At 71.2% G+C, this 112,973-nt stretch carries 104 protein-coding genes and 4 pseudogenes; 46 read left to right on the top strand and 62 right to left on the bottom strand.

Annotation, left to right across the window (positions count from 1 at the left end):
- Nucleotides 1-174 precede the first annotated feature (174 nt).
- A complete protein-coding gene (locus ACFVQG_RS29215) occupies nt 175-828 on the top strand; it encodes a DUF1707 domain-containing protein (protein ID WP_383389051.1) in 654 nt (217 codons plus the stop codon).
- Complete coding sequence (locus ACFVQG_RS29210; RefSeq protein WP_383389049.1) at nt 825-1,895, top strand: ABC transporter substrate-binding protein; 1,071 nt, start codon at nt 825-827, stop codon at nt 1,893-1,895. The genes ACFVQG_RS29215 and ACFVQG_RS29210 overlap by 4 nt, the downstream gene beginning before the upstream one ends.
- A gap of 39 nt (nt 1,896-1,934) precedes the next feature.
- Here ACFVQG_RS29210 and ACFVQG_RS29205 read toward each other — a convergent pair whose 3' ends face one another.
- The 3 genes from ACFVQG_RS29205 to ACFVQG_RS29195 all read right to left on the bottom strand — a co-directional run bounded on the left by ACFVQG_RS29205 (nt 1,935) and on the right by ACFVQG_RS29195 (nt 4,415).
- The gene (locus ACFVQG_RS29205) at nt 1,935-2,390 is read right to left on the bottom strand and encodes a phospholipase A2 (protein ID WP_383389047.1); all 456 of its coding nucleotides are present in this window, start codon (nt 2,388-2,390) and stop codon (nt 1,935-1,937) included.
- A gap of 755 nt (nt 2,391-3,145) precedes the next feature.
- Nucleotides 3,146-3,586, bottom strand: coding sequence for a cytidine deaminase (locus ACFVQG_RS29200; protein ID WP_383389044.1), 441 nt, complete (start codon nt 3,584-3,586; stop codon nt 3,146-3,148).
- A gap of 142 nt (nt 3,587-3,728) precedes the next feature.
- A complete protein-coding gene (locus ACFVQG_RS29195) occupies nt 3,729-4,415 on the bottom strand; it encodes an SDR family oxidoreductase (protein ID WP_383389042.1) in 687 nt (228 codons plus the stop codon).
- 99 nt (nt 4,416-4,514) lie between these two features.
- Here ACFVQG_RS29195 and ACFVQG_RS29190 point away from each other — a divergent pair, with 99 nt between their 5' ends.
- The 4 genes from ACFVQG_RS29190 to ACFVQG_RS29175 all read left to right on the top strand — a co-directional run bounded on the left by ACFVQG_RS29190 (nt 4,515) and on the right by ACFVQG_RS29175 (nt 8,748).
- Nucleotides 4,515-5,075: a TetR/AcrR family transcriptional regulator gene (locus tag ACFVQG_RS29190; RefSeq protein WP_383389040.1), complete on the top strand. Its 561-nt coding sequence runs from the start codon at nt 4,515-4,517 to the stop codon at nt 5,073-5,075.
- Nucleotides 5,076-5,159: 84 nt separating this feature from the next.
- Nucleotides 5,160-6,320, top strand: a complete 1,161-nt coding sequence (locus tag ACFVQG_RS29185) for an FAD-dependent monooxygenase (protein ID WP_383389039.1) — start codon at nt 5,160-5,162, stop codon at nt 6,318-6,320.
- A gap of 1 nt (nt 6,321) precedes the next feature.
- A complete protein-coding gene (locus ACFVQG_RS29180) occupies nt 6,322-7,857 on the top strand; it encodes a hypothetical protein (RefSeq protein WP_383389037.1) in 1,536 nt (511 codons plus the stop codon).
- A 75-nt stretch (nt 7,858-7,932) separates the two neighbouring features.
- Nucleotides 7,933-8,748: an endonuclease/exonuclease/phosphatase family protein gene (locus ACFVQG_RS29175; RefSeq protein ID WP_383389035.1), complete on the top strand. Its 816-nt coding sequence runs from the start codon at nt 7,933-7,935 to the stop codon at nt 8,746-8,748.
- Nucleotides 8,749-8,805: 57 nt separating this feature from the next.
- Here ACFVQG_RS29175 and ACFVQG_RS29170 read toward each other — a convergent pair whose 3' ends face one another.
- A complete protein-coding gene (locus tag ACFVQG_RS29170; RefSeq protein ID WP_383389033.1) occupies nt 8,806-10,203 on the bottom strand; it encodes an MFS transporter in 1,398 nt (465 codons plus the stop codon).
- A 133-nt stretch (nt 10,204-10,336) separates the two neighbouring features.
- Here ACFVQG_RS29170 and ACFVQG_RS29165 point away from each other — a divergent pair, with 133 nt between their 5' ends.
- Nucleotides 10,337-10,855 carry a winged helix-turn-helix transcriptional regulator gene (locus tag ACFVQG_RS29165; RefSeq protein WP_383389031.1) on the top strand — a complete coding sequence of 173 codons (519 nt, stop codon included), beginning with the start codon at nt 10,337-10,339 and terminating at the stop codon, nt 10,853-10,855.
- A 37-nt stretch (nt 10,856-10,892) separates the two neighbouring features.
- Here ACFVQG_RS29165 and ACFVQG_RS29160 read toward each other — a convergent pair whose 3' ends face one another.
- The 7 genes from ACFVQG_RS29160 to ACFVQG_RS29130 form a co-directional block, all read right to left on the bottom strand.
- Complete coding sequence (locus tag ACFVQG_RS29160; RefSeq protein ID WP_383389030.1) at nt 10,893-11,321, bottom strand: hypothetical protein; 429 nt, start codon at nt 11,319-11,321, stop codon at nt 10,893-10,895.
- 162 nt (nt 11,322-11,483) lie between these two features.
- Nucleotides 11,484-12,848 (bottom strand): glucose-6-phosphate dehydrogenase, encoded by a 1,365-nt coding sequence (locus tag ACFVQG_RS29155; protein WP_383389028.1) that lies wholly within the window; start codon nt 12,846-12,848, stop codon nt 11,484-11,486.
- The gene (locus ACFVQG_RS29150; protein ID WP_383389026.1) at nt 12,845-14,677 is read right to left on the bottom strand and encodes a glycoside hydrolase family 15 protein; all 1,833 of its coding nucleotides are present in this window, start codon (nt 14,675-14,677) and stop codon (nt 12,845-12,847) included. The genes ACFVQG_RS29155 and ACFVQG_RS29150 overlap by 4 nt, the downstream gene beginning before the upstream one ends.
- A 109-nt stretch (nt 14,678-14,786) precedes the next feature.
- Entirely contained in the window at nt 14,787-15,596 is an 810-nt protein-coding gene (locus ACFVQG_RS29145) for a universal stress protein (RefSeq protein WP_383389024.1), read from the bottom strand.
- Nucleotides 15,597-15,646: 50 nt separating this feature from the next.
- Entirely contained in the window at nt 15,647-16,273 is a 627-nt protein-coding gene (locus tag ACFVQG_RS29140; protein ID WP_383389022.1) for a hypothetical protein, read from the bottom strand.
- 126 nt (nt 16,274-16,399) lie between these two features.
- Nucleotides 16,400-16,999: a DUF998 domain-containing protein gene (locus tag ACFVQG_RS29135; protein WP_383389020.1), complete on the bottom strand. Its 600-nt coding sequence runs from the start codon at nt 16,997-16,999 to the stop codon at nt 16,400-16,402.
- Nucleotides 17,000-17,205: 206 nt separating this feature from the next.
- Nucleotides 17,206-17,595 (bottom strand): RidA family protein, encoded by a 390-nt coding sequence (locus ACFVQG_RS29130; RefSeq protein WP_383389018.1) that lies wholly within the window; start codon nt 17,593-17,595, stop codon nt 17,206-17,208.
- An 84-nt stretch (nt 17,596-17,679) separates the two neighbouring features.
- Between ACFVQG_RS29130 and ACFVQG_RS29125 the strand changes: the two genes are divergently transcribed.
- Both ACFVQG_RS29125 and ACFVQG_RS29120 read left to right on the top strand, forming a co-directional pair.
- On the top strand, nt 17,680-18,585 hold the full coding sequence (locus ACFVQG_RS29125) for a LysR family transcriptional regulator (RefSeq protein WP_383389016.1): 906 nt from the start codon (nt 17,680-17,682) through the stop codon (nt 18,583-18,585).
- Between the two features lie 129 nt (nt 18,586-18,714).
- Entirely contained in the window at nt 18,715-19,155 is a 441-nt protein-coding gene (locus ACFVQG_RS29120; RefSeq protein ID WP_383389014.1) for an OsmC family protein, read from the top strand.
- 4 nt (nt 19,156-19,159) lie between these two features.
- On the opposite strand, the gene ACFVQG_RS29115 is transcribed toward ACFVQG_RS29120, so the two are convergent.
- Nucleotides 19,160-19,561, bottom strand: a complete 402-nt coding sequence (locus ACFVQG_RS29115) for a RidA family protein (RefSeq protein WP_383389012.1) — start codon at nt 19,559-19,561, stop codon at nt 19,160-19,162.
- Between the two features lie 100 nt (nt 19,562-19,661).
- Here ACFVQG_RS29115 and ACFVQG_RS29110 point away from each other — a divergent pair, with 100 nt between their 5' ends.
- The 5 genes from ACFVQG_RS29110 to ACFVQG_RS29090 all read left to right on the top strand — a co-directional run bounded on the left by ACFVQG_RS29110 (nt 19,662) and on the right by ACFVQG_RS29090 (nt 24,116).
- Nucleotides 19,662-20,045, top strand: coding sequence for a winged helix-turn-helix transcriptional regulator (locus ACFVQG_RS29110; protein WP_383389010.1), 384 nt, complete (start codon nt 19,662-19,664; stop codon nt 20,043-20,045).
- A 219-nt stretch (nt 20,046-20,264) separates the two neighbouring features.
- The gene (locus ACFVQG_RS29105; protein WP_383389008.1) at nt 20,265-20,546 is read left to right on the top strand and encodes a hypothetical protein; all 282 of its coding nucleotides are present in this window, start codon (nt 20,265-20,267) and stop codon (nt 20,544-20,546) included.
- A gap of 50 nt (nt 20,547-20,596) precedes the next feature.
- A complete protein-coding gene (locus tag ACFVQG_RS29100; RefSeq protein WP_383389006.1) occupies nt 20,597-21,226 on the top strand; it encodes a class I SAM-dependent methyltransferase in 630 nt (209 codons plus the stop codon).
- A 177-nt stretch (nt 21,227-21,403) separates the two neighbouring features.
- Nucleotides 21,404-21,823, top strand: a complete 420-nt coding sequence (locus ACFVQG_RS29095; protein WP_383389004.1) for a spore germination protein GerW family protein — start codon at nt 21,404-21,406, stop codon at nt 21,821-21,823.
- A 148-nt stretch (nt 21,824-21,971) separates the two neighbouring features.
- Nucleotides 21,972-24,116, top strand: a complete 2,145-nt coding sequence (locus ACFVQG_RS29090; protein ID WP_383389002.1) for an NPCBM/NEW2 domain-containing protein — start codon at nt 21,972-21,974, stop codon at nt 24,114-24,116.
- A gap of 36 nt (nt 24,117-24,152) precedes the next feature.
- On the opposite strand, the gene ACFVQG_RS29085 is transcribed toward ACFVQG_RS29090, so the two are convergent.
- Nucleotides 24,153-26,462, bottom strand: coding sequence for a beta-L-arabinofuranosidase domain-containing protein (locus tag ACFVQG_RS29085; RefSeq protein WP_383389000.1), 2,310 nt, complete (start codon nt 26,460-26,462; stop codon nt 24,153-24,155).
- A 711-nt stretch (nt 26,463-27,173) separates the two neighbouring features.
- Here ACFVQG_RS29085 and ACFVQG_RS29080 point away from each other — a divergent pair.
- The 4 genes and pseudogenes from ACFVQG_RS29080 to ACFVQG_RS29065 all read left to right on the top strand — a co-directional run bounded on the left by ACFVQG_RS29080 (nt 27,174) and on the right by ACFVQG_RS29065 (nt 30,410).
- A complete protein-coding gene (locus ACFVQG_RS29080) occupies nt 27,174-28,145 on the top strand; it encodes an alpha/beta hydrolase (protein ID WP_383388998.1) in 972 nt (323 codons plus the stop codon).
- 52 nt (nt 28,146-28,197) lie between these two features.
- A pseudogene (locus ACFVQG_RS29075) lies at nt 28,198-28,463 on the top strand (DNA starvation/stationary phase protection protein); the annotation flags it as partial.
- Nucleotides 28,464-28,603: 140 nt separating this feature from the next.
- Nucleotides 28,604-29,338: an SDR family oxidoreductase gene (locus ACFVQG_RS29070; protein ID WP_383388997.1), complete on the top strand. Its 735-nt coding sequence runs from the start codon at nt 28,604-28,606 to the stop codon at nt 29,336-29,338.
- 49 nt (nt 29,339-29,387) lie between these two features.
- The gene (locus tag ACFVQG_RS29065) at nt 29,388-30,410 is read left to right on the top strand and encodes an RNA polymerase subunit sigma-70 (protein ID WP_383388995.1); all 1,023 of its coding nucleotides are present in this window, start codon (nt 29,388-29,390) and stop codon (nt 30,408-30,410) included.
- 54 nt (nt 30,411-30,464) lie between these two features.
- On the opposite strand, the gene ACFVQG_RS29060 is transcribed toward ACFVQG_RS29065, so the two are convergent.
- Nucleotides 30,465-31,574 (bottom strand): hypothetical protein, encoded by a 1,110-nt coding sequence (locus ACFVQG_RS29060; RefSeq protein WP_383388993.1) that lies wholly within the window; start codon nt 31,572-31,574, stop codon nt 30,465-30,467.
- A 193-nt stretch (nt 31,575-31,767) separates the two neighbouring features.
- On the opposite strand from ACFVQG_RS29060, the gene ACFVQG_RS29055 reads away from it, so the two are divergent.
- On the top strand, nt 31,768-32,508 hold the full coding sequence (locus tag ACFVQG_RS29055; RefSeq protein ID WP_383388992.1) for an SOS response-associated peptidase: 741 nt from the start codon (nt 31,768-31,770) through the stop codon (nt 32,506-32,508).
- Nucleotides 32,509-32,539: 31 nt separating this feature from the next.
- On the opposite strand, the gene ACFVQG_RS29050 is transcribed toward ACFVQG_RS29055, so the two are convergent.
- The 4 genes and pseudogenes from ACFVQG_RS29050 to ACFVQG_RS29035 form a co-directional block, all read right to left on the bottom strand.
- Nucleotides 32,540-33,055 (bottom strand): cupin domain-containing protein, encoded by a 516-nt coding sequence (locus ACFVQG_RS29050; RefSeq protein ID WP_383389430.1) that lies wholly within the window; start codon nt 33,053-33,055, stop codon nt 32,540-32,542.
- A gap of 135 nt (nt 33,056-33,190) precedes the next feature.
- A pseudogene (locus ACFVQG_RS29045) lies at nt 33,191-33,733 on the bottom strand (class F sortase); the annotation flags it as partial.
- 33 nt (nt 33,734-33,766) lie between these two features.
- Nucleotides 33,767-34,447, bottom strand: a complete 681-nt coding sequence (locus tag ACFVQG_RS29040; protein WP_383388990.1) for a DUF4142 domain-containing protein — start codon at nt 34,445-34,447, stop codon at nt 33,767-33,769.
- Between the two features lie 170 nt (nt 34,448-34,617).
- Nucleotides 34,618-35,427, bottom strand: a complete 810-nt coding sequence (locus ACFVQG_RS29035; RefSeq protein ID WP_383388988.1) for a M23 family metallopeptidase — start codon at nt 35,425-35,427, stop codon at nt 34,618-34,620.
- Nucleotides 35,428-35,599: 172 nt separating this feature from the next.
- Here ACFVQG_RS29035 and ACFVQG_RS29030 point away from each other — a divergent pair, with 172 nt between their 5' ends.
- On the top strand, nt 35,600-36,571 hold the full coding sequence (locus ACFVQG_RS29030; RefSeq protein WP_383388986.1) for an ArsR/SmtB family transcription factor: 972 nt from the start codon (nt 35,600-35,602) through the stop codon (nt 36,569-36,571).
- Nucleotides 36,572-36,581: 10 nt separating this feature from the next.
- On the opposite strand, the gene ACFVQG_RS29025 is transcribed toward ACFVQG_RS29030, so the two are convergent.
- Nucleotides 36,582-39,836: a WD40 repeat domain-containing protein gene (locus tag ACFVQG_RS29025; RefSeq protein ID WP_383388984.1), complete on the bottom strand. Its 3,255-nt coding sequence runs from the start codon at nt 39,834-39,836 to the stop codon at nt 36,582-36,584.
- A 110-nt stretch (nt 39,837-39,946) separates the two neighbouring features.
- The gene (locus ACFVQG_RS29020) at nt 39,947-40,540 is read right to left on the bottom strand and encodes a TetR family transcriptional regulator (protein WP_383388983.1); all 594 of its coding nucleotides are present in this window, start codon (nt 40,538-40,540) and stop codon (nt 39,947-39,949) included.
- A gap of 97 nt (nt 40,541-40,637) precedes the next feature.
- On the opposite strand from ACFVQG_RS29020, the pseudogene ACFVQG_RS29015 reads away from it, so the two are divergent.
- Nucleotides 40,638-41,701 (top strand): annotated as a pseudogene (locus ACFVQG_RS29015) (NAD(P)-dependent alcohol dehydrogenase).
- 179 nt (nt 41,702-41,880) lie between these two features.
- Nucleotides 41,881-43,107, top strand: a complete 1,227-nt coding sequence (locus ACFVQG_RS29010; RefSeq protein ID WP_383388981.1) for a cytochrome P450 — start codon at nt 41,881-41,883, stop codon at nt 43,105-43,107.
- Between the two features lie 49 nt (nt 43,108-43,156).
- Here ACFVQG_RS29010 and ACFVQG_RS29005 read toward each other — a convergent pair whose 3' ends face one another.
- The 4 genes from ACFVQG_RS29005 to ACFVQG_RS28990 all read right to left on the bottom strand — a co-directional run bounded on the left by ACFVQG_RS29005 (nt 43,157) and on the right by ACFVQG_RS28990 (nt 45,301).
- Nucleotides 43,157-43,558: a DUF2267 domain-containing protein gene (locus ACFVQG_RS29005; RefSeq protein ID WP_383388980.1), complete on the bottom strand. Its 402-nt coding sequence runs from the start codon at nt 43,556-43,558 to the stop codon at nt 43,157-43,159.
- 104 nt (nt 43,559-43,662) lie between these two features.
- A complete protein-coding gene (locus ACFVQG_RS29000; RefSeq protein WP_383388978.1) occupies nt 43,663-44,160 on the bottom strand; it encodes a transmembrane transport protein in 498 nt (165 codons plus the stop codon).
- The gene (locus ACFVQG_RS28995) at nt 44,157-44,726 is read right to left on the bottom strand and encodes an RNA polymerase sigma factor (RefSeq protein ID WP_383388976.1); all 570 of its coding nucleotides are present in this window, start codon (nt 44,724-44,726) and stop codon (nt 44,157-44,159) included. The genes ACFVQG_RS29000 and ACFVQG_RS28995 overlap by 4 nt, the downstream gene beginning before the upstream one ends.
- Before the next feature lie 59 nt (nt 44,727-44,785).
- Nucleotides 44,786-45,301 carry a tetratricopeptide repeat protein gene (locus ACFVQG_RS28990; protein ID WP_383388975.1) on the bottom strand — a complete coding sequence of 172 codons (516 nt, stop codon included), beginning with the start codon at nt 45,299-45,301 and terminating at the stop codon, nt 44,786-44,788.
- A 222-nt stretch (nt 45,302-45,523) separates the two neighbouring features.
- Between ACFVQG_RS28990 and ACFVQG_RS28985 the strand changes: the two genes are divergently transcribed.
- Nucleotides 45,524-45,829 carry a response regulator transcription factor gene (locus tag ACFVQG_RS28985; RefSeq protein ID WP_383388973.1) on the top strand — a complete coding sequence of 102 codons (306 nt, stop codon included), beginning with the start codon at nt 45,524-45,526 and terminating at the stop codon, nt 45,827-45,829.
- On the opposite strand, the gene ACFVQG_RS28980 is transcribed toward ACFVQG_RS28985, so the two are convergent.
- Nucleotides 45,805-46,599, bottom strand: coding sequence for an SDR family NAD(P)-dependent oxidoreductase (locus ACFVQG_RS28980; RefSeq protein WP_383388972.1), 795 nt, complete (start codon nt 46,597-46,599; stop codon nt 45,805-45,807). The genes ACFVQG_RS28985 and ACFVQG_RS28980 overlap by 25 nt on opposite strands.
- 215 nt (nt 46,600-46,814) lie before the next feature.
- Nucleotides 46,815-47,705 carry an NAD-dependent epimerase/dehydratase family protein gene (locus ACFVQG_RS28975; RefSeq protein ID WP_383388970.1) on the bottom strand — a complete coding sequence of 297 codons (891 nt, stop codon included), beginning with the start codon at nt 47,703-47,705 and terminating at the stop codon, nt 46,815-46,817.
- Between the two features lie 73 nt (nt 47,706-47,778).
- Here ACFVQG_RS28975 and ACFVQG_RS28970 point away from each other — a divergent pair, with 73 nt between their 5' ends.
- Complete coding sequence (locus ACFVQG_RS28970) at nt 47,779-48,720, top strand: GlxA family transcriptional regulator (protein WP_383388968.1); 942 nt, start codon at nt 47,779-47,781, stop codon at nt 48,718-48,720.
- Between the two features lie 490 nt (nt 48,721-49,210).
- Here ACFVQG_RS28970 and ACFVQG_RS28965 read toward each other — a convergent pair whose 3' ends face one another.
- Nucleotides 49,211-51,535 carry an MMPL family transporter gene (locus ACFVQG_RS28965; protein WP_383388967.1) on the bottom strand — a complete coding sequence of 775 codons (2,325 nt, stop codon included), beginning with the start codon at nt 51,533-51,535 and terminating at the stop codon, nt 49,211-49,213.
- Nucleotides 51,536-51,710: 175 nt separating this feature from the next.
- Between ACFVQG_RS28965 and ACFVQG_RS28960 the strand changes: the two genes are divergently transcribed.
- The 4 genes from ACFVQG_RS28960 to ACFVQG_RS28945 all read left to right on the top strand — a co-directional run bounded on the left by ACFVQG_RS28960 (nt 51,711) and on the right by ACFVQG_RS28945 (nt 55,462).
- Nucleotides 51,711-52,868 carry a sensor histidine kinase gene (locus tag ACFVQG_RS28960; protein ID WP_383388965.1) on the top strand — a complete coding sequence of 386 codons (1,158 nt, stop codon included), beginning with the start codon at nt 51,711-51,713 and terminating at the stop codon, nt 52,866-52,868.
- Nucleotides 52,858-53,520, top strand: coding sequence for a response regulator (locus tag ACFVQG_RS28955; RefSeq protein ID WP_383388963.1), 663 nt, complete (start codon nt 52,858-52,860; stop codon nt 53,518-53,520). The genes ACFVQG_RS28960 and ACFVQG_RS28955 overlap by 11 nt, the downstream gene beginning before the upstream one ends.
- 399 nt (nt 53,521-53,919) lie before the next feature.
- Entirely contained in the window at nt 53,920-54,360 is a 441-nt protein-coding gene (locus tag ACFVQG_RS28950; RefSeq protein ID WP_383388961.1) for a GNAT family N-acetyltransferase, read from the top strand.
- A 532-nt stretch (nt 54,361-54,892) separates the two neighbouring features.
- Entirely contained in the window at nt 54,893-55,462 is a 570-nt protein-coding gene (locus ACFVQG_RS28945; protein ID WP_383388959.1) for a dihydrofolate reductase family protein, read from the top strand.
- Nucleotides 55,463-55,617: 155 nt separating this feature from the next.
- Here the strand turns inward: ACFVQG_RS28945 and ACFVQG_RS28940 are convergent, their stop codons facing one another.
- Nucleotides 55,618-55,905 (bottom strand): hypothetical protein, encoded by a 288-nt coding sequence (locus ACFVQG_RS28940; protein ID WP_383388957.1) that lies wholly within the window; start codon nt 55,903-55,905, stop codon nt 55,618-55,620.
- Between the two features lie 353 nt (nt 55,906-56,258).
- Here ACFVQG_RS28940 and ACFVQG_RS28935 point away from each other — a divergent pair, with 353 nt between their 5' ends.
- Complete coding sequence (locus ACFVQG_RS28935; RefSeq protein WP_383388954.1) at nt 56,259-58,115, top strand: subtype B tannase; 1,857 nt, start codon at nt 56,259-56,261, stop codon at nt 58,113-58,115.
- Nucleotides 58,116-58,384: 269 nt separating this feature from the next.
- Here the strand turns inward: ACFVQG_RS28935 and ACFVQG_RS28930 are convergent, their stop codons facing one another.
- Nucleotides 58,385-59,425 carry an SDR family oxidoreductase gene (locus tag ACFVQG_RS28930; protein ID WP_383388952.1) on the bottom strand — a complete coding sequence of 347 codons (1,041 nt, stop codon included), beginning with the start codon at nt 59,423-59,425 and terminating at the stop codon, nt 58,385-58,387.
- Between the two features lie 144 nt (nt 59,426-59,569).
- On the opposite strand from ACFVQG_RS28930, the gene ACFVQG_RS28925 reads away from it, so the two are divergent.
- The gene (locus tag ACFVQG_RS28925; protein WP_383388950.1) at nt 59,570-60,421 is read left to right on the top strand and encodes a helix-turn-helix transcriptional regulator; all 852 of its coding nucleotides are present in this window, start codon (nt 59,570-59,572) and stop codon (nt 60,419-60,421) included.
- 24 nt (nt 60,422-60,445) lie between these two features.
- Here the strand turns inward: ACFVQG_RS28925 and ACFVQG_RS28920 are convergent, their stop codons facing one another.
- On the bottom strand, nt 60,446-61,195 hold the full coding sequence (locus tag ACFVQG_RS28920; RefSeq protein ID WP_383388948.1) for an SDR family oxidoreductase: 750 nt from the start codon (nt 61,193-61,195) through the stop codon (nt 60,446-60,448).
- Between the two features lie 95 nt (nt 61,196-61,290).
- Here ACFVQG_RS28920 and ACFVQG_RS28915 point away from each other — a divergent pair, with 95 nt between their 5' ends.
- Entirely contained in the window at nt 61,291-61,899 is a 609-nt protein-coding gene (locus ACFVQG_RS28915; RefSeq protein ID WP_383388946.1) for a TetR/AcrR family transcriptional regulator, read from the top strand.
- An 11-nt stretch (nt 61,900-61,910) separates the two neighbouring features.
- Here ACFVQG_RS28915 and rpmF read toward each other — a convergent pair whose 3' ends face one another.
- The 9 genes and pseudogenes from rpmF to ACFVQG_RS28870 all read right to left on the bottom strand — a co-directional run.
- Entirely contained in the window at nt 61,911-62,081 is a 171-nt protein-coding gene (gene rpmF, locus ACFVQG_RS28910; protein ID WP_383388944.1) for a 50S ribosomal protein L32, read from the bottom strand.
- A 130-nt stretch (nt 62,082-62,211) separates the two neighbouring features.
- Nucleotides 62,212-63,186, bottom strand: coding sequence for an N-acetylglucosamine kinase (locus ACFVQG_RS28905; RefSeq protein ID WP_383388942.1), 975 nt, complete (start codon nt 63,184-63,186; stop codon nt 62,212-62,214).
- Nucleotides 63,177-64,442, bottom strand: coding sequence for a 6-phospho-beta-glucosidase (locus ACFVQG_RS28900; protein WP_383388940.1), 1,266 nt, complete (start codon nt 64,440-64,442; stop codon nt 63,177-63,179). Before ACFVQG_RS28900 ends, ACFVQG_RS28905 begins: the two co-directional genes overlap by 10 nt.
- A 10-nt stretch (nt 64,443-64,452) precedes the next feature.
- Nucleotides 64,453-65,316 (bottom strand): carbohydrate ABC transporter permease, encoded by an 864-nt coding sequence (locus ACFVQG_RS28895; RefSeq protein ID WP_383388937.1) that lies wholly within the window; start codon nt 65,314-65,316, stop codon nt 64,453-64,455.
- Between the two features lie 3 nt (nt 65,317-65,319).
- Nucleotides 65,320-66,321, bottom strand: a complete 1,002-nt coding sequence (locus ACFVQG_RS28890) for a carbohydrate ABC transporter permease (protein WP_383388934.1) — start codon at nt 66,319-66,321, stop codon at nt 65,320-65,322.
- A 17-nt stretch (nt 66,322-66,338) separates the two neighbouring features.
- Nucleotides 66,339-67,676, bottom strand: a complete 1,338-nt coding sequence (locus ACFVQG_RS28885; protein ID WP_383388932.1) for an ABC transporter substrate-binding protein — start codon at nt 67,674-67,676, stop codon at nt 66,339-66,341.
- Nucleotides 67,677-67,784: 108 nt separating this feature from the next.
- Complete coding sequence (locus ACFVQG_RS28880; RefSeq protein ID WP_383388930.1) at nt 67,785-69,008, bottom strand: ROK family protein; 1,224 nt, start codon at nt 69,006-69,008, stop codon at nt 67,785-67,787.
- 207 nt (nt 69,009-69,215) lie between these two features.
- Nucleotides 69,216-70,436: a cellulase family glycosylhydrolase gene (locus ACFVQG_RS28875; RefSeq protein ID WP_383389428.1), complete on the bottom strand. Its 1,221-nt coding sequence runs from the start codon at nt 70,434-70,436 to the stop codon at nt 69,216-69,218.
- Nucleotides 70,437-70,493: 57 nt separating this feature from the next.
- Nucleotides 70,494-70,757, bottom strand: a pseudogene (locus ACFVQG_RS28870) (carbohydrate-binding protein); the annotation flags it as partial.
- A 246-nt stretch (nt 70,758-71,003) separates the two neighbouring features.
- Here ACFVQG_RS28870 and ACFVQG_RS28865 point away from each other — a divergent pair.
- On the top strand, nt 71,004-71,576 hold the full coding sequence (locus ACFVQG_RS28865) for a dihydrofolate reductase family protein (protein ID WP_383388928.1): 573 nt from the start codon (nt 71,004-71,006) through the stop codon (nt 71,574-71,576).
- Nucleotides 71,577-71,610: 34 nt separating this feature from the next.
- On the opposite strand, the gene ACFVQG_RS28860 is transcribed toward ACFVQG_RS28865, so the two are convergent.
- Both ACFVQG_RS28860 and ACFVQG_RS28855 read right to left on the bottom strand, forming a co-directional pair.
- Nucleotides 71,611-71,805 carry a GMC oxidoreductase gene (locus ACFVQG_RS28860; protein ID WP_383388926.1) on the bottom strand — a complete coding sequence of 65 codons (195 nt, stop codon included), beginning with the start codon at nt 71,803-71,805 and terminating at the stop codon, nt 71,611-71,613.
- Nucleotides 71,806-71,837: 32 nt separating this feature from the next.
- Complete coding sequence (locus ACFVQG_RS28855; RefSeq protein ID WP_383388924.1) at nt 71,838-72,125, bottom strand: hypothetical protein; 288 nt, start codon at nt 72,123-72,125, stop codon at nt 71,838-71,840.
- A gap of 228 nt (nt 72,126-72,353) precedes the next feature.
- Here ACFVQG_RS28855 and ACFVQG_RS28850 point away from each other — a divergent pair, with 228 nt between their 5' ends.
- On the top strand, nt 72,354-73,409 hold the full coding sequence (locus tag ACFVQG_RS28850) for a LacI family DNA-binding transcriptional regulator (RefSeq protein ID WP_383388922.1): 1,056 nt from the start codon (nt 72,354-72,356) through the stop codon (nt 73,407-73,409).
- Nucleotides 73,410-73,896: 487 nt separating this feature from the next.
- On the opposite strand, the gene ACFVQG_RS28845 is transcribed toward ACFVQG_RS28850, so the two are convergent.
- The 9 genes from ACFVQG_RS28845 to ACFVQG_RS28805 form a co-directional block, all read right to left on the bottom strand.
- Nucleotides 73,897-74,538, bottom strand: coding sequence for a TetR/AcrR family transcriptional regulator (locus ACFVQG_RS28845; RefSeq protein WP_383388920.1), 642 nt, complete (start codon nt 74,536-74,538; stop codon nt 73,897-73,899).
- Nucleotides 74,535-74,930: a PaaI family thioesterase gene (locus ACFVQG_RS28840; protein WP_383388918.1), complete on the bottom strand. Its 396-nt coding sequence runs from the start codon at nt 74,928-74,930 to the stop codon at nt 74,535-74,537. Before ACFVQG_RS28840 ends, ACFVQG_RS28845 begins: the two co-directional genes overlap by 4 nt.
- Before the next feature lie 46 nt (nt 74,931-74,976).
- On the bottom strand, nt 74,977-76,347 hold the full coding sequence (locus ACFVQG_RS28835) for an MFS transporter (RefSeq protein ID WP_383389426.1): 1,371 nt from the start codon (nt 76,345-76,347) through the stop codon (nt 74,977-74,979).
- A gap of 68 nt (nt 76,348-76,415) precedes the next feature.
- A complete protein-coding gene (locus tag ACFVQG_RS28830) occupies nt 76,416-76,892 on the bottom strand; it encodes a MarR family winged helix-turn-helix transcriptional regulator (protein ID WP_383389424.1) in 477 nt (158 codons plus the stop codon).
- Nucleotides 76,893-77,146: 254 nt separating this feature from the next.
- Complete coding sequence (locus tag ACFVQG_RS28825; protein ID WP_383388916.1) at nt 77,147-78,007, bottom strand: poly(aspartic acid) hydrolase; 861 nt, start codon at nt 78,005-78,007, stop codon at nt 77,147-77,149.
- Nucleotides 78,004-78,336: a DUF4387 domain-containing protein gene (locus tag ACFVQG_RS28820; protein ID WP_383388914.1), complete on the bottom strand. Its 333-nt coding sequence runs from the start codon at nt 78,334-78,336 to the stop codon at nt 78,004-78,006. The genes ACFVQG_RS28825 and ACFVQG_RS28820 overlap by 4 nt, the downstream gene beginning before the upstream one ends.
- Nucleotides 78,337-78,339: 3 nt before the next feature.
- Complete coding sequence (locus ACFVQG_RS28815; protein WP_383388912.1) at nt 78,340-79,701, bottom strand: acyclic terpene utilization AtuA family protein; 1,362 nt, start codon at nt 79,699-79,701, stop codon at nt 78,340-78,342.
- A 43-nt stretch (nt 79,702-79,744) separates the two neighbouring features.
- Entirely contained in the window at nt 79,745-81,079 is a 1,335-nt protein-coding gene (locus ACFVQG_RS28810; RefSeq protein WP_383388910.1) for an MFS transporter, read from the bottom strand.
- Nucleotides 81,080-81,211: 132 nt separating this feature from the next.
- A complete protein-coding gene (locus ACFVQG_RS28805; protein WP_383388908.1) occupies nt 81,212-81,931 on the bottom strand; it encodes a GntR family transcriptional regulator in 720 nt (239 codons plus the stop codon).
- A gap of 331 nt (nt 81,932-82,262) precedes the next feature.
- On the opposite strand from ACFVQG_RS28805, the gene ACFVQG_RS28800 reads away from it, so the two are divergent.
- A complete protein-coding gene (locus ACFVQG_RS28800; RefSeq protein WP_383388906.1) occupies nt 82,263-82,388 on the top strand; it encodes a hypothetical protein in 126 nt (41 codons plus the stop codon).
- Between the two features lie 73 nt (nt 82,389-82,461).
- On the opposite strand, the gene ACFVQG_RS28795 is transcribed toward ACFVQG_RS28800, so the two are convergent.
- The 5 genes from ACFVQG_RS28795 to ACFVQG_RS28775 all read right to left on the bottom strand — a co-directional run bounded on the left by ACFVQG_RS28795 (nt 82,462) and on the right by ACFVQG_RS28775 (nt 89,959).
- Complete coding sequence (locus ACFVQG_RS28795) at nt 82,462-84,339, bottom strand: AMP-dependent synthetase/ligase (protein ID WP_383388904.1); 1,878 nt, start codon at nt 84,337-84,339, stop codon at nt 82,462-82,464.
- Nucleotides 84,340-84,435: 96 nt separating this feature from the next.
- Nucleotides 84,436-85,854: an ATP-binding protein gene (locus tag ACFVQG_RS28790; protein ID WP_383388902.1), complete on the bottom strand. Its 1,419-nt coding sequence runs from the start codon at nt 85,852-85,854 to the stop codon at nt 84,436-84,438.
- A complete protein-coding gene (locus tag ACFVQG_RS28785) occupies nt 85,851-86,564 on the bottom strand; it encodes a response regulator transcription factor (RefSeq protein WP_383388900.1) in 714 nt (237 codons plus the stop codon). Before ACFVQG_RS28785 ends, ACFVQG_RS28790 begins: the two co-directional genes overlap by 4 nt.
- Before the next feature lie 100 nt (nt 86,565-86,664).
- On the bottom strand, nt 86,665-88,923 hold the full coding sequence (locus ACFVQG_RS28780) for an MMPL family transporter (RefSeq protein WP_383388899.1): 2,259 nt from the start codon (nt 88,921-88,923) through the stop codon (nt 86,665-86,667).
- Between the two features lie 109 nt (nt 88,924-89,032).
- Entirely contained in the window at nt 89,033-89,959 is a 927-nt protein-coding gene (locus ACFVQG_RS28775) for a LysR family transcriptional regulator (RefSeq protein WP_383388897.1), read from the bottom strand.
- 186 nt (nt 89,960-90,145) lie between these two features.
- On the opposite strand from ACFVQG_RS28775, the gene ACFVQG_RS28770 reads away from it, so the two are divergent.
- The 10 genes from ACFVQG_RS28770 to ACFVQG_RS28725 all read left to right on the top strand — a co-directional run bounded on the left by ACFVQG_RS28770 (nt 90,146) and on the right by ACFVQG_RS28725 (nt 102,772).
- The gene (locus ACFVQG_RS28770) at nt 90,146-91,300 is read left to right on the top strand and encodes a tartrate dehydrogenase (protein WP_383388896.1); all 1,155 of its coding nucleotides are present in this window, start codon (nt 90,146-90,148) and stop codon (nt 91,298-91,300) included.
- On the top strand, nt 91,297-92,961 hold the full coding sequence (locus ACFVQG_RS28765; protein WP_383388894.1) for a hydantoinase B/oxoprolinase family protein: 1,665 nt from the start codon (nt 91,297-91,299) through the stop codon (nt 92,959-92,961). Before ACFVQG_RS28770 ends, ACFVQG_RS28765 begins: the two co-directional genes overlap by 4 nt.
- Nucleotides 92,958-95,030, top strand: a complete 2,073-nt coding sequence (locus ACFVQG_RS28760; protein ID WP_383388892.1) for a hydantoinase/oxoprolinase family protein — start codon at nt 92,958-92,960, stop codon at nt 95,028-95,030. The genes ACFVQG_RS28765 and ACFVQG_RS28760 overlap by 4 nt, the downstream gene beginning before the upstream one ends.
- Before the next feature lie 103 nt (nt 95,031-95,133).
- Complete coding sequence (locus tag ACFVQG_RS28755; protein ID WP_383388890.1) at nt 95,134-96,408, top strand: MFS transporter; 1,275 nt, start codon at nt 95,134-95,136, stop codon at nt 96,406-96,408.
- A gap of 48 nt (nt 96,409-96,456) precedes the next feature.
- Nucleotides 96,457-97,443, top strand: a complete 987-nt coding sequence (locus ACFVQG_RS28750) for a phosphoglycerate dehydrogenase (RefSeq protein ID WP_383388889.1) — start codon at nt 96,457-96,459, stop codon at nt 97,441-97,443.
- Between the two features lie 48 nt (nt 97,444-97,491).
- Nucleotides 97,492-98,877 carry an acyclic terpene utilization AtuA family protein gene (locus tag ACFVQG_RS28745; RefSeq protein ID WP_383388887.1) on the top strand — a complete coding sequence of 462 codons (1,386 nt, stop codon included), beginning with the start codon at nt 97,492-97,494 and terminating at the stop codon, nt 98,875-98,877.
- On the top strand, nt 98,870-99,199 hold the full coding sequence (locus tag ACFVQG_RS28740) for a DUF4387 domain-containing protein (protein ID WP_383388885.1): 330 nt from the start codon (nt 98,870-98,872) through the stop codon (nt 99,197-99,199). Before ACFVQG_RS28745 ends, ACFVQG_RS28740 begins: the two co-directional genes overlap by 8 nt.
- Before the next feature lie 12 nt (nt 99,200-99,211).
- Nucleotides 99,212-100,666: a DUF6351 family protein gene (locus tag ACFVQG_RS28735; RefSeq protein ID WP_383388883.1), complete on the top strand. Its 1,455-nt coding sequence runs from the start codon at nt 99,212-99,214 to the stop codon at nt 100,664-100,666.
- A gap of 331 nt (nt 100,667-100,997) precedes the next feature.
- Nucleotides 100,998-101,189, top strand: a complete 192-nt coding sequence (locus ACFVQG_RS28730) for a hypothetical protein (RefSeq protein ID WP_383388881.1) — start codon at nt 100,998-101,000, stop codon at nt 101,187-101,189.
- Nucleotides 101,186-102,772 carry a cation acetate symporter gene (locus ACFVQG_RS28725; RefSeq protein ID WP_383388880.1) on the top strand — a complete coding sequence of 529 codons (1,587 nt, stop codon included), beginning with the start codon at nt 101,186-101,188 and terminating at the stop codon, nt 102,770-102,772. Before ACFVQG_RS28730 ends, ACFVQG_RS28725 begins: the two co-directional genes overlap by 4 nt.
- A gap of 362 nt (nt 102,773-103,134) precedes the next feature.
- Here ACFVQG_RS28725 and ACFVQG_RS28720 read toward each other — a convergent pair whose 3' ends face one another.
- From ACFVQG_RS28720 to ACFVQG_RS28700, 5 genes are all read right to left on the bottom strand, one after another.
- On the bottom strand, nt 103,135-104,154 hold the full coding sequence (locus tag ACFVQG_RS28720; RefSeq protein WP_383388878.1) for a glycoside hydrolase family 3 N-terminal domain-containing protein: 1,020 nt from the start codon (nt 104,152-104,154) through the stop codon (nt 103,135-103,137).
- A 92-nt stretch (nt 104,155-104,246) separates the two neighbouring features.
- Nucleotides 104,247-105,365 (bottom strand): XdhC family protein, encoded by a 1,119-nt coding sequence (locus tag ACFVQG_RS28715; protein WP_383388876.1) that lies wholly within the window; start codon nt 105,363-105,365, stop codon nt 104,247-104,249.
- Nucleotides 105,362-107,542: a xanthine dehydrogenase family protein molybdopterin-binding subunit gene (locus tag ACFVQG_RS28710; protein WP_383388875.1), complete on the bottom strand. Its 2,181-nt coding sequence runs from the start codon at nt 107,540-107,542 to the stop codon at nt 105,362-105,364. Before ACFVQG_RS28710 ends, ACFVQG_RS28715 begins: the two co-directional genes overlap by 4 nt.
- Complete coding sequence (locus ACFVQG_RS28705) at nt 107,539-108,525, bottom strand: FAD binding domain-containing protein (protein WP_383388873.1); 987 nt, start codon at nt 108,523-108,525, stop codon at nt 107,539-107,541. Before ACFVQG_RS28705 ends, ACFVQG_RS28710 begins: the two co-directional genes overlap by 4 nt.
- Nucleotides 108,522-109,127: a (2Fe-2S)-binding protein gene (locus tag ACFVQG_RS28700; RefSeq protein ID WP_383388871.1), complete on the bottom strand. Its 606-nt coding sequence runs from the start codon at nt 109,125-109,127 to the stop codon at nt 108,522-108,524. Before ACFVQG_RS28700 ends, ACFVQG_RS28705 begins: the two co-directional genes overlap by 4 nt.
- Nucleotides 109,128-109,304: 177 nt before the next feature.
- On the opposite strand from ACFVQG_RS28700, the gene ACFVQG_RS28695 reads away from it, so the two are divergent.
- A complete protein-coding gene (locus ACFVQG_RS28695; protein WP_383388869.1) occupies nt 109,305-110,216 on the top strand; it encodes a LysR family transcriptional regulator in 912 nt (303 codons plus the stop codon).
- A 15-nt stretch (nt 110,217-110,231) separates the two neighbouring features.
- On the opposite strand, the gene ACFVQG_RS28690 is transcribed toward ACFVQG_RS28695, so the two are convergent.
- Complete coding sequence (locus ACFVQG_RS28690) at nt 110,232-111,431, bottom strand: sensor histidine kinase (RefSeq protein WP_383388867.1); 1,200 nt, start codon at nt 111,429-111,431, stop codon at nt 110,232-110,234.
- Nucleotides 111,422-112,084 (bottom strand): response regulator transcription factor, encoded by a 663-nt coding sequence (locus ACFVQG_RS28685; protein WP_383388866.1) that lies wholly within the window; start codon nt 112,082-112,084, stop codon nt 111,422-111,424. Before ACFVQG_RS28685 ends, ACFVQG_RS28690 begins: the two co-directional genes overlap by 10 nt.
- 135 nt (nt 112,085-112,219) lie before the next feature.
- On the opposite strand from ACFVQG_RS28685, the gene ACFVQG_RS28680 reads away from it, so the two are divergent.
- The gene (locus ACFVQG_RS28680) at nt 112,220-112,921 is read left to right on the top strand and encodes an ABC transporter permease (RefSeq protein ID WP_383388864.1); all 702 of its coding nucleotides are present in this window, start codon (nt 112,220-112,222) and stop codon (nt 112,919-112,921) included.
- Nucleotides 112,922-112,973: the final 52 nt, after the last annotated feature.

Here is a 112,973-nt window from a genome sequence, read left to right as displayed (position 1 = left end):
AGGTGTACGAGATATGTCGGCCCTGTGATGAAAGTGTGAAGTGGTGGAGGGTTCCGAGGCGGGGTCGGTGGTCAACTTGCGTGTCGCGATATGGCGTTAGTCTTCTCCTTGGCGCGCCGCTGCCCGTGTCGCGCCGGGACGGTCGCCAGGACTCCGCAGGACTAGGACGGAAGCATGTCGGGAGAGATCTCGCCCACCGGGAAGGGTCCCGGCTCGTCGCCCGAGCTGCGGGCGTCCCACGCGGACCGGGACCGGGTCGTGGACGTCCTGCGGATCGCGGCGGGGGACGGCATGCTGACCGCGGAGGAGCTGGACGAGCGCCTGGAAGCCGCCCTGTCGGCGCGCACCCTGGGCGAACTGGCCGCCCTCACCGCCGACCTGCCGCCGGTATCGGCCACGGGTGGCCTGGCCGGAGCAGAGGTCAAGGACGTGGTCCGGATCGAGCAGGTCTTCAGCGGCCCGATCGAGCGCGCCGGGCGCTGGGTGCTGCCGAGGCGGCTGGAACTCGCCGTGACCTACTGCGAGGTGACGCTCGACTTCACGGACGCCGTGATCACCCACGACACCCTGCGGATCGACGTGGCCATGACGGGGAAGACCCTGACGCTGGTCACCAAGCCGGGCATCGTCGTCGATACGGACGGACTGCAACTGGTGCACAGCAGGGTCAAGCACCGCCAGGCCCCGACGAGCCCCGCCACGCCGGTGCTGCTGCGTGTCGAGGTGGTCGGTCACAAGGCCCACGGCCGCGTGGTGGTACGACCGCTGCGGCGGACCTTCGGCCAGTGGCTGCTGCGCAGGCCCGCGTCCCCCGCCACGGGCGCATGACGTCCGTCCGGATCGGCGCCCTCGCTCCGCTGACCCGGCCTGGCTGGGTTGAGGCGGGCCAGCACCTGCTGGCCGGAGCGGAGTTGGCCGTGGGTGAGGTCAATGACACCGGTGGGATCGGCGGACGACCGCTGGAGCTTGTGGTGCGGGACACCGCGGCCGACCCCCACCGAGCCGTGACCGCCTTGGGCGAACTGGCCGAGCTGGGCGTGGTCGCGGCGGCGGGGGAGTACCACAGCGTCGTCGCTCGGGCCGCCGCCGCCCGGGCCGACGCCCTCGGGCTGCCGTTCCTCTGCTCGTCGGCGGTGCTCGACGCGCTCACCGACCATCCGACGGACTGGGTCGCGCGCCTCGCCCCGCCGCAGTCCCGTGGCTGGCGGGTCTACGGCGACTTCCTCCTCGGCGCGGGCCACCGTCGTATCGCCGTAGCGGCCCAGCCGAGTGTCTACTGGGCGACCGGCACCCGCGTCCTGCGCGACCACCTCGGCGCACACGGCGGCACGGTCGCCGAACTCGACATGAGCGTGCTGACCCCCGACGCCGTGTGCGACGCCCTCGTGGAGAGTCGTGCGACGGCCCTCCTGCTGCTGGTGGGCCATCCGGATCCGGCGGTGCCGGTCGTCAGGTCCGTCCGCGGTGACCAGCGCCTCGCAGGGATCCTGATCGGAGCCCCGGCCGGGCAACCCGAGTTCGCCACCTGGGGGGCGTCGCTGGGCGACGACGGCACGGGGGTGCCGTTCCTGCGTTATCTGTCCGAGCGGCTCAGCCCGTTGGGGGCGCGGGTGGAGGGGGCCCTTCGCGAGAGGCTGGGTGAAGCGCCCTCCTTCGTGGCCTTCGAAGGCTATGACATGGTCGTCGTCCTCGCGGACGCGCTGCGGTCGTACGGCGTGGACCGCGCGAGCATCGCCGCGGGCTGGCCGCACATCGGGGTCGAGGGCACCCGTGGGCCGATCCGGTTCTGCCGCACGCCGGGCACCGGTGTGTGGCAGTGGGCCTGGGCGCCCGTCGAGGTGGTCGACCGCGATCCGGCGCGGCCCGGTCGCCTGCGGGTCCTCCGCACGGGCTGAACCGGCGGGCGTACCAGCCCGCCGGTTCAGCCCGCGCTCTCAGCCCGCTTCCCAGAAGTGCTCGTCACCGAAGCGGCTCACGGCGTCGTAGGCGACCTTCGCGTGCCCCAGGCACCAGTTGCTGCCGCCGTGGTGGTCGATGCAGGTCTGGCGCATCTCGTGCCAGAAGCGGGTGTCGATCCAGTCCTTCGTCTCCCGGGTCGGGCTGAGGTTGAGGCCTCCGTACTGATGCCCGTAGTTGCGATAGCCGAAGTCGTGCTGGTTGCACGCCTCGGTGAACAGGTCCTTGAACTCCTGCGGGCCGCTGCACCCGTCGTTGGACCAGTTGAACGGGGGGATCTTCGGGTGGTTGGTGAAGTCGTAGTAGCGCAGGTTCATGATGAGGTCCGCGGTCTGCCGGACGTCGTCGGCGGTGGCCGGGGGCGTCGCACCCAGCGCGAGTGCCGCCACGGTGCCGAGTGCTGCGACGGTCGCGCGGAGCTTGGTTCGGGTCATGGTGAGCCTTTCGATGAGGTGAGGTGAGGTGAAGGAAGGAGAGAGGGGCGGGCCTACGGCCGCTGCCCCACGGCGCCGTCACCTCCGGAGGTGATCCGCCGGGCCGATGAGGGGAGTCTGCGGCGAAAGATCACCGCTCGCCAGGCGATCCCGCCCGCTTCCCCCATCTCGGGACAGGAACGGCTCTGACCTGCTGGGACACGACCGTCCCGGGACCCGGGGCGGCGGGGGGCGGGCGGCGAGCGAGGTGAGGGCGCTGAGGGTGACTAAGGATTGCCGCGTCGACGCCGCCCCTCGAATATGAGGGGCCACGGCGTGCAAGGGGCGTGGGACATTGACCGGCGTGACGAAGGAAACGGCACCAGACGTGCCGCGACTCCTGGAGGAATGGGCGACGTGACGCGCAGGGTGCTGCCGGTGCTCACCGACGGCGTACCTCGCTGCCCGACTGGTGCGCCGCGCTGCCCACCCCGGGCAACCGCCGCTTCGAGCGCGCGGTCACCGACCTGCGCCGTGCGATCGACGACTCCATCACCGCGTACCGGCGCGGCGGCACCGACCACGGCGACCTGCTGTCGACGCTCCTCGCCAGCCGGGACGAGGACGGCGCTGGACTGACCGACGCCGAGATGCACGACCAGGTGCTGACCCTCGTCTCCGCGGCCTGGCTGTGCATGCGCCGCAGCATCCGTCCCGTCCGGCTCGGCGACGTCGACGTCCCCGCTTCTCGCTGACGGGAGTGTCCCCTGCGGCCGTCAGGCTCCGGCCGCACCAGCGGACGCGGGATCCGCGTCCAGCTGGTGGTCAGCCCAGACATAACTCGCGGGCAGCAACTCGGCGATGGGGACGCTCCGCACCCGGTCGCCCTCGCCGACGATGACCTTCAGCTCCGGGAAGTAGTCGAGAAGAACCTGACGGCACCGCCCGCACGGCGGAACAACCCCCCGGTCGCGGTCGCCCACGGCGACGATGGTGTCCAGCTCGTAGACGCCCTGGGCGGCTGCCGTGCCGATGACGACGAGTTCGGCGCAGGGGCCGCCGGTGAAGTGGTAGGCGTTCACCGCGCTGACGATCCGCCCGTCCCGGGCCCGGGCGGCTGCCGCCATGGTGTGGTTGTCGCCCCGGCACCGGGTGCGAGCGACGTCGGCCGCGGCCCGGATGAGTTCGTGGTCGACGTCGTGGGTCTGCTGGGTCATGTCTCCGCCTCATCAGGAGTGCCACGGACGGTACAAGGCGGCCAGCCGAGGAAGCCGACGGCTCATCCCCTTGTCGTCGTCGAAGCATTCCGCGTACTCCAGGATGCGCACTCTGCCACACCGCGGAGACCGCCGACCCCCCTCACGCCGCGTCAGGAGAGGCCGCCAGGCTCTGCTTGACGTAGCGCGTCGTGTCGTCCGCGAGGATCTCGGGCAGGCCCTTCTCCACACCGTCCAGGGCCTGGGCCGCGACATCGGCGGGGTCGGTCTTCTGGTCGGCGGGGACGCTGGCGGCCATGTCGGTGTCCATGTACGCGACGTGCAGCGCGGAGACGGTGATGCCGCGCGGGGCCAGTTCCTCGCGGGTCGCGCCGGTCAGGGCCCATGCCGCGGCCTTGGTCGCCGCGTAGGAGCCGAGGGGGGCCGGGTGCAGCCAGGACAGGACGGACAGGACGTTGAGGACGGCGCCGCCGCCGTTGGCCTCGATGACCGGGGCGAAGGCGCGGGTCACGGCGAGCGGGCCGAAGTAGTTCGTCTCCATCTCCAGGCGCACCGCGTCCACGCCGCCCGCGATGAGCGGCGTACCCGTGGAGATGCCCGCGTTGTTCACCAGCAGCGTCGCGTCCGACGCGACACGGGCGGCGGTGCGGATCGACTCCTCGTCGGTCACGTCCAGGTGCAGCGGGACGGCTCCCGGCAGGTCCACCGTCTCGGGGTGGCGGGCCGCGGCGTACACCTTCGCCCCGCGCCGCACGAGCTGTTCGGCCAGGTGGCGGCCGAGCCCCCGGTTGGCGCCGGTGACCACTGCGACCGCGTTCTTGAGTTCCATGTGCACTCCCGTGGAAAATTAGATTATGGGTGACATCTAAACACTGGCCTAGGATAGATGCCAGTCGACATCCAAACGAGGGCCGGGAGGCGGTGGCTCATGGGCCGCGTATCGCAGGCGCAAGCCGAGGAGAACCGCAAGCGGGTCGTGGAGACCGCGTCCCGGCTGTTCCGGGAACAGGGAACCCACGTCAGCGTCGCCGACCTGATGAAGGCGGCCGGGTTCACCCACGGCGGCTTCTACAAGCAGTTCGCCTCCAAGGAGGCACTGATCGGCGAGGCCACCACCCACGCGTTCGACGGGTTCACCCAGCGCCGCGACGCCGGACTCGAACGGCACGCAGGGCAGCGCGAGGCCGCCCAGACGGCGCTGATCGACGGCTATCTGTCCACGGAACACCGCGACAGCCCCGCGGACGGCTGTCCCGTCGCCGCACTCGCCACCGACATGGCGCGTGAGCCCGGTGACCACGAGGCCCGCCGCGCCTACACCGAGGGCGTGCGGGACTTCGCGGAGTGGCTCGACACCGAGGACGAGGACGGGGTCACCCGCCTCTGCACCATGGTCGGCGCGCTCGTCCTGGCCCGCGCCACCAAGGGCTCCCCCCTCTCCGAGGAGATCCTCGCCACCGCGCGCGCCGCGCTGACCGCGAGCGACTGACCGTACGTTTGACAGGGCCCTGTCGGCATGCTGCGATAAGGCCCTGCTCAGCGGGCCCGCGCCCCCGAACCCGGAGCGAGGACCATGCCGCAGCGCACCGCGACCGTCGTCGGCGGCGGCATCGGCGGCCTCGCGGCGGCCATCGCCCTGCACCGCAAGGGCTGGCGCGTCGAGGTGCTCGAACGCGCCCCGCGGTTCACGGAGATCGGCGCCGGAATCTCCCTGTGGCCGAACGCCCTGCGCGCCCTCCGGGCCCTCGGCCTCGACGACACCGTCCGGACCCTCGGCTCCATCGAGGCCACCGGCGGCCTGCGCGACCGCAAGGGCCGCTGGCTGTCCCGCACGGACAACACGGAGCTGCGGCGCCGCTACGGCCAGCCCCTGGTCGTCCTGCACCGCGCAGACCTGCTGCGGGCCTTGACCGAGGCGCTGCCCGCAGACGGTCTGCGGTCGGGCAGCGCGGTGTCCGCGGTGCGCGAGGAGGACGGCGCCCGGCCGGTCGTGGAGCACTCCGCGGGCGAGTCCCGGTCCGACCTCGTCATCGGCGCCGACGGGCTGCGCAGCACCGTCCGCCGCACCCTGTGGCCCGACGCGGCCGAACCCCGGTACGCCGGGTACACCGCCTGGCGCATGGTCACCGAACCCCTCGCCGAACCACCCGCCGAGGGCGCGGCGATCTGGGGACGAGGGGAGAGGTTCGGCTACACGGCACTCCCGGACGGCCGGATGTACTGCTTCGCGACCGCGTCACTGCCACCGGGAACCGCCCCCACCGCATCCGAACACGCCGCACTACGACACCGTTTCGCGTCCTGGCCCGACCCCGTACCCGCCCTGCTGGCCGCCGTCCCCGCGGACGCGGTGCTCCGGCACGACCTGTACGCACTGCCGCCGCTGCCCTCTTTCGTCCGGGGCCGGGTCGCCCTGCTGGGCGACGCGGCGCACGCCATGACCCCCAACCTGGGCCAGGGCGCCTGCCAGGCACTGGAGGACGCGGTCACCCTCGCCCACTGCCTCGACGGCACCCCGGACACCACCGCCGCCCTCCGCTCGTACGACCTGGCCCGCCGCCCCCGGACGCAGGCCATCACACGCCGCTCCGCCCGGCTCGGCGCACTCGGCCAGTTGTCGTGGCCGCCCGCGGCGCTGCTGCGCGACACTGCCGCCCGGCTGACGCCGACCTGGGCGACGCTGCGCGCCATGACACCGGTGCTCGGCTGGACCGCACCCGGCGGGGAGCGCTGACATGCCGGACTGGACGTACCACCCGCTGCGCGGCCCGGCCGCCGCCGTCCTCGGCCGACGCCGTTCACAGCTCACCGCGCTGCGACTGCTGGCCGCGATCGGCTCCCGGCCCCGTGGCGCACGGCTGATCGCCCGCGCGTTCGGCCACCGCCATCCGCCGCAGTGCCTCGCGGGCGAGATCGCCGGTGTGCCGGTGACCGTCCGCCTCGGCATATCCGTCCCGCCCTCGCTCGCCCACGAGGCCATACGCGCCATGCCCCCACTCGGGGCCGGTGTCGTGGAGGTGGCGCCCGTCTCGGCCGCCGACGCCGAGACCGTACGGCGGGCCGCCGCCGACCGCTCCGTCCCGGTCGTCGTACGCGCCACCGATCCGGGGACCGAGGCCGCCCTGCAGCCGTATGTCGACGGGTTCACCAGCGGCGACGAACCGCACGTCACCCGCGTGTCCGAGCCTTCGGTCGGCGCCGCGGCCGACGCGCTGGCCGAGCCGGGCGCCGTGGTGCTCGCCCGGCCCGCGGTGCTCGTCGCGGCCGGGCCCGGATGGTTCGCCCGGGTCATCGAGGCGGCCACGCCCACCACGTCCGCGCCGCGCCTGCGGGACGTCGGTCGCGACCCCCGCCGCTGGCCCGCCTGGTGGTGGGCGCTGCTCGTCGGGCTCGGCATGACGGGCGCCGGGCTGGGCGCGGCGGCGATCACGCTGGGGCCGGTGCTGCTCTGGTACGACCGTGACTACCTCGGCATGACCCTGCACCAACTGCATGCCGCCAACCACCACCTCGTGCACTTCCTCCAGCACGACCGCATCACCATGGCGGGCACCATGGTCGCGATCGGCGCCCTCTACACCGGCCTCGCCGTGGGCGGAATCCGGCGCGGCTGGGGCTGGGCCCGCGAGGTGTTGCTGCTCTCGGGGGCGATCGGCTTCCCCACCCTCTTCTACTTCCTGGGCACCGGCTTCGTGGAACCCCTGCACACGGCCACCGCCCTCGTGCTGTTCCCGATGTTCGTGGCCGGGGTCCGCCGAACCCCGCACGCACCGCGCTGGCGGTGGGCGCCCGAGGGTCCGGAGCCGGAGCGCGGACGGGCGCTGGTGGGCCAGTTGCTGCTGATCGTCACGGGAGCGGGGCTGTTCGTCGGCGGCGCGGTGATCTCCGTGGTCGGTCTCACCGGGGTCTTCGTGCCGACCGACCTGGTCTTCCTGGACGCCAGCGCCCCGGCGCTGGAGGCCGTGAACCCGCGGCTGGTGCCGTTCGTCGCCCATGACCGCGCGGGGTTCGGCGGCGCCCTGATGTCCGCCGCGGTGGCGATCACGCTGCTCAGCGCGTGGGGCTGGCGGCGCGGTGAGAGCTGGGTGTTCTGGACGCTGGGTGCCGCGGCGGCGGCCGGTTTCCTCCCGGCCGTCGTGGTGCACGGGGCCATCCACTACACGGACTTCGTCCACCTCGCGCCCGTCTACCTCGGCATCGCCCTGACCGGCACCGGCCTCCTCCTCGCCCGCCCCTACCTGTGCGCGAAGCCGTCGGCGGCCGACCGGTGACACCTTGCCGACAGGTCGGCGAACACTTCCCGATGCCCCTGTCAGGACCGGCGCGGACCGGCGCACAATCGCGCGGTGATCAAAGACCTGCTCGCACGGCTGCGTTCCGTGCTCCCCGCCTGTCTGCTCGCCGCCGGGCTGCTGACCCCGGCCGCCACCGCCACCGCGAGCGCCGCTGACGCCGACTCCGGTGCACCGCGCACCCAGGCGCGTCCGGGCTATGCGCTGCTCCAGATGAACGTCTGCGCCAGCGGATACGCCGGGTGCTACGGGAAGACCGAGTATCCGAAGATCCTGGACGAGGTCGTCTCCCGCACCCTCGCCAACGATGTCAACGCCGTCACCCTCAACGAGGCGTGCAGCGGCGACGTCGCGGAGATCGCCGCCCGCACCGGCTACCACTACCGCTTCGCCACGGTGATCTACCGGGGCGCCCCGCTGCCGTGCAAGTCCCCGGAGGGACGGGGCGTGTTCGGCAACGCCGTGCTGACCAAGGAGGCCATCCGCGCCCACCAGGACGCGCCGTACTCCGTGTTCAGCGGGGTCGAGGAGCGACGGTGGCTGTGCGTCACCACGGCCCGTGGCCTGGACGTGTGCACCAGCCACCTCTCGACGGACGGGGAGGCGCCCGGCACCACCAACTCCGTCCAGTGCGACGAACTGCGCCAGGTGCTCGCCTCGCGCGGCCGTCCGACCCTCTTCGCGGGCGATGTCAACCGGCGTTCCTCGTGCGCGCCCGAGGGGCAGTGGACGCTGACCGACGCGGCGGCGGGACAGGCACCCGGGATCCAGCATGTGTACGGCGACCTGCGGGCGCCGCGTCTGGAGATCGAGGCGACGACCTACACGGACCACGACGCCATGGTGGTCCGGGCGGGGCTCAGGCGCTGAGCCGGTCGGTGCGAGGCGAACGGTATCGGGGGTTGCCCGGGACCGTTCGCCACCCCCTCACGCCCGCTCCCGCACCACCAGCACCGCCCCCGCAGCCAGCACCGACAACACCGCCCCGGCGAGGATCGCGACGTTCGTGCCGTCCCCCAGACCGCCGCTCGACGAGGTGACGACGGCGATCGTGAGCGCCACGCCGACCGAGGAACCGATGTACCGGAGGGTCTGCTGGGCGCCCGACCCCATGGCCGCCCGGGCGGCCGGCACCGACCCCACCGCCAGCAGGGGCAGGGCGGCGTTGAGCAGGCCGCTGCCGATGCCGCTGATGACCAGGCCGGGCAGCAGCCGGTGCCAGGATCCCGCGTTGATCGCGCCGAGCATCGTCAGGGTGCCGACCGCGTGCAGGACGAACCCCAGGGCCAGTTGGTGACGCGTCGGCACCCGGCCCGCCAGCCGCTTCGTCTGGAGGGCCACACCGAAGGACAGGCCCGACCAGAGCAGCAACAGCCACGCCGTATCCAGGGGAGACAGACCGAGCGCCTGCTGGAGGATGAACGGCAGGAAGCTGAAGACGCCGATCACCGCGAGGCCCGTGAACAGGCCGCCGATGGACGAGGCCAGGAAGCCGGGGCGGCGCAGGAGGCCCAGCTCGATCATCGGGTTCCGCGCACGGCGTTCCACGAGCACGAACACGCCAAGGAGCACGACGGCCGCCAGGAGCAGCAGCCCCACCGGAGCGCGCAGCCAGCCGTCCCGGCCCAGCGTCAGGGCGGCGACCAGGGAGACCAGGGCCAGCCCGAAGGCCAGCGCGCCCAGGAGGTCGGGACGCCCGTCCCTCGGGGAGCGGGACTCCGCCAACGTACGCGCCGACAGGGCCGCCAGGACCAGCATCGCCGCGCCCAGGACGCCGTACGCCACCCGCCAGCTCGGTATCGCGGCCACCACCAGCGGACCGGCCGCGATGCCGCCGCTGACGAAGGCGCCCCAGACGCCGGTGGCGTGCAGTCGGCCGCGTGGGCTCGGGAAGGCGTGCACGAGAAGGCCCAGGCTGCTCGCGAGGATCGCCGCGCTGGCCGCGCCCTGTGCGATGCGGGCCAGGGTGAACAGCCAGGTCGAGGAGGTCAGCGCGCCCAGTGCGGTGGTGGTGCCGAGGGCGACGGTGCCGAGGAGGAAGATCCGGCGGCGGCCGTAGTCGTCGGCGAGGCTGCCCGCGACCAGCAGCAGGGCGGCCAGCCCCAGCGGTGTGCCGTTGATCAGCCAGGCCTGCGCGGAGAGCGGGGTGTGCAGGGCCGCGGCGGTGTCGCGGAGCGTGACGAGCGGCGCGGTGTACGTCATCAGCGTCACGGCCGTCGCCACGCTGGTCAGGGCGAGGGTGGCGCGGGCTCGCGGGGCGTTCTCGGGGGGCGCCTTGACGTCGGGTGTCGCTGTCTTGGCTGGTGGTGTGCCCAGGCGGGACATGGGGCTGGCCTCCGGAGGCTGGGAGCTAAGGTTCGTTCATTGAACCTACTTGCTCGCATCCGTGGAATCAGGAAGCTGACATGGATCCCGTCTGTGAGTTCAATCACCGAACTCACTAGGTAAGGTGGAGGGCATGGCGCTGGGCAAGGATTACGCGACGCAGGAGTGCAACATCGCGAACGCACTGGAGGTCGTCGGCGAGCGATGGACCCTGCTCGTCGTCCGCGACGCGCTGTTCGGCGTCCGTCGCTACAACGACTTCCTGGTCCACCTCGGCATCCCGCGCGCCGTGCTCTCCGCCCGGCTGCAGAAGCTGACGGAGCAGGGGCTCCTCGAGAAGCGGCGGTACCAGCAGTCGCCCCCGCGCGACGAGTACGTGATCACCGAGCGCGGCATCGCTCTGTGGCCCACCCTGCGCTCCCTCGGACTGTGGGGCCGCGAGCACCTCGAAGGCGCCCGCCGACGCACCTTCCGGCACGCCGACTGCCGTACCGAACTGGGGCCCTACGGGGAATGCCCCGCCTGCGGCATCGTCGTACCCGTCGGCGACGTCCTCATGGAGCCGGGCCCGGGGCTGGACCCGGACCCGGCGGACCCGGTCAGCCGGGCCCTGCTCAAGCCGAAGAGGCTGCTGGAACCGCTCGCCGTCTGAGCGCCTGGAACCGCTCGCCGTCTGAGCGCCCGCATCGCTACGCGGCGTCGTCGTCCCACGCGAGGAACCTGGCCAGCGTCCAGATGGCGAGGAGGTCGAGCGTCATCACACTGATCGACCACAGCGGGTAGAAGGGGATGAACATGAACTGGGTGATCAGGCTGACCGCGGCCAGCGCCACACCCGCCCCCGTGCCCCAGCTCCTGCCCACCAGGACACCCAGGCCAGCGGCGATGAGCGCGATCCCGATGACGATGTGGATCCAGCCCCAGGCCGTCAGGCTGAAGTCGTAGGTGTAGTCGGGGGAGCTGAAGAGGGTGTCGCGGGTGACGCCGACGACGCCGAGGAGGACGCTCAGCGTCCCGCTCAGCTCCAGCGCCCAGCCCGCGAAGAGGGCGGCCCCGCCGCCGAGTCCCCGTGCGCTGTTCGGTGGGTGCTGACGGACCCCGCCGGGTACCTGCGCCATGTGTCATGCCCCTTCCGCACGGTGTGGTCGCGGGACACCGCCGGTACGAGACGGCCGCGCCGCAGTCCCACCCTCGCCGCCCCGCCCGTGCCGGGCGACCCCGGGAGGCCGTCCGGGTGACGAGCGCGGAGAGGTCCGCGTCCGGCGGCGCCGACCGAGCCGTCACGACCGGGGCGGCAGCCCGTCGGAACCGGCCGGGTACTCCTCCAGCGGTACGACATCCCGCTCCCAGGCGTCGAGTACGGGGGTCAGGACCCGCCAGGCCTCCTCGGCCTCGTCGCCGCGGATGGAGAGGGCGGGGTCACCGTTCAGGACGTCCAGCAGGAGGCGGCCGTACGCCGGGAGGTGGGGTGGCTCCATCCGCGCGGTCAGGGACAGCGGGGCGAGGGCGTGCGTCCGGGAGCCGATGGCCGTCAGATCGAGGGTCAGGCCCTCCGGTTCCAGCCCGAAGCGGAGCACGTTGGGCAGCGCCTCACCGCTGTGGCCGAAGGGCAGGTGGGGCACGGACCGGAAGCGCACCGCCACCTCCTTGCGGTCCGCGCCGAGCGCCTTGCCGCTGCGCAGCCGGAAGGTCGTCCCCGACCAGCGCCAGTTCTCCAGTTCCAGTTCCACCTCGGCGTACGTCTCGACGCGCCGCCGCGGGTCCACGCCCTCCTCGTCGGCGTACGCGGGAATGTCATGGCCGTCGATCCGGCCCGCCCGGTAGCGGGCGCGGCGGGTGCGGCGTACGACGTCGTCCTCGGTGAGCGGCCGTACGGAGCGCAGGACGTCGACCTTGCGGTCGCGCAGGTCGCGTTCGCCGAGGGTGACGGGCGGCTCCATGGCGACCAGGCAGAGCAGTTGGAGCAGATGGTTCTGCACCATGTCCTTCAGCGCCCCGACGGTGTCGTAGTAGGTCGCCCGGCCTTCCAGCGCGAGGGTCTCGTTCCAGACGATGTCGACCTCGGCGATGTGGATGCTGTTCCAGAGGGGTTCCAGGACGCGGTTGGCGAGGCGGCTGCCGAGCACGTTCTGGACGGTCGTCATGGCCAGGAAGTGGTCGACCCGGAACACGGCCTCCTCGGGGACGAGATCGGCCAGCAGCCGGTTCAGCCTGCGCGCGTCGGCCAGGTCCTCCCCGAAGGGCTTCTCCAGCACGATCCGGCTGCCCTCCGGCAGGCCCACCTCGTGCAGGGCGGTGACCACGCGGGGGAAGACCGCCGGGGGCAGGGCGAGGTAGAGGGCTACGGGGCCCTCACCGGCGATGGCCGAGGCCAGGTCGTCGGGGCTGGTGACATCGGCCCGCTGGTAGCGGGCGGCGTTCACGACGGCCGCCCTGGCGTCGGGCGGGGAATCACCGGCATGGCGGTCGAGCTGCTCGGCCGCCCAGCGCCGGAACCGGTCGCTGTCCCAGTCCTGCCTGCTCGCGCAGGTCAGTCGGAGGCGGTCGCCGAGGTCTCCGGACGCCCGTAGCGCGGCCAGGGCGGGCAGCAGGTAGCGGGCGCTGAGATCACCGGTGGCGCCGAAGACGACAAGTCGGTCGATCATGTCCGACCGCCTGCCCGCGCCCGGGCGAGGTTCACCCCGCTGGCGGCGATTCCGATGTGGCTGAAGGCCTGGGGGAAGTTGCCCATGAACGCTCCGGTGGACGGGTCGATCTGTTCCGACAGCAGCCCGAGCGGGCTCGCGCGGGCGCACAGGGAGGCGTACAGCTCCTCCGCCTCCTCGATCCGGCCCTGGCCGACGAGGTTGTCGACGAGCCAGAAGCTGCACAGCACGAAGGCGCCCTCGTCGCCGGGAAGGCCGTCGGGACACTCCTCGTGCAGATAGCGGTAGAGCAGACCGTCACCGGCCGACAGGCGTTCGGCGACGGCGGAGACGGTCGCCACCATCCGTGGATGACCGACCGGAACCACCCGGCGCAGTGGCAGCGCGCGCAGGCTGGCGTCGACGGCGCCACCGCCGTCGAGATGGGCGCTCAGGGTCCGCGCGTCCTCGTCCCATGCCTGGTCGAGGATTCGCCGACGCAGTTCGTCGGCCGAGGCACGCCAGGACGCGACGTCACCCGGCAGACCGAGCCGCTCACCGATCGCCGCCGCCCGGTCCAGGGCCACCTGGCACATCCCGGCCGAGTAGGTGAACGTCCGGCCCTGGCCGCGCACCTCCCAGATCCCCTGGTCCGGTCGGCGCCAGGCCTGCTGGGCGGTGTCGGCCAGGTGGGCGAGGCTGGCCCACAGGGACGGCTGGATGTCCTGGCCGGTGAGCAGCCACTGGTCGGCGCAGTCGAGGACCTCGCCGTACACGTCGTGCTGACGCTGGTCGGTCGCGCCGTTGCCCCAGCGCACGGGGGCGGACCGCTGATAGCCCTCCAGTTCGGCGTCCTCGACCTCGTCCGGCACCGGGGCGCCGTCGGCCGTGTACATGATCCTGGGCCGCCCGCCGTACTCGAAGGCGTCGAGCACCCAGCCCAGGAAGGCGTCGGCCTCCCCGCCGAAGCCGAGGCGGCGCAGCGCGAACACGGCGAACGCCGCGTCCCGGATCCAGACGTAGCGGTAGTCCCAGTTGCGGATCCCGCCGATCGGCGCGGGCAGACCGGACGTGGGGGCCGCGACCAGCGACCCGTTGACCCAGTCGTCGCACAGCTTCAGGGTGATGGCCGACCGCCGGACCAGCGGCTCCTCGGGACCCTCGTACCGGAAGTGCCGCATCCAGCGGCGCCAGGCGTCCGCGGTGGCCCGCAGCACCGCCTCGGCGTCGAAGCGGTGGTGGCGGTGGAAGCGCCCCCAGGACAGCGCGAGGTCGAGGCGCTCGCCCTGCCGGAGGTCATGGGTGGTGTGCAGGCCGGTCAAGGGGCGGTTGGAGCGCAGGTGCAGCCGCAGATCCGGCCGCCGGGACGGGCGTACCTCCAGCCCGCTGAACAACGGCCGTGTCCGTGCGCCGCCGCGCGGCTCCAGGTCCATCCGCAGCCGCACCCGCCCCTCCAGTACCTGTGCGCTGCGGATGAGTTCCGCCCGGGTGGCCGGGACGTCGTCGGTGAGGTCCGCCCCGGAGCGCAGGGCCAGCGCGTCGGTGATCCGGACCAGGCCGGTGGTGCCGCGCAACTCGGTCGTCAGGACGCCGGTGTCGGGCTCGTAGCGCTGTCGCGCCTCGACCAGGTCCTCGGGCGCCAGGGTGAAATGCCCGCCGCGGGCCCGGTCCAGCAGACCGCAGAACACCGGGTCGGCGTCGAATCGGGGCAGACACAGCCACGGGATGGAACCGTCCAGACCGACCAGCGCGGTCGTCGCGCCGTCGCCGATGAGGCCGAGGTCCTCCAGGGGCGGATAGCCGCCGTTCCGTCGGCGAACGGGGCGGAAAGGGGGGTCGGGATCGTGCATGCCGTCTCTCCTTCCGCGGTGACGACGGCACTCGCGGCAGTCAGGGTGCGATGGAGGGACCGGGGACGCCACCGTCGCCTCGGAGCAGTTCCCGGCCCACGGCGTCCGCTCACGCCCCGCCGCGGACGATGGTGACGGAACTGTGCGCGTGGTGCAGCATCGCCTGGCTCACCGACCCCAGGAGCAGTCCGGTGAACCCGCCCCGCCCCCTGGCCCCGACGACCAGGAGCTGGGCGTTCCGGCTCGCCTCGATCAACACCTCACGGGTCTCACCACTCGCCACCTCACGCCTGACCGTGACATCGGGATACCGTTCGGCGTGACCGGCGAGTGCCTCGGCCAGCAGCCGCTCCGCGCTCTCGACACCGGTGCCGGGCGGCGCGTAGTCCGGCAGCCACGCGTGTACGGCGACGATCTCGGCCTCGCGCAGCGCCGCCTCGGCGAAGGCGAACTCGATCGCCTTCACACCCGCGGGGGAGCCGTCGACGGCCAGCACGACCGGACCGGTGTCGGCCGACTCCTCGCGGGCCACCATCACCGGGGACCGGCTGTGGGCGGCCAGGGACACCGCCGTGGACCCCAGCAGCATGCCGATGAAGCCACCCACCCCGCGCGCGCCCACGACCACCAGGTCCGCCGCCCGTGACTCGGCCTCCAGCACCGACACCGGGTCACCGGTCACCATGGCCTCGGTGACCTCGACCTCCGGCGCGACAGCGCGTGCCCGCTCGGCGGCCTCGCCGACCAGACGGTTGAGCGGCCTGGTGTCCAACGGCGCGTACATGGGTCTGACCGGCCAGCTGAGGGCGTACACCACGCGCAGTTCCGCACGCCGCCGCCGGGCCTCCAGGGCGGCCGTCTCCACCGCGGCGAGACTCGACGACGAGCCGTCCACTCCCACCACCACCAGATCACCCATCGCTCCTCCAGGGCTTGCGTCGTCCGGTCGGCCCGCTCGCTCACGAGGGGTCAGTAGCGCTGCGCCTTGGCGAGCCGGGGTGTCAGCCGGGCGTCCGCGGGCTGCCGACTGAAGGCGATGGGTTGTTCCTTCGCGCCCGGGTCGAGGTCCTCGGCACCGACGTACCTGGTCTCGACGACCTTCCCGTCCGAGTCCTCGAAGTCGATCTGCACGGCGTACGACGCCTTGCTGTCGGTCTTGTTCGTGATCGTGACCAGCACGGCGAGCAGCCCACTGGTCTCGTCCCTGGGCAGCCCCTTCATACCGACCTCGGACAGCGCGTTGCCGCGCCCGTCGGCCTCCTTGAGCACCTTCTCCGCGGCGGCGCTGGCACGGGCGGCCTCGGCCTCGACGGACGCCTCGAAGTCGGAGGCGCGGGCAGCCGCGGAGGAGGCCGCCGCCGAGGCCGAGGCTCGGGCGGACGCGATCGCGGAGGCCGCCTGGGAGGCCATCGCCGACGGCGGCAGCCCGGAGAACGACGCCGTGTCGGGGCTGCTGGTCGTCGGCGGGGGAGAGGCGCCGGTGTCGTCGTCACCGCCGCACCCGCCGACGGCACCGATCGCCAGAGCACAGCCGAGCGCCGTCACGACGGCTCGGTGGCCGGTCTTGCCCCCGCGACCGGGGAGGGTTCGCAGCATCCCGTCATCCTTCGCGCCCGCCGGATCAGTCCCGTTCATCCTCAGCGCCGCATATGCCGCTCGCGACTTGGCGGGGGCCGTTCGTAGCGCGGTGAGGCGCGCGGGCGTCCGCTCCGACGGACTCGGTCAGTCCGGGGACCCCGCGCCGTGTGGGTGGCGTAGGCAGGAGGCGACGACCACGAAGGGCCACAGGGACTGAGCGGATGTCACAAAGCGCTCGGCGACTCCCGCGGCGCCCTGATGGTGGGCCTCGACCAGGAACCAGACCGCTCCGGCGCCTATCAGAGCGCTCGCCGCGAGCGCGGGGACGGGCCTGAGGGCCCAGGGAACCGCGCCGCCGCGGGGGGAGGCCAGCACCGGCCACACCGCCAGCAGGAGGAAGCCGACCGCGGCGACCGAGCCATGACGCAGCGAGCCTCCACTGCTCGGCGTCGGCAACAGGGCCACCATCAGCGCCGCCACACCACCCCCACCCAGCGCCACCCGCCCGGCGCGCGCTGCTGCCCGCAGCCCCCAGGCGGTGAGCAGGTGGCAGACCCCCAGGGCGAACAGCGCTCCCGTCATCACCCAGAAGCCCGCGGAGCCGTAGGCGGCCAGGACGCTGATGGTCTGGGTGACGGGATCGTAGGCTGGCCCTTCGAGCCGCCCCGCGATGACCCAGCCCGCGATGAGGAGGGCCGGTGCGCAACCCGATGTGAGCAGGGCCCATCTGGGTACAACTCGCATCAAGTCACCATAAACGACATGGTGTGGGGATGCGGTGAGATCGCGGGGGCCGCTGAAGCTGTCCCGCGAGTGCGGTGTGGTGGTCTGGCGCGTGGCGCCGACATCGTCCGCGCCCTCCGTGGGCCATCGGGCCTGGTCCGAACGACATCGGGATCCTGACCCAGAGCGCGTCGACGCTCGCGGACACAGTCACCGCGACCACATCCTCAGGCGGTGGCCCGTCGCGCGTACACCTCGATCTCGATCTTCATACGAGGATCCGCGAGCCCGCACACGAGCATCGTGGCCGCCGGTCGGACCTCCCCGAAAGCGCGACGCAGCACCGGCCAGCAGGGCTCGAAGTCCGCCCGGTCGGGCAGCAGATACCGCACCCGGACCACGTCCGCGAAGCCGCACTCCGCCTCGGCGAGCGCGCCCTCGATGTTGCGCAGGCACTGCTCGGCCTGCGCCACCACGTCATCCGAGATCGTCATCGTGGCGTAGTCGAACCCGGTCGTCCCGGACACATGCACCCAGTCGCCGTCGACGACGGCACGGGCGTAGCCGATCTGCTCCTCGAACGTGGAGCCGCTGAGGATGGAGCGTCGCTCTGTCATGCGCCGAACGCTAGGTGACCAGCACGGATACGTCTAATACGAGTTCTGGCATGGACCGATATCCCTGGGCATATGGTGGGGCGGGTGCGCCGCCCCGAGCTTCCCCATCACCAGTTGTACGCCTTCGTCGTACTCGCCGAAGAACTCCACTTCGGCCGTGCCGCCGCCCGGCTCGGCATCGCCCAGCCCCCGCTGAGCCAACAGATCCGCCGCCTGGAGGCGAAGGTCGGCCACGCGCTGTTCAGCCGCGATCCAGGGCGCGTCACCCTCACCCCGGCGGGCCGGGAACTCCTCCCCGCCGCCCGGCATGCCCTCACCCACCTCACCGACGGCCTGGCGGCGGCCCGGGAGGTCGGCAGCGGCAGGGCGGGGCGCCTTCGCATCGGCTTCGCCGCCTCCCTCGCGCTGACCGTGCTGCCCGGCCTGCTGCGTGCCTTTCGGGAACGGTTTCCCGCCGTGGAACTCGACATCCAGGAGATGACGACCACACCGCAACTGGCCGCCCTGCGGGACGGCACCATCGACGTCGGCCTGCTCCGTGAGCCGCCGCCCTCCGACCCCGACCTCAGCTTCGAGACCGTACTGACCGAACCGTTCGTGGCCGTACTGCCGTCCACGCACCCCCTGACCGCCCAACGGACCGTCCGGGTGGAGCAGTTGGCCGACTCCCCCTTCGTGCTCCTGCCCCGCGCCGTCGGCCCACCCCTCCACGACCAGATCACGGCCCTGTGCACCGCGGCGGGTTTCACACCCCGGGTGACCCAGCACGCCGTGGAATGGCAGACGGTCTGCGCACTCGTGGGGACCGGCCTGGGCGTGTCACTCGCACCGGAGAGCATCCGCCGCATCCGCCTGCGGGACGTCGCCTTCCGCGGCATCAAGCCAGCCACCACGCGCACGCGGGTCGCTGTCTCCTGGCGCACGGACGACCGAAGCCCGCTGGTACAACGCCTGTTGACGACCCTCAATGAGGAACCCCGGTGGGCGTGAGGAAGGAGCGTCGGCCACGGGGCGGCCCCGGTGCGGCCGAAGGCCGCCCGGACCTCCCGGCGTGGCCGCTGACGCTGACGCATGCGTCCACCACGGCGCGTACGGCTCCCTGGCAGTACTGTCGGCGACATGAGCGAACACTCCGAGCGTTCCGTAGTCGTCGAGCGCACCAGCACCGGCCACTTCGTGGCGACCAATCCCCGTGGGGGATCGATCAGTTTCGGTACGGCGTCAGGTGCCGACTCGGACGCCGAGTTCACCCCGGTCGAGCTGCTGCTCGCCGCGATCGGGGGCTGTACGGCCGCGGACGTGGACGTCGCCACCAGCCGCCACGCGGAACCCACCGGGTTCTCCGTGACGGTGACCGGCGACAAGATCAGCGACGAACTCGGCAACCGCATGACCAACCTCGCGGTCACCTTCACCGTCGCCTTCGCGGAAGGCGACGGCGCGGACCGCGCTCGCGCGATCCTGCCGCGCGCGGTCAAGACCTCGCACGAGCGTCTCTGCACGGTCAGCCGCACGGTGGAGATCGGTACGCCGGTGACCGCGACCATCAAGGACGCCTGACCGGTCAGGCGGGCAGCCTGGTGTCGACGACGAAGCTGATCTCGATGACCTGGCCGGGGAAGGTCAGTTCGGTGACGCCGAGGACCGTGCTGGCCGGTCGGTGGTCGCCGAAGTACGCCAGGTTTCCCTCCGCCGTGGCGGCGGCGTTCTGCCGCAGGTCCACCACGTACAGGGTCTGCAAGACGATCTGGTTGCGGGTGACGCCGTAGTGGTCCAGGACCTTGTCCATGTTGGCGTAGGTCTGCTGGAGCTGGGCGGGGAAGTCGTCCGCGTGGAGGAACTCGCCCGCCTCGTCGAGCGCGAGCTGTCCGGAGACATGGACCAGCTCGCCGGACCTGATCGCCTGGGAGTAGCCGAAGTCGCTCTCGGCCGGGACGTCGTGGTTGAAGACATCGATGGTGGCCATGGGCCTGCCCTTCCGCTTCGCTCTCTTGTGGTTACTCGGGAACTGTAGGAGAGTGGCTGCCGACCTGGAAGAACGCACTTTTCGGTGACTGGGGAACCTGATGGTGACCAAGCAACAGCTCAAGGGCCTGCCCGAGGACGCGGACCTCAGGCGCGCGGACTCCCTGGCGCGGGAGATCTTCTCGGACGTCGCGAACAAGTGGGCGCTGCTGATCATCGAGGCGCTCGGCGAGCGCACCCTGCGCTTCAGCGAGCTGCGGAACGAGGTCGAGGGCGTCAGCCACAAGATGCTCACCCAGAACCTGCGCATGCTGGAGCGCAACGGCCTGGTCGACCGGAAGGTGCACCCCACCGTGCCGCCCCGCGTCGAGTACACCCTCACCGAGCCAGGCCGGGCGCTGCGCGCCACGGTCGACGCCCTGTGCGGCTGGACCCACCAGTACCTCGGCCATATCGAGGACGCTCGCCGCGGCTTCGACGCCTGACAGGTCAGCGCGCTGCGGTCGGCCGGGCCAGCGCGAACGCGCGCCAGGCGAGGGCGCAGAGACCGGCCGACAGCAGCAGTGACCATCCCTCGAAGGTTCGGAGTGCCGTGATCCGGCACCGAACCGTGACCGTGACCGGGGGCCGCGGTCGCGCTCGACCTCGCTGCCTCATCGGTCTCACAGTAGATACGAAGCCTCGAAGTCGCCCTCGGAGCAACCGTGTTCGCCCGTGGCCCGAAGGGCATGGAGCTGACGCCGCCGGGGAGCTGGGCACGCTCACTGCTCGAGACGGCCGAGCGGGCCGAGCGGGCCGAGCGGGCCGTCCTCGACGTCCGCGACGAGCGGCGCGGGCTGCGCCTCGGCGCCCTCGAGACCCTCGTGGGCTCCCATGTCCCCCTCGTCCTGCCCCTGCCCGACCTCAGCCTCCGCCTGGTCTGGAGAGCGGGCCGGGAGACACTGCCGGGCACGCGTGACGTCCTTTACGCGGCAGCCCGGCCGTGACCTGAGGCCGCAGAACGCCTGTGAACAGCGCGGATGTTAGTTTCCTTCCCGTGTCGAACCACCAGGACGAGACCAGGGCGGCCTATGACGGGGTCGTCGAGTTGTACGCGTCGATGTTCGCCTATCGGCTGGAGACGCAGCCGTTCGCGCGGAACATGATCAGCACCTTCGCCGAACTCGTGCGCGCCACGGGGAACCTACGGGTGGCCGACGTCGGGTGCGGCCCCGGTCATCTGACCGCCCTGCTGTACGACTTGGGCCTGGACGCCTTCGGGTTGGACCTCTCCCCGGGCATGGTCGACCACGCACGGCGGGCCCATCCGGCGCTGCTGTTCGACGAAGCGCGCATGGAGGCACTGCCCGTCGAGGACGGCGCGCTCGGCGGAGTACTGGCCCACTACTCGATGATCCACACCCCGCCCGGAGAACTGCCCGCGCTGCTCGCCGAGCAGGTGCGTGTCCTGGCACCCGGGGGCCTGCTCCTGGTGTCCTTCTTCGGGACCGAGGGACCGGAACCGGTCCGCTTCGACCACAAGGTGGCGCCCGCCTACAGCTGGCCCCCGGAGCAGTTCGCCGATCTACTGGCCGGGACCGGCCTTGTCATAGTCGCCCGGTTGCTCCACGACCCGGCGTCCGAGCGGGGCTTCCTCGACACCCATGTGCTGGCCCGCCGCCCGTAGCGCGGGCGCCGGTGCGTTGCTGGCCTGCGGATCGCGCCGTCAGGGAGCGCCCCTGAGTGTGAGGGAGACCAGCAGTGCGCGCCGGTTGGTGGGACGCTGGACCAGGCCGTCGGCTTCCAGCGCGCGGTGGACACCACACACCGCTGAGCGGAGCCACTCGATACCGGAAGGCGCCGCATGAACAACCCTGAGGAAACCACCGCACCCGCCACCCCCGCCGACCTCACCGCGGCCCACGCCTCCGCCACGCTCCTCGAGCGCCTGGCTGACAAACTCGGCGCCCACGCCTCGGTGACCGCCGTCTACGGCGAGCCCGTCACCCGTGACGGCGTCACCGTCATCCCCGTCGCGCGCGTCGGCTACGGCTTCGGCGGGGGCGCGGGCCGGTCGGTGAAGGGCGCCGAGGCGGGAGACGGCGGGGGAGGGGGAGGCGGGGTGGATGTCCGTCCGCTCGGCTTCATCGAGATCAAGGACGGGACCGCCACCTACCGGCCGATCCGCGAGCCCTGGACCGACGTGGTCCTGCCCCTGGCCGGGGTCCTGGCGGGCAGCCTCCTGCCGAGGCTCGTCCAAGCGCTGCGCCGCCGACGAGCCTGATCGGGAAAGGCCGTCAAACGAACATATCCAAATAGCCTTACGGCTCTCTTTCGACATTGTCCGACAGCTTCTACCGTGAACGCACAGAAGTGATGTGTGCATGCCGTTATGCCGTATCCCGTCTATGCGAGTCGGAGGAGCGTCAACGATGCGTCACCCTCACACCCGCACCAGCCGCCGAAGCGTCAGAAGAGTCAGAAGCGCCAGAAGAGTCAGAAGCGCCAGAAGCGTCGCAGGAGCGCTCAGCGCTGGACTTCTGTGCGCGACCGGTCTGTCCGTACCGGCCATAGCCGCCCCCGCCCCCGTCTCCGTCTCCGCCTCCGCCTCCGTCCCCGCCTCCGTCCCCGCCTCCGTCCCCGCCTCCGTCCCCGCTCCCGCCTCCGCCCCCGCCGCGCCCACCCTGGCCGACGGGCTCGCCCTCACCCCGCCCATGGGCTTCAACAACTGGAACTCCACCCACTGCCGTGCCGAGTTCAACGAGGACATGGTCAAGGGCATCGCGGACATCTTCGTGGAGAGGGGCCTGAAGGACGCGGGCTACGAGTACGTCAACCTGGACGACTGCTGGGCCCTGCCGGAGCGGGACGCGGACGGCAAGCTGGTGGCCGACCCGGTGCGCTTCCCCAACGGCATCAAGGCGGTCGCCGACTACGTGCACGCCAAGGGGCTGAAGTTCGGCATCTACACCAGCGCCGGTACCAAGACCTGCAACAGCGCGGGCTTTCCGGGCGGCCTGGGGCACGAGTACAGCGACGCGCGGCAGTTCGCCGACTGGGGCGTGGACTACCTTAAGTACGACAACTGCAACAACCAGGGCGTGGACGCCAGACAGCGCTACGAGACCATGCGCGACGCGCTCAAGGCGACCGGTCGGCCCATCGTGTACAGCATCTGCGAGTGGGGCGAGAACAGGCCCTGGGAGTGGGCCGAGGACGTCGGACACCTGTGGCGGACCACCGGTGACATCAGCGACAGCTGGGGGTCCATGCTGTCGATCTTCAAGCAGAACGCCCCGCTCGCGCCGTACGCCGGACCCGGCCACTGGAACGACCCCGACATGCTGGAGGTCGGCAACGGCGGCATGACGGACACGGAGTACCGCTCGCACTTCTCGCTGTGGTCGATCATGGCCGCACCGCTGCTGATCGGCTCCGACCTGCGTACGGCCTCCCCGGAGACCTTCGACATCCTGGGCAACCGCGAGGTCATCGCCGTGGACCAGGACCCCCTCGGCAAGCAGGGCGCGGTCGTCTCCTCCGACGGCGGGCGCTGGGTCCTCGCCAAGGAGATGGCGGACGGCAGCCGCGCGGTGGCCCTCTTCAACGAGTCCGGCACCGCCCAGCGGATCGCCACCAGCGCGAGCGCCGTCGGCCTGCCGGACGCCGACGCCTACACACTGCGCGACCTGTGGCAGCACCGTACGTACAACACCGCGGGCACGATCGCCGCCACCATCCCGGCCCACGGCACGGTGCTGCTGCGCGTCTCGGCCGACGGGGACTGGGCCGCCCAGCCTCCGGCCGTCGAACTCGGGGTGGAGGGCAGCCTGTTGGTGGAGGCGGCCAGTCCGGCCGTGCTGACCAGTACCGTCACCAATCTCGGCCGTACTCCCGCGCGCCGCGTGTCCGTCGCGTTGACCGGCCCCGAGGGCTGGACCGTGCGGCCCACCTCGGCCACCACGACCCCGGCCCTCGCCACCGACGGGACACTGCGCACCGGCTGGCGGGTGACCGCGCCGAGCGGAACACCGACCGGCGGCCACCAGCTCACCCTCCGCACGACCTACCGCTCGCCGTCCGGGACGCCGGTCACCACCACGCTCCCGCTCACCGCCACGGTCGTCGTGCCGCCGCCCTCCGGGACGTCGTACCTCAGCGACCGGCCCTGGGTGTCGGAGACCAACGGCTGGGGGCCGGTGGAGCGCGACACCAGCAACGGGGAGCGGGCGGCGGGCGACGGGCGCCCGATCACCATCGGCGGGACCGCGTACGCCAAGGGGTTCGGCGTCCACGCGCCCAGCGAGGTCTCCTTCTACACCGGCGCGCACTGCGAGACGGTCACCGCGCAGGTCGGCCTGGACGACGAGACGGGCGCGCTCGGCACCGTGGCCTTCGAGATCTGGGCGGACGGCACGAAGGCCGCCGCCACCGGAGTCCTCACCAACGCCATGCCCGCCCAGCCGCTCACCGCCGACGTCGCCGGAGCCCAGGTGGTCCGGCTCGTCGTCACCGACGGCGGGGACGGTGTCGACTTCGACCACGCGGACTGGGCGGACGCGCGCCTGAGCTGCTGAGCGGGCACTCCTCGGGCACGTGCACGCGGGGTGGCGTCAGCGCACGACACGCCACCGGTTGTCGGCCGAGCCGTTGTCCGAGTCCTGGACCGCGAAGGCGCCGACCGCCGTGGAGCCGTTCTCGATGCCGAGCAGCTTCCCGCTGTGCACGTTGCGGACCTTGTACGTGCCGTCCGCCTGGGGGAGGAGGGTCCAGCGGTGGTCGGCGGTGCCGTTGTCCGACCACTGGAGGACGGCGGCACCGTCGGCCGTGGACATGTCCCGCACGCCGAGCACCTTGCCGCTGTGGACGTTGCGGAAGCGGACGGCGTCACCGTCCGGGACCATCTCCCAGTCGTGGTCGGCGGTGCCGGAGTCGGTCCACTGCAACGCACGGCCGCCGTCGGCGGTGGACATGTCCTGGATGCCGAGCACCAGGCCGCTGGCCGCGTTGGCGAGACGGACGGAGGTGAGGCCGCTGGTGTTCCAGTAGACGGTGTAGTTGTGACCGTGCGCGTCATGGAACGGGCCGAGACCGACCGTGGCGCCGTTCGCGGTGGCGGTGAAGGCGAGCGCCGTGGAACTGGTCCGCCTGATGGACGAAGTGTCCAGGGAGGGGAGGGACGTGAGGGCGGTGTTGCCGTAGTTGCCGGACAGGACGACCGGGCCGTGGGTGACCGCGGCGACGCCGGGGTTGTCGTTGGACGGTCGTACGACGGTGCGCATGGGCAGCCGGACGGTGACGGTGTCGCCGGAGGCCCAGGCGCGGGTCACGGACGCGTAGCTGCCAGGTGTCGTGGCGACGTTCTGTACGGCGCCGTTGACGCTGATGGTGGCGCCGGTGGTCCAGCCGGGGATGCGGATCCGCATCGTCCAGGTGCCCTGGGCGGTACCGGTGACGTGCAGGGTGGTGGTGTCACTCACCGGGTAGGACGTGGTCTGGGTGACGGTGATGCCGCGCTGGGTCCAGGTGAGCACCGACGGCACGAACATGTTCACGGTCAGGGTGGTGCCCGCGTGGAAGTAGAGGGAGTCCATCAGACGCGTGTGCATCTCCAGGCCCGTGCCCTGGCAGCACCAGAACGTGGTGTAGTCGGTGCTCCAGGTACCACCGCCCCACGCGGGGCCCACACCGCGCCGTCCGCCCGGTCGGAGCGGGGTGAAGTAGGTGACGTGGCCGTGCGGGTCGGCCGGGTTCTGCTGGCCGATCATCTGGTTGAGCCACGCCTGCTCGTAGTAGTCGAACAGGGCGGCCCGGTCCGGCGTCAGCGCGAACAGCTCCCGGGTGAGGGTGAGCATGTTGACGGTGTTGCAGCTCTCACACGTGTCGTTGGCCAGGTGGGCGGCGATGGCGTTCGGGGCGCGGAAGTGCTCGGCCTGGCTGTTGCCGCCGATGGCGTAGGTGTGCGCGGAGACGCACATGTTCCAGGCGTTGGTGGCGATGTCCCGGTAGCGCGTGGTGCCGGTGGCCTTGTACTCGCGTACCGCCCCGATCCACTTCGGCACCTGCGTGTTGGCGTGCAGCCCGGCGAGCCTGTCCTGGTTCGCCGCCAGCGGGTCGAACACCGCCGCGTGGTCGAACCGTTGGGCGGTGGTGCGCCACCGTGCGTCGCCGGTCTGCTGGTAGAGATCGGTCAGGACGGCGTTCATACCGCCGAACTCGGTTCCCAGCAGGGCCTGCATCTGTGCGGCGCTCAGTCGGCCGGTGCGCCAGTCGACCCAGCCCGCCAGGGCCAGCAGCACATCACGGGCCTGGGTGCTGCCGAGGTGCCGCCACACGTCCAGCAGACCGGTCAGGGTCTTGTGGATGGTGTAGTACGGCACATTGCCGTTGGACAGCGTGCGTGCCTCCAGGGCGGTGAAGTCGGACTCGGGGTAGCCGGAGAGGTACCCGGCACTGAACCCGGCCGCGCCGTTGTTGGCCTGGCACTTGGCCAGCTCCGCGACCATGTACAGGGCCTTGTCCCGGTGGACGGCGTCACCGGTCACGGCGTACGACTGCGCCCACGCGGTGAGGAAGTGGCCCTGCGAGTGGCTGCGGAAGGGGAAGCCCGGCGCCTCCCAGCCACCGGTGGCGGTCGCGCCCCCCGTCGACAGCCGGTGGTTGGCGCGGAAGTTGTACAGCAGTCGGTCGACGTCGACGGACCGCAGATAGCTGTGCGTCCGGTTCTGGTTGTCCAGCCAGCGGCTCGCGGTCAGTCTGACCTGGCCGAGGTCGAAGGGGAACGCCAGCGCGCCGATGTCGGACCGGACGGGGGGTACGGCCGCCTGCGCCGGTGAGCCGCCGACGAGAGGCCCGGCGGCGGTCGCGGCGGCGGTGGCTCCGGCGAGTTGGATGAGACGTCGTCTGCTGACGGAGGAGGACATGCGGCACCCTTTTCGTGACGGTCAGTCGATTCCGGAGGCACGGCGGCGGTTGGGACGACCGCGTCAGGACGGCCCCGCCGCCGTGCCCGCTTGAAGGGCCGTTCAGCTCCGCGACCGCTACTGCGATGCGATGCGATGGACGAGTGTTCGTTATTTCGAACGTCGTTCGGAGGGTCGCCGGAACCATAGAGGTGCCAGCCGTGGGCCGTCAATGTTGCCGACAACGTCAACTGCCGCGCGTCGCAGGGCTGTTGTTGTGCGGCAGGCGTGTTCCAAGCGTTGACGTACTCCTGGGGGCGTCTTGCGAACCAGCCCGCCGACGGGCATTGTCGACATCTCCTGAAACCCCCTCCGGGGAAAGACTTCCATTCACTGGGTCCGCGTCATCGAATCGAACCGAGTGAATCCCACCGATACGCGTCGTGCCCTTGATAACGAGGACAGGCCCCTTTCCCTGACGGGCCGCGGTCGCTTCGCCCTCGCGCTGTCCATGACCGGCGTGCCCTCCAAATGCCGTCCGTGCGCGGTGCGTTGCCTCCCCGCGCACCGACGGCCGTGCACGGTGAGGACACCGGTCGTACGCTGGCGGGCAACCGCTTTGTGGCCAGCCGTTTCAACGTGGTGAACAGCGGCTCCGGAACACCTTGCACGGGTAACCTGGCCCGTATTGCCGGGCAGACCGGCGCCCCCTGAGCTTTCCAGGAGACTCATATGTCCGACGCCGTTGAGCCGATCTCGCCGGTGCTGGAACCCGCGGCCGCCGCCTTCGCCGAGGCGACCGCCAATCCGCCGTACCTGTTCGACCTGCCCCCGGCGGAAGGGCGCAAGGCCGTCGACGAGGTGCAGTCCGGCGAGATAGCGAAGCCCGCCGTCGACGAGGAGTGGATCACCGTCCCGGGCGGGCCGACGGGCGGCGTTCGCGCGCGGATCGTCAAGCCCGCCGGGGCCGAGGGCACCCTGCCGGTGATCATCTACATCCACGGCGCGGGCTGGGTGTTCGGCAACGCCCACACCCATGACCGTCTGGTGCGCGAACTCGCCGTCGGCGCGGGCGCCGCCGTGGTCTTCCCCGAGTACGACCTGTCACCCGAGGCCCGCTACCCGGTCGCCATCGAGCAGAACTTCACGGTCGCCCGGTGGGTCGTCGAGGAGGGCGCGACGAAGGGCCTCGACCCCGCGCGAGTCGCGGTCGCCGGTGACTCCGTCGGCGGCAACATGAGCGCCGCGCTGACCCTGATGGCCAAGGAGCGCGGTGGCGTCCCGCTGGTGCAGCAGGTGCTGTTCTACCCCGTCACCGACGCGAACTTCGACACCGGCTCCTACCGCCAGTTCGCCACCGGCTACTTCCTGCGCCGCGACGGCATGCGGTGGTTCTGGGACCAGTACACGATCGACGAGTCCGAGCGGGCCCAGATCACCGCCTCCCCGCTGCGCGCCACCACCGAGCAGCTCACCGGCCTGCCCCCGGCCCTCGTCATCACCGGCGAGGCCGACGTGCTGCGCGACGAGGGCGAGGCCTACGCCAACAAGCTCCGCGAGGCGGGCGTCCCGGTCACCTCGGTCCGCTTCCAGGGCATCATCCACGACTTCGTGATGCTCAACGCCCTGCGGGGGACCCACGCCGCCGAGGCCGCCATCACGCTGGCGGTCGGCACGCTGCGGACGGCCCTGCACACCGCCTGACCCACCAGCGGACCCAGCCGCGCGGACGAACGAACCCCGGCTCGTCCGCGCGGCGCTCGTTGACCCCCGGCAGGTCGCCGAGATCACCTCCACCCGCACCCGCCGGACGGTGTGGAGGAGGTCCCGGCCATGCGGTCGCGGCTGCTGGAGGCCCACGAGAGCATCCTGACCGACGCCCACGACGCGCCGGTACGCGTGGCGCAGCTGGGCGACGACGGCACCAACGGCCTGCTGCTCTCCCAGGCGATCCGCGCGGGCGAACTCCAGTCCTGGTTCCTGGCCGAGCACCTGGTGGACACGCCGCTGGTCCGCGCCTGACGGGACGGGCGGCCACGACGTCCGGCGGTGATGTGAGCCAGGTCACATGCCGTCTCCCGGCTCCGGCGACGGATTCTCGACCCCCCGCTGGTCTTGATACGGACCGACATCCGATGTCACCGACCACCGTGGAGTGTGCGATGTCCGACCACCCCTTCCCCACCGCCGTCGTCACGGGTGCCAGCCGCGGCTTCGGGTACGCGATCACCGCCGCCCTCGCCGCCTCCGGAACCCGTGTCGTCGCCATCGCCCGCGACGTGCGGGCGATGCGTGACGAACTCGGTGAGGCCGTCTTCCCCGTCGCCGCCGACGCCACCGACGAGACGCTCGCCCAGGACGTCATCCGGAAACACCGCCCGAGCCTGCTCGTGCTCAACGCCGGGGCCACACCGCACATGGCACCCGTGCACGAACAGACCTGGGACACCTTCAGCCGCAACTGGCACGTCGACACCCGGCACGTCTTCGCCTGGACCCGCACCGCGCTGCGGGAACCGCTCGCACCGGGCAGCGTGGTCGTCTCGATGTCCAGCGGGGCCGCGCTCGGCGGCTCCCCGCTCAGCGGGGGATACGCCAGCGCCAAGGCCGCCGTCCGCTATCTGAGGGGATACGCGGCCGACGAGTCGGAGCGCTCCGGGCTCGGCATCCGCTTCGTCACGCTGCTGCCCAACATGACACTGGCGGGCGGCATCGGCTCGGTCGCGGCGGAGCACTACGCCGCGAGCCAGGGCATGGACCTCGACACCTTCATCAAGGGCAGGGGACCCGCCCTCACCGCCGAACAGGTCGCCAAGGCCGTCCTGGACATCGCCCAGAACCCGGACAGCGCCCCGGAGTACCGCCTCGGCGGCGAGGGACCGACCCCGATCGACTGAGTCGCGCCCTACAGTGAACCCGAGTCCACCGACCCCCGGAGACATCGCCATGCCCGCGGAGCCCACGGACGCCGAATTCGCCTCCGTGGCCGAGCAGTTCAGGCCGGAACTGCTCGCCCACTGCTACCGCCTCCTCGGCTCCATCCATGACGCCGAGGACCTGGTGCAGGAGACGTACCTGCGCGCATGGCGGGCGTACGGGACGTTCGAGGGCCGGTCCTCGGTGCGGCGGTGGCTCTACAGCATCGCCACCCGGGCCTGTCTGACGGCCCTGGAGACCCGCTCCCGTCGGCCCCTGCCGTCCGGCCTCGGGGCGCCCTCGGACGATCACCGGATCACCGTGGCGCCCCGGGAGCCGTCGGTGCCCTGGCTCCAACCGGCGCCCGACGCGCTGTTCGGCGGCGACGACCCGGCCGCGGTGGTGGCGGGGAGGACGGGGGTGCGGCTCGCCTTCATCGCGGCGCTGCAGTTCCTCCCCGCGCGGCAGCGGGCCGTACTGACCCTGCGGGACGTCCTGGCGTACCGCACCGCGGAGGTCGCCGAGATGCTGGACACGACGGCCGCGGCCGTCGACAGCGCCCTCCGCCGCGCCCGGGCCCGCCTCGCCGAGGCAGGCTCGGCCGAGGACGACCTGGCCGAGCCGGTCGAGGCCACCCGGCGAGCCCTCCTCGACGACTACGTCGACGCCTTCACCCGGGCCGACGCCGACGCGCTGGTGAGGCTGCTGCGGGCCGACGTTGAGCTGGAGATGCCGCCGACCCCGACCTGGTTCACCGGCCGCGAGGCCGTCATCGGGTTCCTGGGCGGCCGGGTCCTGCGCGGGGACCTGTGGCGGCTCACCCCCTCCCGCGCCAACGGCCAGCCCGCCGTCGTCGTGCACCAGCACGCGGGCGACGGCCGGTACGAGGCGTACGGCGTCCATGTCCTCACCCTGATCGGGTCCCGTATCGCCCGGATCACGGCGTTCAACGACCCGACGCTGGTGCCGACGTTCGGACGCACACCCGCGTACGGGACCGACGCTGGTGCGCCGCCGTCGACGAGGCGGCACCCGTCACGGAGGCCGTGCTGAGCACCCTCGTCGGGCCGCGCCAGGTTCCTCGGCCATCCGGAACCGACCTGAGCCTCAGGGCGTGACCGCGCCGTAGCGCAGCAGCACACCGGTGCCGTCCGCCAACGACACCTCCTCGCTCGGTACGACGATCAGCTCCGCGCCCGTGCCCACGGCCGCCCGCACGAGGAGTGAGTCGGCGGGCTCCTCGTGGGCGGACGGCACACCGAACGCGTCCAGCTCCTCCCTGCTCAGGGCCAGCTGTCCCGGTCCCGGCCCGGCCCACAGCCGCCGCGCCGCGAGCCCGTGCTCCTCGTTGACGAGGAGCGCCTGGACCTGCCCCCGCTGCGCCGCCCCCACGGTGGCGGCCAGCCCCTCGGAGGCCTCCGCGTCCCTCGCCCGCTGGGCCAGGTACCGGTCGACCTGGGCCCGGTCCCGTTCGCCGAGCCGCCCGTCGAGGAGGCTCGCGAGCCGCTCCTCCAGCAGGGCCCGGCCCGGTGCGGCGTGGGGGAGCGTCTCGCCCTCCACGGTGATGAGCCGGTCCCTGAGCCCGGGTGACAGCCGGTTGACGAACACGCCCCGCGACCAGGCGTCGTCCCGCTGCGCCCACACCACGACGACCTCGGCGTGGTGGACGCGGGCCAGTTCCCCGGCCGCGTCCGTGACCCGTCCGGCGGCGCGCTGCCACTGGTCGACGGGGAAGCCGTAGGAGGCGACCGGCCGCGGCGCGACCGCGCTCATCGGCCACCGGCCCGCCTGAAGGTAGGCCACGACGGTGTCCTCCTCGTCGGGCGAGGCGGTCGCCGCGGGCTCACGGCTGCCGGACTCGGGAAGCCGCTCGCGACCGATGAGCACCGCCAGGTACGCGATGTCGGGCGCGTGCCGCACGGCCAGCGGCATGGCGTCGGGCGTCCGGCCGTAGCGGGCGGTGTCACGACCGGGCGGCCGGGGCAGCACCCGCGCCAGGACCGGCTCCCCGCCCGCGGCGAACAGGGCCTGCCCGTGCCGCCCGTCCACCTCCCGGTCGGCACCCACCATGCCCTCCAGCGCCGCCAACGTCGCGGAGTCGGCCCCCTCCGCCTCCAGCGCGCGGCGCAGCTGCCGCCAGCGCAGCTCCACGGCCCGGTCCGGATCGTCGATGTCACGCGAGGTGTCCAGGTAGACGCCCGCGACGGGACCTGTCACGGCAAAGAGTGGATCAAGGAAAGCCAGTCTCATGGTTCACCTCGCGTACGGCCGTAGCGGTGCAACAGCCGGTCGGCGACCGTCGGTGGAACCGGCGCTCCCGGCCACCCGGACCGAGTCCCCCTCTCCGCGCTCCCGCAACCGGCGTCCGCCGTCGCTCGCGGCGCGGTGGGGCGGATGAGAATCTGTCGGTATGTGCGGCCGTTACGTCTCCACCCGCAGCCCCGAGGATCTCACCCGGCTCTTTCACGTCACCGAGTGGCAACCGACGGAAACCGTCGCGCCGAGCTGGAACGTCGCCCCCACCGACGACGTGTACGCCGTACTCGAGCGCACCCCGCGCGGGGCGGACGAGGCCTCCGTACGCCGCGAGCTGCGGCCCCTGCGATGGGGCCTGGTGCCCTCCTGGGCGAAGGACCCCAGGGTCGGCGCCCGGATGATCAACGCCCGAGTCGAGACGGTGCACGAGAAGCCCGCCTTCAGACGCGCCTTCGCCAGACACCGCTGCCTGCTGCCCGCCGACGGCTTCTACGAGTGGGAGCAGGTCAAGGACCGCACCTCCGGCAAGACCCGCAAGCAGCCGTACTTCGTCCACACCACCGACGGGCAGATCATGGCGCTGGCGGGCCTCTACGAGTACTGGCACGATCCCGGCGTCAAGCGCGACGACGACCCGGCCGCCTGGCTGATGACCTGCACCATCATCACCACGGAGGCCACCGACGCCGCGGGCCGCATCCACCCGCGCATGCCGCTGGCCCTCACGCCGGACCACTACGGCGCCTGGCTCGACCCCCACCACCAGGACCCGGACGACCTGCGCGCCCTGCTCACCCAGCCCGCCGACGGCAACCTCGACGCCCGGCCCGTCTCCATGGCCGTCAACAACGTCCGCAACAACGGCCCCGAGCTTCTGGAGGAGGCCGCGTCGTAGTCGTCTCCCACATCCCCGGCTCCGTGGGACGTCAGGACCCGGGCTCGAAGTCCTCCAGGAAGTAGCTGTCGTGCCGCACGCGGAACTCCTTGAGTTCCTCGGCCCCGCGCCGCGCCATCTCCCCGACCCGCTCGAAGTACTCCTCGCGCGGGGCGCCGGGGGAGAACAGCAGCAGCATCGACATGGGCTCGTCGGTCACGTTCTTGAACGCGTGCAGGCCGCCGACGGGGACGTACAGGAAGTCACCGGCGCGGCCCGTGACCCACTTCTCGCCGTCGTACAGCTCCAGTTCGCCGGAGAGGACGTAGAAGGACTCCGAGATCGTCTTGTGGAAGTGCGTCTTGGCACCGGCGGAGCGCGGTCCCAACTCCACCTTGTACAGGCCGAATTCACCCCCGGTCGCAGCATGCGTGGCGAGGTAGTGGGTGGAGGCCCCGGGCGAGGAGATCTCCGGCGGGGTGTCCGCCGGGCGGAAGCTCGCGTTCACCACGCCCTCGGCGCCGTGGTAGCGGGGCTCCGGGTACTGGAGGTCTTCCGGGTACGACATGATGCGCTCCTTCGGCCGGTCGTCACCGGCATCATGGCTGGCGCCTCCGGCGGGCGGCATCGGACCTGCGGACGATCTTGCGCTGGCCGGGCCGATGACCTGGCGCTTCCCGGTGCCCGCGTCCGGCGTGGCGTACAGCACGAGGTTGCGCCGGTACCGGCCGGTCGTGCGGTCGTACGGCCCGGCGCAGGTGACCAGGGCCAGCCGGTGGGGGCCGTCGTCGGTGAAGAGGTCCCGGGGCAGGCGCTCCTGTCGGTAGGTGCGCCGGGCGGTGACCCGGTAGGTGCGCACTCCGTCGTCCGCACCGGTGACTTGGACGCGGGCGCCCACGGCGATGTCATGCAGCGCGGCGAAGGGACCGAGGCCGTCCCCGTGGGTGTCGACGTGTCCGGCGACGAGCAGGGTCCCACGAGCCGCCCCCACCGGGGCGCCCCGCGGCCACCAGGCCCCCGTCCGCAGGTCGTCCGGCAGTGCCAGGGAACCATCGGCGCGGGAGGCCACCGGCACCACGGCGGCGCGAAAGCCCTCCGGCCCGCGGACGCGCACAGGCGGTGACGTGGCCGCCCCGCGCGTGGTGGCCACTCCGGTCGGGAGGTCGCCGACGTCTGCCGGTACGGGGGGCGGGGCGCCCTGGGCGAGCCATCCGGCGGCCACCGTGGTCAGCCCGCACGCGGTCATGAGCACGGCAGCCAGCCGACGGGATATCACGGTTCAGTGCTGGTCGGCCCTGCGCCGATGACGCAGCAGCAGGCCGATGCCACCGGCGGCGAGCAGGCCACCACCGGCCATGGTGAGGACACGCACACTGGTCGACGGGCTGTCCGTGGGGGAGAGGCGACCGGCCTCACCGGCTCGAATGGTCCCGGCATCCCTGGCCGGGTGGCAGGTGCCGCCTCGCACCAGGTCCAGGTGCATCTCGACGATCGGGCGCACGGCGCGCACGGTGGCGGCGAACTCGGTGCTCCGCGCCACGTCCGCCTGGAGCGCCAGGTCGATCAGGGCCAGCGTCCTGCGGAGCGCCGCGTCCTGGCCCTTGAGCCACTCCGTGTCGTACGCCGGGGTCCCGGCCTTCGCGCGAACGGCGGTCAGCGCCCGTGTGTGCTCCTGTGCCGGGGCGCCCGGCAGGGTCACGCCCAGCTTGCCCGCCATCGCCTTCAGATCGTTGCCCAGTTTGGCGTGGTCCCGGGCCATCACGGCCCCGGCCTTGCGCACACAGTCGCTCGCGGCGTTCTTCTGGGCGTCCTTGCCCGCCGCGATCTCCGCGAGGTTCGCCTGACGGGCCTTCATCATCAACATCTCGTCCTCGACGCCGCCTCCGTCGGCGAACGCCTGCGGCGCGGATATCCCGGACAGCGCGACCACCAACGCTCCCACGGCCAGTCGTATACGCATCGGTGCTGCTCCCTTCAACCCGGCATGGGGCATGGCCACCACACCGGTGGTTGGTACGGGCGCATGACGCAGCGCCCGCATGCATCCGTCCCACGGGTGAGCGGCACCCTCACGGCGAGGGCGAGCCGCTCACCCGGACGGGCGGGCGTAGGCACCAGGGAGGACGTGTCTCAGCAGTTGGGGATGACGGTCCCGTTGTTGTCACGCGCCTCGTCGTTGCCCCAGCGCGACAGGTAGTACGCCGAGACGTACTGGCCCGCCGGGCCCACGTCGAGGTCGGTGCGCAGCCACCAGTGGTTGTAGTTGCCGGAGGCATCGCGGATCTCGCGGCCCCAGACCTTGCAGAAGACGTAGTTGGTGCCCGCGTACAGCGTGCCGGTCTGCGTGGTGCTGGTCGGGGAGGCGTAGCCCGGAGCGTTGGCGAAGGTGTCGACCCAGTACTTGCCGCCCTGACCGGTGCAGCCGTTGTCGCTGGTCAGGTACTTCTGGTGGTACGAGCCGGGGTAGGGCGCGAGGGACACGCCGTTGATGCGGATCGTCTGCCCGACGCCGTTGTAGAGCTGCTCGTAGTGGATGTGTGCCCCGGAGCTGTTGCCGGTGGAACCCGTGGTGCCGATCTGCTGGCCCTGCGAGACGCCCTGGCCGTGGCTGATCGAGAAGGCGGAGAGGTGGAAGTAGTACGTCTTCCAGCCGCCACCGTGGTCGACGACGACGTAGTTCCCGGCTCCGCCGGACTCGTAGTAGCGGTACCCCGTGCCGGGGGCGGACGCCAGTACGGGTGTGCCCGCGGTCGAGCCGCCGTCGGAGCGGACGAAGTCGAGGGCGAGGCGGACCTCGGCCGAGTGGTGGCTGTAGGTCCACTGCTGGCCGCAGGGATAGGGGGCCTTGAAGTTCGGTGCCGCGTGGGCGGGCGCGGCGGCGAGGCCGAGGAGGCCGACGACGCCCGCGAGCAGGACGGACAGGGTGCGTCTCAACGACATGGGCGCGGACTCCCTTGGGGGTGGGGGGAGGGACAAGCCATCGTATGGACGTGTCCATGACCAGCACTGGGGAGGTTTTCCACCCCAGCCGAAAACCCCAGGCAGCCGCGGTGGCGCGGATCTCGGCGGCAGGGCCTTCCGTGGCGCGCTGGACGGCTGTTTCATCTCAGGCATGGCCGGGACACTGCGCATCCACCTGAGTGACGCCGACTTCCGCCATGTGCAGTTCGCGCGCTCGCCCGACCCGATATGGGAGTCCATCCTCGGCCTGCACGTGCTGAGCGCGCCGCCCGGCCAGCTGCCCGCCCGACTGCGGCACTGGCGCGGGCGCGCACGCGGTCGCCTCCCGCACGAGGACCTGCACCGGACCTGCCGACTGCTGAACGACCTCGCCCCGGCCGCCGCCTACTGGCCGGACTTCCTCACCCCCGTCGAATCCGAGGAGGGCATGTCCGCGGGCCTGCGCGCACTGCGCGAGACCCCGCGCGCCCGCCTGGCCCGCGAGCTGCGTGAGGCCTCCCGCCACCGCACGCTCCCCGCCTGGACACGCCGCCTGGCCGTCGGCGACCGCGCCCTCCTCGACGACGTCGCGAACGCCCTACGGCACTTCCACAGCCGTCTGCTGATGCCCGACTGGAGCGAGACCGAGGCCACCGTCGCGGCCGACCTCGCGCGGCGGATGGAGGCGCTCGAGGGCGGAATCGGAGCGGTGTTCAGCTCCTTCACCCCCTTCGTCTGGCACGACCCCGTCCTCAGTGCCCCGTACCCGGTGGACCGCGTCATCCGCCCCCGGGGCCGCGGGCTGCGCCTGATCCCGTCCTTCTTCTGCCACACCGCCCCCGTGGCCATCGCCGACCCCGGACTGCCGCCGGTCGTGGTCTATCCCCTCCACTCCTACGACCCGCCCGCACAGCGTGACGTGGCGCTGGCGCGCCTGCTGGGTCCGAACCGCGCCCGCGTACTGGAGGCCCTCACCACCACCCGCACCACCGGCGCCGTGGCCGCACGCCTCACCCTCCCGCCCTCGTCGGTCAGCGGCCACCTGACCGTCCTCCGCGACGCCGGACTCATCACCAGCGAACGCGCGGGCCCCCATGTGCTGCACCGCCTCACTCCACGGGGGCGGCACCTGCTGGGACGCTGACACCGACCGATCAACTGAGGGGTGTCTCCCACAGGCGGACTGTGCCGTCGACTCCGTGGGTGGCGAGGAGCGAGCCGTCGGCGTTGAACGTCATGCGGATGATGCCCCCGTTCCTGTGCCCCGTATGGACGTCCAGAAGTTCGCCGTTCCGGGTGTCCCAGAACCGGATGACGCCGTCACCGTGCCCGGTGGCCACCATATGGGCGGCGTCGTTGCTGACCGCGAACTCGGGGCTGTCCCAGTCCCGTCGGCATACGTTGATCTTCTTTCTGGGGCTTCCCGTGTCCGTCCGCCAGGGCTCGGCGACGCAGTTCGCGGAATCGTCGATGATGGCGAGAACCCCTCGGTCGGGGCTCAGCGCGTACAGGTCCATGCTCGAGCAGCCAAGCACCTCATGGTGGTGGGCGACCGACGCGACGACCCTCTGCCCTTCGAGATCCCAGACATAGCGGGGGTCGCCGCAGGTGCTGAGCAACACCAGTGGCCGTTCTCCGACCCACGGAATCGGATCCAGGTCCGCGTCCCACTCCTCGTCCCCGTCCCAGTCACCGTGCAGGGACCGGTCGCCCAGGGACTGGCCCGTCCGGACATCCCAGAACTCCACATCGTTTTCCTTCTGAAAGAGCGCCTTGATCTTCTTCCGGGCAGCGGGCGCGTCGACAAGCTCTTTCACACTGACCAGCCGGTTGCGAGGCGCGCTGACAGAGGTCTTCTCCCGGCCGTCCGTCACGTCCCAGCGATCGAGACGCTCTCCGTCGCTCGCCACGAGGGTGTCGCCGTCGAACTGGAGGACGCCGACCTCGTAGTCGGCGACGAACGTTCTGGTGGAGGTGTCCTCGGGAAAGGCGACCTGCGCGGCGAGCACCACCGTGAGAGCGGTGAACACCGCTCCCGCGCCCATGCACAGCGCCCTGAAGGAGGGCCGCCGACGGGCGGGTGCGCCAGAGGCCGGGACGGTCGCCCCGGGCGACCGGGCCACCAGGGTCTCCTGGAGCCGGATGTGCCGGAACTGGTACCGGCCGCCGGACTTCCGCAGGACGCCCCTGTGGTGGGCGTCGATGAGGAAACCCATGAACCGCCAGGGCAACTGCCCCCGTGCGGCGGCGACCAACCGCAGCAGCAGGAACCGTGTCCATGCCCGGGACAGCAGAATGAGCGACGCGGTGACCAGACCCGGGAGCAGGAAGCACTCCGCCAGGAGCTGTGCCACGGCGTACTCGCCGTCCCGATAGCAGCCGAGCCGGGCGGCCTCGGACCGGAACTGCGCGGTCAACCGGTCCTGGAGCGAGGGCTCGCCGGACCAGCCGTGCAGCGCGGCGTCGAGCAGCCTGGCCAGGGCCTGGCCGACCACGAGGGCGGGGAAGGCCCCCAGACCGACCACCGTCCCCGTGGCAAGGGCACCGCCCAGGGCCGAACGGCGGTCGTCCTGGAGCGATGTGACGGGATCCGCCCGCGCGGCGTGTCCCGGTGGTGCGTCGAGGCACTCGTGCGCGGCGATGCCACAGCTGATGACGACGATGAGCGCCAGGGCGGTCATCACCACGTCGAGGACGGTGGCCGCTCCCTCCCGGCCCCATCCGTCGGCGAGGGCGGCCAGCACCATGACCCCGATGACCGACGCGGCCGGTACGGAGGTGAGGAACAGCCCCGTGGTGAACCCTCGGCGCAGTCGTGGCCCGGCGCCGCGCAGCGTGAGGGTGGGACGGCCCGGTGAGCGGCCCGCCGTGGCGTACCAGAGGAGCATGGTGAGGACGGCGAAGCAGGCACCGGGTACGGCACCGACGACGACCTTGGCGTCATCCCCGAGCAGGGACATGGCGAAGACGGTGACGACGGCGAGCAGGGCGCCGAACCCCAGCCCCACCCCGGGCGCGGCCCACGCCGACAGCAGCCGCTGGCTCATCAGCCACCAGGCGAGATCACGCTCGCGGTGCTGGTGCAGGTACAGCGCGAGGAAGGTCAGCCACTCCCGGGCCTTCGCCGCGCTGGGACCGGGACGCTCGTCGGGACCGTCGGCGGGCCGTCCCGAGGGCAGCAGTTCCCGCTCGTAGGCGGCGTCGACGAACCGTTCGATGAGGTGGTCCTCCACCGCGTGGCGGCTGCCGAAGCGGCTCTCGTCGATCAGCTCGCCCGGCGACCCGCCACACCGCTCGTAGACGGTACGGGTCATGGAGATGATCAGGGGTGTGGACAGGGCCAGGGCCGACGGGCTGTCCGGACAGGTGCGCAACTGCTCGTAGACCGGGGCCCAGTCGGTACCGGCGGGCCATGACACATCCGCCAGGTAGCGGATGGTGTCCTCGGGATCCACCGGCGCGATCTCCACCACGGGAGCGCGGTGCAGCGCCGGGGAGCCCGCCTTGATCAGGTCCTCGTACTCGACCGAGCGGCAGGTGACGACCACGGGACGCTCCTGCCCGAGGGCGTGGTTCAGGGCCCGTACGGCACTGCGGCGGGCCGCCTCGGGGATCTCGTCGAGCCCGTCCAGGACGGGCAGCAGGAGTCCGTGCAGGAGCAGGGTGCGCGGGATCTCCATGCGGTCCGCGTAGTACGACTCGGCCAGGGTGCGCAGCAGCCAGTGGTCCAGGGACTCGGAGATGGGGTCCCACGAGGACACCGACAGCAGGACCGGTACGCGCCCGCCGGGTGCACGGTGGGAGTCGTCGAGCAGCCCGAGCGCGAGCAGCATCGCGACCACGCTCTTCCCGGCGCCGGGCTCACCGAGCACCACCAGCCGTCCGCTGCTGATTCCCCGGTATCCGGCCGCGAGCCGTGCGGTGGCCTCGTCGAACTGCCCGTCCAGCCGCCCGTCGAGTCGCAGTCGTACGACCCGTCCCGGCTGTCCGGCCCGTGCGCCGGGCAGGTGCGGCGGCGGGGGACCGCCGCGACCGGCGGGAACGATCGCGTCCAGGTGGTCACTGACGTTGCGCCGGGTCGCGGACCACACCAGCGGCAGGACACGGGGGTCGCGCAGCTTGCGTGACTCGGCCTCCAGGAGCCACTGCTCCCGCAGGATTCCGGCGAGGTCGTCCGCGAGCCCTTCCGGATCGGGCGAGGCGGCCCCCTGCCCGCGCAGGAAGTCGGCCACCGACAGCCCCAGGCCCGCGAGCCCGACGAAGAGACCCACGACGCTCGCCATCGAGTCGCCGTCCGCCAGGGTGTTCCGCAGCATGACGGCGGCGAGCCCCAGGCTGATGACCGCCAGGGCGAGGAACAGGGCGGTCCGCAGGCGTCGTTGACGAAGACGACTCGATAGCCAGGACATGCGGCCAGGATGGTGCTCCGGCACCGGCCGCAGAGGGGATCTCCCAACAGGTCAACCGTGTGGGTGAAGGCGCCGACGAGGTTGCCGCGGACGTCACTCCGGGGGCAGGCCTAGGTCTGCTCGGCCGTCATGGCGCGGCGAACGCTCTCGCGGAGCAGGGCCCGGCGCTGCTCGTGCAGTTCCGGAGGCTCCTGTGCGGTCGCCGCGTAGACATTGCTGACCGGTGACCAGGCCATGGACATGGCGATCACCATGGTCATCAGGTCGAACGGGTCTCCGGGGCGCACCAGACCGGCCTCCTGGGCCTCGGCGATGGCGCGCAGCTTGGGGTCGTCCCGCCGGTCGCGGTCCTCGACCAGGTGACCGGCCGGGCGTCGCTCCAGGCGTACCCAGGTGGCCAGGCGGATGAGTTCGGGGCGGCGGAGATACTCGTCGTAGAGGCGTACGGCCCAGTCCGCGAGGTCGGTGGCGTCGATCGGGACGACGTTCACGATGCGTTCCAGCGAGGCGAAGAAGATGGCGTCGAAGAGGCCTTCCTTGCTGCCGAAGTAGGCGTAGAGCTGCGCCTTGTTCGTGTGGGCCGCGGCCACGATCCGCTCGACGCGCGCACCGGCGATCCCGTGCTCGGCGAACTCCCGGGTCGCCACGTCGAGGATGCGCTGGTACGTCGCCGCTCCACGCGAGGTCAGGGGCTGATCGGCCATGCCCCGACGCTACCAGACAGAACAGTTGGTTTGCCTCTGGCCCGGACGCGTGTACGGTCGTTAATAGACCGAACAGTCTGTCTGTGGGGAGAGGTCCATGAGGAGCACCGTTGGCTGGCAGGTGGACGGCTCGTCGCCACCCTGCGGCGGACACCACTGGCACGGCGCGAGCTGCGCCCCGACGATCTCGCGGTCCGGGTCGACTACTGCGGGGTCTGCCACAGCGACGCGCACGCCATCAGCGCCCGGGTCGGCGTCAGCGCCCAGGTCGGCGAAGGTGGCCCAGCGCCGCTGGTTCCGGGGCACGAGTTCACGGGAGTGGTGACCGAGGTCGGGCGCGCGGTCACCCGCTTCTCCGTGGGCGACCCGGTCGCGGTCGGCAACATCGTCGACTCGTGCGGCGCGTGCGCCATGTGCCGGGCCGGTCAGGAGAACTTCTGCCACGCCTTCCCGACCCTGACCTACAACGGCACCGACCGGCACGACGGATCGACCACCCTCGGCGGTTACTCCCGCGAGTACGTCGTCCGCGACCGCTTCGCCTACCCCCTGCCCACCGGACTGGACCCGGCCGCCGCCGCACCGCTGCTCTGCGCCGGGATCACCGTCTGGGAACCGCTGGACGCCCTCGGCGTGGGTCCCGGCACCCGCGTCGCCGTGGCGGGACTCGGCGGCCTGGGCCACCTCGCGGTCAAGATCGCCGTGGCGCTCGGTGCCGACACGTCGGTCATCAGCCGCTCACCGGACAAGGCCGACGACGCCCGCCGCCTCGGCGCCCACGGGCTCGTCGTCTCCACCGACCCGGAACAACTGGCCGACGCCCGCGACGGTTTCGACGTCGTCATCGACACCATCTCCGCCCCGCACGACCTCGGCCCGTACCTGCGCATGGTCGCCATGGACGGCACGCTCAGCCACCTCGGACACCTGGGCCCCGTCACCGTACAGACCATCGACCTGCTCCTAGGACGCAAGAAGCTCAGCTCCGCGGGCAGCGGCGGCCGACGCACGACCGCCGCCATGCTCGACTTCTGCGCCCGGCACGGCATCACCGCCGACATCGAACTCCTCCCCTCGGCGCGTGTGAACGAGGCCCTCGACCGCCTGCGGCGCAACGACGTCCGCTACCGCTTCGTACTCGACATGTCCGACCTGGACTGAACGACGAGGGGGCGTGGCAGTTGGCGTACGAGGTGGGCATGCGACGCGCCCGCGTGCACCGGCACCTGCCACCCCACGCCCCCAACCCCTCTGCCGGGCCCGGCGAACGCCCCATAGCCTGATGAGTGGCCAACAGCCGCAAGAGGGACGTTCGTCACGGACTCCAGGGAGCGCATTCCATGACTGCCGCGCAGCAGGTCCCCGACATCCTCTCGCCCGAGTTCGCGGCGGACCCCTACCGGGCCTACCGCGTGCTGCGCGACAGCGCTCCCCTCCTCTGGCACGAGGCCACGCAGAGCTACGTCGTCTCGCGGTACGAGGACGTGGAGCGCGTCTTCAAGGACCGGAACGGGGAGTTCACCACCGACAACTACGACTGGCAGGTCGCGCCGGTGCACGGCAGGACGATCCTCCAGCTCAGCGGACGTGAGCACGCCGTGCGCCGGGCCCTCGTCGCCCCCGCCTTCCGTGGCGGCGACCTCCAGGAGAAGTTCCTGCCCGTCATCGAGCGCAACTCCCGCGAACTCATCGACGCGTTCCGGCACACGGGCTCCGCGGACCTGGTCGCCGACTACGCGACACGTTTCCCGATCAACGTGATCGTGGACATGCTGGGCCTCGACAAGGCCGACCACGCCCGCTTCCACCGCTGGTACACCTCGGTCATCGCCTTCCTCTCCAATCTCTCGGGCGACCCCGAGGTCACCGCGGCGGGCAAGCGGACCCGGGTGGAGTTCGCCGAGTACATGCTGCCGGTCATCCGGGAGCGCCGGGAGAACCTCGGCACGGACCTGCTGTCGACGCTGTGCGCCGCCGAGGTCGACGGCGTGAAGATGAGCGACGACGACATCAGGGCGTTCTGCAGCCTGCTGCTCGCCGCCGGGGGAGAGACCACCGACAAGGCGATCGGTAGCATCTTCGCGAACCTGCTGGTGCAGCCCGACCAGCTCGCGGCCGTCCGCGAGGACCGCTCCCTCATCCCCCGCGCCCTCGCCGAGACGCTGCGCTACACCCCACCCGTCCACATGATCATGCGGCAGTCCGCGGCCGAGGTGCGGCTCAGCGGCGGCACCGTTCCCGAGGGTGTCACCGTCATCTGCCTGATCGGGGCCGCCAACCGGGACGGGGACCGCTACCGCGACCCCGACCGCTTCGACATCTTCCGCGACGACCTCACCACGACGACCGCGTTCTCGGCAGCCGCCGACCACCTGGCCTTCGCGCTCGGCCGCCACTTCTGCGTGGGCGCCCTGCTCGCCAAGGCCGAGGTCGAGACCGGCGTCAGCCAACTCCTCGACGCCATGCCCGGCCTACGGCTCGACGACGGCTTCGACCCCGTCGAGCGGGGCGTGTTCACCCGAGGCCCACGGTCCCTGCCGGTACGGTTCACCCCCGTCGGCGGCTGACACCACCACCGGCGGCGGGCCGACGTACGCCGCGGAAGGTGACCGCGCGTCACTCAGGGCCCTCGTCGGCCCGTGCGACCGGCAGCAGCTCGCGGATGTCCGAGGGCAGTGCCTCGGCCACGTGGTCCATCAGTTCCGGGGCGAGCGCCGCGTCGAGGACCTCGAAGACGGCCGTCGCCTCGCGCACGGCCGTGTCCTCGTTCGTCCCGGCGCGGGCGGCGACGCGTCCGGCGAGCGTGGTGAGGTCGAACCGCTCGGCCTGTGGCTCCGTCGCCTGCAGGACGGAGACGGCCAGCCCCGGCGGCAGCTGCGCGGCCATGTGGTGGGCGAGCCCGGACGGCAGCCGCTCGGCCAACGTGGTCAGCACGGCCTCGGTCGCCCGCTCGGCGGGTCCCCGGCCCGGCAACTGCGCGAGTGCCTGCACCTTCCCGATCATCTCGTCGTGCTGCATGAGGTGGACGTCCTTCCTCATGGTGCGGATCGGCGCGGAACGCCGACGTGGGTGCGCACGACGAGTACCCGGCGCCCGCCGCTCCACAGCACCGGAGCGGAGCCTCAGGAACCGCCCTCTCGCAGAGCGTCCCGCAGCCTCGCGAGGCCACGCTGCCGGGACCGAGCCCGGGCCAGCGCGAGCCCGGCCGCGACGACGAGGGCGACACCGGCCAGGGCGACGGTCAGCGCCTCCGGCGCGGTGCCACGCGCCGCGGCCAGCGCCGTCCCGGCCACGCCGGTCACCACGCTCGCGGCCAGCGCCAGCCGTGCCCCCAGCACCCGGTCCCGGGCGAACAGCGGTCGCCGCCTGCTCAGCACCCACCCGGCGAGGACCGCCCAGGCCAGCCCGACGGCGATCAGTCCGGCGAACGCGACCTGCGTACGTACGGGCAGCGGGCGCGGCTCGGTGGCCCACAGCACCGCGATCAGCGCCGCCGCACACCCGCCCGCCAGTCCCACGGCCACCTGACGCATCCGGGAGCCCAGCGAGACCTCGGCGGCCAGGGCGCGCTCCAGCTCCTCGGGGACACCCCGAGGGGGTGTGCCGTACCGCTCGCTCATGCCTCATGTCCCCTCTCGTGTCCCGTCCCGTGTCCCCGCTCGCCAAGGACGTCCCGCAGCATGCGGCGGGCGCGGTGCAGCCTGCTCTTGACCGTGCCGGGCGGTACGCCGAGCATCTGCGCGCAGGCGGCCAGCGACAGGTCCTGCAAGTGGAACAGGATCAGCACCTCGCGCTCCGATGGCGGCAGTCCGCTGAGACCGGACTCGATCTCCATCGTGGTCAGTACGCCACTCAGCGCGTCGTCCGCGACGACGGCAGCCGCCTCGGCCACGGACGTCCGCGGCGTCCGGTACTCCTGCCGCAGATGGTCCGCGACCGTGCGCCGGGCGATGGTGAACAGCCACGGGGCGAACCGCTCCGGCTGCCGCAGCCGGGGCAGCCCGCGCACCACCGCCACCCACGCCTCCTGGACGAGATCATCCGCGAGGTGCCGCGAGCCGACCATGCCCCGCACGTAACGCCACAGCGGCGCGTGCCAGACCTGGACCAGCTCCCGGAAGGCCTCCCGCTCCCCGAGCTGGCAGCGCACCACCAGCAGCGCATCGCGTCGCCCGTCGCCGCCCACCGCACCTCACTCTCTCCGCAGGATGTTGCCCGGACAGTCGGTGAGCGGGGCGGAAAGGTTCACACGGTGGCGTGGAGATCCTGGGCGTAGTGCTCGATGGCGCGTCGGTACCGGCGGATGTGCGGGTCCTCGCTCGTGCTGGCGAGGAGGCTGAGCAGCAGGCGCATGGCCTCGTGGTGGTCGTCCGTGTGGAACAGGGCCATGGCGAGGAACGTGCGCAGGGCACCGTCGTCGGGGAACTCGGCCACGGCCTGCCGGAGAACGCCGACCGCTTCCTCGTACCGGCCGAGGACACGGTAGGTGCTGCCCAGGCCGAGGAAGGCACCGCGACGGTCCTCCTCCGACAGCCCGGGCCCGTGGAGACCGCGCTCGTAGAAGGGAACCGCTTCCGCCTCCAGGCCGAGCACGTCATGGGCCCAGGCGGTCTGGTACGCCACCTGAGGGTCGTCGGGATGCGCGGCGGCCAACGTGAGCAGCCGCTGCCGGGCCTGCTCGTGCTGCCCCTCCTCGCGCAACCGCACGGCCGCCGCGAGGAGTTGGTCCCTGCCGCTGACATCCCTGTCGATCTCTTCCATGCGCCCATGGTGCCCCTGCGGCTCCACGAACGGGAGACGGCACGACGAGCATCGGCCGCGGCCTTCTCCACGCGGTTCGTGCCTCCCCTCAACGCCCGGTGACAGCCCAGGACGGGACGAAGGACTGCCCGCTGGTCGACTCCTCCTCGCCGCCCGGCGGTTCGGGAAGGTCTTCCAGGAAGTTGCGATCTCGTCGCGACCCTCGTGGGCAGGAAGCGCAGGGTGGATCCGCTGGCCACGCTGACCCCGGAGGAACGGGAGGTGCTGGCGCTGATGGCCGAGGGGCATTCCCACAGCGGCATCGCGGGTCAGCTCCTCGTGACGGTGCCCGCCGTGGAGCGCCATGTGACGGGCATCTTCGTGAAGCTCGGCCTCGGCCAGGCCACCTCCAGCCAGCACCGGCGGGTGTCGGCGGTGCTGCGGCACCTCAGGCAGTGGTCAGGCAGTCGTACCGGAAGTGCCCTTGAGGACGGCCGCGTCTCCGCTGCCGGTCGGCCGTCGCCTCACGGCAGGATCGCGTCCACATAACCGCCGTCCACCCGCACGGCACCCCCCGTCGTGGCCGACGCCTGGTCCGAACTCAGGTAGACCACCATGTGGGCGATCTCCTCCGGCTCGATCAGCCGTTGCAGCAGGGACTGCGGCCGGTGCTCGCGCATGAAGGCGCGCTGTGCCTCGTCCCAGGGCAGGGAACGGTCGACCAGCTCGTAGACGAAATCCTCCACCCCACCGGTGTGCGTGGGTCCCGCGATCACCGAGTTCACCGTGACCCCCGTACCGGCGGCCTTCTTGGCGAACCCCCGGCTCACCGCGAGGAGCGAGGTCTTGGACATCCCGTAGTGGATCATCTCGGCCGGGATGACCACGGCCGAGTCACTGGCGATGTACTGCACACGGCCCCAGCCGCGCGACATCATCGACGGCAGGAACATCCGGGTCAGACGCACCGCCGCGAGGACGTTCACCTCGAAGTAGCGTCGCCACTCGGCGTCGTCGATCTCCAGGGGGTCGGCGGACCCGAAGATGCCCAGGTTGTTGACCAGGACGTCGACGTCCGGCACGGCCTCGGCGATCCGGTCGGCGCCCTGCGCCGTACTGACGTCGGCGACGGCCGGGACGACGTCCGCTCCCGGGACCTCCGTGCGCAGACGGTCGACGCTCTCCGCCACCCGCCGCTCGTCGCGTCCGTTGACGGCCACCCGGGCCCCGGACCGGGCCAGCCCGGCCGCGATGGCCGCGCCGATGCCCTGCGTGGAGCCGGTGACCAGCGCCGTTCGGCCTGTCAGGTCGATGTGCATCCGCCGTACCCTTCCCCTGCTGTTGAGTGCTCTCCGCTCACCGTTCCCCCGTGGGGCTTCCTCTCACCGGTCCTGCCGCACCTGTGTCACCCGGGTGCGGGACGCGGCGGACATGACCAGTGCGCACTGACGACCGGGAGGGGGCCTGGCCGTCAGTGCGCCGGAGAACGACCGCGCCACTCCCGGGCGGCGACCGACGCCCGCGCCCCGGACCGTCAGATGACGTCCCGGAGCACGTCATCCACCGGCGTGACACTCACGCCGAGAACCTTCTCGGTCTCCGTGTAGTCGATGACGAACGGGTGGCCGGGCTTGGTGAGTACTTCGTGCATCTCCGCCCAGAACGGTTCGGTGAACCCCAGCAGGGTCAGGTCGCGTTCGGTCATCTCCTCCATCCGCGGACTCGGCGCACCCGCGAGATGGGCGAGCCGCCCGGCCAGTTCCCGCACCGACAGGGTCGAGGTGGGCACGTGCCAGGCACGGCCGTACGCCTGCTCGTCGCGGCTCGCGGCGACCAGCGTGCGTGCGGTGTCGCCGATCGCCGAGTAGCTGTGGGGCACGTCGAGTTCCTGCGGCACCAGGACCAGCCTGCCGTCCATGACCTGCCGCTGCACCATGAGGCTGAACACCGAGACGGCGCCGGCGCCGTAGAACTGGGCGGCCCGCACCTCGGTGACCTTCACCCCCGAGGCGGCGGCCTCCTCCCAGACCCGCGCTCTGGTCCGCCCCTTGGGACCGGTCGCCGTCAGCGGGAAGTCCGGCCTGATCGGCCCGTTCACCGGCCCGTACGCGTAGAGGTTGCCGAGCATGACGTACGCGACCCCGGTCCGCCGCGCCGCGTCGAGGAGCGACGCCGACAGGGCGGGGAACTGCTCGGGCCACAGGTGGTACGGCGGCGCGGCGGTGGTGAACAGCGTGTCCGCCCCCTCCGTCAGCTCGGTGAGCCGGTCGGTGTCGGTCGCGTCCGCGGCGACCTTGTCGACGAGCGGGTGGTCGGGCCCGCCGCCCGTCCGGCTGATCACGCGCACCCGTTCGCCGTCCTCGGCGAGCAGAAGGGCGGTCTTCGACGCGGTGGCCCCACGACCCACGATCACATGAGATGTCATGCCGCCCACGGTGCCGCCCCGCGGCTTCGTGGAATAGTGGCCACAATGCCAACCATCCGGAGGTTCCGGCCACATGCACCGTGTCGCCGCAGTCATCGTGCCGCCCGTACTGAGCTTCGACGTCTCGATCCCGCTCATGGTGTTCCACAACGTCGAGCACTACGACGTGCGTGTCTGTACGGCGCGACCCGGCCCGACGCCCACCGTCGGCGGCCCCGACCTCGTGGTCCCGGACGGCCTGGAAGCGATGGAGGGCGCCGACACGGTGCTGGCCGTCGGCAGCGGCGGCGAGCAGGCTCCCCCGGAGGTCCTCGACGCCCTGCGGAAGGCCGCTGCCACCGGCGCGCGCATCGCCTCGCTGTGTACGGGTGCGTTCGTCCTGGCCCAGGCCGGTCTGCTCGACGGGCTGCGCGCCACCACCCACTGGGGACTGGCGGGCGACCTCGCCACCCGGTTCCCGTCCGTCGACGTGCAGCCCGACCGCCTCTTCGTCGAGGACGGCGGCATCTTCACCTCGGCGGGCGCCGCTGCCGCCATCGACCTGTGCCTGCACCTGGTCAGGATCGACTACGGCGCCTCGGCCGCCAACGCGGCCGCGCGGCTCGCGGTCGTCCCTCCCGTACGGCCGGGCGGCCAGTCCCAGTTCATCGAGACGCCTCTGCCGCCGGAGCGCGGCACGTCACTCGCCGCCACTCGCGTCTGGGCTCTCGAACACCTTGACCGCCCGCTCACCCTGACCGACCTGGCCCAGCACGCCAGGACGAGCGTGCGCACCCTCACCCGGCGTTTCCACGCGGAGACCGGACTGAGCCCCCTCCAATGGCTGCTGCACCAGCGCGTCGACCGGGCCAGGGAACTGCTGGAGACCACCGCGCTGCCCATGGACCAGGTGGCCAGGAAAAGCGGTCTGGGCAGCGCGGACTCGCTGCGCAAACACATGGTCGGCCGGGTCGGACTCACCCCCACGGCCTATCGCGCGAGCTTCAGCCGGGCGCCCACTGCCGCCTCCCACTGACGTCGGCAGCACGCTGGCCCAGACGGGCCCGTGCCGACGCGGGACGTACTCGGCCAAGGCCGCGTGCAGTCGGGGCAGGGTCAGTACGGGCGGTGGATCGCCCGCCTTCCGGTCCGTGACCTGCCCGGCGCGAGGTTCGACGCCGTCGGCCAGCCGCCGTAGCGCGCGGGCCGCGTCGGCGCGGCCGGGGTGCGGGCTTCGGCGTACTCGTCCCGCGAAGACCGCGCCCACCCGCGCAAACGTCGTAGCAAGGCGGTCATCCCGGAGAAGAAGGACCAGGCCGCCAACCGGAATCGCCACCCGATACGACAAGACTCCCGACGGCTACCTCGCTCGCCTGGAGACGTACGCGGGCTGGGTCGGCCGGACCCCCTGCGCGCCTCGGTGATCGGGATCAAGGATTTCACCAGGACCACCCGATGATGACGTCTCGATACGCCCCTGGGTGACGCGCTGAGGTGCCGGACGCGAAGGGCGGGCAGGAGTTGAGTCAACGGTCAACCAGCCGTGGACGCGGGGCATCACCCGTGGATTCCGCGTCGGTGTCGTCGGCGCCGACCGGGCCGCGGGGAAGTACCCGGTCCAGCCACTTCGGCAGCCACCAGTTGGTCCGGCCGAGGAGTGTCATGGTCGCCGGTACCAGCACCACGCGCACGACCGTGGCGTCGATGAAGATCGCGGTGGCCAGGCCCAGCCCGAACATCTTGGTCGAGGGATCCTCGGCGACGGCGAAGGACAGGAAGACCGCCACCATGATGAGGGCGGCCGAGGTGATGATCCGGGCGGTGCGCGAGACACCCTCAACGATCGCCGTGCCGTTGTCGCCGGTGCGCAGGTACTCCTCGCGTATGCGGGAGAGGAGGAACACCTCGTAGTCCATCGACAGGCCGAACAGGATGGCGAAGAGGAACATCGGGATGAACGACACGATCGGAACCGTCGCTTCCAGCCCGATGAGTGCGCCTGCCCAGCCCCACTGGAAGACCGCGACCATGATGCCGTAGGCCGCGCCGATGCTCAGCAGGTTCAGCAGTACCGCCTTGAGCGGTACGAGTATCGAGCGGAAGACCAGCATCAGCAGCAGGAACGACATCGCCAGCACGGCGGCGACGAACACCGGCAGGCGCCTGCTGGTGCGTTGGCCCACGTCGGACAGGCTCGCGGCGGCGCCGCCGACGTGGGCCCTGGCCGGGCCGTGCCCGATCGCCGTGGGCAGCACGTCGGTGCGCAGCCGGGCGATGGTGTCGGTCGTGGCCTTGTCCTGAGGGCTGGTGGTCGGGAACACCACGAGGGTCGCGATGCCGGTGGCCCGATCGATGTGCGTCGGCGCGACGGATGCGATGCCCGGATCCGCCGCGACCGCCTCGACGAGTCGGTCCACGACCCCCGGATCACCGGTGGGGTCCGCGGCGATGACGAGGGGACCGTTGGTGCCCGGGCCGAACCCCTCGGCGACGAGGTCGTAGGCCCGGCGCTCGGTACGGCCCTGCGGCAGTGAGCCGTCGTCGGGCAGGCCGACGCGCAGGCCGAGCACGGGCAGCGTCGCGGTCAGCAGCAGCCCCGCCGCGCCGACCGCGTACGGCACTGGGTGCCGGTTGACGTGCCCGATCCAGCGCCGCCACCCGGCGGCGTGGGCGACGCCTGGCGCCGGGTCCCGCCGCCGTGCGATGCGGCCCGGCTTCCTGGTCTGCAGAGCCCGGCCGATCCGGCCGATCCGGCCGATCCGGCCGATCCGGCCGATCCGGCCGATCCGGCCGATCCGGCCGACCCGGGCCAGGCGCGGGCCCGCCGCGCCGAGGAAGGCCGGAAGCAGCGTCACCGACGCGAGCACCGTCGTCAGGACGACGATCGAGACGGCGACCCCGCCCACCGTCATGAACGGCACGTTCGCGACCGCCAGGCCGAGGATCGACACGACGACGGTGCCGCCAGCGAAGACCACCGGTCGCCCCGCCGTCGCCACCGCTCGTCCGGCCGCCGCCTGCGGATCGAGCCCGCACGCGAGGTACTCCCGGTGCCTGGCGAGCACGAACAGCGCGTAGTCGATGCCCACTCCGAGCCCGACCATGCTGCCCAGGACCGGTGCGAAGGTGGGGACCTCTGTCACCCCCGCCAGGACCGTCATCGTGGCGACCCCGACGGTCAGCCCGCAGACCGCCATGCCGATCGGCAGCGCGGCGGCGACGAGCGAACCGAACGCCAGGAACAGGATCGCGGCCGCTGCGAGGAGGCCGATCAGCTCGCTCGCGCCGCCGTCGGGGTCGGAGAAGGCGTAGAAGAGGCTCCCGCCCATCTCGATGCGCAGCGGCAGTTCGGCGCGCATCCGGTCGCCGAGATCGACGAGGGCGTCGAGGTCTTCGCCCGACAGCCGACTCTGGTCGGGGTACTGCACCCGGACGACCGCGATCCGCCCGTCCGCCGAAACGAGGCCGCCGCGCACGGCGGTGTCCCCGCCCGCGTGGAGCGCCCCCGCCGGGTCGCTCGTGCCGAGCACGTGCGGCAGCCGCTTCACCTCGGCCCGCAGCCGCGTGAGAGCGGTGCGCGCGCCGTCGTCGTCGAAGAAGGTCGCACCGTCGTCGAGGGGGGTGACAACCACTTGGGCGGTCATCCCCTCCTGGCCGGTGCCTGCCCGCTCGATCAGTTCCGCGGCCCGTCGGGAGTCCAGTCCCGGAGCGGTCAGCGAGTCCGCGGTACGCCCGCCGAAGGCGACGGCGGCGAGGACGGCGAGCGTGGCGGCGATCAGCCATGCCGCGATCACCCGCCAGGGATGACGGGCGGCGCTCGCGCCCAGGCGCAACAGGGCATTCGACAGCATCGGGTCCTCCAACCACCTCGTCGGCCGTCCTTGTACGGCCGCCGACGCCGAGGCTCGTCGCCACGGCGCGCCGCGGCATCGGCCCGTGGGCCGCGGATCCGTCGGCCCCGGGGCGGAGTGACGACCCGTCCTTTCGGCCGATGCGCGGCACGCCACGGTCCCTAGGCTGAGAACCGTGCTCCGAGACGACCTGCGAACCCTGTGGACCGAACCCCGGCCGCCCGACGCGCCCGCCCGGGTGCGGCGGGACTGGGCGCTGCTCGCCGTGGGCCTTGCCGGTGCGGTGCTGGAGGCCGCCCTGCGCGAGGACGTCGTGTGGCGGCCGGTGGCGGTGGTGTTCGCCGTATGGCTGTGCCTGCTGCTCCTGTGGCGCCGGACCCGTCCGCTGGCGATGGCGACGCTGGCGTTCGGCTCGGTGATGCTGCTTGAGGTGGCCTCGCTCGTCGCCGCACCGCGCGAGCCCGTCGGCCTGTACACCGGCGCGGTCGTGCTCGTGCTGGTGTACGCGCTGCCCCGGTGGGGATCGGGACGTGAGATCGTGCTGGGCGGCGCGGTGGTCGTCGCGGTCGGCGCGCTGTGTGTCGTCACGGACGAGACCCCGGTCGTCGAAAAGGTCGTGGGCTTCGTCTTCCTGCTGCTGCCCGGCGTGGTCGGGGCTGCCGTCCGGTTCTGGGTGACCGCTCGCGAGCGGCAGTTGGAGCAGGTGCGCTCCCGCGAGCGCGAGCAGCTCGCCCGGGAACTGCACGACACGGTGGCCCACCACGTGTCGGCCATGGTGATCATCGCCCAGGCGGGCCGGGTGCTCGCGGGCACCGACCCGTCCGCCGCCGTCGAGGCGCTGGAGGGGGTCGAGGAGGAAGGGGCGCGCACGCTGGAGGAGATGCGCGCCATGGTCGCCGCGCTGCGCGACCGTGAGGTCGGCGCCGAGCTGGCGCCCCCTGCCGGAGTCGCGGACCTGGAGCGCCTGGTGCGCACCCCGGGTGGTCGCCTCAGGGTCGACCTGGGGCTCGACGGCGAACTGGACGCGCTGCCCCCGGCCGTGGACGCGGCCGTCTACCGGATCGTGCAGGAGTCGGTGACCAACGCGCTGCGCCATGCGGTCGACGCGACCGAGCTCGTCGTTCGGGTCGCCGCGGAACGGCACGCGGTACGGGTGAGCGTGCGCGACAACGGCCGACGCACCGGCCGGGGGCGTGACGGATACGGACTTACCGGACTGCGCGAGCGCGCGACCCTGCTCGGCGGCACACTACGAGCTGGCCCGGGCAGTGACCGGGGCTGGCATGTCGAAGCCGAACTGCCGGGGGCGAGGAGCGAGAGCGGTGTCCATTAGCGTCCTCGTCGCTGACGACCAGACGATCATCCGCACCGGGTTGCGGATCATGCTGAACGCCCAGCCGGGCATCGAGGTGGTCGGCGAGGCCGCCGACGGGCGGGAAGCGGTACGTCTGGCCCACGAACTGCGCCCCGACGTCTGCCTGTTCGACATCCGCATGCCGGTACTCGACGGGCTCGAGGCCACCCGGCTGGTCGCTGGCCCGGGCGTCGCCGACCCGCTGGCCGTGGTCGTCATCACCACGTTCGACCTCGACGAGTACGTCTACGGCTCACTGCGTGCCGGTGCCCGCGGATTCCTCCTCAAGGACACGGGACCGGACCTTCTGGCGCAGGCCGTACGGTCGGCGTCCGACGGTGAGGCGCTCATCGCGCCCAGCGTCACCGTCCGTCTGCTCCAGGCATTCGCGGACCTGCCCGTCGGCCGGTCCGTGGCCCAGCCGGTCTCCCCCGTCACCGCCCGCGAGGAACAGGTGCTCCTCGCCGTCGCTCGCGGGCTGACCAACACCGAGATCGCCGATGCCCTGCACATCAGCCTCAGCACGGTGAAGACGCATCTGGCCAGCCTGATGGCCAAACTCGGCGCCCGCAACCGCGTCGAGATCGCGATGTGGGCCTACGAGACGCGCCGCATCCTCCCCGGAACCTGAGCCGGGTGCCGGGCCATGTCCCACGAGTCCCCGCCCGGACATCAGCGCACCGGTCGGCTCAGGTCGGCTCCACGTGCCTCCCGCAGCGATAAATCGCTGAATCGACAAGAAGGGCGAGCTTCGGCGGGAGCGCGGAGGGGTGCTGGTTGACCGGCAGGTAGGTGTGCTCCTGGCCGCGACGGATGTGGTCCTCGGTGACGTTCCTCAAGTCCTACCGCGGTCGCATCCGTGCAAGTACGCGGGCGGGCACCCTGCATTGGACAGATCAGCGAGCGCACGAGGTTCTCGCGCGTCAGTCAATCCACGCCCCACTCCTGTCACGAGGCACAACCCGAGTGCTTCCTCAGTTGGCCACACGCAGCTTGTTCACGGCATCGCACACGCCGTAGCATGTAATACATGAATCATGCGACTGGTCCTTACACCCTGCGTGCGGGTGTGCCTTCCGTTGAGGTCTTCCGCCGCCTGCGCACCGACGCCGGACTCTCCGACAAAGCGCCTGAAGCGGTCGCGCTCGCCTTGCCCAACACCTGGTACGGCGTGGTCCTCCATCACGAGAGCGAGCCCATAGGCATGGGTCGGATCATCGGTGACGGCGGCACCGCGTTTCAGGTCGTCGACATATGTGTGCACCCCGCGCATCAGGGGCGAGGGCTCGGCAAGCGCATCATGGCCGCACTCGTCGAGGAGTTGGAACACCGGGCGCCCGCCACCGCGTACGTGTCGCTGATCGCGGACGGCCCTGCGCGCTTCCTGTACGAGAAGTTCGGCTTCGCCGACACTGCCGCACACGGCTCGATCGGCATGTACCGCTCGATGGATGGGAGCCGCGCATCGTGAGGAACGCCTAAATCCGCAAGCAGCGGGTGGGCGACCTGCTCAACGAGTGGACTATCGTCGGCGAGTGGGTGCGCTGGAGGGTCCCGGGCGGAGTTGCACCACCACCGAGGTCAGCGTGAAGCCGCCCGTGACCTGTGCACGGCGATCTGGGACGACATCGGCGGCGAGCAGGTGACCCGCTGCACGTGTGCGTTCTCGCCCATGCGATGGCCGACGTGCAAGGCGACGTGCACCAAGGACTGGTCGGGGACTTGAGGGCACTTGCCGCCGCATCCGACCGGTTCCCACGCACAGCCGCGACCGCGCGGATCATTACCTCGTCCGACGCTCTCGGCCTGCTCGCCGAACAGGGGACGAACCCGCCGCGTCCGCCACGCGGCAAGCCGACGGATGGAACAACCGGGCGACGTTGGAGTTCGCACGACGACGGCGTCACAGCAGGCGAGATCGGGGCGCCGATGAGAAATGGCGTCGGCGGTGGTCTGTGTACTGTCCGGTGAACGCGGGGCGCCCAGCAAGGGAGAGCAACGGGATGAGACCACTTCGATACTCGATCAACGTCACGTTGGACGGCTGCTGCCATCACGAGGCAGGGCTCCCCCCGGACGAGGAGTCGATGCGCTACTGGACCGCTGAGATGGAGCGAGCCGCTGCCCTGATCTTCGGCCGGGTGACCTACGAGATGATGGAGTCGGCGTGGCGGAAGCCGACCGCGGGCACGTGGCCTGACTGGGTGGGTGAGTGGCAGGTCCCGTTCGCCGAGGCCATCGACCGGGCGAAGAAGTACGTCGTGTCGAGCACGCTGAGCGGGGTTGACTGGAACGCCGAACTGGTGCGGGGTGACTTGGGGCAAGCGGTGCGGCGGCTCAAGGAGGAGTCAGGCGAAGGCCTGTGGGTGGGTGGTGTGACGCTCCCCCTGGCGTTGGCGGATCTGGGACTGATCGACGAGTACGAGTTCCTTGTCCAGCCGGTGCTTGCCGGACACGGCCCGACGTTGCTCGCCGGTCTGCGCGAGCGCATCCAGCTCGAGCCCGTGGACCGCCACGAGTTCCGGTCAGGGGCGGTAGCCACGCGATACCGGCCCAGACGAGTTACGGCTTGACGTGACGCGCCCTGGCACGCTGGCCGCTCTCTCGCGACAGAACGAGGGCTCGGGGTCACGTTGCCCCGTAGGTGATCCGGCGGACTGGGTGCGGCGCGTCGAGGAACTGGCGGCCCGCGGAGTGCGCCGGGGGTGGCTGGCCAACCACGGCGATCTCACCGCACTGGAGCGGGGCTTGCGGGGCTTGCGGAGCTTGAGCTGTTGGGGTCGCCCGCCACGGCGAAGCGGCCCCAGTAGCCGATCATCCGCCGGGAGAGTTCGAGCTGGTCGTCGCCGTGGGGGAGGGGCTGGCCGAGGTAGTCCCAGAGGTAGCCGAGGTCGTCGACGTGGATGGCGCCGCCGAAGGGGAAGTCCCGGGCAACCTGGCTCCGCTGCTGGATGAGGTGGATGGACGTGCAGTGCGGGGTGTCGCTCTCGGCGCACTCGTAGGCGTAGCTCGGCACCAGGCCTGCCCCCTGCCGCTCTGCATCGCCGACTCCGGCCTGACGAGGGAGACGTTCTTCTGCATCGCCGTCGGCGGTGACGAGAAGGCGGTGGGCGGTCGGGCCGACGGCAAGGGCATGCTCAGGGAAGCCGGGGCCTCCTCCCCGAGGGCCACCTGGGACACGACCTGGTCGGCGGCGGAGTTCACCGCCGCCGCGAAGAAGATCTCCGCGGCGGGCGACAGCGGCAACTGCGCCAGCAGGCAACCTGACGACATAATTGCTGGGCATATTGTTAACAATCTTGTAGCCTGCGTGATGCCTCGGCCCCGAGGCGTCAGCGAAGCACTTGTTGCTCAGTGAGGGGAGACCCCGTGCAGCGGCTTTCAGCGCCCTTCGGGCGCGACGCGTTCACCCACCAGCACCCGGCGGGCACGCGAGACGAACACCGTGTGACGCGCAACCAGCTCATGAGGGGCGTGGCGCTCGCGAGCTGCCTCGTTCTCACGGCGGTCGCGGCGCCCGCCTCCGTCGCGGTGGCCGCCCCGGCCACGGCCACCGCGCAGCGCCGCGGTCCCGCCGCGGACCCGCAGGACTCCGCGCTGGCCTTCGACTCCGCCGCCTACACGACGATCAGCGTCACCGTCGACGGCAGGCCGGTGAACGTGCGCTGGTACAAGGAGATCTGCTACGTCGCCGACCCGGTCGCGGCGGCGGCACAGCAGCCCGGAGGTCCCGGCGGCGGCACCACCACGATCCCCAACACCGCGTGCGGCTACCAGAGCATGAACGTGTTCGTCCCGGAGAGCACCTTCGGCGACCAGCGGGCGCCGGTCTACTTCGCGGTGAACAACAGCGGCTGGAAAGCCAGTTACGTCAGGGCGAGCGTGACCCCGGGCACGTCCTACGACAGCTCGACGAGCACCGTCGGCGCCGCGCTGAAGGCGGGGTACGTCTTCGTCGACGTCGCGAGCCGCAGCCGCGGCCTGGTCGGCGCCGACGGCTCGGCCCCCGGCAAGGCGCCCGCGGCCGTGGTCGACGCCAAGGCCGCCGTCCGCTACCTGCGCCTCAACGACGCCACCATGCCCGGCAGCGCCGAGCGGATCGTCGTCAACGGCACCAGCGGCGGTGGCGCACTGGCCTCGATCCTGGGCGCCTCCGGGAACAGCGGCGAGTACGACCCCTACCTCGCCGCGATCGGCGCCGCGGGCATCGACGCCAAGGGCCGCAGCAACCTGCGCGACGACGTCTTCGCCGTCAACGCGTACTGCCCGATCACCGACCTCGGGAACGCCGACGTGGCCTACGAGTGGCTGTACAACGTCCTCGCCACCCGCGACGCCACCGGCTCGAACCCGTCGCCCGAGGACGCCGCCGACATCGCGGAGCAGTTCGCCGCGTACGAGAAGCGCCTCCGGCTGCGCAACCCCGACGGCTCCCGGCTCACCGCCGCCACCATGCTCGACACCATTGAGAAGGAGGTCATCCGCTCCGCCGAGACCTACCTCAAGGCGGACCCCACCCACACGATCCCGCCCCTGGGCGGCACTTTCGAGATCACCTCCAGGGGCACCACCACGTCATACGTCAACGACTGGATCGACGTCGACACCGCCACCGGCGAGGTGCGCTCCGTCGACATGGCCAACTACCTCGCCTTCGTCGCCACCCAGGCCACGCTCAAGACGACCCCCGCCTTCGACGCGGTGGGCGTCAACGGGAACACCACCAGCGGCACCGAGACCGACCTCTTCGGCCCGCCGACCCAGAGGTACATGAACTACACGGAGTTCAGCTGGAACCACAACGACGTCCCCGGCGACGGCAGCGGCCTCGACGACACCGGGCTGACCTGGGACCAGTACACGGCGAAGAAGCGCACCACCGTCGACGACCAGGTCCGCCTGATCGATCCGATGGCCTTCATCGGCACCCGCGCCGACACCGCGCCCCACTGGTACGTCCGCCACGGCACCCGCGACCGGGACACCTCGTTCACCGTCTCGGTCAACCTCGACCGGGCGCTCGCCGCGGACAAGCAGGTCGAGGATCTGAACTACCGGCTCGCCTGGAACCAGCCGCACGCGGGCAACTACGACGTGCCCGAGGCCATGGCCTGGATCGCCAAGGCCGTCCGCACGGCAGGCGACCCGCTCACCTCCCACCGAGCGGATCGGGTCATCCCGTCGATGCTCTCCCAGGCGAGGGGCTCCGCGGAGCGCTCGTGGTGACCGCGCGGGGTGCGGTGGTACTCGAAGCCCCCGGCACCGTGCCAGCCACCGAGCGCGCGGGCCTGCTCGACCGTCTCCGGGAACATGGTCATCGCGCCGGGGTCCTGGGATACGGGCCGACGGGAGCACTGTTCAGCAGTGCATGTCCGTCGCTCTGGCCCGCCTGCGACTCCGCTCTGTCCGTTCCGTTCTGATCTTCGTCCGCCCTTGCTGAAGCCCGCCCCCAAGAAAGCTCACCGACTTCCACACCACCCACCTCGAGCGCCCAGTCAGCTCTTGACGAGGTCCTGGGCCAGCATGCTCCGCGCACAGGCGACGATGGCCTCCTCGGGCGACCGGGGATGCCAGCCCAACACCCGGCGTGCCCGGTCGTCCGACACCTTCTTGACATGGTCGAGGTCCGCCGCGACCGGGCGGAACTCCGCGGAGAAGACGGCGGCCAGCCGGACCACCGTGTTGGGGATGGTGCGGGTCGGCACCCGGTGGGCGGCGTCGCCGAGGCGTGATCGCAGGACCGAGCCGATCTGGTGCAGGGAGAGCGCGGGTCCGCCCGCGAGCAGGATGCGCCGACCGGCGGCGGCGGGGCTGGTCATGGCGGTGACATGGGCCTGCGCCACGTCACGGACGTCGACGATCGGCACCCACATCCTCGGGTAGCCCGGCATCTCACCGTTGAGGCTGCGCCGCACGATGTGGTTCGCGCCGGAGATCCGCGTGCCCAGCACGGGGCCCAGGACCGCGACCGGCAGCATCGTCACGAGTTCCATGGTGCGGGCCCGCGTGGTCACGAAGTCCCAGGCGTCGCGCTCCGCCAGGGTCTTGCTCCTGCCGTAGGCGTCCATGCCCGGTCCGTCGAGCACCGACCAGTCGTCCTCGGTGAACGTACGGTCGGTGCGCCCGTGGCCGAAGCCGACCGCGTGGAACGCCGACGTCAGGACCGTCCGCCGGACGCCCGCGTCGCGTGCCGCGCGCAGCACGCGCAGCGTGCCCTCGCGGGCCGGGCCGATGACGTCCTGCTCGTTCCTGACCTTCCCGAGGTGCACGGGCGACGCCACGTGCAGGACGAAGTCGCATCCGCCCAGGGCCTCGGCCCATCCGGCATCGCTTCTCAGGTCAGCGGCGACGAAGCTCAGACGCTCACCGTGGGTCATCCCGGCGTCGGTGAGGGCCGTCCGCACACCGGGCTCACGCTCCAGTGAGCGGACGGTGGTGCGCACGGCGTATCCCCGCTCCAGCAGTTGGAGGATGCAGTGCCCGGCGATGAAGCCGGACCCGCCGGTGACGAGGACACGCTGTTCATGGGTCGGCATGGTGCCCGCCCCTCACTTTCCAGGGTTCGGTAGATCGTGGTGCCTGGATCCTCGTTCCGCGCCGAAGGCCGAGCCAGTTCCCTGTGTGTCCAGGGGAGTGGCAGGACCCCCTCACGCGAGCCGGAGGCGGCCTAGCGTGGAGGCATGAGCGAACAGCCGAACCTGCTGGGAGAGTTTCTGCGCGCTCGGCGCGCGCTCGTCACCCCGGAGGAGGCGGGCATCCCCGTCGTGGGTGTGCGCCGGGTGCCGGGGCTGCGGCGGGAGGAAGTGGCCATGCTGGCCGGTATCAGCGCCGACTACTACCTGCGCCTGGAACGCGGCCGGGACCGCCGCCCGTCCGTGCAGGTCCTCGAGTCCCTCACCGGCGTGCTGCGCCTCGATGACGACACCAGGGCGTATCTGTTCAGTCTGGCCGCCGACCGTCCCCGCCGTGTCCGGCGCCGACGGCGGGAGTCGGTGCCGTCCAGCACGGTGCGCTTTCTGTCGCTGCTGCCGGTTCCCGCGTTCGTCGAGGGGCGCTACCTCGACGTCCTCGCCACCAACCCGCTCGCCACCGCGCTCTCGCCACGGCTGGTGACGGGCGGCAACCGGCTGCGGGACGTCTTCCTCGACCCCGCCGAACAGAGCCTGTTCCCCGACTGGAAAGGGACCGCGGCAGCCCTGCTGGCAGGCTTCCGCGAGGCGGTCGGCCCCGACACGGACGACCCGCGCTGCATCGAACTCGTCGGTGAACTCTCCCTCGCCAGCCCGCTGTTCCAGAAGCTCTGGACCCGGCACGACGTACGCCCCCGGGGCGGTGCCACCGTGTGCTTCCAGCATCCGCAGGTCGGGGACATCACCCTCAGCCGGGAGAAACTCCACATCACCGGCACCGACGGCATGATGCTCGTCGCCTTCCACCCTGCTCCGGGCACTGCCAACGAGGACAAACTGGTGCTGCTCCGGTCGATGGCCGAGCGGCCGGGCCCGCCCCGCCTCAGCGAGCCCGGTCGGTGAAGGGCGCCGCCGTCGCCGCGGATCTCAGATCTGGTTCAGGCCGCCGTCGACGTACAGGCTCGAACCGGTGATGAAGCTGCTCTGCTCGGAGGCGAGGAAGGCCACGGCGGCGGCGATCTCCTCCGGGCGCCCGAGTCGGCCCAGCGGCACCTGTGTCGCCAGGTGCTCCCTGAGGGCGGCGGACCCCTCCGGGTCCGGAGCGAGCCCCGACAGACCGGGGGTGTCGGTCGGGCCGGGCGTCAGGGTGTTGACCCGGATGCCCCGTCCCTTGAGTTCGTTGGCCCAGGTCCGGGAGAACGACCGGGTGGCGGCCTTGGTCGCCGCGTACACACCGAACGCCTCGGCGCCGACGTCGACGTTGGTGGAGCCGTTCAGGATCACCGAGGCGCCGTCGTTGAGCAGGGGCAGCGCCTTCTGCACGGTGAACAGCGTGCCCCGGACGTTGATGCCGAAGAGGGTGTCGAAGTGCTCCTCGGTGACCTGTTCGAGCGGCACGAACTCGGCGACCGAGGCGTTCGCGAACAGGACGTCCAGGCCCCGTCCCCGGCCCCGTACCGTCTCGTAGAGCCGGTCCAGGTCGGCCGGGTCCGCGATGTCGCCGACCACCGCGGTGGCCGCCGCACCGATGACGTCGACGGCCGCTTCGAGTTCGGCCTCGCGTCGGCCGGTGATGAACACGTGCGCGCCCTCGGCCGCCAGCCGTACGGCGCTGGCCAGGCCGATGCCGGAGCCGCCTCCGGTGATGACAGCGGTCTTGCCCTCGAGCAGTCCCATGAGCGAACGCCTCCTCAGAATTCCGCATCGATCGATGCGGAACTCGAACGCTAGCACTTCCGTAGCGATCGATGCGGAAGAGGTAGGCTGCGGGTGTGGCAACCAAGAAGCGCGGCCCCGTCGGCCGACCGCGAGGATTCGACGCCGACGAGGCGCTGGAGCGCGCCATGCTGGTCTTCTGGGAGCACGGCTACGAAGGCGCCAGCCTGGCCAGCCTGACCGACGCGATGGGCATCTCCACCACCAGCATGTACGCGGCCTTCGGCAACAAGGAGGAACTGTTCCGCAAGGTCCTGGAGCGCTACACCGAAGGCCCGAGCGCCTATCTGGCCCGGGCCCTGGGGGAGCCGACCGCCCTCGGCGTCGCCACCGCGGTCCTGACGGGAGTCGTTCGCACCACCACCCGCCCGGCCCGTCCTCATGGGTGCCTGGGCGTCCAGGGCGCCCTGGCCACCAGCGACCCCGGGCAGGGAGTGCGCGACCTCCTCGCCGACTGGCGCAACGACGGCTGCTGCCGACTCCGGGAGCGGTTCCAGCGGGCCGTCGACGAGGGCGACCTGCCTCCGGAGGCCGACCCGGGGCTCCTGGCCCGCTATGTCAGCACCTTGGCGTTCGGCATCGCCGTGCAGGCCGCGAGCGGCGTCGGTTCCGATGAACTCCAGGAAATGGCCGACGCCGCCCTGCGCGGCTGGCCGCTGTCCTGAGGGTCGGCGGCTCAGCCCTCCGGGTGCAGCAGCCCCCGCCGGTAGGCCGGTACGAGGTGCTGCGGCACCCGATAGGTCACACCGTCCACCGTCACGGGCACCAGGTTCGGGGTGCTCGCCTTCCACTGGGCGCGGCGGTGGCGGGTGTTGCTGCGGGACATCTTGCGCTTGGGAACGGCCATGGAGGGCTTCCTCTCGGGAGGGACGCGGGATCCGGTGGCCGACGCTACATGAAAACGGTGTTCATTACTAACGGTGTGCGCCGACGGGCGCCTCCCGGTCAGGGGAGACGCCCGGCATCCCGCGGCCGTCTCAGCCGCCGTAGTACGCCCGCAGCCGCCCCGCCGCCCCCGGCCCCGCCCGCGACGCGTCCAGGGCGAGCAGCCCCGCCCCCAGCACGGGCGGCGCGGTCACGAAGCCGATGACCGCCTTCGGTGCCCGCTCGGCCAGGAGTTCCGCGATACGCGCCTCCAGTGCGGGATGGCGCGCGGCGAGCACGCCGCCGCCGAGCAGCACCGGTGCCTCCTCGTCCAGCAGCCCGAGCCGCCCGAGCGCCACCGTCGACAGCGCTACGACCTCCTCGGCCAGCCGGTGCACCACCGACAGCGCCACCGGGTCACCCCCGGCCGCCACCCGGAAGAGGACCGGCGTCAGTTCATGGCGCCGCTCGTCCGCGATCCGCTTCAGGTGCAGGGCCTCGATGAGGGCGTACATCGTCTCCAGGCCGAAGTGCGCGGGCAGTGCCCGGGCCAGCTCGGTCGGCTCGCCCCGGCCGTCCTCGGCGCGGGCCGCGAACCACAGGGCCTCGTCGGCGAGTTCGCCGCCCCCGCCCCAGTCCCCGGAGATCTTCCCGATCGCCGGGAAGCGCGCGGTCCGCCCGTCCGGGGTCATGCCGACGCAGTTGATGCCCGCGCCGCAGACCACGGCCACGCCCCGCGGCTCGTCGACCCCGGCCCGCAGGATCGCGAAGGTGTCGTTGTGCACCCGCACCGAGCGGCTCCAGCCCCGCCCGAGGAGGGCCCGTTCCAGCGCCGCCTCCTCCACGGGCAGATCGGCGTTGGCGAGACAGGCGGTGACATGGTCGAACGAGGCCGGGACCCCGGCGTCCGCGACCGCCCGGCCCACGATCTCCGCGAGCCCGTCGACCGCCGCCGCGACCCCCACCACCGGCGGCTGGAACTTGCCGCCCCGCGCCGTCCCGAGCACGTCCCCCTCCCGGGAGAGGACCGCCACGTCGGTCTTGCTGTTCCCGGCGTCGATCGCCAGGAGCGTCCCGTTCACGCCCACGCGAGGTGCTCCCGGTTGTGCGCGATCAGCCGGTCCGTGAGGCCCTCGGCGTACTCGTACTGCCCGACCAGCGGATGCGCGAGCAGCGCCTTGAAGACCCGGTCCCGGCCGCCGCGCAGCGCCGCCTCCAGGGCCAGGTCCTCGTACGCGGTCACCTGCGCGATCAGCCCGGCGTACAGCGGATCGAGCGGCGCCACCGGCAGCGGCTGCGCGCCCTTGGGACCCACCGCCGCCTGCGTCTCGATGACGGCGTCGTCCGGCAGGAACGGCAGGGTGCCGTTGTTGTACGCGTTCACCACCTGGTACGGCGAACCGCCCCCGCCGAGCAGGGCGGCGGCGAGGTCCACGGCCGCCTCCGAGTAGAAGGCGCCGCCCCGCCTGGCGAGCAGCGCGGGTTTCTCGTCGAGCGCCGGATCGCCGTACATCTCCAGCAACTCCCGCTCCATGGCGGCGACTTCGGCCGCCCGCGACGGCTTGGTACCCAGTTCCCGTACCACCTCGTCGTGCGCGTAGTAGTAGCGCAGGTAGTACGACGGGACCACCCCGAGCCGGTCCAGGACCGGGCGCGGCAGCCGCAGGTCGGCGGCGATCGTGTCGCCGTGCCCGGCGAGCAGCCCGGGGAGCACGTCCTCCCCTTCCGGGCCGCCGAGCCGTACCGCCGTCTCCCAGGTCAGGTGGTTGAGCCCGACGTGGTCGAGATGGAGGTCGGCCGGGGCCACCTCCCACAGCTCCGCGAACTTGCGCTGGAGCCCGATGGCCACGTTGCACAGGCCCACGGCCCGGTGCCCGGCGTGCAGCAGGGCGCGGGTGACGATGCCGACGGGGTTGGTGAAGTCGATGATCCAGGCGTTCGGGCTGGTGCGCCGGACCCGTTCGGCGATGTCCAGGACGACCGGGACCGTCCGCAGCGCCTTGGCGAGGCCGCCCGCGCCGGTGGTCTCCTGGCCGACGCAGCCGCACTCCAGCGGCCAGGTCTCGTCCTCGTTCCGGGCGGCCTGCCCGCCGACCCGCAGTTGCAGCAGCACGGCGTCGGCGCCCTCGACCCCGGCGTCCAGGTCGCCGGTGGTGACGATCCTCCCGGGGTGGCCCTGCCTGGCGAAGATACGGCGGGCGAGTCCGGCGACCAGTTCCAGCCGCTCGGCGGCCGGGTCGACGAGGGTGAGTTCGGTGACGGGCAGGGTGTCGCGCAACCGCGCGAAACCGTCGATCAGTTCGGGGGTGTAGGTGGAGCCGCCCCCCACGACAGCGAGCTTCATGGTGTGTCTGTCAGCCCTTCACTCCGGTCAGTGTGACTCCCTCGACGAACGCCTTCTGGGCGAAGAAGAACACGAGGATCACGGGGGCCATGACCAGGACGGTCGCGGCCATGGTCAGATTCCAGTCGGTGTGGTGCGCGCCCTTGAAGGATTCCAGGCCGTAGCTCAGGGTCCACGCCGCCGGGTTCTCGGAGGCGTAGATCTGTGGCCCGAAGTAGTCGTTCCAGCAGTAGAAGAACTGGAACAGGGCCACGGCGGCGATCCCGGGCTTCGCCATCGGCAGGACGACCCTGACCAGGGTGCGCAGTTCGCCGCAGCCGTCGATGCGGGCGGCCTCGACGTACTCGTTCGGGATGGTCAGCAGGAACTGCCGCAGCAGGAAGATCGCGAACGCGTCGCCGAAGGCCATCGGGATGATCAGCGGCCACAGGGTGCCCGACAGGTCGAGCTGCTTCGCCCAGAACAGGTACATCGGGATGATCACCACCTGCGGCGGCAGCATCATCATCGAGATGACGAGCAGCAGCGACAGATGGCGGCCACGGAAGCGGAACTTGGCGAGCGCGTACGCCACCGGGACGGACGACACCACCACCAGGACGGTGCCGAGTCCGGCGTAGAGCAGCGAGTTCTTCCACCAGGTGACGAAGCCGGGGGTCTCGAAGACCTGGACGTAGTTGTCCCAGTGCCAGGAGTCCGGCGTGAGGTCCCGGGTCAGGGCCTGCTGGTCGCTCATGAGCGAGGTCAGCAGGACGAACACGAAGGGCAGTACGAAGAACAGGGCCGCGGCGACGCCGAGTGAGTGGACGGCGATCCAGTGCAGCAGCGCCTTGCGCCGGACGGTGGCGGGGACGAGGACGGGAGGGGAGGTCATGGTTCAGTCACCCGAGCCGATCAGGCCGCCGCGCCGCCGCATGAGCAGCGCGGTGAAGGTCATGGAGAGGGCGAACAGGACGAGGGCGACGACACAGGCGGCGCCGTAGTCGAAGCGGCCGAAGCCGAGGTTGTAGACGAGCTGCGGCAGCGTGAGCGTGGAGTCGTCCGGGTAGCCCGGTTCGAAGGTCTGGCCGGAGCCGCCCATCACGCCGGAGGCGACCTTCGAGGCCACGATCGGCTGGGTGTAGTACTGCATCGCGCCGATGATCCCGGTGACGACCGCGAAGAGGACGATCGGCGAGATGGTCGGCAGGGTCACGTACCGGAACCGCTGCCAGGCCGAGGCGCCGTCCAGCTCCGCCGCCTCGTACTGCTCCTTCGGTACGTCGAGCAGGGCCGCCATGAAGATCACCATCAGGTCGCCGACGCCCCACACGGCGAGGACCGTCAGCGCGGGCTTGGACCAGTCGGCGTCGTTGAACCAGGAGGGCGCGGGCAGACCGACCGCCTCGAGCAGGGAGTTGACCGGTCCCGTGCCGGGGTTGAGCAGGAAGACGAAGGCGAGGGTCGCGGCCACCGGCGGGGCCAGGTAGGGCAGGTAGAAGAGGGTCCGGAAGACGCCGGTGCCGGTCTTGATCTTGGTGATGAGCAGGCCGGTGCCGAGTCCGAAGACCACCCGGCAGGCGACCATGACGACCGCGAGCCACAGCGTGTTCTGCATCGCGGGCCAGAACTTCGGCAGGTCGGTGAGGACGTACGTCCAGTTGTCCAGCCCCCGCCAGGTCGGCGGGTTGAGGCCGTCGTACTTCATCAGCGAGAAGTACACGGTGGACAGGAGCGGATAGGCGAAGAAGACGCCGAACCCGATCAGCCAGGGCGACATGAAGGCCAGCGTGCGCAGCGCCTCGCGGCGGCGCTTCGACCGCCGGGCGCGCCGCCGGGCGGCGGACGCGGCGGCCGGGGCCGGGTCCGCCGTCTTCGCGGGCAGGGTGTCCGTGCTCATGGCAGCCGCTCCGGCCGTCACTTGGACCGGGCGATGTCGCGGTCTATCTGGGCGGCGGTCTCCTCCAGACCCTTCTGCAGATCGCTGACCTCGCCCTTCTCGTACTTCTGGGCGAAGTCGGTGAGGGTGTCCTGGTAGGTGGAGCCGTTGACCGCGTTGTCCGAGGTGGTGGACTCGGGGTGCTGGGCGATGTCGAGGAAGACCCGGAAGCGGTCGTCGAACTTCAGGTCGGGGGACTTCAGCGCGTCCAGGGTGGAGGGCACATTGCCGATCGCGCCCGCGAAGCTCACCACGGCGTCGGTGTCCATGGTCATGTATTTGACGAGTTCCCAGGCGGCGTTCTGCTTCTTGCTCTGCGGGGCGATGCCCATGATCGTGCCGGAGAGGTAGCCCTTGCCGTACTCCTTCACCTCGTCGTCGGCGACGGGCAGCGGGGCCACGCCCACCTCGAAGTCGACGCCCGCGTCCTCGATGAAGTTCAGCCGCCACTCGCCGTCGAGCTGCATGGCGACCTGACCGGTGTGGAAGGGGTGCTCGGCGCCCCACTCGTCACCGAAGGTGGTGCGGTACTTGTCGAGCTTCCTGAACCCGCCGAGGTCGTCCACCAGCGACTTCTGATACGTCATCATCTCGGCGAAGGCCGGGTCCTTGGCGATGTTGGACTTGCCGTCGGCGTCGAAGTACCGGTGGTTCCACTGGGACATGTAGTGCGAGACGACCGTCTCGTAGCCGAGGTAGTTCGGCATGAAGCCGAGCTGTTCGTACGAGTCACCCTTGGGCTTCGTCAGCTTCTTCGCGACCTCGGTGAACTCCGACCAGGTCTTCGGCGGGGCGGTGATCCCGGCCGCCTCGAAGGCGTCCTTGTTGTAGTACAGCCCGTACGCGTCGGAGAGCAGCGGCAGCGCGCAGCGCACGCCCTCGAACTGGGTGTACTCCTGGAGGACCTTCGGGAACGTCTTGTCGAGGTCGACCTCGTCCTTCTCCAGGAAGGGTCCCAGGTCGGCGAGCGCGCCGGAGGCGCAGAACTTGCCGACGTTGGCGGTGGTGAACGAGGAGACCACGTCCGGCCCGTTCGAACCGCCCGCCCGCAGGGCCTGGTTGAGCTTGTCGTCGTTGATGTTGCCGACGACCTTCACCCTGATGTTCGGGTGGGCCTTCTCGAAGCGGGCCACGTTGTCCTTGATCGCCTTGACCTCGGACGGGGCCGACCAGCCGTGCCAGAAGGTGATGGTGGTCTCGGCGTTGGGGTCGTCGGTCGCGGTGTTGTCCGTGGAGCCGGTACAGGCGGAGGCGAGGAGGGCGGCCGAGACGGTGACGGCGAGCGCGGCGGCGGTTCTGCGCGGGGGTACGGGCATGGCGGTGTCTCCCGGTGGCGAGGGCGAACGGGGTGGGGAAGGCGGACGCGGGGTGTGCTGGTCGGACCCCGGGGCGCGACGGCGCCGGGGCTGACGGGTCGGGGGCGGTCAGCGCGAGGTGTCGAAGACCTCGTCGCGGGTGGTGGCCAGGGCGCTTTCGAGCGCCCCGCGGAGCACGGGGGCCCCGGGCACGGCGGTGAGGACGAGCCGCGGCCGGGAGGCCGCGAGGTCGGCGAGTTCGGACTGGACGCGGGCCCGCAGGGGCTCGCCACCGGCGACGAGCACGCCCCCGGACAGCACGATCAGCTCCGGGTCGAGTACGGCGACCAGCGAGGCGAGTCCGGTGGCGAGCCGCTCCGCGTACCGGTCGAGCAGCTCCGCGTACCGGCTGTCGTCCTCGTGGGCCTGGGCGGCCCGGGCGAGCAGGTCGCTCGCGACCGGCACATAGGGCCGCTCGGGGGTGTCGATGCCGACGTCCAGGGCGAGCCGGGGGATGGCCTGGACGCCCGCGAGTTCCTGGAAGCCACCGGAGTTGGCCTTGGTGACCTGACGGACCAGCGGGGTACCGGGCACCGGCAGGAAGCCGACCTCGCCCGCACCGCCGGTGAAGCCGCGGTGCAGCCTGCCGCCGAGGACGAGGGCGGCGCCGATGCCCTCCTCGTTCCACAGCAGGGCGAAGTCGGCATGGCCGCGGGCGGCACCGAGCCGCTGCTCGGCGATGGCCACGAGATTGACGTCGTTCTCGTACTCGAACGGCATCGGCAGGGCGGCGGCCAGCTCCGCCAGCAGGGTGGGGGAGTGCCAGCCGGGCAGGTGGGAGGCGTACCGCAGCCGTCCGGTGGCCGGGTCGAAGGCGCCGGGGGTGCCGATCACCAGGCGCCGGACCTCACCGGCGGTGAGCCCCGCGGCCTTGACGGCCCCGTCGAGCGCGTCGCCGACCTGCCGGACCACGCCGGTGCCGGTACGGCCGCCGGTGCGCAGCTCGTACTCGCCCACCACGGCGCCGGTGATGTCGGCCACCGCGGCGCGGACGCGGTGTTCGTTGACGTCCAGTCCGGCGGCGTACGCGGCCCGGGCGTTGAGCGCGTAGAGCTGGGCGCTCGGGCCCGGGCGGCCCGCGCTGGTGCCGGTGACGACGACGAGCCCGGCGGCCTCGAGCCGGGCGAGGAGCTGCGAGGCGGTCGGCTTCGACAGGCCGGTGAGCTTGCCGATCCGGGTGCGGGAGAGGCTGCCGTGTTCGAGCAGCAGGTCGAGGGCGGCGCGGTCGTTCATGGCGCGCAGCACGCTGGGCGTGCCCGGGGTTCCCGGAGTGTCCTGACTCGTCCCTGCCATGGGGTCGCACCTGCCCTTCGACGCTGGTGGAGCCATTGTGACGCGTACGGCGCCCGGCTCCGCCGGTGGATCTGTTAGCAAAGTTTCCTATCGGTTAGGGAGGACGGTAGGACGAGCGTCGTGGAACCGTCAATACCCGGTCGTGGGACGGCCCCGTCGGCAACGCAAGCGTTACCGGCGGGGCCGCTGGGGGAGGGAAGCCCGTCCTCAGCCCGTGGGGAAGGAGTCCGGGGTACGGATCCGGTCGCGGACCCAGACACCGGCGGGCTTGAGTGACGTGGTGCCGGTCCAGGGGCCGTTGGTGCCGCAGGTACCGGCCTTGAACACGGCGCCGGAGCGCTGGTCGTCGGAGAAGTTCCAGTTGACCCAGCTGATCTTCCTGGCGGCCATCAGGTCGAGGTACCGCTGGGCGTTGGCGAAGTCGTTCGGGCCGTCGCCGGATGCCTCCTGGGTGCCGAACTCCGTGACGAAGACGGGGATCCGGTTCGACGCCCGGTCGAGGGCGTCCAGGTACTCCTGGCCGTGCGAGGCCGCGTAGAAGTGGAACGTATACATGATGTTGGTCGCCCGCACCGGATCGTTGATGACGTCGGTCTCGTCGCGGCCGTCCGAGATGCCGAGCGAGCCCCAGCCGTGCGTGCCGACGAGGATGGGCGTGGCCGGGTCCTGGGCGCGGATGACGGGGATGAGCTGCTCGGCGTAGGACCTGACCCGCGACCAGCTCACGCCGTTGGGCTCGTTGGCGATGTCGTACAGCAGGTTTGTCTTGCCGCGGTGCCGCTGGGCGATCTCGGTGAAGAACGTCTTGGCGCGCTCCAGGTTGTGGTTCGGGTCGCCGGGTGTGAGCTGGTGCCAGTCGACGAGGGCGTACATGCCGCGGGCGGTGGCCATCTCGATGAGCTGGTGCACCCGGTCGGTGAACATCCTCGGGTTGGTCTCGTAGCCGCCCTCCTGGACGTAGAGCGAGATGCGCAGGACGTCGGCGTTCCAGTCACCCGCGAGCGCGTCCAGGGAGCCGTTGGTCAGGCACTGGCTGTACCACTGGAGTCCGTGGCTGCTCATGCCGCGCAGCTGGACCGGTTTGCCGTACTGGTTGCACAGTTGCACGCCGCACACCTTCAGCCGCCCGTTGACGGCGGCGGGCGTACTGCCCGGTGGCGTCCCGCCCCCGTCGCTCCGCGTGCTGACGCTGAGGGACTGGGAGGCCGCGGACACATTGCCCGCCGCGTCCCGGGCGCGCACGGTGAACGCGTACGCCGTGCTCGGCGTCAGGCCGCCGACGGTGTACGAGGTGCCGGTCGTGGTGGTGACCTGGGTGCCGTCGCGGTAGAGCGTGTAGCCGGTCACGCCCACATTGTCGGTGGACGCGTTCCAGGCCAGCGACACGCTGGTGGCGGTGGTGCCCGTGCTGCGCAGGCTCGTCGGCACGGAGGGGGCGGCGGTGTCCGTGCCGCCGCCGCTGTCGCCGAGGGGCTTCCACAGCGCGGGGGTGCTGGAGGGTTCCCAGCCGGTGAGGGACGTGTGGCTCTGCAGGCACTCGTAGTCCTTGCCGCCGTAGGACACGCGGGTGCCCGCCGGGTACGGGGTGTTGGGCTGCCAGGCCGGATAGGCGGCGATCCGGGCGGCGCTGGTGGGCTCGGAGGCGGTGGTGGACGCGCCGGTGGACGCGGTCGCGGCGGCGGGGATCAGGCCGAGGCCGAGACCGGTGAGGAGCGCGCCGGTGAGGAGGGTGGAGAGGGGTCTGCGCATGATGACCTCGTGGTGGGGATTGGGCACGGGGCACACTGGCGAACTGTAAGGAAAGCTTCCTTACGATTGCTGCGAGGGTAGGAGCATGACGGGACACGGTCAAGGGTGCGGACCGAGGGAGGCAGATCGACGGACGCGGACCGAGGGAGGCGGACCCGGCGGACGCGGACCGATGAGTTTCTCCGCGTGCGGCGGTCAGAGATCATGTCGGTGCAACACACAGACCGAGGAACCGAGGTACCGAAGATGCGCACTCTGATCAGCACGGCCTTCGTATCACTCGACGGCGTCGTGGAGGCCCCGGGCGGCGAGCCCGGCTACCGGAACTCGGGGTGGACCTTCAAGGAGGTGGAGTTCCTCCCCGAGGCCTACGAGATCAAGGGCCGCGAGCAACAGGAAGCCGCCGCGCTGCTGTTGGGCCGGGTGAGCTACGAGGCGTTCAGCCCGGTGTGGCCGGACATGGAGGAGTTCGCCGAGTACAAGGTGATGCCGAAGTACGTCGTCTCCACCACGCTCACCGAGGACGACCTCGTGTCGAACTGGGGCGAGACCACGATCCTGCGCTCACTCGACGAGGTCGCCGCGCTGAAGGAGACGGAGGGCGGGCCCATCATCGTGCACGGCAGCGCGTCCCTGAACCACGCCCTCTCGGACGCCGGGCTCATCGACCGCTACCACCTGCTCGTCTTCCCGCTGCTGCTCGGCGCGGGCAAGCGTCTGTTCAGCACCTCCGACAAGGACACGCAGAAGCTGAAGCTCGTCGAGCACGAGGCCTATGCCAACGGCCTGCAGAAGATGGTCTTCGACGTCGTCCGCTGACCGGATCCCGGCTGCCCGCCGGGCCCGACCGCCCTCACCGGCACGCGTCCGCGATGCCCGGGGCCACCCGCAGCGCGTTGGCCGCGATGGTGAGGGCGGGGTCGAGGGCCGCCGAGGACGGGAAGAACGAGCCGTCCACGATCCAGAGGTTGTCGACGTCGTGGCTGCGGCACTGTGAATCGAGCACGCTGGTCGAGGGGGCATGGCCTGCCACGGCGGTCCCGCACATGTGTGAGTCCGTGGCGATGTCCATCCGCTCGGTCAGGACCACCGGGTACCCGGCCTTGCGTACCGCCTTGGTGATCCGCCGGACCAACTCCTCGTGCGGACCGTGTTGTTGGGGGGGGGCGAGTCGATGATGGCGCGTGCACCGTCGACCCGGACCCGGTTGTCGGGGTCGGGCAGGTTCTCGGTGGTCAGGTAGAGGTCGATGCTGTGGTCGGTGACGGCCTTCAGGGCCCACATGGGTGCCCACGAGCGCGCCCAGTCCGCGATCGCGTACGGGAAGTGGCCGGGCCAACCGCCGTAGAGATAGAAGACCTTGGTCATCAATGGCTCCAAGGGGGGCAGAGGGCTTTGGTGATGGAGCCGTCGTGATTTGGTGATTTGGTGACCCGGCCTCGGGGACCTTGGTGAGGCTTGGTAAAGTTTGGTGATACGATTCATCATTCCTTGGTAAACCGTATCACCAAGTGAGGTGCGGTCAACCGGAGCGGAGGGGGAAATTAGGATTGCCGGGTATCGGGCGACCGAGAGGCCCGCGGCATCGTCGGAGGGTTGGACAGCGCGTTGGTCACCATGAAGGACGTGGCACGGGCCGCGGGAGTCTCCCAGGCGACCGTGTCGTACGTCTACAGCAACCTGGGCAGGGTCTCCCAGGCCCAGCGCGAGCATGTCTACGCCGTGGCCGCCCAGCTCGGATACGCCGGGCCGAACGCGGTGGGCAGCAGCCTGCGCTCCGGGCGGGTGGGCGCGGTGGGTGTCGTGGTCATGGACGCGGTGGCCGACGCTCTGGAGGATCCTTCGACGATTCTGCTGATGAAGGGCATCGCCGAGGTCGGCGACCTCGAGGACGTGGCCCTGACGCTGCTGTCGGCCGGTGAGGACGTACGGAACTCCCGGGCGTTGCGCGGCCTGGTCGACGGGATCGTGCTGCACAACATGCCCGAGGAACATCCGCTGGCCGGGGCGCTGGCCGCGTCCGGTGTGCCCGCGGTGGCCGTGGACTCCCCGCGCGGCAGTGGTCTGCCGTACGTGGGCATTGACGACCGGCGGGGCGCCCGGCTCCAGATGGAGCATCTGCTGGGACTCGGCCACCGGCGGGTGGGCATCCTCGTCGACAAGCTGTTCGTCCAGGGCGATGGCGGCCTGGTGGGCCTCGCCGAGGCGCGCCGGGCGACCGAGCGCAACGCCAGGGAACGACTGGCCGGTCATCTCAGGGCCTGGCGCGACGCCGGTCTCGACCTGTCCGAGCTGCGGATCGTGGACGCCGCCGGGATCGACGAAGCGGCGGGCGCCCGGGCGGCCCGGACCCTGTTCGAACAGGCCGATGTGACGGCGGTCGTCGCGCTGTCCGACGTGCACGCGGCAGCCGCGATGAGGGTCGCGCGGGACCTGGGGATGGCGGTGCCGCGCGATGTCTCGGTGATCGGTTACGACGACGCGCCCGTGGCCGCCCTGACCGACCTCTCCACGATCCATCAGCCGATCGTGGAGAAGGGTCGGCAGGCCGCCGTCATGCTGTTGGACCGTATCGCCGGGGGCACCCGCAAGCGGACTCTGCTGCGCACGAGCCTGGTGGAGCGGGGCTCCACGGCCGCGCCACGCCGGTGAGGCCGTGGAGCCCCGCTCCGCTCAGCGCGCAGGCTCTGGGGCCGCGCGGGGCCGGGTCGGGCGTGGGCGAGGCCTTCGGTTCGGCAGGCGCGTTCGCGGCCCTCATGAGCATGGGTCCGCATACGGCGACCAGTCCCAGGAGGACGACCGACAGCGGAGGCATCCACCGGATGCCGAAGGCGTCGACGACGACGGTGATCGCGGCGGGACCGACGAGCTTGCCGCAGTAGCCGATCGCGTTGACCAGACCGATGTTGCGGCCCGCGTTGGCCGGATCACGGCGTCCTGTGGCGGGAGCAGTTCGTCCGGGCCGAGCGGCCAGCGGCCCGCCCAGGAGGTCCGCGACCCCGACAGCAGCGCGCTGCTCGGCGGGGCATGCGGCCGTCTGTCCCGGCTGGAACGCTTCGAGGGCCATGCCCGCTCGGGTGACGTGCGTGCGGCGAAGTACGGTTCGGATCCGCTGAGTTGGGCGCCGTGAGGTCAGGCCTCAGTCCGACCGCGCCAGGGTGGCCAGCGAGGGCCTGGAGGCATGGGCGGTGTGCAGTGCGCCGTGGACGGCGGCGGACGCCGCCCGGCCGAGGTAGCGAGCGGTGTCCCGGGGCCATGCGTCCCGCTCCTGGTGGATCAGAAGGGAGACCGCCCCGTGCACGCTGGCACACAGCAGCCGGGCGGTCTCGGTCCTGCTCTCCACCGGTACCCCGGCATCACGACAGGCGGTGACCTTGTCCCGGAAGTAGCGGAAACACGCGTCCTCGTTCCGGCGACTGGCCTCGGTGGCCTCGCCGTCCATCACCAGCCGGTACTGGGCGGGGTGGCGAAGCCCGAAGGCGATGTAGGCGACGCAGGTCTCGTAGAGCGCTGTCACCGGATCCGAGACGTCCCGGGACACCGCCTCCAACTCCGTGAACAGGGAACTCCACACCCGCAGGCATGTGGCGTGCACGAGTTCCGTCTTCGAGGCGAAGTGCAGGTAGACGGCCGGTGGGGTGACGCCCGCACTGGTGGCCACCGCGCGAATCGTCAGAGCGTCGGCGCCACCGTCCTCGAGCAGTTGACCGGCGATGTCGAGAAGCCGGTCGCGGAGCAGGGCGCCCTGGCCCTTGGCGGCGCGCACGCGGGAGCCGGTCACAGTTTGACGGCGGTGACCACCTGGGTCACCCGGGCGCACAGTTCGCCCGTGGCGTCACGCACGTTGACCTCGACGACGGTGTTGCGCCCCACACGCAGGGGACGTGCCGTCGCGACGACGTCGGTGTGCGCCGGGCGCAGGAAGTGCGTGGTCGACTCCACGGTGGCCGGTGCGGCACCGTCCGGACCGTTGAGTGCGGCGCACACGGCAGCGCTCACATCGGCGAGTCCCATCAACGCCCCGCCATGGAGGCCACCGCCCACCGTGGACAGGGAGTGGTCGTGCGCCAGCGTCGCTCGAACACCGGTGGCCGCTATCTCGTTGAACACGACTCCGAGTGTCTTGGTGTAGGGCGCGAGGGCGTAGACGTCTTCGGCTGCGAGTGTGGGCACCGGCTGCTCCCATCTGGGTTAGTGGCGATAAGTTATCGACGTTAACTCACCTCGTCAACCCGGGACTTCCGGTCGAGTCGGAGGTGGACGAGGCGGGGGCGGCGTCGCCCGGCGCCGTGCCGACGCGGCCCAGCGACCGGTCGACCGTGCACAGGAGCAGGAACAGCGCGGCGACGCCGATGAGCAGCCAGGCCATGGCGTGCAGGCCGGAACTGGTGGCGCCGTCACGGAAGAACACGGCGCTCGCCGCCGCGGCGAACAGCGCGCCGATGTACATGAACGTGCGCAGCAGCCCCGCGGACGAGCCCATACGGGCCGAGTCGGCCTGCGCGTACAGGGCGTTCTGGTTGGCCAGCCCGATCAACCCGTGCGGGATGCCGACGACCGCGCTGAGCACGACGAGCACCCAGACCGGGGTGTCGGCGCGGAGGAGCAACAACGCCGCGCAGCCGACGCATTGGAAGACCGCGCCCACGACCAGTTTGCCCCGCACCTGGCCGCGGCGTCCCGTCAGCGCGGTGACACCGATCGCCGTCGCCGACAACGGCAGCAGAAGCAGCCCGGCCTGCGACGCGTTCAGCGCTCGGCCCTCCTGGAGCCACATGCTGTAGCCGTAGAAGAAGGCGTACGACGTGGTGTAGGCGAGGCACTGCCGGGTGAACGTGGCGAGCAGCGGAACGTTCCCGCCCAGGACCCGGAGGTCTATGAACGGCTGCTTGACGCGGAGTTCGCGGCGGACGAACACCGCGCCCGTGGCCAGGCCGAGCACCGGCAGATACCAGTAGGCGACCGCCGGGTTCATCAGGAAGAACATGAACGCGGTCAGGGATCCGGCGAACCACAGCATGCCCAACACGTCGATGCGTGCCGTCCTGCCCGAAGGCATGGCGCGTGGCAGCCACAGCGCGCCGAGGACGAGACACATGAGCGACAGCGGCACGTTGATGCCGAAGATCAGGTGCCAGCCACCCGCGCCGATCAGCAGGCCACCCAGGGTCGGGCCGACGACCGCGATGACCTGGTTGGAGATCGACAGCGCGGCCAGGACGCCACTCGGGTTCTTCCGGCCGGTGCGCTCGGACTCGGAGCGCAGCAGCGACATCGACGCCGGGAAGGCCGCCGAGGTACCGAAGCCGAGGAGGACGCGGGAGGCGACCAGTACCCACAGGTTCGGCGCGAGGGTGCCCAGCAGCCCGGCGAGTCCCGCCAGCGCCGTGCCGAGCAGATAGAGCCGACGCGGACCGAACGCGTCGACGAGTCGGCCGATCACCGGCTGGCCGACGGCCGTCGCGAGGTAGAGACCGGAGACCAGCCATGCCGTCTGCGAGGGCGGTACGTCGAAGGCGTGGCCGATGGGAATCAGCGCGACCGCGAGCATCGAGGAGTTGATGGGGTTGAGGATCGAGCCCAGGATCATCGGCGCGATCAGGCGGCGGTCGAAGCCGTCCCGCTCGGCCCGACGCTGTCTGCGCAGGGATATCCGGGTCACGCCTGAGCGACCTTGTCGAGCAGTGCCATGGCGGTGATGACCGCCCGCACCTCCTCCTCGGTGCCGTGCTCCCGCAGGGCCCGGGCGAGCCACGCCTGACGGGCGAGGCGCTCGCCCTCGCGCCGTTCGTGGCCCCGGTCGGTGAGTGAGACGAGCTGACGCCGCCCGTCACCGGGGTCCGGGCTGCGCGAGACGAGCCCGGCCTCCTCCAGGGCGATGACGGTCTTGGCCATCGACTGGGGCCGTACGCCCTCGGCGGCGGCGAGTTCACTGGCGGAGGCGGGGCCGTTCCTGGCGAGGCGGCGCAGCACGGAACTCTGCGGCGGGGACGGTTCCCTGCCCGCGTCCCGGCCCCCCGGATCCTCGGCCGCTTCCAGGGCGCGCAGCTTGCGGCGGAGTCGGCCGAACACCACCCAGATGTCGCTCGCTGCCTGCAGGGCGTCCTCGCTCAGAGGGTTTTGATCCGCTGGCATCATGCCCTCATAGTAGATAGGCAGCCCAGGCTGTACAACCTGGGCTGTCTATCTGGGCCGCTTTCACGGGGCCGGGCTGTCGGCAGCATCGTCGAGGAGACCACGGAAGGCTTCGCACATCCTGGTCGCGGTCCGGTGAGAGCACGGGAGCGAAGCGCGGGTCCTGGCGCTGACCGGGATGGGGCGACCGTCCCGCCTGCCCGTGTCGCGGGCGGCCATGAGCCGCGCGACCTGCGGATCGAGTCGATGCTGACTCACGGCTGTGGGACCTCCGGTGACGTGGACACCTGGGTCGCCAGGAACCGCTGCACCGCGGGGAGTACCGCGAAGTGCTGATGGCCGGTGCCGGGGACGATGTCGAGACGTGTGTCGAAGCCGTGTTCGCGCCAGTTGGCCCGCAGCGCGTGGATGCGTTCGGTGCGGTTGGTCCCCGAGGAGGCGGCCCCGGGCCCGTCGTCGGGGGCGAGTTCGGCGGCGTCGGTGTCGTTCTCGCCGATGACCAGCTGCACGGGAAGGCCACGCAGGGCTGCCGGGTCGGCATCGGTGCCGAACTGTTCCTTCATGTCGGCGGTGCCGTGCCACCAGGCCGTCGTCGGGTCGAGGAACGTGACGCGGCCGGGGGCGCCTACCGACAGGGACGCCAGTCGGTCGGGGTGGAGGTAGGCGAAGCGGTGGGCGAACTGGCCACCGCCGGAGAAGCCGTGGAGGTGGAAGCGGTCGGCCCGCACATGCCAGCGGGCGGCGGCCTCCTCGACCATGTGGAGCAGGGCTTCGTCGGCGCGGAAACCGGCGGAGGACAGGAGCTTGTAACTGTCCACGTCGTTCGGGCCGGTGATTCCGGCGGGGAACAGCGGGGCGAGGACGACGCAGTGGTGGCGTTCCGCGAAGTCGGCGAAGGCGTCACGGAGGGTTTCGGCGCGGCGTCGTGTTCCGTGGACGGTGACCACCAGCGGGAGGGGCGGGCCGTCGGGGGTGTGGTCGGTGGGGACGTAGAGGCAGTAGGAGAAGCGGGGGTCGCTGGCCAGGGCGAAGAAAGGGGTGGGACCGGTGAGGAAGGCGATGCCCGGGTGGCCCGCGGGCAAGTCCCAGGGGGAGACGGGACGTTCGACGGTCATGCGCTGCGCTCCTGGTCCGACGCGCTCACGACGAGGTCCATCAGCGGGCCGTACTGCTGACCCGCGTAGCAGTCGCTGTCACGCAGGTCGCCCTGGACGGTCGGGCGGGGGAGGGAGACCTTCACGGCCAGGGCCAGCGGGTGGTTGACGAGGAGGATGTCGGCGGGGTCGGCGCCGTAGAGGTCGGCGAAGAGTTCCGTGTTGAGGAAGCCGCTGGCGACGAGGGCGTCATAGGCGGCCTGGTCGTGGCACATGAAGTCGAAGGTGAGGGTGAAGGGGCCCGCGTTCTTGGAGCGCACCAGGGAGCAGTAGTCGAGCAGGGTGGTCATGGGTCACAGCTCCTCGGTGGTGGTGCGGAACAGCTCTGTGGGGCTGACACCGGTGACGACGTGGTTGAGGGTGAAGCGGTAGAGCGGGCCACGGTCCGTCTCGGGCGGCGAGTACGGGTAGGCGAGGGTGGACACCAGGCCGTCGTACTCCGGTATGGGCAGGTGGCTGCTGGCGTGCGCGACGAAGGTGGCGACCGCGTGGGCGGTGCCTTGGTCGGGTGCCGTCACCGTGATGAGGACGCCCAGTTCGCGGGGCCGCAGCGATCCGGGTTCCACGGCGGCCAGGACGGCGCCGTCGCCGTAGAGGCGGAAGTCGATGTCGACGTCATCGGGGTCCACGGACCCGCCGAACACGTCGAGGATCTTGTCCGCGAAGTACTTCTTGGCGAAGGGGAGCAGATCGGGCAGGCGCCGGATGACCACCTGGTCGCGCACCCCGCCGACGATGACGGTCTGGTGGCCGACGAGTTCGGCACCCTCGAGCTTGTTGGTGTAGCCGTCCGCGGAGATGAAGCGTCCTCCCCGCACCCGGACCGTGCGCTCGTCGATCGCCTCGTAGGTGGCGTCGGTGGTGTCGAGGGCGCCCGACGGCTCCGCGATGAGATACGGGTCGGCGTTCTCGTACAACGTGTGCGCGGCGACGGACCGGGGGGTGAGACGGCTGCCCTCGGCGAGCGTGGTGACATCGAAGTGGTCGTCGCGCAGGTGCACGAGCAGGCCGTTGGCGGACGGGGGGATGGCGCAGGCGGCACCGCATTCGATGGTCTTGGCCATGTGCCAGGTCAGACCGGGGTCGGCGCCGAGCATGTGGGGGAGTGCGGCGAACAGCGCGGTGTCGCTCGCGCGTCCGGCCAGGATGACGTCGCAGCCCGCGTCCAGGGCCTCCTGGATGGGTTCGACGCCCATCATGGCGACCGTGTGACTGCGGGTGAACAGCTCCCGGTCGATCTCGGGGGCGTGCGGCAGCGGTCGGAGTCGGTCGGCGTCGTAGAGGCGCTGGAGACGTTCGGTCGGCTGGTCCGAGTAGATCACGGCCAGTTTGAAGTGCAGGTTCTCCGCAGCGGCGATGTCCCGTACGAGGGCGGCGACGCCGTCGACTCCGACGTCCCGGCCGCTGGTGCCGCAGGACCCGATGATCAGCGGTACGCCCAGCTCGTCGCGCGCGGTGAGCAGCAGGCGCAGGTCGCGGGTGACGGCCTGGTCGGAGAGCTTGGGGGTGCCCGAACCGAGCGCGGCCGGTCCGGAGTCGGTCGACCCGGCGTCACACGCGATGACGTGCGGACGGGCCTCGACGCCGCGTCGGAAGGCGGCGGCGTCGAATCCGGCGCCGAGTGCTCCGGTGGGAGCGAGGATGCGCAACTCCATGGGGGTCTCTGTCTCTCCTGGTGAGGGGGTGGTGGGTGGTTGGTCAGTGCTGGGGAGGAGCGACACGGCGGGCCAGGCGGGTGAAGACGACGAAGGCGATCGTGGCGAACACCGCGCCGTTCAGGAGCATGAAGCGCCAGCCGGTCACGTCGACGGTGACGCCGAGCAGGGCGGGGCCGAGTGCCGCGCCGGTGGACGCGGCGACGGTGTACAGACCGGTGTAGGTGCCCAGGACATGTCTGCTGGGAGCGAGGTTCCACAACGCGACGAGGGCGTTGACGGCGAAGGCCGAGTAGCCCACGGAGGTGATCACCATGGCGACGACCGTGCCGGGGACGGTGGGCACGGCGAAGCCGACGAGCAGGCCTACGACGAACAGGCCGACGCCGTAGCGCATGGCACGCGCCTGCCCCAGCCGGGACGAGGCGTAGGCGATGGGGACGACACAGAGCAGGAAGGCGACGGCGCCGGGCAGCGCGAGCCCGCCCGCCGAGCCCCGGGACAGGTCCAGTACCTCCGTGCCGTACGGGGTCAGCAGGGAGCGCAGGGCCGACCACATACCGGCGAAGCAGAAGATGCCGAGCATGAGCAGGGTCCGGGCGCCGGACGGGTCGTGGACCAGGTCCTTGACGACCGCCCAGGGTGAGGCGAAGTCGGTGGACGGCGGGGCGGGTAGCGTCCCGGAGGGAGACGGCTCATCGGCGTGCGACAGCGCGGCGGCGCGGTGTCGGCGGCCCAGGAAGAACCAGGACGTGGTGAGCAACAGCAGCATGAGGACGGGCGGGATGGCGAACGCCAGGGTGAGGCTGCGGTCCACGACGAGCAGGCTGATCAGGGACGAGACGACGATCGTGAGACTGACCCCGGCCTTCACGAACCCCTGGGCCTTGCCCCGGTGGGAGGGGGCGACATAGTCGGAGACCAGGGTCTCCGTGATGCCCTTGAACGCGTTCGCCATGGCCGCGAAGCCGACGACGCACAGCATGAGCAGGGGCAGACCCCCCGTCCAGGGGATCAGCGCGAAGGGCACCGAGGCCAGGGCGGCCCCGATCAGGATGATCGCCCACCGGCCCTTGCCGTCACGTGCGCGGCGGTCGGACAGGAACCCCGTCCAGGGCTGGATCAGGACCCCCAGGATGTTGTCCATCCCCATGATCAGCCCGACGAGACCGGCGGAGGCGATGTACTGCCGCAGTTCGGAGGGGACCTGGGCGTCGTAGAAGTTCCACACCGACTCCTGGGCGAAGACGGCCAGGGTGACCCACAGGACGGTGCTGGCGCTCATCCGCCGCGGCGCGGTGGGCTCACCGTCGGAGGGCCTCTCCACGGGCGCGGACAGGTCCTCGAGCGGCTCGGGCTGAGGTGCGATGTTGGGCATGGCGGCTCCTTTGCCATATGCCATAGCATGTACGTTGTACGGCGCCGAGGGAAGACCTCGCCATAATCCTCACGCTATTTGCTATAGCGTCCAGAGGGGCGGGCGAGTGGGCGAGTGCCCCTCAGGCCACTGTCAGTGCGAGAAACGTGCCGTGAGCAGCGAGGAGCTGGACGACTGACTGTGAGCGTTCATCAGCTCCTCCGCTCGCCTGCCGTCTCCGGCGGCGATGGCGTCGTAGATGGCGCGGTGCTGGTGATAGCGCGCCGTCACGGCGCTGCGCCGTTCGCCGCTGACCTCGGACAGGACGCTGTTGCGTCGTTCGTCCGCGCCGAAGGCGTCGACCATGTGCAGCATCTGGAGCAGGGTGGCGTTCCCACTGGCCTCGTCCACCAGCGCGTGGAACTGCCGCATGCAGTGCAGGATCTCCTCGATCAGCTCCCGCTCCTCGTCACCGCCGGGACCGACCTCGATCGCCTTGCCGCGCAGGCGGTCGGCCTTGTCGAGGACCGTACGCATCTGCCGCTTCTGCGCCGCGGTCGCCTTCTCGGCGGCCATGCGTGCGGCCAGTGCGCGGAGCGAGTCGCCGATCATGGAGAACTCCCGCAGTTCGTCCTCCGCGTACTTCGCGATACGCACGGAGCGCGGGCCGGTCCGCTCGACGAGCCGGTCCTGCTCCAGGCGGCGCAACGCCTCGCGTACCGGCGTCGCGCTGATGTCGAGCGACTCGGCCAGCCCTCGCTCGGTCACCTTCTGACCTCGCTCCAGGACGCCCGAGACGATCGCCTCACGGATCGCCGTGTACGCCTGGTCACCCAAGGTCGCGGAGATCGTGAGCTGCGGAAGCTGTCCCATAGGCAGTACGGTATTTGCTACAGCAGAATTGTCAACCGGTTGCGCGCGGGGGAATTTCCTGAGGTCTCCGTCAGGAAACGCTCAGGCTGACTGCGGGTCCACCGTCAAGTGCGGTGTGAATGATGTGTCGGGTCATCTCGGTCCGTGAGGCAGAAGGAAACCCGGGCACCAGGTAGTCGTCGCGGGCGGGCCGTCCCTTGTGCGGGCCGCCCTCACCCAGGTGATTCGAGCGACTCCATGACGGTGGCTGGCACCGCCGTGCACAGCGAGGATCTCAGAGAGCTGCTCCAGGTCGGCGCGGACCTCGTCCTGGAAGATCCACATCACGCACATGCTCAACAAGCTCGGAGTGCGCCAGCGAGGGCACCTGATCGCCTTCGCCTACGAGAGCGGGCTCATCGTGCCCGGCATGACGCACACCAGCTTCATCGCGAACCGGTTGCAGGCGGCCTCGTAAGAGGAGCGACCGCACCACAGAGGTGCGGAGGACCCGCCGGTCCTCCGCACGTCGCACGGCGTTGAGTTGGGCCCTACGCCTCGCGTGTCCCCTGGTACATCTCGTCGATGAGGTGCTGGTACTCGAGTTCGACCACCGGCCGCTTCAGCTTCAGGCTCGGGGTGATCTCACCGTGGTCCACATCGAGGTCACGGGGCAGCAGGCGGAACTTCTTGATGGTCTGCCAGCGCTGCAGGCCCTCGTTGAGCTGCCGTACGTACCCGTCGGCCATCTCGACCGTGGCGGGCGCGGCGACGATGTCCCCGTACGGCCTGCCCGCCATGCCGTTCTCCGCCGCCCAGGCCGTGATGGCCGCCTCGTCGAGGGCGATGAGCGCGGTGCAGAAGTTCCGGTCGGCGCCGTGGACGAGGATGTTGGAGACGTACGGACAGACCGCCTTGAACCGCCCCTCGATCTCGGCGGGCGCGATGTACTTGCCGCCGGACGTCTTGATGAGGTCCTTCTTGCGGTCGGTGATACGGAGATACCCGTCGCCCGAAAGCTCTCCTATGTCGCCGGTGTGGAACCAGCCGTCCGGCTCCAGCACCTCGGCGGTCTTCTCGGGCAGCCGGTGATAGCCCTGCATGACACCGGGGCCGCGCAGCAGGATCTCACCGTCGTCGGCGATACGGACCTCGGTGCCGGGCAGCGGCTTGCCAACCGTGCCGGTGCGGTAGGCACCGTCGGGGTTGACGAAGGCGGCGGCGGAGGACTCGGTGAGGCCGTAGCCCTCCAGGACGTGGATACCGGCGCCGGAGAAGAAGTAGCCGATGTCCGGGGCGAGGGACGCCGAACCGGAGACGCAGACGCGCAACCGCCCCCCGAACGCCTCCCGGATCCTGGCGAAGACCAGTGCGTCCGCGGCCTTGTGCTGGGCGGCCAGGGCGAACGGGACGGATGCCGTGCCGGTACGGCGGAAGTTGTCCTGCCGGGTCCTGGCGTACGCACGGGCCACCCGGGCCGCCCGCAGGAAGATCTTGTACTTCGCGGCGCCGGAGGCCCGTGCCTTGGCGGCGACACCGTTGTAGACCCGCTCGAAGACACGGGGCACCGCCGCCATGAAGGTCGGCCGGACCACCGGAAGGTTCGCGGTGATCCTGTCGGCGCGACCGTCGACGGCGACGACATGACCGACCTCGATGTGGGTGGAGGTCATCGCCTTGCCGAAGACGTGTGAGAGCGGCAGCCACATGTACTCCACGTCGGTGGCGCGGAGCAGGCCGGTGGCGGCGGTGGCCCTGGCCATGTACGACCAGTTGTCGTGCGGCAGCCGGACACCCTTGGGGCGACCGGTGGTGCCGGAGGTGTAGATGAGGGTGGCGAGCTGGTCCCTGGCGATGCTGGAGACCCGCTCCTTGACGACTCCCGGGTCCTTCTCCAGGCGCGCCCTGCCCCGGGCCTCCAGGTCGGCGAGACTGAGGACCCACTCCTCGTCGGTCGGGGTGGCGGACGGGTCGATGACCACGACATGGGTGAGGTCGGGCAGTTCGGCACGCTTCTCGACCGCCTTGGCCAGCTGCTGGGCGTCCTCCGCGACGAGCACCCGGCTGCCCGAGTCCGACAGGATGTACGCCGACTCGTCGGCGTTGGTCTGCGGGTAGACGGTGGTGGTCGCCGCGCCCGCGCACATGATGGCGAGGTCGGCGAGGATCCACTCGATCCGGGTCGAGGAGGCCAGCGCCACCCGTTCCTCGGGCCGTATCCCCAACTCGATCAGCCCGGCCGCGATGGCGTAGACCCGCTCGGCGGCCCGCGCCCAGCTCAGCGACTTCCACTCGTCGCGTCCCTCACCGGAGGCGGCGGACACCGGGTAGCGGTAGGCCTCGGCGTCCGGTGTGGCCGCCACCCGCTCCAGGAAGATGGTCGCGACAGAGGGAGGGCGGTTCTCGATCAGTGTCCGTGTGTCAGGCACGACATCCTCCGGATATCGGTGAGAGGCAGGGTTTGTGGTCGCTGCGGTGGCGCACGGGGCAGGGCATGGGTCAGCCGCTCAGGTGCCGTGCGGGCGTCATGACGGCCGACGGCCGCGCGGGAGCCGGATGGTGACGGTGGTTCCGACTCCCACGTCCGAGTAGACGGCCACCTGTCCGTGGTGGGCGTGGATGATGGCCTCCACGATGGCCAGGCCGAGACCGGAACCGCCGTAGGCGCGACTGCGACTGGCCTCCGCGCGCCAGAACCGCTCGAAGACGCGGGGCAGGTCCTCGGGCGCGATGCCAGGGCCGTTGTCGCTGACACTCAGCTCTACGGTGTCATGGCTGAGGATGACCTCGACGCGCACGGAGGTCCGGGCCGGGGTGTGCTGGACGGCGTTGCCGACGAGGTTGCGCAGGACCTGCTGGAGACGGGCGGCATCCCCGGTGACGGGCGCGGGCGGCGCCGGTGCCATGGCGATGTCGCGTTGGGGGTAGATGATCTGGGCGTCCTCGATGACGCTGGCGGCCAGGGCGGTGAGGTCCACGTCGTCCTGCTCGACGGGGCGGCCCGCGTCCAGGCGGGCGAGCAGCGCGAGATCCTCCACCAGCAGGCGCATCCGCCCCACTTCGTTCTCGATGTGCTCGAGCGCCGTCTCCAGACCGGGACCGGACAGGCCGCCCTGGCGGTGCAGGTCCAGCCATCCGGAGATGGTGGACAGGGGAGTGCGCAGTTCATGGGAGGTGTCGGCGGCCAGCGAGCGCACGGTCGCCTCCGCGCGGGCCTGGGCGTCGAACGCCCGGTTGACCGCCTTGGCCAGCAGGTCGGCCTCGCTGCCGTTGCGATGGGTGGGCAGCCGCTCGGTCAGGGAGCCCGCGGCGATGGCGTCGGCGCTGCGGGCCATCCGGGCCAGCGGGCGCATGCCGAGCCGCAGGACGATGACGGACAGCCCCAGCAGGACGAGCAACGCGCCGCCGATCAAGGCCAGTTGGCGCTTGATGAGCACATCGGTGGTGGCGTCGTCCACGGAGGTGTCGATGGTGAGGATGACCGTCGCCGGTGTCACGGTGCCTTCGGCGGGCCCTCGGTCGATGACCAGGCCGGGACTGGGGATGCGTACGGCGCTGAGGTCGCCGCCCTCCAGGGTGACGACGCTTCCCGTCGGTGCCGTGAGGCTCAGCGCGGCCAGCTCGTCGGGGGCACGGGACGCGGAACCTGTGCTCAGCAGCACCTTGTTGGCCTCGTCGACGGCCACCGTGCCCAGGGGTGAACCGAGCAGGGCGCCGAGTTGGTCGGCGTTGGCGGTCTGCGGGCCCTGGCTGATCACCCGTGCCAGACGCTCGGCGTTGGCCTCGAGGGTGTCCTGGTTGCGCTTGTCCAGGAAGTCCTCCAGCAGCAGGGCGCTGATGACGGCGCTGGCCAGCAGGCCGACGACGAGGAGGGCGGCCAGCCCGGCGAGTAGACGCAGGCGGACGCTGGAGAAGGCCCAGGGGAGACGGCCGCGGAGTGTCACGTGTCGCCCTGCTCTCGGAGGGTGTAGCCGACGCCGCGGACGGTGCGCAGCAGCGGCGTACGGCCATGGTCGATCTTGCGCCGGAGGTTGGAGATGAAACGCTCGACGACGACGGAGTCACCGCCGAAGCCGTACTGCCACACGGCCTCGAGGATCTGGGCGCGGGAGAGGACCTGCCCCTGGTGATTCATCAGGTAGTGCAGCAGGCGGTATTCGGTGGGGGAGAGTTCGATGAGCTGTCCTGCTCGGCGGACTTCGTGACGGGGGTCGTCGAGTGTCAGGTCGCCGCAGCGCAGGTGTGTCTCCTCGGTGGTGGGGGTGCCGCTGCGGGCGCGGCGCAGGAGTGCCTGCAAGCGGGCGCCGACCTCGACCACGCTGAAGGGCTTGGTGACGTAGTCGTCGCCGCCCAGGCGCAGTCCCCGTACCCGGTCCTCGACGGCGTCGCGGGCGGTGAGGAAGAGGACGGGTACGTCGATGGCGCGGGCGCGCAGGAGTTGGAGGATTTCGAAGCCGTCGGCACCGGGGAGCATGACATCGAGGACGATGACGTCCGGTGGGCGGCGGGCGACCTGGTCGAGGGCTTCGGTCAGGTCGCCCGCCACGTCGACTTCGAACCCGGCGAACTGGAGTGCCGAGATCAGCAGGCGCCTGATGCCGGGGTCGTCGTCGATGACGAGGACGCGGTCGGCGGTACCCGGGGTGGTGTCCATGTGTGCTCCTGGTGGCGGCAGCGACCGCCCGAAGTCTGCCGTCGCTGTCGGTGCGGCGGACTCGGTGGGTGCCCCGGTATCGGCTCTGCTGATCATCGTGTCACAGGCTCACTGGGGTGGATTCCTTGGCGGAGGCGTGGGGAGCCGCCGACTCGGGGGCGTGGAAGTTCTCGCCCTCGACGTCCAGATGGGGCAGCACACGGTCAAGGCGTCGCGGCAGCCACCAGGCCCGGTCGCCGAGGAGTGCCAGGACCGCGGGCACGAGGGTCATACGGACCAGGAAGGCGTCGACCATGACACCGAAGGCCAGGGCGAACGCGATCGGCATGATGTCGGCGTCGCGGGAGAACAGAAAACTGATGAACACCGAGATCATGATGAGTGCGGCGGACGTTACCACGCGGGCGGCGTTGCGCGCTCCGCCCAGGATGGCGGTGCGGGCGTCGCGGTGCCGGTTGTAGTCCTCGCGCATCGCGGAGACCAGGAACACCTCGTAGTCCATGGCCAGTCCGAACAGCACGGACATCACGATGATCGGCACGAAGCTGGCCACCGGGCCCTCGCTGGGCACGCCCAGCGGTCCGGCCAGCCATCCCCACTGGAAGACCGCGACGGTGGCGCCGAAGGCGGCGCCCACGGACAGCAGGAACCCGATGGTGGCCTTGATCGGGATGGCGATCGAGCGGAAAGCGATCATCAGCAGGAGCAGGGAGAGTCCGACGACGACGATCACGAAGGGCACGAGCGCGCCGCTGAGCTTGTCCGAGACGTCGATGCTGACCGCGGTCATCCCCGTGACGGCGACGTAGCTGCCGCTGGACTGCGCCAGGGGCTGCATCTGGGTGCGCAGCCGGGAGACGAGGTCGCTGGTCTCCTCGGAGCGCGGTCCGGTGTCGGGGACGATCTGGATGCGCGCCGCGCTCTTGTCCTCGGCCACGTCGACACCGCTGACGTCCGCGATGCCGCGGACCCCGCGCAACTCGTCCTCGACCGCGGCGGCCGTGACACTGACGGTGGCCGGGTCGTCGTTCTCGATCAGCACCACCAGAGGCCCGTTGGCGCCCGGGCCGAAGGCGTCGCCGATGACGTCGTAGGCCTGGCGGCTGGAGTCGCTCCTGGCGGCGGAACCCTCGTCGGTGAGCGCCAGCTTCAGCTCCATGCCGGGAAGGGCCAGGGCGATCAGCGCGACGGTGCCGAGGATCAGATTGCGTACGGGGTGGCGCAGGACGCCCTGGGTCCAGCGCACGCCCATGCTCGCCGTCGTGCCGCCGTGCGCGCGGTGCTTGCGGCCCAGGGGCAGGAACCCGCGGCGTCGGCCAGCAGACCGCGAAGCCTTCGGGGCCTTGGGGGCTTTGGGGGTGAGGCGGTGTCCGGCCATGCCCATCAGCGCGGGCAGCAGCGTCACGGCGGTGATGACGGCGACCGCGACCGCTCCGGCGGACGCCAGACCCATGGAGGTCAGCATCGGCACACCGGCGACGGCCAGGCCGGAGAGGGCGATGAGGACCGTGGCCCCGGCGAAGATCACGGCGCTGCCCGCGGTGGCGGTGGCCGTGGCGATCGACTCCCGCACTGGCATCCCCGCCCCTAGCTGAGCACGGTGCCGGGAGACGATGAACAGGGCGTAGTCGATGCCGACGGAGAGCCCCAGCATGATCGCCAGGGTGGGCGCGTTGTCGGAGACACCGAACGCGGTGGCCAGGCCCGTCATCGCGGCCATCGTGCCGACGATGCCGAGGACCGCGGTGAGCAGCGGCAGACCCGCCGCGAGCAGGGAGCCGAACGTGATCACGAGGATGACCAGGGCCACGCCCAGGCCGACCAGCTCACTGGGACCCACCGGCGGATGCGAGGTCTCATACGGCTCGCCACCGTAGATCGTCCTCAGACCCGCCTGCCGGGCCTGATCACCTGCCGCCTTGACCGCGTCCAGCGTGCCCTCCGGCACATCATCGGCCTCCGGGGTCGTGAACGTGACCCCCGCCACCGCCGTGCGCCCGTCCTCCGAGACGGTGCCGCTCCCGACCGGATCCTCGACCTCAGCCACCCCCGGCACCCGGCCCGTGGCAGCCAGCGTGGCCTCCAGCGACTCGCGCAGCTCCGCCTCGGTCACCTCCCGCCCGGACGGCGCCTGGAACACGATCTGCGCCGACTGGGCGTCAGGCTCGGGGAAGTGCCGTTCCATCCTGGTCAGCGCGGTCTGGGCCGGTGAGCCGGGAATGGAGCTGCTGTCCGTGAACGAGCCCGCGAAGGACACCCCCAGAGCGACCACCGCGCCCAGAGCGAGCAGCCACCCGATCAACATCCTTCGCCACCGGTGGGCACCCCACGCGCCCAGCCGGTACAAGAGCGTAGCCATCAAGAATCCCTCACTGTTCGGAAGACGACTCGCCACATCCTTCTGACCGGACTTGACGAGCGCCGCACGAGAAACCTGAGGGTTTCCTGACGGTTCGGCTCCGGCGCCGTCAGGTACGCCCGGACGCGTGCTCCAGCCGCAGTGGAAGCCGTGCGGCGAGATGGTCGATGAGCGCGCTGACACGCCGTGGGACATGCCCGTCCTCCTCGAGGAGGGCGTAGATGTCGGCAGCCGGTGTCGACACCTGGGGCAGTACCCGGACCAGCTCGCCACGGTCCAGGTGCGGCCCGACATGCCACTCCGAACGCATGATCACACCACGGCCCTCCAGGGCCCAGCCGGTCACCACGTCACCGTCGTTGCTGGACAGGGTGCCGTGCACCCGCACATGCCGGGGATGGTCGGCGTCCCCGAAGCGCCAGAGCGCGAAGTCGCTCTCGTTCTCCCGCAGCACGATGCAGTTGTGGTCGACCAGGTCCTCGACACTGGCCGGGGTGCCGTGCTCGGCGAGGTAGGACGGTGCCGCGCAGGGCACGCGCCGGTTCTGGGCCAGCCGCCGCATGCGCAGCGAGGAGTCGGGCGGCATGCCGACGTGCACGGCCACGTCGAACTCCCGCCGGTGGGGCCGTAGGGGAAGCGCGGACGTCTGCATCCGGACGTGTAGTTCCGGATGGGCCGCGGCGAACTCGCCGAGCAGCGGGGCGATATGGGTGCGGCCGAGGCCGAGCGTGGCCTCCACGACCACGGATCCGCGCAGGGCCCCGGCCGTGTCGGTGATCGTGTCCTCCAGCTCACGTACCTGGTCGAGGATCGCCTCCACGCGCGCCGCGTACAGCTCGCCCTCCGAGGTCAGCACGAGTCGGCGGGCGCCGCGCTGGACGAGCCGGACGTCCAGGCGGCGTTCCAGCGCGCTGAGGCGTTTGCTGACGACGGGCAGCGAGCAGCCGAGTTCCCGCGACGCGGCCGTCAGGGTTTCGCTCGACGCGACGACATGGAAGAAGTGCAGGTCGTCCACGACGGAGCGGCTCTTGGACAAGGGACGAGCAGAACGCCGAGGGCTTTCCATGGGGGAAAACGTACCTTGCCAGTTACGGCCTTGTAACGGGTGTCACCGCTGGCCAAGGTAGGACCACATGGCGCCGTGGCCGGAACTCGTCCTCGCCTGGACTGAGTGTTCACCTCCGCACGAGCGCAATCGATCACCTGCACTGGGAGTGGATTCGTGCCGCAGAGCTATCGCATCGCAGCGATTCCGGGCGACGGGATCGGACGCGAGGTCGTCCCCGAGGGCCTGAGGTGTCTGCGGGCCGCTGCCGAGGCGCACGGGTTCGAACTCGATGTCACCGAGTTCGACTTCGCCAGCGCCGACTACTGGCTGAACCACGGCACGATGCTGCCCGACGACTGGCGGGACGTGCTCGGCACGTTCGACGCGATCTTCTTCGGCGCGGTCGGGTGGCCGGACGTGGTCCCGGACCATGTGTCGCTGTGGGGCAGCCTGCTCCAGTTGCGGCGGGGCTTCGACCAGTACGTCAACCTGCGCCCCGTCCGGCTGCTCCGTGGCGTACGCAGTCCGCTGCGCGACCACCAGCCCGGCGACATCGACTTCTACGTGGTGCGGGAGAACACCGAGGGCGAGTACTCCAGCATCGGCGGCCGGATCTTCGAGGGCACCGACCGCGAGACGGTCGTCCAGGAGACGGTCATGACACGCACCGGTGTCGACCGTGTTCTGCGCTATGCCTTCGAACTCGCCTCGTCCCGCCCGCGCAAGCACCTGACCTGGGCGACCAAGAGCAACGGGATCTCGATCTCCATGCCCTACTGGGACGAGCGCGCGACCGAGATGGCCGCCCGGTTCCCCGACGTGACCGCCGACAAGGACCACATCGACATCCTGACCGCCAAGTTCGTCCTCCAGCCGGACCGGTACGACGTGGTCGTGGCCAGCAACCTGTTCGGCGACATCCTCTCGGACCTCGGCCCGGCCTGCACCGGAACGATCGGCATCGCCCCCAGCGCCAACATCAACCCCGACCGCACCTTCCCCAGCCTCTTCGAGCCCGTACACGGGTCGGCGCCGGACATCGCCGGTCTCGGTGTCGCCAACCCGGTCGGCCAGATCTGGAGCGGTGCCATGATGCTCGACCACCTCGGCGAGCACGAGGCCGCCGCGCATGTCGTGGCCGCGGTCGAGAGCGTCCTGGACGAGCAGCCCGGCGCGGTCACCCCCGACCTCGGGGGCACGGGAACCACGGTCGGCCTGGGCAAGGCCATCGCCGCCCGGGTCGCCGCGGGGAAGCTCGTCGGCCACGGCGGCGGAGCCGCAGGTGACTCGGCCGCTCACGCGGTCGGAGCGGAGATCGCGGCGTCATGACCAGACCCGTCACCGACCCGGTCGGCCTGGAGGTCCGCTGGGACCGGCTCGCCGCCGCCACCGACGAGGCGGCCTCCACGATGCTGCGCACGGCCTTCTCCACGATCATCCGTGAGTCGAACGACTACACCGTCGTCCTGATGGACCGCGCGGGCCGCACGATGGCCGAGTCACGGGCGGGCATCCCCGCCTTCGCCGCCCTGATGAGTTCGCTGACCGCGCTGGTCCTCGAACGGTTCCCGGCGGACGAGTGGCAGGACGGCGACAGCGTCATCACGAACGACCCGTGGATCGCCACCGGGCACCTGCCCGACATCGCCATGATCTCCCCGGTCTTCCACAGCGGACGGCTCGTCGCGTTCTCGGGCACCGTGGCACACTCCCCGGACATCGGTGGCACCCCCTCGATGAGCGCCACCGAGCTGCTCTCCGAGGGCATCCTGATCCCTCCGCTGCGCCTGTTCCGGGCCGGACGGGTCGAGCAGGGCGTCAGGGACCTGCTGCTGGCCAACGTACGACTCGCGGACCAGGTGTGGGGCGACCTGGAGGCGCAGGCCGCGGCGCACGCCGTGTGCCGCCGACGTGCCCAGGAGTTCCTCACCGACTTCCGTGAGCCGGACTTCGAGGCGTTCGCCGCCCAGGTCCATGCGGTGACCGACGCCTCGATGCGGGCGGGCGTCCGCGACCTGCCCGACGGCGTCTACCGGGCCGCCGTGGACGCGGACGGCGTGGACGGCGTGGACGGCGTGGACGGCCACCCCACGCACATCGAGTGCGCGGTGACCGTGAGCGGCGAGGACGTCGAGATCGACTACACCGGCAGCTCCCCGCAGGTGCCCTTCGCGACGAACTCGACGCTGAACTACACCCGCGCCTACTCCGTGTATCCGCTGAAGATCCTGCTGGACCCGTCCACGCGGACCAACTGGGGCTCCTACCGGTCCATCCGGGTCACCGCGCCGGAGGGCACCATCGTCAACCCGGGGTTCCCCGCGCCCGTGGTGGCCCGGCACCTCACCGGGCACCTGCTGTCCTGCGCGCTGTACCAGGCGCTCGCGCCGGTGCTGCCGGACCGGGTCATCGCCGACAGCGGCGGCGCCCCCGCGCTGCGGGTGCGTTTCGCGGGCGGCGACGACTCGGGCCGTCCCTTCAGCCTCATGGTCTTCGCCAACGCGGGCATGGGCGCCTCCAAGGAGACGGACGGGCTGTCCGCCACCGCCTTCCCCACCAACTCGGGCGGCGGTGGCATCGAGGCCCTCGAGGCCGCCTCTCCGCTGCACTTCCTCCGCAAGGAACTGCGCGCCGGATCGGGTGGACGGGGCCGCCGCCGCGGCGGCCTGGGCCAGACCATCGAGGTCCGCAACCCGACCAGCCGACCGGTGCAGATGGTGCTGCTCGGAGACCGCGAGCGGCATCCGGCGCTCGGGCTGGCGGGCGGTGAACCGGGCGCGACCGCACAGGTCGTCCTGGACTCCGGCGACCGCGTCCCACTGAAGTCGATCTCGAAGCTGGCCCCCGGGGCGTCGGTGGTGATCTCCTTCGCGGGCGGCGGCGGGTTCGGCCCGGCCGAGGAGCGCGAGCCGGAACTCGTGATCGCGGACGAGGTCGCGGGCTACACGGTCCCAGCGGGCGGAAACACATGTGAGGAGGCGGACCGATGAGCCGCACGGTCCGGATCGGCGTCGACGTCGGCGGAACGTTCACCGATCTGCTGCTGCACGACCCCCACCGGGAACTGACCTGGCCCGGCAAACTGCCCACCACGCCCCACGCACCGAACGAAGCCATCACGGCGGGGATCGCCCGCCTGCTGGAGGAGACGTCCACACCCCCCGGCGACGTCGCGGGCATCGTGCACGGCACCACCCTGGTGACGAACACCCTGCTCGAACGCACCGGAGCCGTCGTCGGCCTGCTCACCACGAACGGATTCAGCGACTCCCTCGAAATGGGACGGGAGACGAGGTTCGACACCACCGACCTGCTCGCCCGCCCCGCCCAGCCGCTGGTACCGCGCCACCTGCGTCGCGGCGTACCCGGGAGGATCACGGCGGACGGAAGCGAACTCGAACCGCTCGACGACCACGCCGTCCTCACGGCCGTGCGGGACCTGGTGGAGCAGGGCATCGAGGCCCTGGCCGTGGCCCTGATGCACTCCTACCGCGACGCCGGGCACGAGCACCGGGTCCGTGACCTGGTCGCACGGGCCCACCCCGACCTCCCCGTCACGATCTCCAGCGCCGTGGCCCCGGTCATCGGCGAGTACGAGCGGGCCAGCACCGCCTGCCTGAACGCGTACGTGCAGCCCCTGATGTCGCGCTACCTCGACGACCTGCGCGACGACCTGACCGCCCTGGGCATCGACGCGCCCCTGCGCATCATGCTCTCCGGCGGCGGCGTCACCACCCTGGAGGACGCCAAGCGCTTCCCCGTGCGGCTGCTCGAGTCGGGCCCCGCGGCCGGTGCCATCGCCGCGGCCATGGTCGCGCGGGCACTGGGGGAGGAGGACGTCGTCTCCTTCGACATGGGCGGTACGACGGCGAAGATCGCTGTCGTCCAGGGAGGCACGCCCCGGCTCAAGCACGACTTCGAGGCGGGTCGGGTCGACAAGTTCAAGCCCGGCTCGGGACTGCCGGTGCGCCTGACCGTCGTCGACATGATCGAGATCGGCTCGGGAGGCGGCTCGATCGCGGCACCCGACGCACTCGGACTGCTCAAGGTCGGACCGCGCAGCGCCGGTTCGGTGCCCGGCCCCGTCGCCTACGGACGCGGCGGCGAACTGCCCACCGTGACGGACGCCGACCTCCTGCTCGGCTACCTCGACGCGGAACACTTCCTCGGCGGCGAGATGCGGCTGCGCACCCGCGAGGCCCACAAGGCGCTGACCCGTGAGGTCGCCGGTCCCCTCGGACTCGACACCCTCGACGCCGCCGCCGGGATCGTCGAGGTGGTCACCGGGAGCATGGCCGCCGCCGCCCGCATGCACCTGTCGGAGCAGGGCGAGGACCCCGCCGACTTCGCGCTGCTGGCCTTCGGCGGAGCCGGACCCGCCCACGCCTACGGACTGGCGAAGGCGCTGAGGATCCCCCGGGTGATCGTGCCGATGCGGGCCGGAGTCATGTCCGCCTGCGGACTCCTGGCCGCCGCTCCCACGGTCGACGAGGTCCGCAGTCTGCCCTCGCCCCTCACCGACGTCGACTGGGCCCGGGTCGCCGCGCTCTACGACGAGATGACCACCCGCGCCACCGAGACGCTCCAGCCGGACGACCCGACACTGGTGCGGACGCGCCACTCGGTCGACATGCGGTACCTCGGCCAGGGCTTCGAGATAGAGGTCGGCGTGGCTGAGCAGGACCTGGGCCCGGCCGGTCTCGCACGCATCCGGACCGCCTTCGAGTCCACATACCGAGCCGTCTTCGGCCGCTTTCTGGACGGGGCCGTCGAGGTCGTGAACTGGCGGCTGTCGATGCGCCTGCCCGGTCACGAGATGTCGACCGCGGGCAGCCACACGCGCGGAGAGGAGGCGAGCCGCGGGGTCCGGCCGGTCCACTTCCCCGGACACGGCCTGCTCGAGGCCACCGTCTGGAACCGCTACGAACTCACGCCGGGAACCCAGCTGGAAGGTCCGGCGATCTTCGAGGAACGCGAAGCGTCCTGCTCCTTCGGGCCGGAATGCCGGATCCGCGTCACCGACGACCTGACCCTCGTCGTCGAGGTCGGCCGGGCCTGAGCCCGGCCCGGCCGGTCGTCCTTCTCCGACACCCCCCACGCCCACCCCGATAACCTATCCAGTAGCTGCCCAGCATGGTGGCGGCGCGAAGGGACGACCCCTTATGACGACGATGTCTGTAGGGCAGCGCTCACGTACCCGGCGCATCACGTTCCTGGTCGCACTCGCGGTCTTCGCACAGGAGTCGACCTGGAACTTCTACGAATCCCAGGTGCCACCGCTCCTTCGGGAGCACCTCACCAGCGCGGCCATCGTGGGCCTGCTGATGGGCATGGACAACCTGCTGGGCATCTTCATCCAGCCGTGGATCGGCAACCGCTCCGACCGCACCAGGACCTCCTGGGGACGCCGGATGCCGTACCTGGTGATCGGGATGCCGATCGCCGCCGCGCTGTTCATCGTCATCCCGCACACCGCGGCCTCCCTGCCACTGCTGATCGCGGTGATGTTCACCTACGCCCTCGTCGCCAACACCTTCAAACCGATCGCCGAGGCACTGGTACCGGACTTCATCGCGCCCGAGCGGCGCAGCCGGGCCAACGCCGCGGTCAAGATCGCCTCAAGCATCACGGCCATCGTCGCCGCGCTCATCAGCATCTTCCTGGTCGACAACCATCTGAGCCTCGCGTTCGCCATCCCCGCGATCATCATGCTGATCTCGGTCGCGGTGCTCGCGGCGACCGTACGTGACAACCACTCCCCGGCCTACCAGGCGGCGGTGGCCGAGGGCGAGGAGCGGCAGGGCACCCAGCGCACCGACCCGCGCGTCCGGGACACCTTCGTCGAGATCCTCAAGGACACCGACCGCAGTCGGCTCCTCCTCCTCGTCGCGATCTTCCTCTTCGGCAGCGCGTGGGCCGCGTCCCGGTCACTGATGACGCCGTACGGCCAGGAAGCCCTCGACATGTCGAAGGGCGCCGCGGGCGGCCTCACCCTGCCCAGCGGTATCGCCTTCATCATCGCCGCCTACCCGGCGGCCGTGCTCGCGGAGCGCTACGGACGCCTGCGGGTCATGGCCGCGGGCATGTCGGTCTTCGCCGGTGGCATGGTGCTGGGGACAGTGGTCCAGACCCCGACGGGGACCGTCGTGGCCCTGTGCCTGGCGGCGGCCGGTGCGACCTGCTTCCTGGTCAACGCGGTGGTCGTCCTGTGGAACCTCGCCCCCTCCGCCCGGGTCTTCGGGACCTACGCCGGTATGTACACCGTCGGCTGGGCCGGTGGCGGGTTCCTGGGACCGGCGGTGGTCGGCGGGATGGTCGACATCACCGGCTGGCCCCTGATGCTCATCGACATCGCCATGGTCGCCGCCCTGTCGATCATCGTCGTGGCCAGGATCAGTGTGCTCCAGCGGCGCACCGCCCTGACCCTCGCCCAGTAGAACCAGCCCACCCCGCACCCCGGCACGAGCCCAGAGACGAGGAACCGCGTGCCCCGCATCCTGATCACCACGGACTACCTACGGCCCGGCGACGAGGTCGACCACAACCTCCGGGGATACGGCCACACGACGGTCCACGCCCCACTGGTGGGACGGCACGATCCCGAGCAACTGGTCGCCGCCCTCGACGGGATCGACGCGGCACTCGTCGGCCATGAGCGCCTCACCGCCCAGGTCCTCTCCGAGGTCCCCCGACTGCGCGCCATCGTGCGCACCGGCGTCGGCTACGACTCGATCGACATCGCCGCCGCGGGCAGGCTCGGCATCACGGTGAGCAACCTGCCGGGGATCAACGCCAACGCCGTAGCCGAGTACACCCTCGGCCTGCTGCTGACCGCGGCGCGGCGACTCGTACACAGCGCGACGGGCGTCGCCGCCGGTCGGTGGCCGAGGGAGGACGGCCACGAACTGCGCGGGTCGACGCTCGGCCTGATCGGCTACGGGGCGGCGGCGCGCGCCGTGGTGCCGTTGGCGCGGGCCTTCGGCATGGAGGTGCTCTGCACGACCGGTGTGCCGGACGCCGAGCGGTCGGACCCGTCGGTGCGGTTCGTCGCGCTCCCCGAACTGCTGGCGGCCTCCGACTACGTATCGGTGCACACGGCGCTGACGGACCGCACCCGAGGTCTCCTCGACGCCGCCGCCTTCCGGCGGATGAAGCCGACGGCGGTGCTCGTCAACACCGCGCGGGGCGCCGTCGTCGACGAACGGGCCCTCGCCGAAGCCGTGCGCGGCGGCGAGATCGCCGGAGCGGCCCTGGACGTGGTGACCGAGGAGCCGCTCCCGGCCGACAGCCCGCTGCGGGACGTCGAGGGCATCGTCGTCTTCTCCCACCTCGCGGGCCAGACCGCCGAGGCCCGCGCCGCCGCCGGAATCGAGGGGGCGGCCGAGGTGGTGGCCGCCCTCGCGGGCCGCCCCCGGTTCGCCGTGAACGCCCATCTGCTGCCGGACGCGCCTGCGGCCCGGGTCGACAGGTGACACCCACTCACCGCCTTTCCCTCACCACCCACGACAAGAAAGAGGAACATGGACAACGAACGGGTTGACCAGGTCAAGGTCCTGGCACCGAACGGCATGCTCGGAGCGGGCTTCCCCGAGACCACGATCGAGCGCGGCCTGGCCCTCGGCGCCGACGTCATCTCCGTCGACGGGGGCAGCACCGACTCCGGCCCCCACTACCTCGGCGCCTCCCAGCCCAAGACCACCCGCGCCGCGGTCGCCCGTGACCTGCGTGTCCTGCTCAAGGCCGCGGCACAGGCCGGTATCCCACTGATCGTGGGCTCCTGCGGCACCAGCGGAACCGACTCCGGCGTGGACTGGGTCGCGGGCATCGTCGCCGACATCCAGGCGGCCGAGGGACTCCGGCTCCGGGTGGCCCGTATCTACAGCGAACAGGACACCGACACGCTCCTGGAGCGCCTGGACGAGGGCCGGATCCACGCCCTGCCGCCGCTGGGCGCACTGGAGCCGGAGACGCTGCGGAGCTGTACGCACATCGTGGGCGCGATGGGCCACGAACCGATCGTCGCCGCGCTCAAGGCCGGTGCGCAGGTCGTGCTCACCGGCCGCGCCACGGACACCGCCATCGCCGCCGCCTACCCGCTGATGAAGGGGATGCCCGCCGGGCCGACCTGGCACGCCGCCAAGATCATCGAGTGCGGCGGGCAGTGCACCAGCAACCCCCGCTCGGGCGGTGTGCTGGCCACCATCGACGCCGACGGCTTCACCATCGAACCCCTCGACCCGACGGCCGCCTGCACACCGATCCTGGTCGCCGCCCACATGCTCTACGAGACGGTGAACCCCTTCGAGATGCGCGAGCCGGACGGCACCCTCGACGTCCGCGAGGCCGTCTACACCGCCCTGGACGACCGCATAGTGCGCGTCGAGGGCTCACGGTTCCACATCGCCGACCAGCACACCATCAAGCTCGAAGGCGCCCGGACCACCGGCTACGAGACCATGTCGTTCAGCGCGATCCGGGACCCGCACATCCTCGCCAACATCGACGACTGGGCCGACCTCATGCGCACGATGATCCGTGAGCGGGTGGCGCAGACGATCGGCCTGAGTGAGGACAAGTACGCCTTCGACCTGCGCCTCTACGGTCACAACGCCATCCTCGGCGACCTCGACCCGGCAGCCGGTCCGCCGCGCGAGGTGGGAGTCATGCTCCTCGTCAACGCACCGGACCAGAGCACCGCCACCGCCGTGGCGAAGATCGCCAACCCGCTGATGCTGCACCTGCCGACGGCCGACATGGACTACCTGCCCAGCCTGGCGTTCGCCACCTCACCCGCCGAGGTCGAACGCGGCCCCGCCTACGAGTTCGTGCTCAACCACGTCGTCGACACCCGCACACCCACCGACATGTTCCGCACCGAGATCGAGGAAGCCGCCCACCATGGCTGAGACCACCCCCACCACCCTGGGCGACCTCGCACACGAGGTCCGCTCCAAGAACGCCGGGCCCTTCTGGGTCACCATGGAACTGTTCATGCGTGACGCGGAGGGCTACCGCATCGCCGCCGACGAGACGTTCCTCAACGAGGGCACGATCGCCCGGCTCTACGCGGTCGACGAGGCCGACGTGCGGATGTTCCGCATCCCGTCGCTGAACGTCGTGAAGATCTCCTTCCCCCGCCCGGTCAGCCAGGCGTCGCTGCGCGACCGTGACGTCCACTCCGGACAGCACCATGTGCCGCTGGCCGTACTGCCCGTGCCCACCGCCTGAAGGAGCCGTTCCTTGGACACACCTGCCGCGCCCGAGCCCGCCCCGCGTGCTCGGGCCCGCAGAGGCCGCTCGGCCACGCTGACAGCCCTGCTCGCGGCGGCGGTCGTGGGCACCCTCGGCACCGCACCCGCCGCCCCGGCCGACACCACCCGCCCCACCGTCGCCACCTGCCCGGCCGACCTGGCGGCGAAGGCCAACTGCTACACGGGCCGGGACGCCAACGGTGCCTACTACACGATGGCAGTCCCGAAGCGGTGGAGCGGCTCCCTCGTCGTCCACGCCCACGGCGGACCCGACTTCTCCTACGACGAGTCCACCACCACCGAGGACCTGGAACGCTGGGCGGTCATGGTCGACGAGGGGTACGCCTGGGTCGGCTCCTCGTACCGGCGGGGCGGCTACGGCGTCCGCATGGCCGCAGCCGACACGGAGAACGTACGCCGCCTGTTCGTCGACCGCTTCGGCCGTCCCGACCGGACCTACCTCCACGGCCAGTCCTGGGGCGGCAACGTCGCCGCCAAGGTCGCCGAGACCCACGGCACGAAGCCCGGCGCCTACGACGGGGTCCTGCTGACCAACGGCTTCCTGGCCGGTGGCTCACGCGGCTACGACACACGTGTGGACCTGCGGACGGTCTACCAGTACTACTGCCGCAACCTGCCCCGCCCCACCGAGCCCCAGTACCCGCTGTGGCAGGGTCTGCCCGCCAACTCCACGCTGACACCGGACGACGTCCACGACCGCTTGCAGGAGTGCACCGGCATCGACTCCGAGCGGGCCGACCGGACCGCACGCCAGCAGCGCAACCTCGACGACATCCTGGCCGTCACCCGCATCCCGGAACACTCACTGGCCACGAACATGCAGTACGCGGCCTTCCTGCTCCAGGACATCGTCCGCAAGCGCCTCGACGGCCGGAACCCGTTCAGCAACCGCGGTGTCCGGTACGAGGGTTCACGCGACGACAGGGCACTCAACGCGGGCGTGGCACGCTTCACGGCCGATCCCACCGCACGCCGTGACCTGTCCTACGACAGCGACCTCACCGGGCGGATCGCGCTCCCCGTGCTCACCCTGCACGCGATCGACGACCCCCAGGTCTTCGTGGAGCACCAGGCGGCCTACGGCGCCGCCGTCCAGGCCGCCGACCGAGGCGAACACCTCGTCCAGACGTACACCAGAGAGAGCGACCACAGCACGCTCAGCAAGGCCGAGTACGCCAACTCCCTCGCCGCCCTGGACACATGGGCGCGCACCGGCCGGAAGCCCACCCCCGCCTCGATCGCGCGTACGTGCGGCGCGTTCGACACCGCACACGGCGGTGGCTGCTTCTACGATCCGCGGTTCCGCCCCGCCCCCTTCGCCACCAAGGTCCGTCCCCGGCCCGGCGGCCTCCACTGGCCCGCCATGACCGCCGCGCAGGAACGCGCGTGGAGCAGGATCGACGGCGTGGGCATCGCCCCCTGACCCTCTCGCCCCCTGACCCTCTCGCCCTCTGGCCCCTCTCGCCCTCTGACCCCTCTCGCCCTCTGGCCCCTCTCGCCCCGCTCCGGCCCCGGCCCGCACACCCCGCGACGCCAGGCCGTCGAAGTACCACCACACACCGGCGACCCCGGGATGTCTCCCCTTCCCACCTCGCATCCCGGAGTCGCCCGTGTCCTTCCCCGACAACGCCTTCGCGCCACGCAGACCCGACACCACCACACCTCACCTACCCGCGGTGCCCCACCAACTCCGGAGTCGGGCGCCGCACATCAGAAGAACGTTCGTCGCGGTCAACGCCGCGACCGCGGTCGCCATGGCCGCACTCAACCTGGCCTTCGCGGACGCCCTGGCCACCCGCGTCGTCGGCCGGGTCACCTTCGGCGTGGCACTCCTCGGTCTCCACGGAGTCGTCCTGATCGTCAGCGCGGCCTGGTACGACCGGGCCTTCGCCACCCGGTGCGACCAGCTGGCCGAGGCCGTCACCAGCGTCCGGGAGGAGAGATGACCTCCCACCTGGCACGCACCGACGCAGGTGACCTGGTCACCTCCCTGACCGCCTTCCTGCTGGTGGTCGTCCTGACGTTCTTCCTCTGCCTCATGGTCGGCTCCGGCGACGACACCGTCTCCAGCTTCCTGAGCGCCAACCGCTCCCTGTCCAGCCTGCGCAACGGGCTGGCCATGTGCGGGGACTCCATCTCCGTGATCGCACTGCTCATCCCCGTGGGCACGGTCGCCCTGAGCGGCCACGACGGCATGGTCTTCACCGCGAGCAGCGTCGCCGCCCTCGCGGTCCTGCTGGTGGTGGCGGAGCCGATCCGCAACACCAGGGCCTTCACCCTCGGCGGCGTCCTGGCCAGCCGCGCCGACAGCCCTCACGTACGCTCGGCCGCCACCGCCATCACCCTCCTGGTGTGCGTTCCGCTCATCGTCGTCCAGCTCGTGGTCGCCGGTGACGCCACCGCGTACCTGCTGGGAGTGGACAACCCCGGCGCCGCACAGGTCTGCACCGCCCTCCTCGGCCTGCTGATCGTCTCCTTCGCGGCGATCGGCGGTCTCAAGGCCACCAGTGTGATCGAGGCGGTCAAGGTGCTGCTGGTCCTCGGCACCTTCCTCGCCACGGCCTACCTCGTCTTCGAGCGCTTCGACTTCAGCCCCGGCAACCTCCTCCAGGCCGCCGCGACCGGCAGCGGCCGACCCGAGCAGTACTTCGAACCCGGCCAGCTCTACGGCAGTTCCGGCACCGGGGCCCTGGAACGGCTCTCCGCCTGTCTGACCCTCGCCCTCGGCTTCGGAGTTCTCCCGCCCCTCCTCATGCGCGTCAGCGCCTCACGCACCGGCCCGTCCGCCCGCCGCTCGGCCCGGGACGCGGTCCTCGTCTTCGGACTCTTCTCGGTCATCATGACCGTGCTCGGTCTCGGAGCGGCGGCCCTCGTCGGAGGTGAGGCCATCTCCACGGACAGCGGCCAGGGCTACTCGGCCATCTTCCTGCTCGTCGACACCATCTCCGTGCAGGACGGCCTGCTGTTCACCGCCTTCGCCTGCGCGATGTTCGTCACCGCCGTCGGATCGGTCGCCGGTCTGACCCTCGCCGCCGCGGCGTCCCTGTCCCACGACATACACGCCGTCACCCTGCGGCGCGGCCGAATAGACCAGGAGCGGGAGGTCCGGACAACCCGCTGGATGCTGGCCACCGTCGGCGTCCTGTGCGTGCTGCTCGCGGTGGTCCTGCACAACTGGAGCGTCATCTTCTTCGCCTCGTTCGCCGCGGCGGTCGCCGCCTCGACGATCCTGCCCGCGCTGCTCTACGCCCTGTTCTGGAAGGGCCTGACCCGACGGGGCCTGCTGTGGACCCTCTACGGGGGAGCGGCCTGCTGCCTCGCGGCGCAGCTGTGGAGCCCCACGGTCTCCGGCACCCCGGAGTCGCTCTTTCCCGGACTGGACTTCGACCTCCTGCCCTTCGAGAACATCGCGATCGTCACCGTGCCGACAGGCTTCCTCATCGGCTGGCTGACGAGCCGCCTGGGCCGCCGACGAGCACCCCTCGACTACGAGAGGACCGAGCGCGCGATCCTCACCGGCACGCGCTAGATGTCGGTGGCCATGACGCTGGACACCGCACGGGAGGAGGCCGCGTCTCGACAGGACCCGCGCTGGTCACGGCCCGGTCGGGCTGACCGGGGAAGCCGGGGCCGGAGACGGGGGCGGGTCCACCGGGCGAGAGGGGGTGTCGGCCGGGCGGGCCGGGCTGTCCGGCGTGTCGTTCGTGACGGCGAGCAGCACGCAGGCGGCCTCGTGTCATCGGTGTCGATCGGTTGGGCTGACAGTCCGTCATGGGTGGCTTCGCATACGGGGGTCCACTACTGGAGGCGCGTCCGATCCGACAGACGTCCGAAGACCCTCGAGGTTGCTGGTCGGGCGAGACAGGTACGGCGGAAGCCCAGTGATCTGCGTCACTGAGTCGAAGGGCGTCCGGTGGCCTCCGCGATGCCCCGCACATGCTGTGCGGCACGCGCGACGGTCCGCGCGAACGTGTGATCGTCCCTGGACCTCGAGGCGACCGCTTCGGCGAGGGCGACGACCTCGTCCCCGCCCGGCAGGAGCAGCAGCTCCGCCCCCGCCTCGATGCTCGCGAAGACCGTGTCGAGCAGGCCGCGGCCATGCGTGGTGCTCGGCGCGTCGAGGTCATCGCTGATGACCAGTCCGCTGAACGCGAGCGACCCGCGCAGGAGGTCCACCAAGGCCTTCGAGGTCGCCGCCGGTTCGCTGGGGTCCAGGGCCTCGACGACCGTGGGGCCCAGCATGATCGCGCCCACCCCGGCCTCGATCACCCGGCGGAAGGGGACGAGGTCACCCTCGCCGGTCTCGTCGGCCGCCAGAACGGTGTCCTCAAGGGCGGGGTCGAGGTCGAGCCGCGGAAAGCCGGGGAAGTGCTTGCCCACAGCGACCACGCCCCCGTCCTGCACACCGGCGACGACAGCGGCCGCGATCCTGCCCACCTCTTCGGGCGCCAGCGCGAGGGTACGGCCCTCGAGCCACGGGTTGGCCCCGCGCAGGACGTCGAGTACGGGGGCGAGGAACATGTTCACCCCGAGACCCGCCGCTGCCGCCGCCACCGTCTTCGCGGAGGCACGGATCTCGTCCTCGGAGAGCCGCGGCAGCGAGCCGGTCTCAGGGTAGGGAGGGACGAGTCCGTGCAGCCGCTGGATGCCCCACGGCTCCTGGTCGACCGCCACCAGCACGGACGTCCCCGTCACCTCCTCGACCTCGGTGACGAACCGGGTGAAGTCCGCGGCCGTCTCCGTGGCCAGGCGCTCGGGACTCATGCTCCGCGCCACGTACTCCTCGCGGCTCTCGCCGGGCAACACGGCGACGGTTCCGCGCTCCAGGAGCGTACGGAGCCACGGACTCACCGACAGCTCGCTCACAACCGGCAGGAATACCGCGTACGCATCGCGTGCGTGCTGGTCCATGGCACTGTCCCTCACCTCTGGTGATACGAATAACCAAGACGGTCGCACACACCGCTCGGACCGTCAAGCGAAGGATGTCGGCCTCGTGGACGTCAGCCCACCGCCCCCAGCGCGTGGACCGGGCCGTCCCGGTCGGACAGGCGCACCCCGCGGCCACCGTGCCGGTGGGCGACGATCTCGGCGGCGATGGAGACGGCCGTCTCCGCGGGGGAGCGCCCCCCGAGGTCGAGACCCACGGGGGAGGACAACCGGGCCAGGGCGCCCGGGGTGACACCGGCCCGGCGCAGGGCGGCGCTGCGGCGCTGATGCGTGCGACGGGAGCCCAGCGCGCCCACGTACTCGACATCCAGCGCCAGTGCGGTCTCCAGTAGGGGGATGTCGAACTTCGGGTCATGGCTGAAGGACACGATTACGGACCGCGCGTCCACCCGCCCGGCCGCGGCCTCTTCCGCCAGATAATCGTCCGGCCGGGCCACGACGACTTCGTCGGCGTCCGGGAAGCGGTCGGCCGTGGTGAACACCTGGCGGGCGTCGCAGACGGTGACCCGGTAGCCCAGCGTCCGGCCGATCGACGTGAGGGCCGCCGCGAAGTCTCCGGCGCCGAACAGCAGCATCCGCGGCGGCGGCGTCAGGGACCGAACGAAGACGTGGACGCCCTCGGCGTCGTAGCGGAGCAGCCCGCTCTCACCCGACCGCAGCAGTGCGCGGGCCCTGTCCAGCAGGTCCTGCGGGGTGTTGAGCGGACGCGGACTGCCGTAGGGCTCGTGGGCGCGCAGCACGACATGCGTGCCCACGGCCTCCGGACTCGGATGGCTCAGCACCGTGGCGATGGCCACGGGGACGCCGCTCCGCATGGACTCCATCACCTCGGCAAGCTCGGGGAAGGTGTGGACGCCGACGGGCTCGACGAAGATCTCCAGTGTGCCGCCACAGGTGAGGCCGACGGCGAGAGCGTCGTCGTCACCGACTCCGTAGGACACCTGCTGGCGGGTGCCGTTGAGGACGGCCTCACGGGCCCGCTCGAGTACGTCGCCCTCGACGCAGCCGCCGGACACGGAGCCCACCACGCGTCCCTGAGGCGTGAGCACCATGCCCGACCCCGTCGGACGCGGGGCGGAGCCGAAGGTGCGCACCACCGTCGCCAGACCGGATGTCTCACCGGCGGCCCATGCCTCGTACAGCGCCTTCCAGACGCCGTCGTCGCCGGTCACAGCAGCTTGTCCTGGGTGAGGGGCAGGTCGCGCAGGCGCTTGCCGGTGGCGTGGAAGACGGCGTTGGCGATGGCGGCGGTGACCCCGGTCATGGGGGTCTCGCCGAAGCCGCGGGCGCCCAGGGCGTTGCTGGCCGGGTCGGGCTCGTCGATGAACTGCACCTGGATGTCGGGGACGTCGGCGTTGACCGGCAGCAGATAGCCGGAGAGGTTGGGATTGACGATCCTGGCCGTCGCCGGATCGACCAGGGTGTGTTCGAGGAGCGTGAAGCCGATGCCCCAGATGACCCCGCCCAGGACCTGGCTGCGGGCGGTCTTGCGGTTGAGGACGGTGCCCGGGTCGTAGCAGCCGACCACGCGGGTCACCCGGACCCGGCCGAGCAGCGGGTCGACGCGCACCTCGACGAAGACGGCGCCGGTCGAGTAGCCGAGCGGGGTGGGGACGGGCTCGACCTGGAAGGTCAGCGGCCTGCCGCCGTGCCCGACCACCGAGCGGTAGCTCACCCGGGTGCGGGGGCGGGCGGTGTCGAAGAGATGGCCGTCGGCGGTGTCCACACGCTCGGCGGGAACACCGCGCAGCGGCGAACCGGGCTGGGCCACGGCCATGTCGATGACGGCCTCGCGGGCGGCGGTGCACACCCGGTTGACGGCGCTGCCGACGCCGGGCGCGGTGGTGGAGGCGCCCGAGGCGTAGCTCAACGGGTAGGCGCTGTCACCGAGTTCGAAGGTCACGTCGGAGACGGGCACGCCGAGCACTTCCCCGGCGATCTGCGTCATGATCGTGTACGTGCCGGTGCCGTTGTCCTGCGTGCCGACCTGGATGAGCACCTTGCCGTCGGTGCCGATCGTCATATGGGCACCGGCGCCCGGCCGACCGCCCGCGGTGTGCGCCGAGGTGGCCATGCCCCAGCCGACGAGTTCGGCGCCGTCGCGCATCGAGCGGGGACGCGGGTCGCGCCGGGACCAGCCGAACATCGACGCCGCACGGTCGTAGCACTCACGCAGATGGTTGCTGCCCCACTCCTCGCCGTTCTCCATGTTCCGTGGACTCCAGTTGCGCTTGCGCAGCTCGACCGGGTCCATGTCCAGGGCGTAGGCGAGTTCGTCGAGGGCCGCCTCCTGGGCGTGGCTGGTGCACGCTTCCGGAGAGCGCATGAAGCTCTGGGTGGCCAGATCCAGGCGTACGGCGCGCTGTTCGTTGGACAGGTTCGGGATGTCGTACAGCATGCGGATCGGTTCGCTGCTGTTGAACAGCGCGACGTCGTTGCGGGTGATCTGCTGGGTGATGACATGGTTCAGCGCGGTGATACGGCCGTCGCGGTGGGCGCCCAGCTCGATCGCCTGGTGCGTCTGGGCCCGGTGGCCGTTGGAGGTGTACATGTGCGCGCGGGCCAGGACGAGCTTGACCGGGCGGCCCAGCGCACGGGCGACGGCGCAGGTCAGGACGGTGTGCGGCCAGATGGGGCCCTTGGTGCCGAAACCGCCGCCGAGGAAGCGGGAGATGACCCGGACGTCGGCGAGCGGGACCCCCAGCGCCTGACTGACGACCTGTCGGCTGCTGTCCACGCCCTGTGTGGTCTCGTACACCGTCACCTTCGGGCCCTCCCACACGGCCGTGGTGGCGTGGGGCTCGATCGGGTTGTGGTGGTGCATGGGGATCGTGTACTCGGCCTTGACCCGGACGTCGGCCTGCGCCATGCCAGCGGCCGTGTCGCCGCGCTGGAAGGTGTTGGGGCCGTCCGGCCCGGTGGGCGGCAGGAACACCTCGCCCATGGCCAGTTCGCCCTCGGGGGTGCCCGATTCCTCGTAGTCGACCTCGATCAGTTCCGCCGCCCGCTGTGCCTGTTCCAGGGTCTCCGCGACCACATAGGCGATGGGCTGACCCGCGTGGTGGATCTCCGGGGTCTGGATGGGGATGAACTGCTTGAGGAAGGTACGGAAAGCGGGCTGCGTCAGACGCGGCATGGTCTCGTGGGTGTACACGGCGACCACCCCGCGCGCCGCCTCGGCGGCCCCGGTGTCGATCAGGGTGATCCGGCCGCGGGCGATGGTGCTCATCGCCATGTGCGCGTGGAGCAGACGCGGCAGCTTCACATCGGCGGTGTACTCGGCTCCGCCGGTCACCTTCAGCCGGGCCTCGACACGGGACAGCGGGCGGCCGACGACGTCGGTACTCATCGGGAACCTCCGGAGAGACGGCCGAGCACGTCCTGGAGCGCGCGCTGCACCAGCTCGACCTTGAACTCGTTGTCCTCGCGCGGCTGGGCGTCCCGGACCAGCAGGCGTCCGGCCGCCGCGATGCTCCGCCCGGTCAGCGGCTGGCCCCGCAGGGCGGCCTCGGCCTCGCGGGAGCGCCAGGGGCGGGTGGCGACGCCCCCGAAGGCGAGACGGGCCTCGTCGACGACCCGGCCGTTCATGCGCAGCACGGCGGCGACGGACACGACCGCGAACTCGAAGGTGGCGCGGTCGCGCACCTTCAGATAGCGCTGGTGGCTTCCCGAGCCCGGCAACGGCACCTCGACCGCGGTGATCAGCTCACCGTGCCGCAGCGCGTTCTCGAGGTGCGGAGTGTCCCCGGGCGCCCGGTAGAAGTCGGCCATGGCGATGGTCCGCGCGCCGTCCGGGCCGAGCGTGTGCACCGTGGCGTCCAGGACACGCAGGGCGACCGCGAGGTCGGACGGGTGAACGGCGATGCAGTGGTCACTGCCGCCGAGGATCGCGTGCCAGCGGTTACGGCCCTCCAGCGCGGCACAACCGGATCCCGGCTCACGCTTGTTGCAGGCGAACTCCTCGGCGCGGAAGTACCAACAGCGGGTGCGCTGCAAGAGGTTGCCCCCGATCGAGGCCATGTTGCGGACCTGCGGGGAGGCCCCGGCGAGCAGCGCCTGGGACAGCACGGGCAGCCGCTTGCGGACCACCGGGTGCAGGGCCACGTCCGCCATCCTGGCCAGGGCGCCGATACGCAGCCTGCCCCCCGACTCCTCGATGCCGTGCAGCGGCAGCCGGTTGATGTCAACGAGCAGGTCGTGGTCCTCGGCGCCGTCCTTCATCAGGTTCAGCAGGTCCGTGCCGCCCGCGACGAACGCGGCGTCGGCGCTGCGGGCGACGAGCTGTACGGCCTCCGCCGCCCGGCCCGCGCGTGCGTAGGCGAAGTCCCTCATCGCCGCCCCGCCTTCGCCGCGTCGGCCACCGCGTCGACGATGTTCGGGTAGCAGCTGCACCGGCACAGGTTGCCGCTCATCCACTCCCGGATCTCGTCCTCGGAGGTGGCGTGACCCTCCTCGACGCACGCCACCGCGGACATGATCTGCCCCGGTGTGCAGATACCGCACTGGAAGGCGTCCCGACGGACGAACGCCTCCTGCACCGGGTGGAGTTGGTCTCCCAGGGCAAGTCCCTCGATGGTGGTGACGGAGCGGCCTTCCGCCATCATGGCCAGCGTCAGACACGACTTGGTGCGCCGACCGTCGACGAGCACCGTGCAGGCCCCGCACTCTCCTCGGTCGCAGCCCTTCTTGGTGCCGGTGAGCCCGGCGTGCTCACGCAGCGCGTCGAGCAGGGTGACACGGGCCTCAACTCCCGGAAGCCGGTGCTCGGTACCGTTGATCTCGAGCGTGACGTCACCGGCCGTCCGGGGCTGTGCCGTCCGCGGGGCGGTGGCGGGCTGCGCTGTGGCTGGGTCGGTTCCGGAGAGGGGAACCATCACCGCAGCCGCTGCGACGCCCCCTGACTTCAAGACGCTGCGCCTGCTGTGTGGGGACATGGATGAGTCACTCCTTGTGAATCCCGGGGTGTTGGCACGACTGATGCGAGCCTGACTCGGGGAAGGGCGGTCGTCCAACGCAAAGAGCGCATGCTGGACATGCACCGCGCACATGAAGCGATCCGGCGACGGGGATCTTTATGCGCCGCCTGCATGGCACTGCATACGCTCCTTGCCATGTCACATCTGCGGAACGCGGATCTGAACCTGCTCCAGGCACTCGCGGTACTCCTCGAGGAGCGGCACGTCACACGGGCCGCCGAACGTTTCCATCTGAGCCAGTCGGCGATGAGCCGTGTCCTGCATCGGCTCCGGGAGATGTTCGGCGACGAACTCCTGGTGCGCACCAGCGGCGGGTACGAACCCACCCCTCGCGGCCAGCAGATTCAGTCGGAGCTGGGCGAACTCCTGCCCCGCCTGGAAGCGCTGCTGCGCGGAGACCCCTTCGATCCCGCGACGGCGACCGGCCACTTCCGGGTGCTGTGCACCGACTTCGCCACATCGCTGTTCGGCCCGGTCCTCTTCCCGCGCTTCTTCCACGAGGCGCCGGGCATCTCCTTGACCGTGGCACCCCTGGGCGACCAGCCCTTCGCCGAGATCGAGCAGGGCCGCGCGGACATGATCCTCTCCGGCGTCGTGGCACCGCGTGCGCTGCGGTGGGAGACGCTGTTCGAGGAGGAGTTCGCGTGCCTGCTGCCTCACGACCACCCCCTGACCGGGGATCAGCTGACCGTGGACGACTTCATCGCCTACCCGCATGTCGTCGTCAACGTCTTCGGCGTGGGCCAGGCGATGGTCGAGCGGCGCCTCGACGAACACGGTCTGCGCCGCCCCGTGGGCCTGACCGTGCCCTACTTCTCCGCGGCGGCGACCGCGCTGCCGGGCACCGAACTGATCGCCACGCTCCCGCTGCGCGCCCTTCTCCCGTACACCGACGACCCCGCCTACCGCATCGCAACAGCCCCGAGGGAACTCCCGCCGTTCCTCTACGGCATCGCCTGGCACCCCCGCGTCGACGGCGACCCCGCCCACCGGTGGCTGCGGCAGGTGATGCGGGACACCGCCGCGCGGGTGACCGGGAGTGGGTGAAGGCGTGTGACCGGGTCAGGGGAAGCCGATACCGACGGACAGCCCACCGGCGGGCCGGGGCTCGGCGGTCAGCGTCGCGTGGTGTGACGCGGCGATGGACGCGGCGATGGACAGGCCGAGACCGTGGCCGGTGCCGCTGGTGCGGTCGGGGGGGAGGCGGCGGAAGGGCTCGAAGAGGTCGGACACCTGGACGGCGGGGATGCGTGGGCCGGTGTTGGTCACGGTCACGGCGCGCCCTTCGAGGCGCACCTGGACATGACCACCCGGGTGGTTGTACTGCACGGCGTTGCGGACGACATTGGTCAGCAGGTGGCGCAGGAGGACGGGGTCACCGCGGACGGTCAACGGGGTGTCAGCCGTGAGGCGGAGGTCCACCTGACGCTGATCGGCCTCCGCCGCGAGCTGAGCGGTGACGGATCGTGTGGTCAGGGCCAGGTCCACGTCCTCGGCCACCGCCAGGCCGCGGTCGCTGCGGGCGAGCAGCAGCAGTGCGTCGATGAGCTGCTCGGCCTCGCGGTTGGTGGACAGCAGGTCGTCACGGACCTCGGTGAGGTGATCGGGGAGCGGGTCGGCGAGACCGACCTGGAGCGTGGCGCGCTGGGCGGCGAGCGGCGTCTTGAGTTCATGGGAGGCGTTGGCGACGAAACGGCGCTGACTGTCGAAGGACTTCTCCAGCCGGTCGAGCATGGCGTCGAACGTGTCGGCCAGACGGTGGAGTTCGTCGTCGGGGCCGGTGAGGGCCAGGCGCTGGTGCAGATTCTGTTCGCTGATGCGGCGCGCGGCCTCGGTCATCGAGGCGACCGGGCGCAGCGCCCTCCCGGCCAGCCACCAACCGGCCAGCCCGGCCAGGAGGGCCAGGACGAGGAGGCCGATCGCGGACCACAGGACCATCTGCCGCAGGGCGGTGTCCTGCACGGCCTGAACGGTCTGGTCGATCTTCTGGATCTGGATCGCGGCGGTGTCGGACCGTGCCAGGGGCGGTGTCGGCCAGGGCTCCGTTGGACGGGCGGACTCGTAAGGGCTGGCGTCGCCGCTGGGTGTGTCGACGTAGTTGATGTCGAGGCCCTGGACCTGCTGGGCCGTGCCATGGCGGGCTAGCAGCACCACGAAGGCGAGCAGGGCCACGCCGGTGAGCAGGAACAGGGCGGAGATGGCCGCGGCGAGACGGGCACGGAAGGGCAGCCGACCGACGAACGCCCGGAGGCTCAGTCGCACAGCTGGTATCCCTGCCCCGTGTCAGCGGTGATGGCTCCGGGGTCGCCGAGCTTGCCGCGCAGTCGGCTGACGGTGGCCCGCACCGCGCTGGTGTGCGGGGTGAGGTGCTCGTCCCACAGGGTGCGGACGATCTCGTCGTGCGGAACGGGTGCCCCCTGGGCCTCCAGCAACAACTGCAGGACCGCGAACTCCTTGGGCGTCAGAGCCAGCGCCCGGCCGTCGACGGACGCCTCGCGTCTGGACGGGTCCAGGGTGATGCCGCCGTACCGCAGCACGGCCGACGGCGGGGTGGGAGCCCGGCGACTGAGGGCCCGTACGCGGGCGACCAGTTCGCTGAAGTCGAAGGGCTTGGGCAGATAGTCGTCGGCGCCGAGCGTGGTCAGGCCGTAGACGCGGTCCGTGATGTCGCCCGCCGCGGTGAGCATCAGGATCCGCGGCGGATCCTTCAGTTCCCGCAGGCGCCCGCACACCTCGTCCCCGCTCAGCACCGGCAGGTCGCGGTCGAGGATCAGCACGTCGTAGGCCGTGAGCAGGCACATCCGCTCGGCCGCGTCGCCGGTGTGCGCCACGTCGACCGCCATCGCCTCGCGGCGCAGCCCGACCGCGAGGGTGCGGGCGAGCACGCGGTGGTCCTCGGCTACCAGAACTCTCATGACCCCCATGAAACCAAGGGCGCGCTTGCAGGCGGATAAGGAAGCGATCGACGTCCCGCGCGCCGCCAGGACCGTCCTTATGCCGCCGTAACACGTTTATCCTCCCGCAAGGGCCCACCTGCTCCACTGACGGCCATGAACTTCGTCAAGCGGGCCGGGCTGAGCCTGCGTGCCAGAAAGTCCCGCACCGTCGCCCTGCTCGGCATCTTCGTGGTGATCTGCGCCCTGCTGCTCGGCGGGTCTCTGCTGGAGGCTGCCGCCGTGCGCCAGGAGGCCGAGGCACAACGCACGATCGGTGTCGACGTGACGGTCCAGGGCAAGGGCCTGACCCCGGCCACGGCCGACCGGCTCGGTGCCCGGCCGCCGGTGACCCGGTACAACCCGCTGCTCCCGCTGACCGCCGACGCGCACGGCTTCGACCCGCTCACGTCCCCGGAGCCGGAGCCGGAGCCGAAGCCGAAGCCGGAGCCGATGCCGGGTGGTGAACAGGAGGGACGACCCCTGGCGGTACGCGGGGTGCGCGACCTGGGCATGCTGCTGCCCTTCTCGTACGGCTCGACGAAGATCACCGCCGGTCGTGCCATCGCGCCGCGGGACACCGACCGCCGTGTCGCGGTGATCGAGGAACGCCTGGCCGCGAAGAACGGGCTCAAGGTCGGCGACACCATCCGGCTGCGGTCCGCCGACGGCAAGCCCGATGTCCCGGTGGAAGTCCTCGGCGTCTTCCAGGATCCGATGCGGGACCCGCCGCGGTGGACACCCCCGGACGAACTGCCCGGCAACACCCTCTACGTGCAATGCCGTTGTTTTAGCCTGCGGGCGTACGCTGCTGCGTAGTGCTTCCCGGGGGTGGTGCGGGTGTCTGCGGATATCGGCGAGTTATCGGGGC

Source organism: Streptomyces sp. NPDC057877 (genome assembly GCF_042796855.1).
GTDB lineage: Bacteria > Actinomycetota > Actinomycetes > Streptomycetales > Streptomycetaceae > Streptomyces.
This window is presented reverse-complemented; position numbering and strand designations above follow the sequence as displayed.

Coding starts and splice junctions, on each gene's coding strand:
- ACFVQG_RS28880 (WP_383388930.1), bottom strand. CDS start 69,008: ATGGCAGGGACGAGTCAGGACACTCCGGGAACCCCGGGCACGCCCAGC.
- ACFVQG_RS28965 (WP_383388967.1), bottom strand. CDS start 51,535: ATGCTGTCGAATGCCCTGTTGCGCCTGGGCGCGAGCGCCGCCCGTCAT.
- ACFVQG_RS28835 (WP_383389426.1), bottom strand. CDS start 76,347: ATGATCCTGGGCTCGATCCTCAACCCCATCAACTCCTCGATGCTCGCG.
- ACFVQG_RS29185 (WP_383389039.1), top strand. CDS start 5,160: ATGCCGCAGCGCACCGCGACCGTCGTCGGCGGCGGCATCGGCGGCCTC.
- ACFVQG_RS28975 (WP_383388970.1), bottom strand. CDS start 47,705: ATGACATCTCATGTGATCGTGGGTCGTGGGGCCACCGCGTCGAAGACC.
- ACFVQG_RS29195 (WP_383389042.1), bottom strand. CDS start 4,415: ATGGAACTCAAGAACGCGGTCGCAGTGGTCACCGGCGCCAACCGGGGG.
- ACFVQG_RS29205 (WP_383389047.1), bottom strand. CDS start 2,390: ATGACCCGAACCAAGCTCCGCGCGACCGTCGCAGCACTCGGCACCGTG.
- ACFVQG_RS29040 (WP_383388990.1), bottom strand. CDS start 34,447: ATGCGTATACGACTGGCCGTGGGAGCGTTGGTGGTCGCGCTGTCCGGG.
- ACFVQG_RS28860 (WP_383388926.1), bottom strand. CDS start 71,805: ATGTGCGGGACCGCCGTGGCAGGCCATGCCCCCTCGACCAGCGTGCTC.
- ACFVQG_RS29000 (WP_383388978.1), bottom strand. CDS start 44,160: ATGAGCGAGCGGTACGGCACACCCCCTCGGGGTGTCCCCGAGGAGCTG.
- ACFVQG_RS28830 (WP_383389424.1), bottom strand. CDS start 76,892: ATGCCAGCGGATCAAAACCCTCTGAGCGAGGACGCCCTGCAGGCAGCG.
- ACFVQG_RS28855 (WP_383388924.1), bottom strand. CDS start 72,125: ATGACCAAGGTCTTCTATCTCTACGGCGGTTGGCCCGGCCACTTCCCG.
- ACFVQG_RS28760 (WP_383388892.1), top strand. CDS start 92,958: ATGAGCCGCACGGTCCGGATCGGCGTCGACGTCGGCGGAACGTTCACC.
- ACFVQG_RS28720 (WP_383388878.1), bottom strand. CDS start 104,154: ATGGACCAGCACGCACGCGATGCGTACGCGGTATTCCTGCCGGTTGTG.
- ACFVQG_RS28820 (WP_383388914.1), bottom strand. CDS start 78,336: ATGACCACCCTGCTCGACTACTGCTCCCTGGTGCGCTCCAAGAACGCG.
- ACFVQG_RS28700 (WP_383388871.1), bottom strand. CDS start 109,127: ATGTCCCCACACAGCAGGCGCAGCGTCTTGAAGTCAGGGGGCGTCGCA.
- ACFVQG_RS29155 (WP_383389028.1), bottom strand. CDS start 12,848: ATGATCGACCGACTTGTCGTCTTCGGCGCCACCGGTGATCTCAGCGCC.
- ACFVQG_RS29035 (WP_383388988.1), bottom strand. CDS start 35,427: ATGTCGTTGAGACGCACCCTGTCCGTCCTGCTCGCGGGCGTCGTCGGC.
- ACFVQG_RS29095 (WP_383389004.1), top strand. CDS start 21,404: ATGAACAACCCTGAGGAAACCACCGCACCCGCCACCCCCGCCGACCTC.
- ACFVQG_RS29140 (WP_383389022.1), bottom strand. CDS start 16,273: ATGCTGCGAACCCTCCCCGGTCGCGGGGGCAAGACCGGCCACCGAGCC.
- ACFVQG_RS29110 (WP_383389010.1), top strand. CDS start 19,662: ATGGTGACCAAGCAACAGCTCAAGGGCCTGCCCGAGGACGCGGACCTC.
- ACFVQG_RS28695 (WP_383388869.1), top strand. CDS start 109,305: ATGTCACATCTGCGGAACGCGGATCTGAACCTGCTCCAGGCACTCGCG.
- ACFVQG_RS28805 (WP_383388908.1), bottom strand. CDS start 81,931: ATGGGACAGCTTCCGCAGCTCACGATCTCCGCGACCTTGGGTGACCAG.
- ACFVQG_RS28990 (WP_383388975.1), bottom strand. CDS start 45,301: ATGGAAGAGATCGACAGGGATGTCAGCGGCAGGGACCAACTCCTCGCG.
- ACFVQG_RS29190 (WP_383389040.1), top strand. CDS start 4,515: ATGGGCCGCGTATCGCAGGCGCAAGCCGAGGAGAACCGCAAGCGGGTC.
- ACFVQG_RS28780 (WP_383388899.1), bottom strand. CDS start 88,923: ATGGCTACGCTCTTGTACCGGCTGGGCGCGTGGGGTGCCCACCGGTGG.
- rpmF (WP_383388944.1), bottom strand. CDS start 62,081: ATGGCCGTTCCCAAGCGCAAGATGTCCCGCAGCAACACCCGCCACCGC.
- ACFVQG_RS28740 (WP_383388885.1), top strand. CDS start 98,870: ATGGCTGAGACCACCCCCACCACCCTGGGCGACCTCGCACACGAGGTC.
- ACFVQG_RS29210 (WP_383389049.1), top strand. CDS start 825: ATGACGTCCGTCCGGATCGGCGCCCTCGCTCCGCTGACCCGGCCTGGC.
- ACFVQG_RS28705 (WP_383388873.1), bottom strand. CDS start 108,525: ATGAGGGACTTCGCCTACGCACGCGCGGGCCGGGCGGCGGAGGCCGTA.
- ACFVQG_RS29170 (WP_383389033.1), bottom strand. CDS start 10,203: ATGTCCCGCCTGGGCACACCACCAGCCAAGACAGCGACACCCGACGTC.
- ACFVQG_RS29150 (WP_383389026.1), bottom strand. CDS start 14,677: ATGCACGATCCCGACCCCCCTTTCCGCCCCGTTCGCCGACGGAACGGC.
- ACFVQG_RS29115 (WP_383389012.1), bottom strand. CDS start 19,561: ATGGCCACCATCGATGTCTTCAACCACGACGTCCCGGCCGAGAGCGAC.
- ACFVQG_RS29135 (WP_383389020.1), bottom strand. CDS start 16,999: ATGCGAGTTGTACCCAGATGGGCCCTGCTCACATCGGGTTGCGCACCG.
- ACFVQG_RS28800 (WP_383388906.1), top strand. CDS start 82,263: ATGCTCAACAAGCTCGGAGTGCGCCAGCGAGGGCACCTGATCGCCTTC.
- ACFVQG_RS29070 (WP_383388997.1), top strand. CDS start 28,604: ATGTCCGACCACCCCTTCCCCACCGCCGTCGTCACGGGTGCCAGCCGC.
- ACFVQG_RS29065 (WP_383388995.1), top strand. CDS start 29,388: ATGCCCGCGGAGCCCACGGACGCCGAATTCGCCTCCGTGGCCGAGCAG.
- ACFVQG_RS28900 (WP_383388940.1), bottom strand. CDS start 64,442: ATGAAGCTCGCTGTCGTGGGGGGCGGCTCCACCTACACCCCCGAACTG.
- ACFVQG_RS28725 (WP_383388880.1), top strand. CDS start 101,186: ATGACCTCCCACCTGGCACGCACCGACGCAGGTGACCTGGTCACCTCC.
- ACFVQG_RS29145 (WP_383389024.1), bottom strand. CDS start 15,596: ATGGGTGATCTGGTGGTGGTGGGAGTGGACGGCTCGTCGTCGAGTCTC.
- ACFVQG_RS29030 (WP_383388986.1), top strand. CDS start 35,600: ATGGCCGGGACACTGCGCATCCACCTGAGTGACGCCGACTTCCGCCAT.
- ACFVQG_RS28970 (WP_383388968.1), top strand. CDS start 47,779: ATGCACCGTGTCGCCGCAGTCATCGTGCCGCCCGTACTGAGCTTCGAC.
- ACFVQG_RS28890 (WP_383388934.1), bottom strand. CDS start 66,321: ATGAGCACGGACACCCTGCCCGCGAAGACGGCGGACCCGGCCCCGGCC.
- ACFVQG_RS28810 (WP_383388910.1), bottom strand. CDS start 81,079: ATGCCCAACATCGCACCTCAGCCCGAGCCGCTCGAGGACCTGTCCGCG.
- ACFVQG_RS29085 (WP_383389000.1), bottom strand. CDS start 26,462: ATGTCCTCCTCCGTCAGCAGACGACGTCTCATCCAACTCGCCGGAGCC.
- ACFVQG_RS28755 (WP_383388890.1), top strand. CDS start 95,134: ATGACGACGATGTCTGTAGGGCAGCGCTCACGTACCCGGCGCATCACG.
- ACFVQG_RS28945 (WP_383388959.1), top strand. CDS start 54,893: ATGAGACCACTTCGATACTCGATCAACGTCACGTTGGACGGCTGCTGC.
- ACFVQG_RS29165 (WP_383389031.1), top strand. CDS start 10,337: ATGGCGCTGGGCAAGGATTACGCGACGCAGGAGTGCAACATCGCGAAC.
- ACFVQG_RS28895 (WP_383388937.1), bottom strand. CDS start 65,316: ATGACCTCCCCTCCCGTCCTCGTCCCCGCCACCGTCCGGCGCAAGGCG.
- ACFVQG_RS28730 (WP_383388881.1), top strand. CDS start 100,998: ATGGCCGCACTCAACCTGGCCTTCGCGGACGCCCTGGCCACCCGCGTC.
- ACFVQG_RS28950 (WP_383388961.1), top strand. CDS start 53,920: ATGAATCATGCGACTGGTCCTTACACCCTGCGTGCGGGTGTGCCTTCC.
- ACFVQG_RS29160 (WP_383389030.1), bottom strand. CDS start 11,321: ATGGCGCAGGTACCCGGCGGGGTCCGTCAGCACCCACCGAACAGCGCA.
- ACFVQG_RS28980 (WP_383388972.1), bottom strand. CDS start 46,599: ATGCACATCGACCTGACAGGCCGAACGGCGCTGGTCACCGGCTCCACG.
- ACFVQG_RS28920 (WP_383388948.1), bottom strand. CDS start 61,195: ATGGGACTGCTCGAGGGCAAGACCGCTGTCATCACCGGAGGCGGCTCC.
- ACFVQG_RS28745 (WP_383388887.1), top strand. CDS start 97,492: ATGGACAACGAACGGGTTGACCAGGTCAAGGTCCTGGCACCGAACGGC.
- ACFVQG_RS28685 (WP_383388866.1), bottom strand. CDS start 112,084: ATGAGAGTTCTGGTAGCCGAGGACCACCGCGTGCTCGCCCGCACCCTC.
- ACFVQG_RS29200 (WP_383389044.1), bottom strand. CDS start 3,586: ATGACCCAGCAGACCCACGACGTCGACCACGAACTCATCCGGGCCGCG.
- ACFVQG_RS29180 (WP_383389037.1), top strand. CDS start 6,322: ATGCCGGACTGGACGTACCACCCGCTGCGCGGCCCGGCCGCCGCCGTC.
- ACFVQG_RS29130 (WP_383389018.1), bottom strand. CDS start 17,595: ATGACAGAGCGACGCTCCATCCTCAGCGGCTCCACGTTCGAGGAGCAG.
- ACFVQG_RS28925 (WP_383388950.1), top strand. CDS start 59,570: ATGAGCGAACAGCCGAACCTGCTGGGAGAGTTTCTGCGCGCTCGGCGC.
- ACFVQG_RS29080 (WP_383388998.1), top strand. CDS start 27,174: ATGTCCGACGCCGTTGAGCCGATCTCGCCGGTGCTGGAACCCGCGGCC.
- ACFVQG_RS28865 (WP_383388928.1), top strand. CDS start 71,004: ATGCGCACTCTGATCAGCACGGCCTTCGTATCACTCGACGGCGTCGTG.
- ACFVQG_RS28930 (WP_383388952.1), bottom strand. CDS start 59,425: ATGCCGACCCATGAACAGCGTGTCCTCGTCACCGGCGGGTCCGGCTTC.
- ACFVQG_RS28680 (WP_383388864.1), top strand. CDS start 112,220: ATGAACTTCGTCAAGCGGGCCGGGCTGAGCCTGCGTGCCAGAAAGTCC.
- ACFVQG_RS29050 (WP_383389430.1), bottom strand. CDS start 33,055: ATGTCGTACCCGGAAGACCTCCAGTACCCGGAGCCCCGCTACCACGGC.
- ACFVQG_RS28765 (WP_383388894.1), top strand. CDS start 91,297: ATGACCAGACCCGTCACCGACCCGGTCGGCCTGGAGGTCCGCTGGGAC.
- ACFVQG_RS29090 (WP_383389002.1), top strand. CDS start 21,972: ATGCGTCACCCTCACACCCGCACCAGCCGCCGAAGCGTCAGAAGAGTC.
- ACFVQG_RS28885 (WP_383388932.1), bottom strand. CDS start 67,676: ATGCCCGTACCCCCGCGCAGAACCGCCGCCGCGCTCGCCGTCACCGTC.
- ACFVQG_RS29055 (WP_383388992.1), top strand. CDS start 31,768: ATGTGCGGCCGTTACGTCTCCACCCGCAGCCCCGAGGATCTCACCCGG.
- ACFVQG_RS28825 (WP_383388916.1), bottom strand. CDS start 78,007: ATGACCGTCGAACGTCCCGTCTCCCCCTGGGACTTGCCCGCGGGCCAC.
- ACFVQG_RS29005 (WP_383388980.1), bottom strand. CDS start 43,558: ATGCAGCACGACGAGATGATCGGGAAGGTGCAGGCACTCGCGCAGTTG.
- ACFVQG_RS28815 (WP_383388912.1), bottom strand. CDS start 79,701: ATGGAGTTGCGCATCCTCGCTCCCACCGGAGCACTCGGCGCCGGATTC.
- ACFVQG_RS28785 (WP_383388900.1), bottom strand. CDS start 86,564: ATGGACACCACCCCGGGTACCGCCGACCGCGTCCTCGTCATCGACGAC.
- ACFVQG_RS29010 (WP_383388981.1), top strand. CDS start 41,881: ATGACTGCCGCGCAGCAGGTCCCCGACATCCTCTCGCCCGAGTTCGCG.
- ACFVQG_RS29025 (WP_383388984.1), bottom strand. CDS start 39,836: ATGTCCTGGCTATCGAGTCGTCTTCGTCAACGACGCCTGCGGACCGCC.
- ACFVQG_RS29215 (WP_383389051.1), top strand. CDS start 175: ATGTCGGGAGAGATCTCGCCCACCGGGAAGGGTCCCGGCTCGTCGCCC.
- ACFVQG_RS29120 (WP_383389014.1), top strand. CDS start 18,715: ATGAGCGAACACTCCGAGCGTTCCGTAGTCGTCGAGCGCACCAGCACC.
- ACFVQG_RS28710 (WP_383388875.1), bottom strand. CDS start 107,542: ATGAGTACCGACGTCGTCGGCCGCCCGCTGTCCCGTGTCGAGGCCCGG.
- ACFVQG_RS29020 (WP_383388983.1), bottom strand. CDS start 40,540: ATGGCCGATCAGCCCCTGACCTCGCGTGGAGCGGCGACGTACCAGCGC.